Annotated in this window: 115 protein-coding genes, 1 tRNA gene and 2 pseudogenes (3 of these 118 only partly in view); 39 read left to right on the top strand and 79 right to left on the bottom strand. The window is 33.5% G+C overall.

Annotation, left to right across the window (positions count from 1 at the left end; genetic code table 11):
- Positions 1-26 (bottom strand): annotated as a pseudogene (locus P8625_RS12205) (IS982 family transposase) (its annotated part extends 463 nt beyond the left edge of the window); the annotation flags it as partial.
- Positions 1-108: the 5' portion of a transposase gene (locus P8625_RS12200; protein WP_279652950.1), read on the bottom strand. The gene continues 42 nt to the left of window position 1, outside the view; 108 of the gene's 150 nt are visible here — the first part of the coding sequence; it begins with the start codon at positions 106-108; the stop codon falls past the left edge of the window. The pseudogene P8625_RS12205 and the gene P8625_RS12200, both read right to left, overlap by 68 nt.
- 424 nt (positions 109-532) lie before the next feature.
- On the opposite strand from P8625_RS12200, the gene P8625_RS12195 reads away from it, so the two are divergent.
- The 4 genes from P8625_RS12195 to P8625_RS12180 all read left to right on the top strand — a co-directional run bounded on the left by P8625_RS12195 (position 533) and on the right by P8625_RS12180 (position 3,431).
- The gene (locus P8625_RS12195) at positions 533-1,867 is read left to right on the top strand and encodes an MATE family efflux transporter (protein WP_279650728.1); all 1,335 of its coding nucleotides are present in this window, start codon (positions 533-535) and stop codon (positions 1,865-1,867) included.
- Positions 1,868-1,888: 21 nt separating this feature from the next.
- The gene (locus P8625_RS12190) at positions 1,889-2,656 is read left to right on the top strand and encodes an enoyl-CoA hydratase/isomerase family protein (protein WP_279650727.1); all 768 of its coding nucleotides are present in this window, start codon (positions 1,889-1,891) and stop codon (positions 2,654-2,656) included.
- A gap of 2 nt (positions 2,657-2,658) precedes the next feature.
- A complete protein-coding gene (locus tag P8625_RS12185; RefSeq protein WP_279650726.1) occupies positions 2,659-2,832 on the top strand; it encodes a hypothetical protein in 174 nt (57 codons plus the stop codon).
- A 137-nt stretch (positions 2,833-2,969) separates the two neighbouring features.
- Positions 2,970-3,431 carry a 6-pyruvoyl trahydropterin synthase family protein gene (locus P8625_RS12180; protein ID WP_279650725.1) on the top strand — a complete coding sequence of 154 codons (462 nt, stop codon included), beginning with the start codon at positions 2,970-2,972 and terminating at the stop codon, positions 3,429-3,431.
- 87 nt (positions 3,432-3,518) lie between these two features.
- On the opposite strand, the gene P8625_RS12175 is transcribed toward P8625_RS12180, so the two are convergent.
- The 4 genes from P8625_RS12175 to P8625_RS12160 form a co-directional block, all read right to left on the bottom strand.
- Positions 3,519-4,565, bottom strand: coding sequence for a hypothetical protein (locus P8625_RS12175; protein WP_279650724.1), 1,047 nt, complete (start codon positions 4,563-4,565; stop codon positions 3,519-3,521).
- A 396-nt stretch (positions 4,566-4,961) separates the two neighbouring features.
- Positions 4,962-5,603, bottom strand: a complete 642-nt coding sequence (pth, locus tag P8625_RS12170) for an aminoacyl-tRNA hydrolase (protein WP_407704739.1) — start codon at positions 5,601-5,603, stop codon at positions 4,962-4,964.
- Positions 5,604-5,666: 63 nt separating this feature from the next.
- A complete protein-coding gene (locus tag P8625_RS12165; protein WP_279650723.1) occupies positions 5,667-6,245 on the bottom strand; it encodes a 50S ribosomal protein L25/general stress protein Ctc in 579 nt (192 codons plus the stop codon).
- Between the two features lie 22 nt (positions 6,246-6,267).
- Positions 6,268-7,209: a ribose-phosphate pyrophosphokinase gene (locus P8625_RS12160; RefSeq protein ID WP_279650722.1), complete on the bottom strand. Its 942-nt coding sequence runs from the start codon at positions 7,207-7,209 to the stop codon at positions 6,268-6,270.
- Positions 7,210-7,321: 112 nt separating this feature from the next.
- Here P8625_RS12160 and P8625_RS12155 point away from each other — a divergent pair.
- Positions 7,322-7,405 (top strand) — tRNA-Leu (locus P8625_RS12155).
- Between the two features lie 76 nt (positions 7,406-7,481).
- Here P8625_RS12155 and P8625_RS12150 read toward each other — a convergent pair.
- The 3 genes from P8625_RS12150 to P8625_RS16260 all read right to left on the bottom strand — a co-directional run bounded on the left by P8625_RS12150 (position 7,482) and on the right by P8625_RS16260 (position 8,425).
- The gene (locus tag P8625_RS12150; protein WP_279652955.1) at positions 7,482-7,619 is read right to left on the bottom strand and encodes a transposase; all 138 of its coding nucleotides are present in this window, start codon (positions 7,617-7,619) and stop codon (positions 7,482-7,484) included.
- Positions 7,620-7,746: 127 nt separating this feature from the next.
- A complete protein-coding gene (locus tag P8625_RS12145) occupies positions 7,747-8,019 on the bottom strand; it encodes a transposase (protein WP_279652954.1) in 273 nt (90 codons plus the stop codon).
- A 199-nt stretch (positions 8,020-8,218) separates the two neighbouring features.
- On the bottom strand, positions 8,219-8,425 hold the full coding sequence (locus tag P8625_RS16260; RefSeq protein ID WP_322790483.1) for an ISAon1 family transposase N-terminal region protein: 207 nt from the start codon (positions 8,423-8,425) through the stop codon (positions 8,219-8,221).
- 328 nt (positions 8,426-8,753) lie between these two features.
- On the opposite strand from P8625_RS16260, the gene P8625_RS16410 reads away from it, so the two are divergent.
- Entirely contained in the window at positions 8,754-8,927 is a 174-nt protein-coding gene (locus tag P8625_RS16410) for a transposase (RefSeq protein WP_407704778.1), read from the top strand.
- A complete protein-coding gene (locus tag P8625_RS12135; protein ID WP_279650721.1) occupies positions 8,911-9,144 on the top strand; it encodes a transposase in 234 nt (77 codons plus the stop codon). The genes P8625_RS16410 and P8625_RS12135 overlap by 17 nt, the downstream gene beginning before the upstream one ends.
- 110 nt (positions 9,145-9,254) lie before the next feature.
- Here the strand turns inward: P8625_RS12135 and P8625_RS12130 are convergent, their stop codons facing one another.
- The gene (locus P8625_RS12130) at positions 9,255-9,863 is read right to left on the bottom strand and encodes a superoxide dismutase (protein WP_279650720.1); all 609 of its coding nucleotides are present in this window, start codon (positions 9,861-9,863) and stop codon (positions 9,255-9,257) included.
- 123 nt (positions 9,864-9,986) lie between these two features.
- Entirely contained in the window at positions 9,987-11,021 is a 1,035-nt protein-coding gene (gene fbp / locus P8625_RS12125; RefSeq protein ID WP_279650719.1) for a class 1 fructose-bisphosphatase, read from the bottom strand.
- A gap of 161 nt (positions 11,022-11,182) precedes the next feature.
- Between fbp and P8625_RS12120 the strand changes: the two genes are divergently transcribed.
- The 3 genes from P8625_RS12120 to P8625_RS12110 are packed head-to-tail and all read left to right on the top strand — an operon-like array spanning position 11,183 to position 14,765.
- The gene (locus P8625_RS12120; protein WP_279650718.1) at positions 11,183-11,665 is read left to right on the top strand and encodes a GNAT family N-acetyltransferase; all 483 of its coding nucleotides are present in this window, start codon (positions 11,183-11,185) and stop codon (positions 11,663-11,665) included.
- Positions 11,652-12,911, top strand: a complete 1,260-nt coding sequence (locus tag P8625_RS12115; RefSeq protein ID WP_279650717.1) for an aspartate kinase — start codon at positions 11,652-11,654, stop codon at positions 12,909-12,911. Before P8625_RS12120 ends, P8625_RS12115 begins: the two co-directional genes overlap by 14 nt.
- A 45-nt stretch (positions 12,912-12,956) precedes the next feature.
- Entirely contained in the window at positions 12,957-14,765 is a 1,809-nt protein-coding gene (locus P8625_RS12110) for a lysophospholipid acyltransferase family protein (RefSeq protein WP_279650716.1), read from the top strand.
- Positions 14,766-14,930: 165 nt separating this feature from the next.
- On the opposite strand, the gene rseP is transcribed toward P8625_RS12110, so the two are convergent.
- Complete coding sequence (gene rseP / locus P8625_RS12105) at positions 14,931-16,277, bottom strand: RIP metalloprotease RseP (RefSeq protein ID WP_279650715.1); 1,347 nt, start codon at positions 16,275-16,277, stop codon at positions 14,931-14,933.
- 159 nt (positions 16,278-16,436) lie between these two features.
- Here rseP and P8625_RS12100 point away from each other — a divergent pair, with 159 nt between their 5' ends.
- Positions 16,437-17,114 (top strand): SCO family protein, encoded by a 678-nt coding sequence (locus P8625_RS12100; protein WP_279650714.1) that lies wholly within the window; start codon positions 16,437-16,439, stop codon positions 17,112-17,114.
- A gap of 325 nt (positions 17,115-17,439) precedes the next feature.
- Here the strand turns inward: P8625_RS12100 and P8625_RS12095 are convergent, their stop codons facing one another.
- The 7 genes from P8625_RS12095 to P8625_RS12065 all read right to left on the bottom strand — a co-directional run bounded on the left by P8625_RS12095 (position 17,440) and on the right by P8625_RS12065 (position 27,392).
- A complete protein-coding gene (locus P8625_RS12095) occupies positions 17,440-20,955 on the bottom strand; it encodes an amino acid adenylation domain-containing protein (RefSeq protein ID WP_279650713.1) in 3,516 nt (1,171 codons plus the stop codon).
- Positions 20,956-21,318: 363 nt separating this feature from the next.
- A complete protein-coding gene (locus tag P8625_RS12090; RefSeq protein WP_279650712.1) occupies positions 21,319-22,254 on the bottom strand; it encodes a M28 family peptidase in 936 nt (311 codons plus the stop codon).
- A gap of 165 nt (positions 22,255-22,419) precedes the next feature.
- Positions 22,420-22,911 (bottom strand): hypothetical protein, encoded by a 492-nt coding sequence (locus P8625_RS12085; RefSeq protein ID WP_279650711.1) that lies wholly within the window; start codon positions 22,909-22,911, stop codon positions 22,420-22,422.
- A gap of 33 nt (positions 22,912-22,944) precedes the next feature.
- Entirely contained in the window at positions 22,945-24,483 is a 1,539-nt protein-coding gene (locus P8625_RS12080) for a hypothetical protein (RefSeq protein ID WP_279650710.1), read from the bottom strand.
- A gap of 84 nt (positions 24,484-24,567) precedes the next feature.
- Positions 24,568-25,698, bottom strand: coding sequence for a helix-turn-helix domain-containing protein (locus P8625_RS12075; RefSeq protein WP_279650709.1), 1,131 nt, complete (start codon positions 25,696-25,698; stop codon positions 24,568-24,570).
- Positions 25,699-25,721: 23 nt separating this feature from the next.
- Entirely contained in the window at positions 25,722-26,063 is a 342-nt protein-coding gene (locus tag P8625_RS12070; RefSeq protein ID WP_279650708.1) for an SdpI family protein, read from the bottom strand.
- Between the two features lie 3 nt (positions 26,064-26,066).
- Positions 26,067-27,392: a serine hydrolase domain-containing protein gene (locus P8625_RS12065; protein WP_279650707.1), complete on the bottom strand. Its 1,326-nt coding sequence runs from the start codon at positions 27,390-27,392 to the stop codon at positions 26,067-26,069.
- A 91-nt stretch (positions 27,393-27,483) separates the two neighbouring features.
- Between P8625_RS12065 and P8625_RS12060 the strand changes: the two genes are divergently transcribed.
- Entirely contained in the window at positions 27,484-28,695 is a 1,212-nt protein-coding gene (locus P8625_RS12060; RefSeq protein ID WP_279650706.1) for an aminotransferase class V-fold PLP-dependent enzyme, read from the top strand.
- A 402-nt stretch (positions 28,696-29,097) separates the two neighbouring features.
- On the opposite strand, the gene P8625_RS12055 is transcribed toward P8625_RS12060, so the two are convergent.
- Positions 29,098-30,867 carry a 1-deoxy-D-xylulose-5-phosphate synthase gene (locus P8625_RS12055; protein WP_279650705.1) on the bottom strand — a complete coding sequence of 590 codons (1,770 nt, stop codon included), beginning with the start codon at positions 30,865-30,867 and terminating at the stop codon, positions 29,098-29,100.
- Between the two features lie 38 nt (positions 30,868-30,905).
- Here P8625_RS12055 and rsmI point away from each other — a divergent pair, with 38 nt between their 5' ends.
- Complete coding sequence (gene rsmI, locus P8625_RS12050) at positions 30,906-31,577, top strand: 16S rRNA (cytidine(1402)-2'-O)-methyltransferase (RefSeq protein ID WP_279650704.1); 672 nt, start codon at positions 30,906-30,908, stop codon at positions 31,575-31,577.
- Positions 31,578-31,733: 156 nt separating this feature from the next.
- Here rsmI and P8625_RS12045 read toward each other — a convergent pair whose 3' ends face one another.
- Genes P8625_RS12045 through P8625_RS12035 form a run of 3 tightly spaced genes read right to left on the bottom strand, consistent with a single transcriptional unit; the run spans position 31,734 to position 33,444 of the window.
- Entirely contained in the window at positions 31,734-32,441 is a 708-nt protein-coding gene (locus P8625_RS12045; RefSeq protein ID WP_279650703.1) for a hypothetical protein, read from the bottom strand.
- The gene (locus P8625_RS12040; protein ID WP_279650702.1) at positions 32,438-33,094 is read right to left on the bottom strand and encodes a hypothetical protein; all 657 of its coding nucleotides are present in this window, start codon (positions 33,092-33,094) and stop codon (positions 32,438-32,440) included. Before P8625_RS12040 ends, P8625_RS12045 begins: the two co-directional genes overlap by 4 nt.
- Before the next feature lie 11 nt (positions 33,095-33,105).
- The gene (locus P8625_RS12035; RefSeq protein ID WP_279650701.1) at positions 33,106-33,444 is read right to left on the bottom strand and encodes a PadR family transcriptional regulator; all 339 of its coding nucleotides are present in this window, start codon (positions 33,442-33,444) and stop codon (positions 33,106-33,108) included.
- 147 nt (positions 33,445-33,591) lie between these two features.
- On the opposite strand from P8625_RS12035, the gene P8625_RS12030 reads away from it, so the two are divergent.
- Together P8625_RS12030 and P8625_RS12025 are read left to right on the top strand one after the other, a co-directional pair.
- A complete protein-coding gene (locus P8625_RS12030; protein ID WP_279650700.1) occupies positions 33,592-34,635 on the top strand; it encodes a ferredoxin--NADP reductase in 1,044 nt (347 codons plus the stop codon).
- A gap of 21 nt (positions 34,636-34,656) precedes the next feature.
- Positions 34,657-35,334 (top strand): LysE family translocator, encoded by a 678-nt coding sequence (locus P8625_RS12025; RefSeq protein ID WP_279650699.1) that lies wholly within the window; start codon positions 34,657-34,659, stop codon positions 35,332-35,334.
- Here P8625_RS12025 and mgtE read toward each other — a convergent pair.
- The 5 genes from mgtE to P8625_RS12000 form a co-directional block, all read right to left on the bottom strand.
- Positions 35,331-36,680: a magnesium transporter gene (gene mgtE, locus P8625_RS12020; RefSeq protein ID WP_279650698.1), complete on the bottom strand. Its 1,350-nt coding sequence runs from the start codon at positions 36,678-36,680 to the stop codon at positions 35,331-35,333. The two genes, P8625_RS12025 and mgtE, sit on opposite strands and share 4 nt — an antisense overlap.
- A 73-nt stretch (positions 36,681-36,753) precedes the next feature.
- Complete coding sequence (gene rsmA / locus P8625_RS12015; RefSeq protein ID WP_279650697.1) at positions 36,754-37,566, bottom strand: 16S rRNA (adenine(1518)-N(6)/adenine(1519)-N(6))-dimethyltransferase RsmA; 813 nt, start codon at positions 37,564-37,566, stop codon at positions 36,754-36,756.
- Between the two features lie 41 nt (positions 37,567-37,607).
- The gene (locus tag P8625_RS12010; protein WP_279650696.1) at positions 37,608-38,159 is read right to left on the bottom strand and encodes a hypothetical protein; all 552 of its coding nucleotides are present in this window, start codon (positions 38,157-38,159) and stop codon (positions 37,608-37,610) included.
- Positions 38,159-38,488, bottom strand: coding sequence for a DUF4286 family protein (locus tag P8625_RS12005; RefSeq protein ID WP_279650695.1), 330 nt, complete (start codon positions 38,486-38,488; stop codon positions 38,159-38,161). Before P8625_RS12005 ends, P8625_RS12010 begins: the two co-directional genes overlap by 1 nt.
- Positions 38,489-38,672: 184 nt before the next feature.
- Entirely contained in the window at positions 38,673-40,451 is a 1,779-nt protein-coding gene (locus P8625_RS12000; protein ID WP_279650694.1) for a tetratricopeptide repeat protein, read from the bottom strand.
- A gap of 176 nt (positions 40,452-40,627) precedes the next feature.
- Here P8625_RS12000 and P8625_RS11995 point away from each other — a divergent pair, with 176 nt between their 5' ends.
- Positions 40,628-40,771 (top strand): hypothetical protein, encoded by a 144-nt coding sequence (locus tag P8625_RS11995; RefSeq protein WP_279650693.1) that lies wholly within the window; start codon positions 40,628-40,630, stop codon positions 40,769-40,771.
- Between the two features lie 106 nt (positions 40,772-40,877).
- Here P8625_RS11995 and serS read toward each other — a convergent pair whose 3' ends face one another.
- Both serS and P8625_RS11985 read right to left on the bottom strand, forming a co-directional pair.
- Complete coding sequence (serS, locus tag P8625_RS11990) at positions 40,878-42,152, bottom strand: serine--tRNA ligase (RefSeq protein ID WP_279650692.1); 1,275 nt, start codon at positions 42,150-42,152, stop codon at positions 40,878-40,880.
- A gap of 54 nt (positions 42,153-42,206) precedes the next feature.
- Positions 42,207-43,142: a bifunctional riboflavin kinase/FAD synthetase gene (locus P8625_RS11985; protein ID WP_279650691.1), complete on the bottom strand. Its 936-nt coding sequence runs from the start codon at positions 43,140-43,142 to the stop codon at positions 42,207-42,209.
- Between the two features lie 191 nt (positions 43,143-43,333).
- On the opposite strand from P8625_RS11985, the gene P8625_RS11980 reads away from it, so the two are divergent.
- Positions 43,334-46,042, top strand: coding sequence for a TonB-dependent receptor (locus tag P8625_RS11980; protein WP_279650690.1), 2,709 nt, complete (start codon positions 43,334-43,336; stop codon positions 46,040-46,042).
- Positions 46,043-46,053: 11 nt separating this feature from the next.
- A complete protein-coding gene (locus tag P8625_RS11975) occupies positions 46,054-47,703 on the top strand; it encodes an SGNH/GDSL hydrolase family protein (protein ID WP_279650689.1) in 1,650 nt (549 codons plus the stop codon).
- Between the two features lie 511 nt (positions 47,704-48,214).
- Here the strand turns inward: P8625_RS11975 and P8625_RS11970 are convergent.
- The 4 genes from P8625_RS11970 to P8625_RS11955 form a co-directional block, all read right to left on the bottom strand.
- Positions 48,215-49,762, bottom strand: coding sequence for a glycine--tRNA ligase (locus P8625_RS11970; protein ID WP_279650688.1), 1,548 nt, complete (start codon positions 49,760-49,762; stop codon positions 48,215-48,217).
- Between the two features lie 109 nt (positions 49,763-49,871).
- Entirely contained in the window at positions 49,872-50,750 is an 879-nt protein-coding gene (locus P8625_RS11965) for a kinetochore Spc7 family protein (RefSeq protein ID WP_279650687.1), read from the bottom strand.
- 48 nt (positions 50,751-50,798) lie between these two features.
- The gene (locus P8625_RS11960; protein ID WP_279650686.1) at positions 50,799-50,975 is read right to left on the bottom strand and encodes a hypothetical protein; all 177 of its coding nucleotides are present in this window, start codon (positions 50,973-50,975) and stop codon (positions 50,799-50,801) included.
- Between the two features lie 122 nt (positions 50,976-51,097).
- Positions 51,098-51,625: a hypothetical protein gene (locus tag P8625_RS11955; protein ID WP_279650685.1), complete on the bottom strand. Its 528-nt coding sequence runs from the start codon at positions 51,623-51,625 to the stop codon at positions 51,098-51,100.
- Positions 51,626-52,428: 803 nt separating this feature from the next.
- Here P8625_RS11955 and P8625_RS11950 point away from each other — a divergent pair.
- Both P8625_RS11950 and P8625_RS11945 read left to right on the top strand, forming a co-directional pair.
- A complete protein-coding gene (locus P8625_RS11950; protein ID WP_279650684.1) occupies positions 52,429-52,968 on the top strand; it encodes a ComF family protein in 540 nt (179 codons plus the stop codon).
- A gap of 53 nt (positions 52,969-53,021) precedes the next feature.
- A complete protein-coding gene (locus P8625_RS11945; RefSeq protein WP_279650683.1) occupies positions 53,022-54,620 on the top strand; it encodes an Ig-like domain-containing protein in 1,599 nt (532 codons plus the stop codon).
- A gap of 27 nt (positions 54,621-54,647) precedes the next feature.
- On the opposite strand, the gene P8625_RS11940 is transcribed toward P8625_RS11945, so the two are convergent.
- Complete coding sequence (locus P8625_RS11940; protein ID WP_279650682.1) at positions 54,648-55,070, bottom strand: molybdenum cofactor biosynthesis protein MoaE; 423 nt, start codon at positions 55,068-55,070, stop codon at positions 54,648-54,650.
- A 109-nt stretch (positions 55,071-55,179) separates the two neighbouring features.
- Between P8625_RS11940 and P8625_RS11935 the strand changes: the two genes are divergently transcribed.
- Together P8625_RS11935 and P8625_RS11930 are read left to right on the top strand one after the other, a co-directional pair.
- Positions 55,180-56,367: a phosphoglycerate kinase gene (locus P8625_RS11935; protein WP_279650681.1), complete on the top strand. Its 1,188-nt coding sequence runs from the start codon at positions 55,180-55,182 to the stop codon at positions 56,365-56,367.
- 84 nt (positions 56,368-56,451) lie between these two features.
- Complete coding sequence (locus P8625_RS11930; RefSeq protein ID WP_279650680.1) at positions 56,452-57,492, top strand: NADP(H)-dependent aldo-keto reductase; 1,041 nt, start codon at positions 56,452-56,454, stop codon at positions 57,490-57,492.
- 60 nt (positions 57,493-57,552) lie between these two features.
- Here the strand turns inward: P8625_RS11930 and P8625_RS11925 are convergent, their stop codons facing one another.
- Genes P8625_RS11925 through trpS form a run of 3 tightly spaced genes read right to left on the bottom strand, consistent with a single transcriptional unit; the run spans position 57,553 to position 60,170 of the window.
- A complete protein-coding gene (locus P8625_RS11925; RefSeq protein ID WP_279650679.1) occupies positions 57,553-58,803 on the bottom strand; it encodes a hypothetical protein in 1,251 nt (416 codons plus the stop codon).
- 46 nt (positions 58,804-58,849) lie between these two features.
- The gene (locus P8625_RS11920) at positions 58,850-59,155 is read right to left on the bottom strand and encodes a DUF6370 family protein (protein ID WP_279650678.1); all 306 of its coding nucleotides are present in this window, start codon (positions 59,153-59,155) and stop codon (positions 58,850-58,852) included.
- Positions 59,156-59,201: 46 nt separating this feature from the next.
- Complete coding sequence (trpS, locus tag P8625_RS11915; RefSeq protein WP_279650677.1) at positions 59,202-60,170, bottom strand: tryptophan--tRNA ligase; 969 nt, start codon at positions 60,168-60,170, stop codon at positions 59,202-59,204.
- A gap of 94 nt (positions 60,171-60,264) precedes the next feature.
- Between trpS and P8625_RS11910 the strand changes: the two genes are divergently transcribed.
- Together P8625_RS11910 and trhA are read left to right on the top strand one after the other, a co-directional pair.
- Positions 60,265-61,059 (top strand): lysophospholipid acyltransferase family protein, encoded by a 795-nt coding sequence (locus P8625_RS11910; protein ID WP_279650676.1) that lies wholly within the window; start codon positions 60,265-60,267, stop codon positions 61,057-61,059.
- Positions 61,031-61,672, top strand: a complete 642-nt coding sequence (gene trhA / locus P8625_RS11905; RefSeq protein ID WP_279650675.1) for a PAQR family membrane homeostasis protein TrhA — start codon at positions 61,031-61,033, stop codon at positions 61,670-61,672. Before P8625_RS11910 ends, trhA begins: the two co-directional genes overlap by 29 nt.
- Here trhA and P8625_RS11900 read toward each other — a convergent pair.
- Positions 61,653-62,174: a CYTH domain-containing protein gene (locus tag P8625_RS11900; RefSeq protein ID WP_322790482.1), complete on the bottom strand. Its 522-nt coding sequence runs from the start codon at positions 62,172-62,174 to the stop codon at positions 61,653-61,655. The two genes, trhA and P8625_RS11900, sit on opposite strands and share 20 nt — an antisense overlap.
- A 57-nt stretch (positions 62,175-62,231) precedes the next feature.
- On the opposite strand from P8625_RS11900, the gene recO reads away from it, so the two are divergent.
- The 5 genes from recO to P8625_RS11875 all read left to right on the top strand — a co-directional run bounded on the left by recO (position 62,232) and on the right by P8625_RS11875 (position 67,769).
- Positions 62,232-62,954 carry a DNA repair protein RecO gene (recO, locus tag P8625_RS11895; protein ID WP_279650674.1) on the top strand — a complete coding sequence of 241 codons (723 nt, stop codon included), beginning with the start codon at positions 62,232-62,234 and terminating at the stop codon, positions 62,952-62,954.
- A 1-nt stretch (position 62,955) separates the two neighbouring features.
- Positions 62,956-65,421, top strand: coding sequence for a TonB-dependent receptor (locus P8625_RS11890; protein ID WP_279650673.1), 2,466 nt, complete (start codon positions 62,956-62,958; stop codon positions 65,419-65,421).
- A gap of 11 nt (positions 65,422-65,432) precedes the next feature.
- Positions 65,433-65,714 (top strand): DUF3817 domain-containing protein, encoded by a 282-nt coding sequence (locus tag P8625_RS11885; RefSeq protein WP_279650672.1) that lies wholly within the window; start codon positions 65,433-65,435, stop codon positions 65,712-65,714.
- A 113-nt stretch (positions 65,715-65,827) separates the two neighbouring features.
- Entirely contained in the window at positions 65,828-66,610 is a 783-nt protein-coding gene (locus tag P8625_RS11880) for a methyltransferase domain-containing protein (RefSeq protein WP_279650671.1), read from the top strand.
- Between the two features lie 34 nt (positions 66,611-66,644).
- Positions 66,645-67,769 carry an adenosylhomocysteinase gene (locus P8625_RS11875; RefSeq protein ID WP_279650670.1) on the top strand — a complete coding sequence of 375 codons (1,125 nt, stop codon included), beginning with the start codon at positions 66,645-66,647 and terminating at the stop codon, positions 67,767-67,769.
- Positions 67,770-67,772: 3 nt separating this feature from the next.
- Here P8625_RS11875 and moaD read toward each other — a convergent pair whose 3' ends face one another.
- Both moaD and P8625_RS11865 read right to left on the bottom strand, forming a co-directional pair.
- Positions 67,773-68,015, bottom strand: a complete 243-nt coding sequence (gene moaD, locus P8625_RS11870; protein WP_279650669.1) for a molybdopterin converting factor subunit 1 — start codon at positions 68,013-68,015, stop codon at positions 67,773-67,775.
- Positions 68,016-68,024: 9 nt separating this feature from the next.
- Positions 68,025-70,490 carry a DUF5686 and carboxypeptidase regulatory-like domain-containing protein gene (locus P8625_RS11865; protein ID WP_279650668.1) on the bottom strand — a complete coding sequence of 822 codons (2,466 nt, stop codon included), beginning with the start codon at positions 70,488-70,490 and terminating at the stop codon, positions 68,025-68,027.
- A 507-nt stretch (positions 70,491-70,997) separates the two neighbouring features.
- On the opposite strand from P8625_RS11865, the gene P8625_RS11860 reads away from it, so the two are divergent.
- Positions 70,998-71,234, top strand: a complete 237-nt coding sequence (locus P8625_RS11860) for a transposase (protein ID WP_279650667.1) — start codon at positions 70,998-71,000, stop codon at positions 71,232-71,234.
- Positions 71,235-71,467: 233 nt separating this feature from the next.
- On the opposite strand, the gene P8625_RS11855 is transcribed toward P8625_RS11860, so the two are convergent.
- From P8625_RS11855 to panC, 16 genes and pseudogenes are all read right to left on the bottom strand, one after another.
- Positions 71,468-71,851, bottom strand: a complete 384-nt coding sequence (locus P8625_RS11855) for a hypothetical protein (RefSeq protein WP_279650666.1) — start codon at positions 71,849-71,851, stop codon at positions 71,468-71,470.
- 19 nt (positions 71,852-71,870) lie between these two features.
- Complete coding sequence (locus tag P8625_RS11850) at positions 71,871-72,239, bottom strand: hypothetical protein (protein ID WP_279650665.1); 369 nt, start codon at positions 72,237-72,239, stop codon at positions 71,871-71,873.
- A gap of 450 nt (positions 72,240-72,689) precedes the next feature.
- Positions 72,690-73,049: a hypothetical protein gene (locus P8625_RS11845; protein WP_279650664.1), complete on the bottom strand. Its 360-nt coding sequence runs from the start codon at positions 73,047-73,049 to the stop codon at positions 72,690-72,692.
- Between the two features lie 258 nt (positions 73,050-73,307).
- Positions 73,308-73,772 carry a hypothetical protein gene (locus P8625_RS11840; RefSeq protein WP_279650663.1) on the bottom strand — a complete coding sequence of 155 codons (465 nt, stop codon included), beginning with the start codon at positions 73,770-73,772 and terminating at the stop codon, positions 73,308-73,310.
- A 136-nt stretch (positions 73,773-73,908) separates the two neighbouring features.
- On the bottom strand, positions 73,909-74,316 hold the full coding sequence (locus P8625_RS11835; protein WP_279650662.1) for an SMI1/KNR4 family protein: 408 nt from the start codon (positions 74,314-74,316) through the stop codon (positions 73,909-73,911).
- A gap of 221 nt (positions 74,317-74,537) precedes the next feature.
- Complete coding sequence (locus tag P8625_RS11830) at positions 74,538-74,903, bottom strand: Maf family protein (protein ID WP_279650661.1); 366 nt, start codon at positions 74,901-74,903, stop codon at positions 74,538-74,540.
- A 251-nt stretch (positions 74,904-75,154) separates the two neighbouring features.
- A complete protein-coding gene (locus P8625_RS11825; RefSeq protein WP_279650660.1) occupies positions 75,155-75,508 on the bottom strand; it encodes a hypothetical protein in 354 nt (117 codons plus the stop codon).
- A gap of 2 nt (positions 75,509-75,510) precedes the next feature.
- A complete protein-coding gene (locus P8625_RS11820) occupies positions 75,511-76,194 on the bottom strand; it encodes an EndoU domain-containing protein (RefSeq protein WP_279650659.1) in 684 nt (227 codons plus the stop codon).
- Positions 76,195-76,218: 24 nt separating this feature from the next.
- Positions 76,219-76,581, bottom strand: coding sequence for a hypothetical protein (locus P8625_RS11815; RefSeq protein WP_279650658.1), 363 nt, complete (start codon positions 76,579-76,581; stop codon positions 76,219-76,221).
- Positions 76,582-76,598: 17 nt separating this feature from the next.
- A complete protein-coding gene (locus P8625_RS11810; protein WP_279650657.1) occupies positions 76,599-77,033 on the bottom strand; it encodes an EndoU domain-containing protein in 435 nt (144 codons plus the stop codon).
- Positions 77,034-77,620: 587 nt separating this feature from the next.
- The gene (locus P8625_RS11805; protein ID WP_279650656.1) at positions 77,621-78,043 is read right to left on the bottom strand and encodes an SMI1/KNR4 family protein; all 423 of its coding nucleotides are present in this window, start codon (positions 78,041-78,043) and stop codon (positions 77,621-77,623) included.
- A gap of 9 nt (positions 78,044-78,052) precedes the next feature.
- Positions 78,053-78,964: an HNH endonuclease gene (locus P8625_RS11800; protein ID WP_279650655.1), complete on the bottom strand. Its 912-nt coding sequence runs from the start codon at positions 78,962-78,964 to the stop codon at positions 78,053-78,055.
- Between the two features lie 4 nt (positions 78,965-78,968).
- Positions 78,969-80,888, bottom strand: coding sequence for a hypothetical protein (locus P8625_RS11795; RefSeq protein ID WP_279650654.1), 1,920 nt, complete (start codon positions 80,886-80,888; stop codon positions 78,969-78,971).
- A 242-nt stretch (positions 80,889-81,130) separates the two neighbouring features.
- On the bottom strand, positions 81,131-82,084 hold the full coding sequence (locus tag P8625_RS11790; protein ID WP_279650653.1) for a lysylphosphatidylglycerol synthase transmembrane domain-containing protein: 954 nt from the start codon (positions 82,082-82,084) through the stop codon (positions 81,131-81,133).
- 1 nt (position 82,085) lies between these two features.
- A complete protein-coding gene (panD, locus tag P8625_RS11785) occupies positions 82,086-82,436 on the bottom strand; it encodes an aspartate 1-decarboxylase (RefSeq protein ID WP_279650652.1) in 351 nt (116 codons plus the stop codon).
- 97 nt (positions 82,437-82,533) lie between these two features.
- Positions 82,534-83,381, bottom strand: a pseudogene (gene panC / locus P8625_RS11780) (pantoate--beta-alanine ligase).
- A gap of 96 nt (positions 83,382-83,477) precedes the next feature.
- Between panC and P8625_RS11775 the strand changes: the two are divergent.
- From P8625_RS11775 to glmS, 3 genes are read left to right on the top strand one after another with little or no spacing between them, the layout of a single operon-like run.
- On the top strand, positions 83,478-84,293 hold the full coding sequence (locus P8625_RS11775; RefSeq protein ID WP_279650651.1) for a glycogen/starch synthase: 816 nt from the start codon (positions 83,478-83,480) through the stop codon (positions 84,291-84,293).
- Positions 84,293-85,828, top strand: coding sequence for a DUF4270 family protein (locus P8625_RS11770; RefSeq protein ID WP_279650650.1), 1,536 nt, complete (start codon positions 84,293-84,295; stop codon positions 85,826-85,828). Before P8625_RS11775 ends, P8625_RS11770 begins: the two co-directional genes overlap by 1 nt.
- An 8-nt stretch (positions 85,829-85,836) precedes the next feature.
- Positions 85,837-87,693 (top strand): glutamine--fructose-6-phosphate transaminase (isomerizing), encoded by a 1,857-nt coding sequence (glmS, locus tag P8625_RS11765; protein WP_279650649.1) that lies wholly within the window; start codon positions 85,837-85,839, stop codon positions 87,691-87,693.
- Positions 87,694-87,753: 60 nt separating this feature from the next.
- Here glmS and P8625_RS11760 read toward each other — a convergent pair whose 3' ends face one another.
- Entirely contained in the window at positions 87,754-88,707 is a 954-nt protein-coding gene (locus P8625_RS11760; RefSeq protein WP_279650648.1) for an endonuclease/exonuclease/phosphatase family protein, read from the bottom strand.
- Positions 88,708-88,843: 136 nt separating this feature from the next.
- Positions 88,844-90,187, bottom strand: coding sequence for an NADP-specific glutamate dehydrogenase (gene gdhA / locus P8625_RS11755; protein ID WP_279650647.1), 1,344 nt, complete (start codon positions 90,185-90,187; stop codon positions 88,844-88,846).
- 190 nt (positions 90,188-90,377) lie between these two features.
- Here gdhA and pheS point away from each other — a divergent pair, with 190 nt between their 5' ends.
- From pheS to P8625_RS11725, 6 genes are all read left to right on the top strand, one after another.
- Positions 90,378-91,397: a phenylalanine--tRNA ligase subunit alpha gene (gene pheS, locus P8625_RS11750; protein WP_279650646.1), complete on the top strand. Its 1,020-nt coding sequence runs from the start codon at positions 90,378-90,380 to the stop codon at positions 91,395-91,397.
- Between the two features lie 61 nt (positions 91,398-91,458).
- Complete coding sequence (locus tag P8625_RS11745; protein WP_279650645.1) at positions 91,459-91,854, top strand: hypothetical protein; 396 nt, start codon at positions 91,459-91,461, stop codon at positions 91,852-91,854.
- Positions 91,855-91,881: 27 nt separating this feature from the next.
- The gene (locus P8625_RS11740; protein ID WP_279650644.1) at positions 91,882-92,358 is read left to right on the top strand and encodes a hypothetical protein; all 477 of its coding nucleotides are present in this window, start codon (positions 91,882-91,884) and stop codon (positions 92,356-92,358) included.
- A gap of 164 nt (positions 92,359-92,522) precedes the next feature.
- Positions 92,523-94,277, top strand: a complete 1,755-nt coding sequence (aspS, locus tag P8625_RS11735; protein ID WP_279650643.1) for an aspartate--tRNA ligase — start codon at positions 92,523-92,525, stop codon at positions 94,275-94,277.
- 82 nt (positions 94,278-94,359) lie between these two features.
- A complete protein-coding gene (locus P8625_RS11730) occupies positions 94,360-95,037 on the top strand; it encodes a DUF6503 family protein (protein ID WP_322790481.1) in 678 nt (225 codons plus the stop codon).
- Positions 95,038-95,063: 26 nt separating this feature from the next.
- Positions 95,064-96,836, top strand: a complete 1,773-nt coding sequence (locus P8625_RS11725; protein WP_279650642.1) for a chloride channel protein — start codon at positions 95,064-95,066, stop codon at positions 96,834-96,836.
- Positions 96,837-96,848: 12 nt separating this feature from the next.
- Here the strand turns inward: P8625_RS11725 and P8625_RS11720 are convergent, their stop codons facing one another.
- The 20 genes from P8625_RS11720 to P8625_RS11625 form a co-directional block, all read right to left on the bottom strand.
- A complete protein-coding gene (locus P8625_RS11720; protein WP_279650641.1) occupies positions 96,849-97,832 on the bottom strand; it encodes a hypothetical protein in 984 nt (327 codons plus the stop codon).
- Positions 97,825-98,046 carry a hypothetical protein gene (locus P8625_RS11715; protein WP_279650640.1) on the bottom strand — a complete coding sequence of 74 codons (222 nt, stop codon included), beginning with the start codon at positions 98,044-98,046 and terminating at the stop codon, positions 97,825-97,827. The genes P8625_RS11720 and P8625_RS11715 overlap by 8 nt, the downstream gene beginning before the upstream one ends.
- Complete coding sequence (gene gwsG / locus P8625_RS11710; RefSeq protein ID WP_279650639.1) at positions 98,033-98,995, bottom strand: grasp-with-spasm system ATP-grasp peptide maturase; 963 nt, start codon at positions 98,993-98,995, stop codon at positions 98,033-98,035. Before gwsG ends, P8625_RS11715 begins: the two co-directional genes overlap by 14 nt.
- Positions 98,996-99,058: 63 nt before the next feature.
- Positions 99,059-99,250 (bottom strand): hypothetical protein, encoded by a 192-nt coding sequence (locus tag P8625_RS11705; RefSeq protein ID WP_279650638.1) that lies wholly within the window; start codon positions 99,248-99,250, stop codon positions 99,059-99,061.
- 422 nt (positions 99,251-99,672) lie between these two features.
- On the bottom strand, positions 99,673-100,647 hold the full coding sequence (gene glpQ / locus P8625_RS11700; protein WP_279650637.1) for a glycerophosphodiester phosphodiesterase: 975 nt from the start codon (positions 100,645-100,647) through the stop codon (positions 99,673-99,675).
- Positions 100,648-100,780: 133 nt separating this feature from the next.
- Positions 100,781-101,824, bottom strand: coding sequence for a zinc metalloprotease (locus tag P8625_RS11695; RefSeq protein ID WP_279650636.1), 1,044 nt, complete (start codon positions 101,822-101,824; stop codon positions 100,781-100,783).
- A 613-nt stretch (positions 101,825-102,437) separates the two neighbouring features.
- Positions 102,438-103,322 (bottom strand): IS982 family transposase, encoded by an 885-nt coding sequence (locus tag P8625_RS11690; protein WP_279650635.1) that lies wholly within the window; start codon positions 103,320-103,322, stop codon positions 102,438-102,440.
- Positions 103,323-103,736: 414 nt separating this feature from the next.
- Positions 103,737-104,597, bottom strand: coding sequence for an ATP synthase F1 subunit gamma (gene atpG, locus P8625_RS11685; protein WP_279650634.1), 861 nt, complete (start codon positions 104,595-104,597; stop codon positions 103,737-103,739).
- 73 nt (positions 104,598-104,670) lie between these two features.
- The gene (gene atpA, locus P8625_RS11680; RefSeq protein WP_279650633.1) at positions 104,671-106,251 is read right to left on the bottom strand and encodes a F0F1 ATP synthase subunit alpha; all 1,581 of its coding nucleotides are present in this window, start codon (positions 106,249-106,251) and stop codon (positions 104,671-104,673) included.
- A gap of 35 nt (positions 106,252-106,286) precedes the next feature.
- Positions 106,287-106,844, bottom strand: coding sequence for an ATP synthase F1 subunit delta (atpH, locus tag P8625_RS11675; protein WP_279650632.1), 558 nt, complete (start codon positions 106,842-106,844; stop codon positions 106,287-106,289).
- 7 nt (positions 106,845-106,851) lie between these two features.
- Positions 106,852-107,352: a F0F1 ATP synthase subunit B gene (locus P8625_RS11670; RefSeq protein WP_279650631.1), complete on the bottom strand. Its 501-nt coding sequence runs from the start codon at positions 107,350-107,352 to the stop codon at positions 106,852-106,854.
- Between the two features lie 95 nt (positions 107,353-107,447).
- On the bottom strand, positions 107,448-107,642 hold the full coding sequence (atpE, locus tag P8625_RS11665) for an ATP synthase F0 subunit C (RefSeq protein WP_279650630.1): 195 nt from the start codon (positions 107,640-107,642) through the stop codon (positions 107,448-107,450).
- Between the two features lie 38 nt (positions 107,643-107,680).
- Positions 107,681-108,850 (bottom strand): F0F1 ATP synthase subunit A, encoded by a 1,170-nt coding sequence (atpB, locus tag P8625_RS11660; protein ID WP_279650629.1) that lies wholly within the window; start codon positions 108,848-108,850, stop codon positions 107,681-107,683.
- A 136-nt stretch (positions 108,851-108,986) separates the two neighbouring features.
- Complete coding sequence (locus P8625_RS11655) at positions 108,987-109,367, bottom strand: DUF6168 family protein (protein ID WP_279650628.1); 381 nt, start codon at positions 109,365-109,367, stop codon at positions 108,987-108,989.
- Positions 109,360-109,590 carry an AtpZ/AtpI family protein gene (locus tag P8625_RS11650; protein ID WP_279650627.1) on the bottom strand — a complete coding sequence of 77 codons (231 nt, stop codon included), beginning with the start codon at positions 109,588-109,590 and terminating at the stop codon, positions 109,360-109,362. The genes P8625_RS11655 and P8625_RS11650 overlap by 8 nt, the downstream gene beginning before the upstream one ends.
- Positions 109,556-109,966 carry a bactofilin family protein gene (locus tag P8625_RS11645; RefSeq protein ID WP_279650626.1) on the bottom strand — a complete coding sequence of 137 codons (411 nt, stop codon included), beginning with the start codon at positions 109,964-109,966 and terminating at the stop codon, positions 109,556-109,558. The genes P8625_RS11650 and P8625_RS11645 overlap by 35 nt, the downstream gene beginning before the upstream one ends.
- A 21-nt stretch (positions 109,967-109,987) precedes the next feature.
- On the bottom strand, positions 109,988-112,219 hold the full coding sequence (gene porW / locus P8625_RS11640) for a type IX secretion system periplasmic lipoprotein PorW/SprE (protein WP_456129259.1): 2,232 nt from the start codon (positions 112,217-112,219) through the stop codon (positions 109,988-109,990).
- Positions 112,220-112,312: 93 nt separating this feature from the next.
- Positions 112,313-113,008 carry an ABC transporter ATP-binding protein gene (locus tag P8625_RS11635; protein ID WP_279650624.1) on the bottom strand — a complete coding sequence of 232 codons (696 nt, stop codon included), beginning with the start codon at positions 113,006-113,008 and terminating at the stop codon, positions 112,313-112,315.
- Positions 113,009-113,027: 19 nt separating this feature from the next.
- Positions 113,028-114,500, bottom strand: coding sequence for a DUF5687 family protein (locus tag P8625_RS11630; RefSeq protein ID WP_279650623.1), 1,473 nt, complete (start codon positions 114,498-114,500; stop codon positions 113,028-113,030).
- Positions 114,501-114,614: 114 nt separating this feature from the next.
- Positions 114,615-115,343, bottom strand: the 3' portion of a protein-coding gene (locus P8625_RS11625; protein WP_279650622.1) for a DUF4837 family protein. It continues 261 nt past the right edge of the window; only the last 729 of its 990 coding nucleotides appear in the window; its start codon lies beyond the right edge, outside the window; it ends in the stop codon at positions 114,615-114,617.

The raw sequence follows: 115,343 nt of genomic DNA, 5'->3' as shown, positions 1-115,343 counted from the left end.
GTGGTGTTTTTTAAAAACTTTGTTCTGTTTTTCTCTTTTATAATGACATACTTTAATAGTGGTAGAATCTAAAAAAGAGATCCCTGTGCATTGACCTAAACAGTGCATTTGAAGAAACAGTATCATAGGCACTGAACAACGCTTTTTCAATTCAACAAATCGGTTATAGGAAACTAAATCGACAAGTGTTTGCTAACATATTCGATATAAAAGTGTTTAAAACCACTAAAATGGAAAAGCACCATAATTGTAATGATTTCACTTTGGGTAAGTTTAGGCTTTCTTCGTCTAACTATCTTTGAACAGGTTTCTAAAGCATTTTTATCGATAACTTGATTAATTTCGGTACAAAAATCATCAATTAAAAAGAAGAATTCAGTAATTTTAAAATCAGAAATAATAGCGGATAATTTATTTATATGATTATAAATCAGTGATTTAATTCGCTAAATTCTCCACTTTTTTTCGTATAATTAAGAAACCTTTTTATCCCGAACTCACGTTAATTTTAATACTTTTACAAAAACAAACCATGCAGCAGGATATCAGCTTTAAACACATCAACAAATTAGCCATGCCTGCCCTAATTGCAGGGGTTGCCGAACCGCTACTTTCTACGACCGATTTGGCTATTGTAGGTAATATTAAGTACAATGCTACCGAAAGTATTGCTGCAATTGGTATTGTAGGGGCATTCCTTTCTATGTTAATTTGGGTGTTTGGGCAAACACGCAGTGGTATTTCTTCTATTGTGTCGCAATATTTAGGTGCAAATAAACTAGACGAAATAAGAGACTTACCCGCACAAGCCATCGTTATTGTGTTGGGAGTAAGTGCGCTTATTTTAGCAATCAGTTACCCGTTTGCCAAAGAAATTTTTGAACTATACAATGCCTCTGGAGCAATCTTAGACTACTCGGTTGAGTATTACAAAATACGTGTTTTCGGATTTCCGTTTACGCTGTTTACCATTGCCGTTTTTGGCACCTTTCGGGGTTTACAAAACACCTATTATCCCATGCTTATTGCCTTGATAGGTACGTTTATTAATATTGCGTTAGATATCGTGTTGGTATACGGAATAGAAGGATTCATTCCTGCTATGCACATTCAAGGGGCAGCCTATGCAAGTGTAGTAGCACAAGTTACCATGGCAATAATCTCGGTCGTATTGTTGTTAAAAAAGACCAATATTCCATTACGTTTTAGTTTGCCATTTAATCCAGAAATACCCAAGTTTATTAAGATGGTATTTAACTTATTTATACGAACTATTGCTTTAAACGTAGCGCTGTATTTTGGCACTTCTTATGCCACCAATTATGGTGATGCTTATATCGCAGCCTATACGATTGGATTCAATTTATGGCTTACAGGCGCTTTTATGATTGACGGTTATTCTTCCTCAGGAAATATCCTCTCAGGAAAACTATTAGGAGCAAAAGCATATAAAACATTGGTTACTTTAGGAAATAGATTAATTACCTACGGATTTCTCTTTGGGCTGTTACTCGCTGTTATTGGTGCTGTTTTTTACCAACCCATGGGAAGACTTTTTACCAAAGAACCCGAAGTGTTAGAGCAGTTTTACAATACTTTTTGGATTATTTTGCTCATGCAACCTGTGTGTGCCATCGCTTTTATTTACGACGGAATGTTTAAAGGAATGGGAGAAATGAAGTACTTGAGAAATGTATTGTTATTGGCAACAGGATTGGTGTTTATTCCTACTTTATTGTTTTTTGATTCGCTTGACTATAAACTGTATGCTATTTGGATTGCTTTTTTCTTGTGGATGATGGCTAGAGGCATCCCACTAATTATAAAGTTTAGAAGAAAGTTTTTACCGCTTGCCCAAAAAATGTAATTTTGAACAAACAACAAATCGATGACAACAACTAGAGAAAACGGAAGTTTATATACCCATATTGAACATAAAATTGCAACGATTGAATTCGGACATCCAGCAAGTAACTCTTTTCCAAGTGTACTATTAGAGCGTTTAGCGAGTGAATTTGATAAGCTTTCAATAAATAATGAAGTTTCAGTAATTGTATTAAAATCAGAAGGAGATCGTGCCTTTTGTGCAGGTGCTTCTTTTGATGAATTGGTAGCAATAGACACTTTAGATGCAGGAAAAGCCTTTTTTTCAGGCTTTGCAAATGTAATTAATGCGATGCGCCGATGCTCAAAACTAATTATTGGTAGGGTACAAGGAAAAACAGTAGGCGGTGGTGTTGGATTAGCAGCAGCTTGCGATTATGTATTGGCTACAGAGCACGCAGCTATTAAACTTTCTGAATTTACCATTGGTATTGGTCCGTTTGTAATTGCTCCTGCTGTAGAGCGTAAAGTAGGTGTGAGCGGATTAGCTGAGTTAACTCTAGATGCTACGAGTTGGAAAAATGCGTATTGGGCAAAAGAGAAAGGCTTGTATGCTCGTGTTTTTGAAACGCAAAACGAATTAGATAAAGAAGTCGAAATTTTATCAGAAAAACTGGCATCATATAACCCAGAAGCATTAGCTGAAATGAAAAGAGCTTTATGGGTTGGAACAGAACACTGGGAAACACTATTACTAGAAAGAGCAGAGACTTCCGGAAAATTAGTGTTGTCTGAATTTACCAAAAACGCATTAGCTAAATTTAAGAAATAAACATGTTTTTAATTCAAGATGAAAAAAGCTCTACAGCTTACAAAGCAGGCTATGAAATAGGGCAATGGATAGCACACAATCCTATACTCGCTATACTACTGGGAGTAGTACTTTCTATAGGTTTTGTGTGGATAATAACAAAAATTGTAAAGCAAATTCGTACTTTTGGCGAATAAAAACAAAAGATTATGGGTGGAGATTATTTATTTGCCATTTTAGCAGCAGGGGTTGCCGTAGTTTATTTCTTTAATAAATACAGAGCAAACAAAAAGTTTAAAAGAAAATAAAAGCCTTTTTTAAAAAAGGAAAATATATGAGCAAGATTCGAATTACCAAACAGTTTACTTTTGAAACTGGGCATGCATTGTATGGTTACGACGGAAAGTGTAAAAATGTGCACGGGCATAGTTACAAGCTTTCAGTTACCGTAATTGGCTCTCCAATAACAGATAAATCTGATGTGAAGTACGGGATGGTGATTGATTTTGGAGATTTAAAAAAGATTGTAAAAGAAGAAATTGTAGATGTTTTCGACCATGCAACCGTATTTAATAAAAACACGCCGCATATAGAGCTAGCGAGAGAATTAAAAGATCGTGGGCATCATATAATTTTAGTGGAGTATCAACCCACTAGCGAAATGATGGTGATTGATTTTGCAAAAAAAATTAACAACCGACTTCCAGAAAACATCAAATTACACGCTATCAAACTACAAGAAACTGATACCAGTTTTGCGGAGTGGTATGCTTCGGATAATGAGTTAATTAGTTAATGAATTAATAAGTCAATTAGTTAATTTGGTATTGAATTGGTGAATGAATGTATAATAAATAAAAGTTTTGGTATTCTCTAACTAGTTTTACTTACACGGCTCACTAAGCTTTTTAAAATCTTTCTTTTTGAAATATGAGTAACTAGTGATGCCAGAATGAGGAACAAAAGCAACAATTTTTTTAGTCTTGGCATTCATTATCATTTTATGAGTAACTGGTATAACACTCATAACCCCTAATCCTTTTTGTTTTACAAACTTTTTTGTTACGGGAAAACCAATTAAGATATCTTCATTGTTATCAACAGCTTGCGCAATTCTGTCAGTAGAAACTAATTCTATTTTAGCAGTAGGCAACAAGTTTTGTAATTCGTTTTTTATTTTACCATGAACAATCGCTTCTTGAAATAAGATCGTCTTTCCTTCAAGTTGAGAGCAGTTGTTTTTCATTTCTTCTCCAGCAAAATCTTCAAAAGAAATTTTATTATTAAGTTCAATAGCTTTCTCTATATATTTTTGAGCAAGAGCAAGAGATACAATTAGATTCTCTTTTGATAAATATTTCGGACCGTTTTGTCTTTCTTGTTTTAATTTTTCAATCGATTTTTTTAATTCTTTATCAGCATATCCAGGTATATTGTAGTTTACGTTTGTCAAATAGTTTTGGAAAACAGCTTTGTTCCTATTTTTTTCGGATGCACCGTAGGTTATAACATAATTTTTTTGTGAGGTAAGAAACTCCAAATCAGTTATTATAACATCAGAGGTTAAATTGAGAATAGCATAATTTTTTAACTTATCTTTTGTTAGTTCCCCTTCAGTTATATATTTTATATTCTTGGTGTCGTTTAACGTCCAATAGTCTGGTACAACTTCTTTTATGGTAGTGTTAAAATAGCTTATAAAGTCTCGATATTCTTTGAGTTCTTTTTTATATTCTTCACTCTTTTTATTGTTTTTGGCAATTTTTTTCCCGAGTTTTTTGACTAAATCTTTATTTTCTTCATACAATACAACGGCCAAGGGTTTTTCTTTTAATTGAGATAATTCTTCAATTTTCCCTTTAATACAATTTTGACCATTAATAATCAAGCAAAAGAAAGCAAATACTAATGTAAATAGTGTGTTTTTCATTTCCATTTCAAATTATAAATTAATGACAAATAAAAGGGTAATTATGAAAATTACAAAACCTTATATTAATTTTTTGCTATTCTACATTTGTCAAGAAATAAAAATTTAGCATTTTTTAAGTGGTATTAGCCTGTTCTAGATGCTTTGTTAAACTATTATGAAGAATTTAAATGAGCCTAGTTTTTTATCTAAAAACACAAAAATCTTTAAGTTGTTTACCAATGTTGAAACAGTGAAAGAAACATTATATTTTTTACTTCGTAACAGGATGTTTTAATTAACTTCTGGTTATGTCGGGAAGATTTTAGGTTATTTGGCTTTGTGGTTGTTTATAAGGAAGTAATCCCTCTGCTATAATTGTTGAATTTTGTCTCTTATAAGATTTTAATTCAACAATTATTTACCGTTAAATTCGTTCATGGTATTTGCTAAACCTGCTGTAATAAAAGAGGTGACGGCATTAACAGAAAAAGGAATACGTTCTATCATGGCACTTTCTTCATCGGCGTTCCATTCACCTAACACATAATCTACTTGTTTTCCTTTACGGTATTCAGCACCCACACCAAAGCGAAATCTAGGATAAGCACCTGTATTAAAAGTATCTTGAATATCTTTAAGACCATTGTGTCCACCAGAACTTCCTTTTCCTTTGATACGAATTTTTCCGAAGTCAATATTCAAATCATCGGTAATGACGAGTACATTTTCAACTTGAATATTTTCTTTCTGCATCCAATATTTTACTGCTTTTCCGCTCAAATTCATGTAGGTATTTGGCTTTAAAACAATCACAGGCTTTCCTTTAATTTTTAGTTTGGCGATGTCTCCTAACTTTTCAGTTTCAAAAGAGCCCCCATGCTCTTTTACAAAGGCATCTGCGATTTTAAAACCTATGTTATGACGTGTATTGTGATATTTTTCGCCAATATTACCTAAACCTACAATTAAAAATTTTTTCATTGAATTGTCTTCTTTTTCTGTTATTTCTTCTGTTGAAAAACCAAATAACTTTTTCAAAAATACTACAAAACTCATACTTCAAAAATAAAAAAAGCGCTACATATAGTAACGCTTTTTTTTATGGTTATAGTGTTGCTTTTAAGCCTCTTCTGTTTCAGTTGCAGCTTTAGCTGCGTTACGAGACATACGAACTTGAGCTACTACTGTGTTATCAGGGTGTAATATTGTATAGTCATCGTTCTTTAATTCAGTAACGTATAACTTATTACCAATCTGTAACTCAGTAATATTAGCTTCGATATAATCTGGTAAGTTTGCAGGCAATGCTTTTACTTTTAATTTACGTAAGTTGTGACGTAAAGCACCCCCTACCATAACACCTTTAGACTTTCCTATTAAACGTACAGGAATATCCATTGTTACAGCTTTGTCTTCAAATAATTGATAGAAATCTACGTGTAAAATATTGTCTTGTACTGGGTGAAACTGTATGTCTTGCAATACAGCATTGTATGTAGCACCCTCTAATTCAATCGTAGCAGTAAATACGTCTGGAGTATATACTAATGGTTTGAACGCTTTTTCATCAGCTGAAAAGTGAACAGGCTTGTCTCCTCCGTATAATACGCAAGGAACCTTTCCAGCATTACGTAAGGCTTTTGTTGCTTTCTTGCCTACGCTTTCTCTTTGAGATCCTTTGATTGTAATTGATTTCATTACGTTTATTTATTAAATTTATTTACATTAAAAATTGTCCGCTAATAGATGTATTGTCTTGAACTTTATGCATCACATCGGCGAATAAAGGGGCGCAAGATACAACTTTTATTTTAGAAATATTCTTTTTTAAAGGAATTGTATCTGAAACAATGAGTTCTGCTAACTTTGAATTCTGAATTCTTTCGTAAGCATTTCCCGAAAGAATAGGGTGAGTGCAAATAGCACGCACACTTTTAGCACCACGTTCCATCATTAAGTCGGCAGCTCTGGTAAGAGTCCCTCCTGTATCAATCATGTCATCAACCAAAATCACATTTTTACCTTTTACCTCTCCAATTAATTCCATGTGTGAAATTATATTTGCTTTTTGGCGCTGTTTGTAGCAAATAACCACATCGCTTTCTAAATATTTAGAGTAGGCATAAGCTCTTTTTGACCCCCCCATATCTGGAGAAGCAATTGTTAAATTATCTAAGCCTAAACTTTTAACGTAGGGTAAAAAAATGGTAGAAGCAAACAAATGGTCTACAGGTCTTTCAAAGAACCCTTGAATTTGATCTGCGTGTAAATCCATGGTCATAATTCGAGTTGCTCCTGCTGTTTCTAATAACTTAGCGACTAACTTCGCTCCAATCGCCACACGCGGCTTATCTTTTCTATCTTGACGTGCCCAACCGAAATATGGCATTACAGCAGTAATATGTCTTGCAGATGCACGTTTAGCAGCATCACACATTAGCAACATTTCCATTAAATTATCGGCACTAGGAAAGGTCGATCCTATAATAAATACTCTTCTTCCTCTTATTGATTCTTCAAAAGCAGGTTGAAACTCACCATCGCTAAAGTGTGTCGTCATTACATTTCCTAATTTACTTCCATACGCAGAAGCAATTTCTTCGGCTAACTCAGTGCTTTGAGAACAAGCAAATATTTTTGGACTTAATTGATTTGCAGTCATTTACAAAAAAGTGTTTTTAGTTAGTGTTGTTGTTAGCAGCAAAAATAAAACTATTTTAAGAGTTAAAGAGGTATTTTAAATGAAATATTTTATAGATTTGCAGTCACCAAAAGCCAAAGTGGTGGAATTGGTAGACACGTCGGATTCAAAATCCGATGCTCGCAAGGGCGTGTGGGTTCGAGTCCCACCTTTGGTACAAAAAGCACTTGAATTTTTCAAGTGCTTTTTTTATGAGTTGAGTTCTCTTTTTGGATCATTCCTAAAAGTTGTGTTTATGCGAAAATTTGTATTAATCTGTAAAGAAAGAACTCTACATTTCTGAAGCCTCTAAATTGTGCTCTAAAGGCTTTTATTTTGGCATTAAAAGATTCTGCAGATGTGTTTGTACTTCTATTGTCAAAATAATTCAGTATAGATTGATAATTTAGAGATATCGAGTTTGCTACAATATTAAAAGCTTAAAATCCAGATTCTTCTACTTCCTTAAACCAATGGGCTAATTTTGTATATGCTATTTCTTTAGAGATAGTTTTGTTGTTAAAAAGATCCTAAGTTTTTGACATATTCCATATGCTCGTCTAAGGCTAATTTTTGTACATGAAACCTATCGGTAACTTGAGTTGCTTTAGGAAAGCATTTTTTAACAATTAGCTTGATTGTATTAGCCATATCTAAGGTGATTCCTTTTACCTTATTTCGTTTAGAACTAGGAATTTTAAATAGCTTGTCGATAACTTGTTCAGTTTTAGTTCCAGCAATGATAGCGACAATACTCCCTGCTTCACCTTTTGCTCTTGTATTAGTACCAATGATATATAACTCTCCTTTCGATAAAGCGAATTCATCAATGGAAAGTTGCTTTCCTATATTTTCAGAAAACAGTAAACAATCTTTAGCTTGTGATTTTTCTTTCCATTTTTTAAAATCACTTAAATAATCTTTAAACTGTCGTTGTAGCTTTTTGCCATTGAGTCCATAAAAGCTAGCTATGGTATGATAACCATTGGCTTTAGTACTGATTAATTGCTTTTAAAAAAGCAGCAAACTCAATAGTCATACGAGTTCCATGTGCTACTAGATTCCAATCTCTATAAATCACTTTTTGAGTGGTTTTATTAAGCCATCTTCTTTGTTTGATATGAAGTAATACTGTTTTGCCTCTCAATGGAAAATCCTCCACTATAATTTCTTTATAAAAACCATGAGAAATAACCATATCCTTAGAAAATTCTTCAGGAATACCTTTTTCTCTTCAAAATACAAATGAAGACTATCATTAATGGTTTGGTGCTTTATAATATCAAAGTGTGTAATTAGTATTTCTGGTAATAAACCTTTCAGTAGGTCGATGTAGGAATCTAAATGATTTTTTGCAAAAATCAACATTAAATATCAATTCGCCCACAACTTTTGAGATTGACCCGGAAAGCAATAGAAGATGAAAATAAAGCTATTGAAGCTGCTAAAAAAGAAGGTGAGAAAACAAATCCATACTACTATCTAATTGAGATACTTTAAAGCAATTATTAGCTAGAAGTAGATATATTTTAGCTAAAAATAAAAATGATTGGACTCAAAATCAGAAACAAAGAGCAAAATTATTATTTAACCTTTATGCAAAAATTGAACGAGCCTATAAACACACTTTAGAGTTTAGAGGTATCAATGAAGGAAAGGAGAAAGTAAAAGCTAAACAACGATTTGAATATTGGTTTTGAGGATACAGAAAAATTAGAGTTTAAAAACTTCAACACAGCAATAAACAGTATTAAAAATCATTTTGATACTATCTTGAATTTCTTTGATAATAGAAATACCAATGCAAATGCAAATGCAAAATCTTTTAACTCTAAAATAAAACTCTTTAGAGCCAATCAAAGAGAGGTAAAAGATACTCAATTTTTCCTCTTTAGACTTGAAAAATTATTCGCTTAATCCCCATAAAAGTTACTTGACCCATTTTATCCCCAACCTACACTAAAATAAAAAGAGGCTGACTAAAAAAATTCAGTCAACCTCTTTATGTTTATTGCAAATGCTAAAAATTACTTAGCAGCCGCATATCTTCTTTCTACTTCGTTCCAGTTAATTACTTTAAAGAAAGCTTCAATATAATCTGGACGACGGTTTTGGTAGTTTAAGTAATACGCATGTTCCCAAACGTCTAATCCTAAAATAGGAGTTCCGCCACAGCCAACGCTTGGCATTAACGGGTTATCTTGATTAGGAGTAGAACAAACTTCTAATTTTCCTCCTTTATGTACACATAACCAAGCCCACCCTGAACCAAACTGAGTAGCTGCTGCCTTTGAGAAAGCATCAATAAATGCTTCTTTTGAGCCAAACTCAGCCTCGATAGCATCTTTTAATTCTCCTGACAAATACCCTCTATCTTCTGGACTCATTACTGTCCAAAACAACGAGTGATTGTAAAAACCACCACCATTATTACGAACTGCAGCGTTGTTCATATCTAAGTTGGCCAAAATATCTTCGATAGATTTTCCATCTAAATCAGTACCGTCGATAGCAGCATTTAATTTAGAGGTATATCCGTTGTGATGTTTGCTATGGTGAATTTCCATAGTTCTAGCATCTATATGAGGTTCTAAAGCGTCGTAAGCGTATCCTAATTCTGGTAAGTTAAAAGCCATAATTATTTGTTTTTTAATTGGTTAATTTTTCGTTTTTCCGAATGTAAATTTAATTCAAAAAAACAAGGCAAACAACTGTTTGCCTTCTAGATAATTTATTCAAGTATAAATAATAACTATTCTTTAATACACTGGCTTTTCACCTTCAGAAAATGCAATCATAAATTCTTCTGCTTTTTCAACCATTTGTATACTGCCACAATAAAAAGGCACACGTTGGTGTAGCTCGTTGGGTTTGATATCTAAAATACGAGTAAATCCGTCAGAAGCTTTCCCTCCTGCTTGCTCGCAAATAAAAGCCATCGGATTACATTCGTATAACAAACGTAATTTTCCTTTAGGTGTAATGGCAGTAGCTGGATAAATGTATATCCCGCCTTTAATCATATTTCTATGAAAATCAGACACTAACGACCCAATATAACGAGCTGTGTATGGGCGATTATCTGCTTCGTTTAATTCTTTACAATGAATTAAGAAACGCTTCATTCCTTCTTGAAAATGAGTAAAATACCCTTCGCTTACCGAGTAAATTTTGCCAATTTTAGGATATTGCATATTAGGATGTGATAAGTAAAAAGTACCAATAGCAGGATTTAAAGTAAACCCGTTAACCCCATTTCCAGTAGTAAACACTAACATCGTTGAGGTACCATATACCACATAACCCGCAGCTACCTGTTCGCTACCCTTTTGCAAGAAGTCTTCTTTGGTAACAGGGGTACCTACAGGAGAAATTCTTCGGTAGATAGAAAAAATGGTTCCTACCGATACGTTTACATCAATGTTTGACGATCCGTCTAAAGGATCCATTAACAATACATATTTGTTTTCGTTGGTGTTGTTCTGACCTTCAACCACTACAAAATCATCATCTTCTTCACTCGCAATACCACAAACAATCTCACGATTAATCAATGTTTGTTTAAACAAATCGTTGGCTAAAACATCTAGTTTTTGTTGGGCTTCTCCTTGAACGTTTACATCGCCTGCAGCCCCAGTAATATCAACCAATCCTGCCTTTCTAATTTCGTGATTTACGACTTTAGCAGCCAAACGTATAGAATTTATTAAACGAGATAACTCACCAGAAGAATATTGAAAATCTTTTTGTTTGCTGATGATGAACTCACCCAGCGTCATGTGCTTATTGTTCATGTCAAATTTTGTGTTGTGCCTGCAAAGATGCCAACTTTTTTACGTTTCTACAACGTTTTCGTAATTTAAAATTTTCAACAAAAAAATATGATGTGTTTTAATTTTTTATTTGTTTCAATAGAATGTTTGAAGAAAAGTATCTTTACCCAAAAAAACAAGAAATGAGTTTTAGTATCAGACCTGGAGTACAAAAAGATGCACAAGCGATATTAGATTTAATCGTTGAGTTAGCTGTTTTTGAAAAAGAACCCAATGCGGTTACAATAACGGTTGAAGATATTGTGAAAGATGGTTTTTCCGAAAATCCTAGATTTAAAACTTTTGTAGCTGAAGAAGATGATGAAATTATAGGAATGGCGTTGTTTTATGAGCGTTATTCTACCTGGAAAGGAAAAGCAATTCACTTAGAAGATTTAATGGTAACGCAGTCTAAAAGAGGCATAGGCGCAGGAAAAGCGCTGTACACTGCTGTATTGAATTATGCTTATAAAAACAAGTATAAAAGAGTAGCTTGGGAAGTATTAGATTGGAACACGGCTGCTATCGATTTTTACAAGAGTACAGGCGCTACGGTATACGACGAGTGGCGAGTATGCCACATGAATGAACAAAGTTTAGAACAATTTTGCAATGAGAATATTTAAGTTTGGAGGAGCATCGGTAAAAGATGCGAACGGTGTAAAAAATGTTGCCAACGTGTTGCAGCATGAAGGAACAGAAAATACTTTAGTGGTAATTTCTGCGATGGGAAAAATGACCAACGCTTTTGAGCAAGTGGTACATGATTACTTTTATAAAAAAGAAAGCCTTAAAGATTCCTTAAGATTTGTAGAAAACTTCCATCAACAGATGATGGATGATTTATTCAGTTCTAATCATGAAATATATAACAAAGTCAATTACTTATTTGGTGAGTTGAGCGGATTCATGGTTCGAAACACCTCTAAAGATTACAATTACGTGTACGATCAAATGGTGGGATATGGAGAGTTGCTTTCTACCACTATTGTAAGTGCTTACTTGCTTGAAACAGGCGTTGCAAACCAATGGTTAGATGTACGAGAGTATATACAAACCGATGGTACTTATCGTGATGCCAAGATTGATTGGCAGCAAACAGAACAACAGATTCGAGAAAAGGTAGATGTATCTAAACTCAATATTACACAAGGATTTTTAGGTGGTTATGGAGCTGAAACTACGACCTTAGGAAGAGAGGGTTCTGATTATACCGCAGGTGTTTTTGCTTACTGTTTGAATGCCGATAGCGTTACTATTTGGAAAGATGTTCAAGGAGTACTCAATGCCGATCCTAGAGTGTTTTCTGAAACCACACTGTTGCAAGAAATTTCGTATACCGAAGCCGTTGAAATGGCGTTTTACGGAGCCTCGGTAATTCACCCCAAAACCATTCAACCCTTAGAGCAAAAAAATATTCCGCTATATGTACGCTCTTTTGAAGATGTAACACAATCGGGAACTTGTGTTGGAAGAGGAAAAAAAATTACTCCAGAAGTTCCTTGTTTTATCGTAAAGAAACATCAAATTTTAGTAGCTATTTCTGCAAAAGATTTTTCGTTTATGGTAGAAAATAACATTAGTGATGTTTTTAAAAAATTACACGAGTATAACTTAAAAGTAAATCTAATTCAAAACTCGGCAATTAGTTTTTCTGTATGTGTAGAAGATAAGTACAATAACTTTGAAGACTTTTACAACGACCTACAAGTTGCGTACAAAATAAAAGCGTATAAAGATACTACGCTGTACACCATTCGTCACTTTGATGATGAAGCTATACAAACGATAAGAAGTAGAGGAAAATCAATTATTCGTCAAATAAATACAGAAACCGCGCAACTGGTGATTCAAGAAAACATAGAAAACTAGCAAAAAATCAATTATATTTGCGGTTCTGTCAATTGATATCTGTGTATGGGATTAGTAACACCTAAAGAAGTTGCAAAGGCAATAGGAGCTGATAAATTTGGGGTTTTCGGAACGTTTTCAGGTTGGTTGCTGATGAAAATTTTACGAATTTCTACTGCCAACGAAATTTATAACAAGCATAAGCATAAAAAAGATTTGCCTTTTTTAAACGGTTTGCTTGAGGAGTTTCAAATAGAGTTTGAAATACCTGAAGAAGATTTAAAACGTATTCCTAAAGAAGGTCCGTTTATTACCATTTCTAACCACCCTCTTGGGGGTATAGATGGTATTTTATTATTAAAACTTCTATTAGAACACAGAACTGATTATAAAATTATCGCTAATTTTTTATTACATAGAATAGCGCCCTTAAAGCCCTATGTAATGCCTGTAAACCCTTTTGAAAATCATAAAGATGCTAAATCAAGTGTTATAGGAATCAAAAACGCTTTGTTACATCTAAGAGAAGGAAAACCTTTGGGTATTTTTCCTGCAGGAGAAGTATCTACCTATCGCGATGGGAAGTTAATGGTAGATAAAGAGTGGGAACAAGGAGCCGTTCGATTGATAAAAAAAGCCAAAGTACCAGTGATTCCTATTTATTTTCACGCTAGAAACAGCCCCTTATTTTATAGACTGTCTAAAATTAGTGATACCTTAAGAACAGCAAAGCTTCCGTCGGAATTATTATCTCAAAAAAACAGGGTTATTAAAGTAAGGGTTGGAAAACCTATATCGGTAAAAGATCAAGATGTATTTACTGAAATACCCGAGTTTTACCAATTTTTACGTAGGAAGACGTATATGTTGGCAAATCCGTACGAGAAAACTTCTCAAAAAATATTATCGGCACAAAATTTAAAAATTCCTAAGAAAGCTAAAAAGATTATCTCTCAAAAATCTCCAGACTTATTTGTAAAAGAAGTAGATGCTTTACGTGAAAGAGGGAGTAGATTATTACAAAGTAAGAACTACGAGGTGTTTTTTGCTAGTGCAAAAGAAATACCGAATTTGTTACACGAAATAGGTCGTTTACGTGAAATTACCTTTAGAGAAGTAGGCGAAGGCACAAACAAGCCCATAGATTTAGATAAGTTTGATAAGTATTACCACCATTTATTCTTGTGGGATGATCAAAAAAAGAATTTGGTAGGAGCGTATAGAATGGGGTTAGGAAAAGATATTTATAAAAAGCACGGAATTAATGGTTTTTACATTCAAACACTATTTAGAATAGAACCCGAACTGTACCCAATGATGGAAAAAACCATTGAAATGGGACGTGCTTTTATTATTAAAGAATACCAACAAAAACCAATGCCGTTGTTTTTACTATGGAAAGGAATTGTGCATGTTACCTTACGCTACCCAGAATACAAGTATTTAATGGGAGGAGTAAGTATAAGCAATCAGTTTTCTGAATTCTCTAAATCGTTGATGATTGAGTTTATGAAATCGCACTATTACGATCCCTATGTGGCGCAATACATTCATCCGAAGAAAGAATTTAAGGTAAAATTAAAAGATGCCGATAAAGATTTTGTATTTGATGCTACCGAGGCAGATATGCAAAAGTTTGATAAAATTATCGACGAGCTTGAACCAGGAGAATTACGCATTCCGGTACTGATTAAGAAATACGTAAAACAAAATGCACGTTTGGTAGCGTTTAATGTAGACCCTAAGTTTAACAATGCTATCGACGGATTGATGTATATTAAGGTAGCGGATATACCAGAAAGCACCGTAAAACCTGTAATGGAAGAGTTTCAAGCAGAATTGGAACGCCGTGCCACAGAAAATATGAATAAGTAATTTAATTAATTTTAAATCACGGATTTAAAATTGTTAGTCTTTCCATGCTTAAATGAATTGTAATTTTAGTTGTGAATAGTATTAAAAGGAGGTAAACCAAAAATAATATATGGAAAAAGCATCGTACTGAGTACGATGCTTTTCCTGTTTTATAGTATTGTTAAGTTATTTGAATAACCTAAATATATCGTTTCCGTTTGCAAAAAGTAGTAATATTATTAATAGGATAAATCCTGTAATTTGAGCATACTCTAAGAACTTATCACCTGGCTTTTTACCAGTAATCATTTCCCATAAGGTAAACACCACATGTCCACCATCTAAAGCAGGGATAGGTAATAAATTCATAAACCCTAACATAATCGATAAGAACGCAGTAATACTCCAGAATGAATACCAACTAAATTCAGCAGGGAATATACTTCCAATAGAAATAAATCCGCCTAAACCTTTGTAAGCACCTGTACTCGGATTTAAAATCTTTTTCATTTGCTTAATGTAATTGGTCAAAGTAGTCCAAGCTTTATTGGTACCAGCAGGGATTGCTTCTGCAAAAGAATAGGTTTTTTCTGCCAAGTTGTAATACCCTAGTTTTTCTAAATCCACTAAAGAAACAGCACCAAGAGCAACTCCTAAATTTCCATAATTTGAAACCTTTGCAGGAACAGTTAAATTCTCTTTACCTCTTCTTATAGACAATGCAACTTCTTGTCCTTTTAAGCTATGTAAAATAGGTTTTGCTTGATCAAAATAAGTTATGTTTTGTCCATTTACAGCAGTGATAATATCCTTTGGTAAAATATTACTATCAGCATTTAACGAATCTTTTTGTACACCAGCAATAACAAATGGGTATCTTGGAGTTATAAAAGCTCCAGCATCTTTACCTCTATCCACTAACTTGGAGATAAAGTCGGTAGGAATTTCTTTTTCAAGAACAGTTCCGTTTCTTTCAACAGTATAAGAAGTACCGTTAATAAACTCTAACGGAAGTTCTCTAAACTTTTCTATTTTTTGTCCGTCAATTGTTAAAATTTTATCTCCTGTTTCTAAACCTAAATCTTTTCCTAATTGATCTTGAACCCAAACGCCATCTTTTAAACTTTCATTTGGTAAATATTTTTCTCCATATACCCACATTAAACAGATGTAAATTAAAATACCCAAAATAAAATTTACAGTAACCCCACCTAACATAATAATTAGACGTTGCCAAGCAGGTTTAGAACGAAATTCCCAAGGTTGTGGAGGTTTTTGCATTTGCTCGGTATCCATACTTTCATCAATCATACCTGCAATTTTTACATATCCACCTAACGGAATCCAACCAATACCATATACTGTTTCACCAATTTTCTTTTTAAACAACGAAAATTTATAATCGAAAAAAAGGTAGAATTTTTCGACACGGGTTTTAAATAATTTTGCAGGAATAAAATGACCTAATTCGTGTAAAACGATTAAGAGCGATAAGCTTAAAATAAATTGTGATGCTTTTATTAAAATTTCCATAAATGGTGTTCGTCTAAATTTAAAATCTGACAAATGTACGTTTTTCAGTACAGTTCTAAAAGTTTGTGTAGCAGTTGCGCATTTGTTTTAACAAACTTTTTAGGATAGTGATTTACAAACGCTGTTTTTAGTCGTATTTTTGTAAAAAATTTTAGTATTGTGGATATCAAATTCTTTAAAAAGTCAAAAAGCACGCTTATTTTTATCTTGGTTTTTTGTGCTGTTGGAATACCCGTTTTTTATCATTTGGTAAAAGTTGATACAAAATTGCCGATATACAATCCGGCTGATATCAATCCGAAATTGGTCGATGCTTCTGTTCGAAATAAGAAAAAAAACCATCGAGTAGGCGAGTTTAGGTTAATCAACCAAAATGGCGATACCATTACCAATGCCGACTATGAAGGGAAAATTTATATAGCCGATTTCTTTTTTACACGTTGCCAAACTATTTGTATTGCCATGGCGTATAATATGAGTGAGTTGCAAGAGCATTATAAAAATGATGACGACATTATGTTTTTATCGCATTCGGTAACACCCGTAATGGATAGTGTTCCAGTATTAAAAAAGTATGCTAAAGAAAAAGGGGTGATTGATGGAAAATGGAATGTAACTACAGGTGATAAAAAACACATTTACAATTTAGCTCGTAAACATTATTTTGCTGTGTTAGATGAAGGCGATGGTGGCGAAAACGATTGGGTACATACCGAAAACTTTGTGTTAATTGATAAAGAAGGACGTATAAGAGGTTCGTACGATGGAACCAAAAAAGAGAACATGCAAAAAATTATTGACGATATTTCTTTGTTGAAACAAGAGTATAAAAAATAACACACTAAGAAAGTTTACAAAAGACACGTATGATTTGACCAAAAGACCTTGATGTTTTTACAAAACATCAAGGTCTTTTGGTCAAATTGTTTTTATCCTTTTATGTTGAGATACTTTTTGAACACCCCCAGTTCGAGTGATTTTTAAGAATGGTAATGATTTAAAAATTAGGCTCAGCAGAGCTATCGAGAACCATGCTATCACTTCTTAATACAAAATTATGTTCATTTCATTCAACTAATTTTACTCGAAGAGACAATAGACCTAAATGTGAAATGAAAAACCATAAATCGTATTTGCCTTAAATACTGTACCACGTGTTTACTTATAGTTCCACTTCTGTTGGAACGTTGGCATAATCTGAAATTCTTCCTACGAGCCATACAAAAGGTTGTATTTGACCTTTTAACACACAAGAGCCGTCTGATATAGCATGTAATAAGCCTTGAACATCAAAGGATTCTAAAGCATTAATAGTTGCTTTTTCATTGATGTGTAAAGAACAAGTAGGGAGGTCGTAATTACTATTTTGATAAAGTGCTACCTTAGTATCTCTTATTAAGATCGAAACAGTTTCCGTACTTTCAGCACTCTTTAATTCGATAGCCAAGTCGGGTGTACTTTCAGTAACAACCTCTTTTAAGTAACTTGAAAATTGTGCTGCCCAATCTTCCAATTCAGAAAACTGAACACTTGTTTGCTCTTTGTTTTTTTGCTTTTCCTCAAGCATCTTATCTACCTCTTTTTCTGCTTTAATAAGTGCCGCCAAGGTTTTATCGACATCTTCGCGTGTATGAGCTGCCGAACAAATTAATCGTAAACGACCTCTTCCGCTTTCCACAATTGGGTAGGTAACCGCAGAAGTTTGAATTCCGAGTTTGTAAAGTCTTTGTACGATGGCATACAGTTTATCTTTATCGGCAAAATGAGGGGTAACAATAGGTCCGTCACCCGTACCTAAGTCGTAACCCGCTTCTTCAAATTTCTGACGCATATATCGAGTAGTATCCCATAATTTTTCACGTAAGGCATCGTCTCTTCTCAATCTTCTTAACGCTGTTAAGGCTGCCGCCATATCAGCAGGACTAATAGATGCTTGAAATATATAGGCTCTTGATGATGATTTTAACAAATCGATGTGCTCTTTACTGGCAGCAACGACCCCTCCAAGGCTTCCTAAAGCCTTACTTAGCGTTGTCATGATAAAATCGGCTTCTTCAGTCACTCCCTGAGCAGCGCAAATACCTGCACCTCCTTCGCCATAAAAGCCAAAAGAGTGTGCTTCATCTACCAAAGTAAGCGCCTTGTATTTTTTCGCAGTTTTAATAATTTTTGCTACGGGTGCTGCTCCTTCACCCATGCTGTACACTCCTTCTAAAACGACTAAAATAGTGCGATACGGCGAAGTTTCTGCTTTTAGAATACTTTCTAAATCGTGAACGTCGTTGTGTTTAAACGTTCGAACTTTGGCACCGCATAGTCTGGCACCATCTACAATAGAAGCGTGGCAAAGCTGGTCGATGAGCACCATATCATTTCTTCCTAAAAGCCCAGCTACAGCACCCACATTGGCCGTATATCCTGTGGGGAATAAACAAGCACTAGGTTTTCCTACAAGGTCGGCAAACTCTTCTTCAAATTCTAGATGTTGCTTTGTCATTCCTGAAGCGGCAGCAGAGGTGCCCATACCCGTTCCGAATTGGTTCAATGCGATTGAGGCTTCTTTGATGACTTCAGGGTCACGATTTAAGCCAAGATATAGGTTGGTTGTCCAAATAATTGCTTCTTGTGTTTCATCATTATAAGCATCTCCTACCAAGCCTTTGGTAGCGCTTCCTGTAAGCAATACTTTGCTGTACGGATTTCTACGATGGTCATTTACCATTTGTAATACTGCTTGTACAAGTTTACTTTTATCTGTTACCGACCAAGCGGCTACTTTTGCTGCTTGGAAAGTAGGATGACTCGATTGAATATGGGTTTGAAAGCTGGTAAGCGTGTCTGTTTTTAATTTTACATTTTTGCTTTCTTTGGTCGTTTCTTTTGCACTCAGAAGGTGATTGATCAATGCTTTTGGGGTAGAGTTCTCAAAGATATCATACGCACTAATGTCTAATTGTAAAGCGTTACTTAACCTGCTACTCAGCTCTAGGGTGGTTAACGAATCGATTCCGAGATTGTCAAATGAAGTATCTGGTAATACATTTGCTGAATTTTTCATGTTGAGTAGTTGAGCTACTTCATTTTGGATGGTCTGCAATAGGTATGCTTGGTAATTGTTGGAAGAAGCATCTTGCTTCGGAAGGCTCTGATCGTGTTGAGAATTTTCAGTCACCAGTTCAGAGGATAGCTCAATAGTAAGGTTCGCTAATTTTTTTCTGTCTAGCTTATCGTTAGGCAGTAGTGGTAGCTCTTGTACTTGTTTCACAATCTGTGGAACCATGTATTTTGGCAAGTGTTTTGCCACAAAAGAGCTAATATCAGAAAAATCTATTGGTTTGTTTTCATTACTGATTACGTAAGCGACAAGTATTTGTTGACCAATACTTCCATCGGCAACTACGGCAGCGGCTGTATCAATATTTTCCATGGTTTCGATAACCGCTTCAATTTCTTCGAGTTCTATTCGATGTCCTCTAATTTTAACTTGTTGATCGGCACGTCCTACAAATTCAATCTCATTGGTAGGAGTCCAACGACATAAATCGCCCGTTTTATACAAACGAACACTGTTGTCGTGGTTATCAAATTGTACGTTGATGAATCGTTCTTTGGTTAAATCTTCATCAAACAAATAACCACGTGCCAATTTATTTCCTGAAAGATACAATTCACCTACTTTTTCATCGGCGACGGGTTGTAGTTGTTCATCCAAAACATACGCACGTGAGTGGAGTACAGAGGTACCGATGGTAATTACCGCATCTTCTTTGTGTATCTTAGTGATGGTTGAATACACCGTATCTTCAGTTGGGCCATAAGCATTGAAGATAGTTATGTTCGGTTTTTGCTCGTATACTTGTTGTACCAGCGAACGTTTTAGTGCTTCGCCACCGAACACCAAGCATTGTAAGTTTTTCGGTAATTTTTGTGAAGCGATGATGGCTTGCACTGCTGAAGGAACCATAACGAACATCGTTACTTGGTCGACTGCCGGAAGTGAGGTAAGCTCTAAGGCATTTTTTGCCAAGATGATGGTACCTCCTAACGATAAGGTACCAATAATTTCCATCACAGAGGTGTCAAAACAAACCGATGCGGCTGCAACCATCCCTTTTAACTGATCTTCAGTAAATAACTCATTCATCGATGCTACCAAAGAAACGATACCATTATGTTCAATAGCGACTCCTTTAGGGCGACCAGTAGAGCCAGAGGTATAAATGACGTACGCCAATTCATCTGGAGAGGCATTTATGGTAGTATCTGTATGTTTGCCTACCGTATGTATCCATAGCAACTCTTTTACTTTGCTGCATAAATTTGCGGCATCTTCGGAGTCGACAAAAACAGCCGAAGTACGAGAGTGTTCGAGCATATACTGTATACGCTCTTTTGGGTAAGCGGGGTCTAAAGGCACATAGGCGCATCCTGCTTGCATAATACCTAGTAAAGTCGCTACTAACTCCCACGAGCGGTGCATACAAACGCCAATGAAGGCTCCGGGTTGTATTCCTCGATTTTGAAGTTCTCCAGCTACTTCATTGCTACGTTTTAGTAAGGTTTTGTAATTGATATGCGTTTTCCCATCGATGATGGCTGTTTGCGCTGGATGAGCAATCATTTGTTGGTGTATAAGTTCACAAACTGTCGTAGATTCGGGGGTCTTCGATACATTCATTGTAGTTGATTTTTAATTAATTGTTAATAGTCTCTCTTATGCGAATTCGCTTTGGATAGATAACGTCGTTTTGATACAAATCATATCTTTATAAATAGTTTAATGGATAGTAAATATACATATCTTTTTGATTTTCATTGTATTCGAAGCTCCTTCTTCCTTTTGTAAAGAAAAAAAGGGATACTACTTTGGGGTATATAGTCATAAAAAACACCTTCAAATTTTTGGAAAAATAAAGGTGTTTTAGCTAAAAGGTTTGGGTAATTTTTTAAGCTTACAAATCATGTTTCAATTAAAAAGAAAGCATGCAAAAAAATATTGAATGATATTACTTAATTGAAGAGAGAATATACAAAATAGCAGTTATTTTATTTGTAGTATTGTTTGATATAATTGTTGAATTACTAAACTTATTTTTTCTAAATCTAAAGTCTCTATAGTGTCTTTATTAGTATGATAATTTTTGTTCCTGTAGAAAGCGGTGTTTGTAATCATAACAGCATCATAATTAAACTTCCAATAATTCAAATGGTCAGAGAAATCAACTCCTTCAACTTTAGAAGAACCTTTATAGGATTTTGTTTTGATAAATTTTTGTTCTTCCATTAAGTTTTTAACTTGGTTGCTAAAATTTCCTGCTGAACTATTCTGCACTACCGTGATAAAATCCCCTTTATTTCCATATAGTAAACTCATGCCTTTTATTGGATATTCTTGTGAGTTAGTTTGTTCATTATAATACCCGATAGTTTCTAGGCAAATCATACCTTTTATAGATGTTTTGTTATCATACATGTTTTTTGCATGTATATAACTTCCCATCTGCTTGGTTCTGAAAAAAGGAGGTTCTTCTAATGTGTAAGCAACAAAATCTATCCTATAATGTAAATTTTCTTTCGAGAGCATTCGTACCAACTCTAGTAAGGCAACTATACCACTAGCATTATCATCTGCTCCATTAGAGTCTCCAAAAACATCGTAATGTGCACCAATTATAATTCGTTCTTTGTTTTTAATGCCTACAGATCCAATAACATTTTTATATTCATTGTTATTAATAGAGTAAGGTTGATAATAAACAGTATCACATACTTTTTTAAAAGAGTCTTTTATATAATTGGCTACATAGTTTAACGTCTCAATATTCTGATAATTTCTTGGTTTTGGTGTTTTTGTTATTATTTCTAAATCATTTTTGATTCTATGAATCATTCCTTTAGAAATATTAGAGGTTTCTCTTTTTTGAGAAAAAGTATAAGAGAAAAACATAGTCAAAATAATATAAAGAAGTGGTTTCATTTGTTATTTCTTTTAATTAAAAACAGAATAGAGAAGACAATAAAAATTAACAGCAATATTGTTAACAAATTTACTTCGGAATCAAAAGTGTTTGGACTTATCTTTTTCATGTCTATTTTTATGCGTCTGACATTTCTTTTAGGTTTGGTCTATAATTCTACAAATTCATTTAACTCTAAAAGATATAAATGAGATGTCTTTTTGATAATCCATATGAATTTCCAAAAGAAAGTTTTGTTTATCCCAAGTTATAATTAATGGATTATCTTCAAAATGACAATTTAATGTACTACTTTCATAAGCCATAGAAGTATATGCATCATTAGAAAAATTACGCACTTCTTTTAATTCTTCCATTTTTATCATTTGACTTGGTAAACCATATTCTTCAACAAGTTTTTCATAAGATTCTACACCTATTTTAGTTGTAGTACTAAAGAATATCGATTTAATTGAATCATTATTATCTGCACTAACACGAAGACTTTTAAATTCTTTTGTACAAAATAAAAGAGTACTTTTATCAAAATAGTTGCTAGAGTATGTTTTGTCATGTGAACTTATGGTTCCTTCTACCTTGATTAACTTAAACTTTTCTAAACTTTCAATACTTTTATTTAGATATTTTTCAGGACTTATTAGATTTATTGCAATCATTAATTTGAAAATAAAATTATTCATAAACTACCATTACCCGCAATTTGATTTAAACCAACTTGTCGTATATGGTGCAGGACTTCTTACTGTAAAGAGATTTTTAGTTCCTACTGTACCGCCAAATATAGCCATTTGTGACTTCATATTTGCCATCCAAACTGCTTGTAACTCATGTTCATTGGCTGTTGGATTGGATATAAACCAACTCTTTGTTAAATCTATCGAATTGTTTAAAGCTTCAGCTGTTAGTGTGGCAGCTCTTCCGTTTGTCCATTGAGAAGGCATAGTAAAGAATAAACTAGGATATGTTATGCTAATTGCAGACAACTTAGTTGTTGTTGGACTTGTTGTGATATATGCTGTAAACATATTATTAACACCAGTAGTTTGAGCTCCTTTTACACCATCCACATTTGCATATTCAAAACTAACACAATTAGGATAAGGCCAAGTTAGGTTTTCTTTGACGTATTCTTCAAAAGTACCTGCCAGTTCATTTACCAATGCCTCAATTATTTCTTTCGCAAAAGCTTTCGCTTCTGCGGTAGTATTTTCGATTAAGAAAGTATCAATTTTAGCAGCCTCTGTAAAGTTAGCTTCTAGCCATGCTATCTCTGCTTTGGTTAGGCTATAGTCTAGCTTTTTATTAATTTCTTGCGCTTGGGCTTTCTCTGGTGAGGTGGTAGGATCTGAGCCATCTTCGTTTATCGGGGTGGTATAGGTTTCACCAGTAGTGGTATCGTTTGTAGTAGTACCTCCGCCTGTTGTAGGGTCAGAAGTACCCGAACCTGTTCCTGCGCTACCTCCTCCAGAAGTTGTTGAATTGGTTGGAGGGGTGTATGTACCACTTTCGCAATGCGAAAAATCGATGATCGTAACAATATTGGTTCCTGAACAAGGATTGTTACAAGGGGTATTACTGGTGCCATGTATTGGCGGGTAATCTTGACAGGCATATTTTAAGGTATGGTATCCTCCTTGGTTACAGGGTTCAATTTCTGTATATACCGTTCCTTCACATTCATCGTCTGACCCACCCTCTGGCGGTGCCCAATCAATAAATTCATCCTTAGCAGATAAATTTATGTTTTCTAAGCTTAGGTATTTTTCTGGTATTTTATAAGAAATGGCTTTGCCGTACGGGTTTTCTAGAGCAACCTCAGGTTTTTGTTGGTACGATATTAAAAAATAAGTAAAAGTATTTTGGTACTTTTTAACCAGAAAGTTTTCAAAATACGATGCTGTTAAAACAGGCTTTTTAATTTGAAAGGTCCATGTAACAACGTTTTCGGTAGTTATTTTAGTTACTTTTTCTGTAAGAATGTTTAAGCCCTCAGCGATTTCTTCTTCTTTGTATTGTTTGCTGTTTGAGAAGTTTTGTTCTAAAAGAGGTAACGACTTCTGAATTTCGGTATCTTTTAATAAATCGTCATAGTTAAGTTTTTCTAGCGTATAGTTGGCAAGTCCTTTTTGTTCTTGGCTAAAAGCTACTTCTTCTTTTTCGCAATTCCATAGCAATACCGAAAAAGCGAATAGTAATGTGGTAAATTTAAAAAAATGGGTCGTTTTCATAAAAATTTATTTTTAGATTATATGACCACAAACCTATTTATAAAGAGGGTTTTAAGTGTCCTGAATATTTAGAATCTAAAAAAATTAGGACATGTTTTCTTTTCGATACTGTGTGGGGGTTACGCCAACTTCTTTTTTAAAATTATGATAGAAAGTAGATTTAGAGTTAAAGCCTGCCTCTAAACCAATAGCAACAATCGTATAATTTTTAAATTGACTGTTCTTTAATAGTTTTAGTGCCTCTTCTACGCGTAGTTTATTAACATACTCTGAAAAATTAATAGAAGAATTTTGGTTGAAAATATGTGACAGATAACTTTCACTTAAGTCGAGTTTTTTAGAAAATAGGGAAAGACTAAACTGTGGGTTTAGGTATAGTTTTTGATTTTTTATTATTGCTTTAAAATCCTCAACTTGTTGTTTACCTTTTTCAGAACTAGGTCTAGTTTTTATAGCTTTATTATCTATTGTTTGTTTTCGTATTTCCGTTCTTTGATTAAAAATTCCGTTATAGTATATTCCGTTATATCCTAACCAATACACTAAAAAAGAAATACTCAACCATAAAAAGTAGGTGTTATTAGTTTGTAATTGATAGATGTTAAAATATTGACTAAATAAGGTTAGTAATATCCATAAAATAGAAATAAAAATACCAAAAAATAATAGGTTTTTCAGCCATTTAGTTTCCTTTTTTACAATTTTAGAAGAGTATTCTTTTGCGTTTTTTTCATAATTCTTTATAAAAGAAAACGTTTTAAAAATGACAAAAAGAGTAAAGAGAGCTGATAGATACTCTTCTGCGTAGTAAAAGAAATGGATGTTTTTTTGAGATATAATAAAGTGAGATGTAAAAAACAGTTTATATACTAGTAGAAAAATATGTGTTAACAAGCTGATAAGAAAAGGAACAAACAGATAAGTGGTTTTTTCTTTTATATTAAAATAACTAATAACGAAACAATAATAGCAAGGAAGAATCAATAAATTCAATGGAATGTATAAGTTTTCGTAATAAGGAATGTTTTGAGAAAGTCCAACATCAACGAACCAATAATACAAATTGTTTAAGGATAGGTATAAAACAACCTGAGCAAGAAAAAAATTAGACTTCGATTTGTGTTTGTTATATAATAAAACAACTGCTGCAAAGATAATTCCTTGTAAAGCTCCGCTAATAATTAAACTATTAAAAAAATTAAAATTAGTATTCATACAATTTTCACTGTGAATTTTATCTACTTCCCATTTCCTTCCTCATCAAAACGCTTGTTTAGTTCTTGTTCGGTTTTTATTACAGATACCGCTAAGGACAACAACATAATTGCCATGGGTTGCCAGGTTAATTCTTGTACGATAAACGCCAATACAAAGGCTGCTACCAACGAAATTGCTGAATACTTTAGAAATTCTTTAGTAAAAAAAGCATTGGCAAACTGCCAAATCGTGTCATTTTTCATGGTTTTGTTCGTGCGATACCCGTAAATAGCATTGATTTTTTTAGGTGGAAAAAAATAGAAAATAAGACTGAACACAAACAGCAATCCGTTTACTGAAAGTACGTAATAGAAAGGATTCATAGTTTAAGTTTTAATAGCATTTACAATTCCTTTTAGCAAGGTGTTTACATCTGCATTTTTAGTCAGGCTTGTACGAACTACGACCAACTCTTGACTGGGTAAAATAAATACATTTTGACCTTTATAACCGTTAAAAGAATACATATTTTTAGGTACATCGGGGTACTTACCTCCTGCGTTCAACCAGAGCTGTGCACCATACTTTCCATCAGAAGTTGCGGTAGGGGTCGTAGCATAGCTAACCCATTCGTTGTCAAATAAATGCTCTCCGTTCCATTCACCATTATGCAAGTATAGCAAGCCTAATTTTGCCCAATCTCTAGCCGTTGCCCAACCGTATGAAGAGCCTATATAATGATTGCTCATATCGGTTTCAACAAGCATAGAGTTCATGCCAATTTTATCAATCAAAGCGCTATACCAAAAATCGAGATACGCTTGGTGTGTGTCGAATTTTGTTCGCAAAATACCCGATAATAGATTGGTCGTTCCAGAAGAATAATTCCACGTTTCGTTCGGTTTGCCTATCAAAGGTTTGTGTACCTGTGCTTGGGTCATATCTTTTTCTAAAAACAACATTTTCGTAGCATCAGAAATACTGTTATAGTCCTCTTCCCACTCCAAACCAGAATTCATTTGCAGTAAATTATGAATGGTAATGTTTTTTCGTTCATCGTTTTTCCATTCTGGAAATAAGTTGTTTTGCTGAAGGTTAATTTTCCCTTTACATTTTAAAATTCCGAACAACGTACCTGTAATACTTTTAGTCATCGACCATCCCAATTGTCTTGAATCTTTGGTAAAACCCGTGTCGTACTTTTCAAAAATAATGTTGTCTTTGTATATCACTACGACCGAACGAGTTTTATTTTTATCGTTAAAAATGGTATCAATCGTTTCCTTCAGCTTTGCATAATCAATATTCGCAAAAACAGTGTCTTTTGGGTCTGCATTTCCGTAGGGGAAAGGAGTCGAATTATCAGGTTTTGAACGTTTTGGGGTGAGTTGCGGTTGGCTGCTATCAAAATCATCAGTTACCAAAACAGCGCCCAATCCTTCTCGGTAAATCGCTTTTCTTTTGTTCAGTCCGAGCACAGAACTCGCAGCCGATGCTTCGTCGGTGTTAATTTCATTAGAAGCAATGTTTACGGGAGTAAAATTATTGTCGTTTGCATCGGTAAAAGCCAAACTTCTTTTGGCGAGGAATACCGATGAAGCCGTATTTTTAGCAGCATATCCTGAAAGAAGAGTTAATTTAGGGTAATTGTAAAAAAAGGTTAGTACAAAGGCAACTAAAACAACTAACAGAATTCTTTTAAAAATTTTCATTTGAATGATTTATGACAAATGTAAGAATTTAATTGTTTGATGTTTGTATTTGAAATGCAAGTCCTACCTTTGTCTTAAATTTGATTTTTACATGTTTAGTATCGATAAAATTAGAGCTGATTTTCCTATTTTGAATAGAGAAATACACGGAAAAAAGTTAGTGTATTTGGATAACGGAGCAACTTCGCAAACCCCTCAGGTGGTTATTGATGCCATCGTGGATTACTATACGAATTACAATGCCAATATTCACAGAGGTGTGCATACCTTAAGTCAGGAAGCTACCGATAAATACGAAGAAGCACGAAAAAAAATTCAACAACACTTCAATGCAAAACATTCGTATGAAATCATTTTAACTTCGGGTACTACACACGGAATTAATATCGTAGCCTCGGGGTTTGCAGCTATTTTAAAGGAAGGAGACGAGGTACTTGTTTCTGCATTAGAGCATCACTCTAACATCGTACCTTGGCAAATGTTATGTGAAAAAACAGGGGCGATTTTAAGGGTAATTCCGATGGATAAAGAGGGTGCATTGCGAATAGACAGTTACCATGAATTGCTAAGCCCAAAAACCAAATTGGTTTTTTGTAACCATGTGTCGAATGCTTTGGGAACCATCAATCCAATAAAAGAAATAATTCATGCGGCGCATAAGTTTGGCGCCTATGTGTTGATTGATGGAGCGCAGGCAGTGCCTCATATCAAACCCGATGTTCAAGCTTTAGATGCCGACTTTTACGTGGCTTCTGCCCATAAAATGTGCGGACCTACAGGCGTTGGAATGTTGTATGGTAAAGAAGAGTTGTTACAATTGTTACCTCCTTATCAAGGAGGTGGAGAAATGATTGAAACAGTTACGTTTGAAAAAACAACCTATGCAGGATTGCCTCATAAGTTTGAAGCAGGTACGCCAAATATTTGTGGCGGTATTGCTTTTGGAGTGGCGGTAGACTATATGAATGCAGTGGGTTTTGAAAACATAGAAAAACAAGAAAACGAGTTGTTATCGTATGCTACGCAAGAACTAGAAAAAATAGAGGGATTAAAAATCTATGGAACTTCAAAAAAAACATCGGTAATATCATTTAATTTAGAAGGAATTCATCCGTATGATGTCGGAGCGATTTTAGATAAATTGGGGGTGGCTGTTCGTACAGGACACCATTGTGCACAGCCTATTATGGATTTTTACGGTATTCCAGGAACGGTGAGAGCTTCTTTTGCTTTTTACAATACGAAAGAGGAAATAGATGTGCTAGTGAATGCGGTTAAAAAAGCACAGATGATGCTGAGTTAAGCAAGTAATAACTTGTTGTTATAAAAAACCTGAAAATTACCAAGTACTACATTTATTGATATTTAATACGATTTATCTTTTATTATTTCGCATTTGAGGTCATTATTACTTCGAAACAAAATGTCATTACGAACGAAACGTAGTGTAGTGACGTAATCTCATGAATAATAGTAACTCAAAACCTTGAAATCTCTCAAAGCCATTCGAGGTGACGGTAATCAAAAACAGATTGCTTCGTCCTTCCCTCCTCGCAATGACCATACGAAAACCTTATTACGAGCAAAAATGGCAAAAGAACTAAAATTTGAAGTTGTTGTAAGTAACTGATATCTGTAACGATAATGGTAACTAGCCGTACATGGAAAAATTATTCGTAAACCTCATAATTACTTTAAAAAAAGTTTACAACAACCCTTGAATTGTTTTTGTAATAGAGGTAGCATCTATCTTACAAAGTTCTTGTAGCTGCGGAATCGTTCCGTGATGTATGAATGCATCAGGAATGCCTAGTAGTTTGATATGCCCTTTATAGTTTACCTCAGAAGCATACGCTAACACCGCACTTCCGAATCCGCCCTTAATCGTACCTTCTTCAATAGTGATAATGGTATCAAACTTTTTGAAAATAGTCTCTAAAAGTTGGGTGTCTAAAGGTTTGATAAAGCGGAAATCGTAATGAGCAATGACCTCTTTATTCTCAAGTTGGTTCATAGCTTCAGAAACATTATCGGCAATAGTTCCTACAGATAGTACTGCTAGTTGAGTTCCTTCCTGCAAACAAATTCCTTTTCCGATGGGAATACTTTCAAAAGGAAATTGCCACTGCCGTAGTTTGCCCTTTCCTCTTGGGTATCGAATAGCTATAGGTTGTTTAAGTCCTTTTTGTGCAGTAAACATGCTATTTCGTAACTCAATTTCGTTACGAGGTGCAAATACAATTAGGTTGGGTATGCAACTCAAATACGCCAAATCGAAAACACCGTGATGCGTTGCGCCATCTTCTCCTACCAATCCTGCTCTGTCTAAACAAAAAATTACAGGTAGGTTTTGCAGGGCAACATCGTGGATTACTTGGTCGTACGCTCGTTGTAAAAAAGTAGAATAGATGTTACAAAACGGAATCAGTCCTTGGGTAGACATACCCGCAGCCAAGGTTACAGCATGCTGTTCGGCAATGCCTACATCAAAAGTGCGCTCAGGAAATTCTTGCATCATCAATTTTAACGAGCTTCCTGTTAACATGGCAGGGGTAATTCCTACAATTTTTTCATTTTGTTGCGCCAGTTCAACTATGGTTTTACCAAAAACATCTTGAAATTTGGTGTACTCACTTTCTTCTTTGGGTAGCACTTCTCCAGAAATTTTATCAAACTTTCCAGGAGCATGGTAGGTTACTTGGTCTTGCTCTGCTTGTCGCAACCCTTTCCCTTTGGTGGTAATGACATGCAAAAACTTAGGTCCCGAAACTTTTTTCAATCGCTCTAACTCTCGCAACAACTCTTCAAAATTATGTCCGTCAATAGGTCCAGAATAATCGAAGTTTAAGGCCTCAAAAATATTGTGCTGTTCCACTTTTAATAGAGGAGATTTAATTTTGGTTAAATACTCCTTTAAAGCACCTACCGAAGGGTCAATCCCAATCGCATTGTCGTTTAAAATAACTAAGATATTTGCATTGGTATCTCCCCCATGGTTCAAGGCTTCAAAAGCCATTCCGCTTGCGATAGAAGCATCCCCAATAATGGCAATATGATGTTTTTCTATGCCTTGCAATTTCGAAGCAATTGCCATTCCTAAAACGGCAGAAATAGCGGTAGAAGAATGCCCTACACCAAAGGTGTCATACTCACTTTCAGAACGTTTAGGAAATCCTGAAATACCTCCCAACTGGCGGTTGGTATGAAAAACATCTTTTCTTCCTGTTAAAATTTTATGTCCGTACGCCTGATGTCCCACATCCCAAACCAACAAATCGTTTGGAGTATCAAACAAATAATGGAGTGCTATGGTTAATTCTACGACTCCTAAGCTAGCGCCTAAATGCCCTTCTTTCGCAGCAACTACCTCAATAATAAATTCACGTATTTCTTTCGCTAACTGCGGAAGTTGTTCAGGTGTTAACTTTCGTACATCTGAAGAGAGGTCGATATTTTTTAACAGCTTTTGTGGCATAACACAAATGTAAGAAAACTTTGTTGTAGCTTTGTGGTATGAGTACATTGTATTTGGTGCCTACACCCATTGGAAATTTAGAAGATATTACGCTACGAGCATTGCGTATTTTAAAAGAGGTAGATTGTATTTTAGCCGAAGATACACGCACTAGTGGTAAGCTGTTAAAGCATTACGAGATTACTACGCCCATGCAATCGCATCACATGCACAATGAACACAAAACGGTCGATACCATTGTAAAACGTTTGCAGGGGGGAGAAACATTTGCGTTGATTTCTGATGCGGGAACTCCAGCAATTTCTGACCCTGGTTTCTTGTTAACACGGGCTTGTGTACAAAACAATATTGAGGTGGAATGCTTGCCAGGAGCTACTGCTTTTGTGCCAGCATTGGTAAACTCGGGTTTACCAAATGATAAGTTTGTGTTTGAAGGTTTTTTACCTGTAAAAAAAGGACGTCAAACACGATTACAGTTCTTGGCAGAAGAAACACGGACGATGATTTTTTATGAGAGTCCGCACAAGTTATTAAAAACCCTCACCAATTTTGCGGAGTACTTTGGAGAAGATAGACAACTTTCTGTTTCTAGAGAATTGACAAAATTGTTTGAAGAAACCAAACGAGGAAATGTAAAAGAAGTACTATCATATTATACAGAAAAACCAGCAAAAGGAGAAATTGTAATTGTGGTGGAAGGGAAAAAGTAATAGAATTACGAATTTTTAATGTTTAGTTTTCTTTAATTACAATAATTCTAAATTTTACAATCGTAATCTTCTTACCTCATTACCTCATTACCTCATCACCTCATTGAATCATTACCTCATTGAATCATTAAATCATTAAATCATTGGTTTATTGAATCATTCAACCATTAGATTGTTCGCAATTTTATATTCAGGATACTGTTCTTGGAGTAAAACCTCTGCTTTTTTTGGAATGATTACCAATGTGATATAGGAATAAACAATTGCTAAAGTTATCAGTAACGAAATACTAAAAGCACCTAAGTTAGAAGGAGTTTTTTCAGCATAGGTAAACAGTTGAGGTAAGTTTGAGGCGACTAAAATTCCTCCAAAAGAAGCCACGTTAAAAATGAGTTCTTCAAGCATCCATTTTTTATGATTTTTTCGGGTTCTTTTTTTAAACTCTTTTTTTAACTGAAGCACCCAATAGAGGTTAAGAATGGCTAAAATGAGTAGTGAAACGCCAAGTACATAAATTCCAATAGAAATTTGCATACAGTAATAGAAGAAGAAGAAAACACCTATGGTTAGAATAATTTTAGGAAGTCTGAACCATTCTTTAACATGCTTCCATAAAATAGTTCGGTACTTTTTACCGAGTTGTTTTTGTTTTTCTTCAACAATATTCATAAATCCGAATACTCCAAATTTTTTAAATGAGGCATCTCTAGCCTGTTCAAAAGAAAGGGTTGGTTTTTCTTCCCATAGTTGTTCTATGTCGTTAGCGAGATGATCTACCAATTCTGTTTGTACGTCGTAATGTTCTACATAATGTTGACGTGTAAATGTATAAAGCTCTTTTATATGTTGATCGGTGAGTTTCATAAGGTCAATTCTTTTTTCATTTTTTCAACTACAGTAATAGCTGTTCTATAAACCTTGTACCCAATGTAGCTAAAAACCCAGAAAAGAGAGACTATAATAATAATGCTTATTTTTTGAAAATCCTCAGTAAATTCTTTAATGAGTTGTAAGGGAAAATTTATCATTAAAAAAGGAAATAAAAAATAGAACATACCGTAATCTACATTTACAGATTTTCCGTACTTTTTCATTAATTGTTTGGTAGTTAAAAAAAGAAATATAACCAAAGGAACTAAAAACATTGCTAGGCTTAGCTTTTTGAAATCGTCAAAATTTAAGTGTTTTGAAATGAGATAGTATACAAAAGAAAAAAAGATAAAAGTCGACATATTTTTAATAGACTTAATAAAGTGTAAAATTTCTTTAGCATATTCTCTTCGATATTTTCTATTCACATTTTGCCACCCTTCTTGATTCTGTTTATGTAAACTTCCTCGCCAGCCTAATTTATCTAAAGACTTTTCAAGTGCCACTTTAAAATCATTAGATGTAGCGTTTTCTTCTATGTCTGAAACAATATGATCAACCATTTCAATACGCAAATCCCAATAGTTAATACCTTTTCTTTTTAACCGATTATCTATTTTTTTAATTTGTTCTTTCGTTAATTCCATAACTATAAATTTTACTCCAAACTAAATTTAGGATTTACCAACTGTTGCATGGTATTTAAAAACTCTTGCATTTCAGAAAGCCGATTTGCCGTTTCTGTCGTGCCATTTTCGGTAAGCTTGTAGTATTTTCGTAAGCGATTACCAACTTTAGCGACTTCTACATCTAACAATCCTTCTGCTTCTAATTTATGTAGGGCAGGATACAGGGCGCCTTCAGTAATTTTTAACTCACCTTGGGTAAGTTCTTTTACTTTTTGAGTAATCTCATACCCATACATTTTATCATGCTCAGCTAATAATTTTAATATAATAGTTTGTAACGATCCTTTATACAGTTTTTGGTTTCCCATAATGATGCATTTTCTTATGCCTAAGTTTTTTAGGTATACAAATATACATAATTTTCTTATGTATAAAAATCTTAGGTATATATTTTATAAAAACCCTCACTTTTGTTCGTACTGAGTTTGTTATTTTTGTCATTCAAATTAGACCGTATGAGTACTTTTTATAAACTAACAATTCAGCAAATCATCAAAGAAACGAAAGACGCCGTTTCAATCTTATTTAACGTTCCTGACAACTTGAAAGACACGTTTCAATTTATGGCAGGGCAATACCTTACTTTAAAAGCAACCATAAAGGGAGAAGAGGTACGCAGAGCGTATTCTATTTGTACTTCTCCACAAATTAATCGATTAAAAGTAGTTGTAAAAGCTGTAGAAAACGGAAAGTTTTCAACATTTGCTACCACCGAGTTAAAGGAAGGTGATGTGTTAGAAGCTGCTGCGCCAGAAGGTAAGTTTATTCTAACTCCACAAGAAGGAAAAAACTACATTGCATTTGCAGCAGGAAGTGGAATTACGCCAATTTTATCAATGATTACATCGGTTTTACAAGATACGTCTTCTACATTTACTTTAGTATATGGAAATAGAAGTATAGCAGATACCATATTTTACAATGATTTAAACTTGCTACAACAAGAGTACCCTAAACAATTCAACTTGCATTATGTGTATAGTAGAGAGCGTCAAGACAATACCTTGTTTGGTAGGGTAGATAAAGGGCATGTAAATTATTTTGTAAAAAACCTGTATAAAGAAACTACTTTTGATGCTGCTTTTTTATGCGGACCAGAAGCAATGATTAACATCGCTTCTGAAACGCTACAAGAGAGTGGACTTGATAAAAGCGCGATTTACTTTGAATTATTTACGGCTTCAACTACCGAAGAAAATACTGATCAAATAAAAGAAGGAAATACAGAGATTACGGTTTTGTTAGATGATGAAGAAACCAGCTTTACTATGAAGCAGACCGACACGATTTTGGCAGCGAGCTTACGAAATAAATTAGATGCTCCGTATTCTTGTCAAGGAGGGGTATGTAGTAGTTGTATTGCAAAAGTTACGGAAGGTAAAGCAATAATGACCAAAAATTCTGTTTTAACAGATGCGGAACTGGAAGAAGGCTTGGTACTTACCTGTCAGGCACACCCGACAACACAGAAAGTTGTAGTAGATTTTGATGATGTTTAGGTAAAAGCGTAACTTTATAAAATGGATTTTCACGACTTTAAAAACGCATTCTTTGTAGGTGTTTTCATGGCTTTTATGATAGGTCCTGTTTTTTTTATGTTGATTAAAACGAGCATTTTAAAAGGTGCTCGGGCAGCTATCGCTTTTGATTTAGGTGTAATTTTAGGAGACATTTGTTTTATGCTAATTGCTTATTTTGGAAGTAGAAGCTTGCTAGAAAAAATAAAAGATGATCCGCGTTTGTTTCTTATCGGAGGGTTGGTACTTATTGTTTACGGATTAATTACGTATTTAGATAAGAGCAATAAAAAAGAAGTACAAGCAGCCGATGTTGTATTGCTAGAAAGTAACAATTACTTAAAATTACTACTCAAAGGTTTTTTTTTAAATTTTATCAATATAGGAGTACTCGCTTTTTGGTTGGGTTTAATTGTGGTTATAGGGCCTACGTATGATATGAATCCGAAATACTTAGCTTGGTATTTTGGCACTGTAATAGCGGGTTATGCGATTACCGACTTAGGAAAAATACTACTCGCTAAACAATTAAAAAGTAAACTTACCCCCTTGGTAATTTACCGAATAAAACGCGGAATGGGGGTTTTGTTAATTGTTTTTGGGGTTTTGCTAATGTTAAAAGGATTTATACCCGAAAGTAAAATCGATAACCTAATCGAACAAGTAGAATCGATCGATTAAAATCCGATAATCATTTTTGCAATCGAGAAATAAATTAAAATCCCAAAAATATCATTGCTAGTAGTAATAAAGGGTCCTGTAGCAATAGCAGGGTCAACGCCTCTTTTATCCAAAAACAAAGGAATAAAAGTACCTACCAAACCAGCGACGATTATAACGGCAAATAATGAAATTGAAATAGCTAAAGAAATTGTTACATCTCCCTTCCAACCCCAAATAAAGAAAAACAAAATAACGGCTAAGGCAAATCCGTTTACGGCGGCTAAAGACATTTCTTTCAATAATCTATTCGCTACACTTCCTTTTACATCGTCGTTCGCCAAACCTTGTACAATAATTGCCGAAGATTGTACACCTACATTTCCTGCCATAGCGGCAATAAGAGGTGTAAACATAAAAAGAACAGCATTTTCTTCTAAGGCACCTTCAAAAAAGCCCATAATTCTTGCGGCACCAATACCTCCAATTAACCCTAAGAATAACCAAGGTAATCGAGCTTTGGTTAATTGCAAAATATTATCTTCAGAGTCTACATCTTTTGTAATACCCGCTGCTAATTGATAATCTTTTTCTGCTTCTTCTTTAATTACATCTACAATATCATCGATGGTAATACGACCTACCAAAACACCTAATTCATCTACCACAGGAATGGCTTCTAAATCGTATTTACGCATGATATTCGCTACATCTTCTGCTTCATCATTTACATTTACAGAATCTACTTTTGGAATATACACATCAGAGATTTTAGCTCGTGTAGATGCCATTAATAAATCTTTTAACGACAGGCGTCCTTTTAGCTTACCTTCGTCATCAACAACATAAATAGAGTGTACTCTGGTTACTTCTTCTGCTTGTAGGCGCATTTCCTTTACACAGGTAAGTACATTCCAGTTTTCATTTACCTTCACAAGTTCCTTTGCCATTAAACCACCAGCAGAATTTTCGTCATAGCGTAATAACTCTACAATTTCTTTGGCATGTTCTCGGTCTTCAATCTTCTGAATTACATCTTGTTTTCTTTCTTCTGGAAGTTCGGCAATAATATCGGCAGCGTCATCGGTATCAAGTTCATTGATTTCTTCGGCAATTTCCTTGGCAGAAAGTTGTTCAAAAACTTTTTCACGCACCTCTTCATCAACCTCCATTAAAACATCTGAAGTTGTTTCACTATCTAACAAACGAATAAGGTAAACAGCCTCTTCAAAAGACAATTCATCTAAAACCTCTGCGATATCTGCATAGTGGAATTCTGAGAAAAGTTTGGCAAGGTCGGTGTCTTTTTGATTTCTAATCAGTTCCTGTACTTTTTCTAACAAGTCTTTAGTAACTTCTGTTGCCATAGTTTACAAATTTTACTCGATAACCGAGGATTGAATATTTCAAAATCTAATTCAGTGCTTGTATCAACTTATCTCAAAAAGATGAATCGTTGTCTTGAGCTATTTTTTGCGTCAATTCAATGAATCTTTGTACCGATAATTGTTCTGGACGCAGCGCAAATATAGGGTCTTCTTTTAAGCTATCCGAAAGATTAAATGATTTTAAACTTGAACGTAACATTTTTCTTCGTTGATTGAAGGCTGTTTTTACCACCCTGAAGAACAACTTTTCGTTAACAGGAAGTGTGTAGTTTTCTTTTCTGATGAGTCGGATTACGCCAGAATCTACCTTTGGAGGCGGGTTAAACACCGATGGAGGTACGGTAAATAAATATTCAGCATCATAAAAAGCTTGTGTGAGTACCGATAGTATTCCGTAGGTTTTACTTCCTTCTTTCTCGGCAATTCGTTGGGCTACTTCTTTTTGAAACATTCCTGAAAACTCAGGCACATAGGCCCTATTTTCAATAGCTTTAAAAACAATTTGTGACGAAATGTTGTACGGAAAATTACCAATAATAGCTACTTGTTGGTTGTTAAAAGTCTCTGTAAAGTTTTTCTTTAAAAAATCATCTTCAATAATGGTAAATTTCTCTTTCGAAGTATTCAGTTTAAGATGTTCAACAGGAAAGGTTTCTTGTAAATAGGCTACAGATTCAGAATCGAGTTCCATTACGGTAACTTTCAATTCCTTTTCTAACAAGTATTTTGTTAAAACACCCATGCCTGGACCGATTTCTAGCACATTGTCATATCCTTTTTCGGTAAGGGAATCAGCTATTTTTTTAGCAATGTTTTCGTCGGTTAAAAAATGTTGTCCTAAATGTTTTTTAGCTCTTACGGTCATAGCTGTAAAGATACAATATAGTAATGGGTTGAAGTTCGTTTTTATTGTTTTCCTACCCAAAGTTGAAACTCATTTCTTAAACTTCTTTCTAAGTTCGTAATCACAAACTGTAAAATTTCTTTATTTTCTAAAAAAGAATCCATCTCTTTTAATTCATAATAAGCTACTGAAAATGTACTGTTTTTTTTCAGTTCATGCCTATCTTTCAACTTTAAACCATAGGTTGTTTTTGGAAAATCATGAAAGCAGTGCTCTTTAATTCGTTTTCTTAAATTTTCTGATTTACCCATATAAAAGTTATTCCATTGGTTGTGGATGTCTTTGTTTTTATGAAATGATGATGAAATATTGGGGCACTTTATGTTTTTGTAGGATTTCCATTTTTTTGAGAAAAGTTCTTTTGAAAAATTTTCGTTTGGTAAGATTTCGAAAATATACACACCAAAACTCGAAGGAATTTTATGTAAGAAAGAATCATCTTCAAAATCAATTTCTATCTTATTTTTAAACGATTTTTTTGCTTCTTTTACCAATTGAGGTAACAAAATTTCCCAATTAGAACGTAGTGTATTTAAAAAAGAAGGTAATGTCATTAATTACTAGTTACAGTCGGATAAAACTCATTAACCACTTTTAGCTCAGTACGAAAAGCCAACATTTTATCAGCAAATTTTTTGAGTCCGTCATTACGGAGTTTATCAGCACTATACTTGTAGTAATTATCTAAATCTTCGCGTGTTTTTGCAGTATACTGAATCGAATAGGTAATGCCACCCATTTCTTCTTCAACCAGTACTTGAGTCATTTTAGCACTTAAAAAGTGTCCTGTTGCTAATACTTCTGGTATGTGACTTTCTATCCAAGTTAACCACTCGGCGTGTATACTTTCGTCTATATTTACAGTTACGTTGTATATGTACATAATTTTTAATGATTTAATGAACCAATTATTTAATGAACCAATTATTTAATGAATCAATGATTAAATGAGACAATGATTAAATGAGACAATTAGTTAATGTAAAACTTCAATGTGTTAGTAAAGTAAATTGCTTCATTTTTTACACTAAATCACTAATCTATTAAATCATTAACTCATTGTTTCATTAATTAATATCGTCTCCTCTTAGTTTTCTATATTTTTTCCGAGCTTCAACTAAATAAATACTCGATGGATGGTCAAAAATAATCTTTTGATAGTATTCTTTGGCTTTCTCTGTGTTCTTTAATTCGTTGTTATACAATTCTGCCATTTGGTAGTATACATCATCAATGTAAATACCTGCTTCATCTAAAGCAATAATTTTAGCATAGTTTAAAATAGCTTCGTCGTATCGTTTCTTTTTTACAAATAACTGGGCTTGTTTAAATAGGGCTTCATCTTCAATAGACTGTCCTTTGTACTCATTTATCACAGCATCTAATATAGCAATTGCCTCGTCGTTTTTATTTTGAAAAGCTAATAAATCGGCTTTGGCATATTCTTTCAATCCAGAAGAAATACTGTCTTTCGGTTCATTGTCTGAAATAGTTAAGAACAAATTAGCAGCATCGTTGGCAATGAGTTGTGTGGCAGATCCTTTTAATACTTTTAACTGAGCCTTTGCCCAAGTAAAGTCGTTTTTAAAATAAGAGGCTTGTGCCACTTTAAATCGAGCTTCTTGACCCAAAAAATGATTTTTAAATGCGGTTTGAACTTGAGAATAGTTAATAAGTGCTTTGTTAAATTTTGCCATATATACATACACATCGCCAAGCTTTAGTTTGATAGTTGCTTTTATAAATTTTGAATTGGCAAAATCTAAAGCATCTTTTAAAATAACAGAGGCTTCCTCTGGAGTATTTTTTGTAAAAGTTAAATAATTGGCATATTCTACTTGTGTAAAAAGAGTTTTAGAATTGATTCCGTATTCTTTAAAGATAGCATTAAAAAGGGCATCAATATTGGGTTGGTTTGTTGCTATAGCAATTCTTAAATTGTTATTTATGGCATTAAACTTATCTCTTGGATAATTGGTGTTTTCGATAACTATTTCAAAACATTCTTTGGCAGTTTCATAGTCTTTGTTTTTAAAAGCAATTTCGCCTAATTCATTTATCTTACCTAAATTGTCTGAGTTTCTTGCAAACAACGCCTTGTTTTGAATGAGTGCTTTGTTGTATTGTTTTTGCTTTATAAATAACCACGAAAGTAAATTATTCCAAATATCTTTGGGTTTACTAACAGATCTTCTTAACAATGCTTTTTTAAATAAAATGTTATTTTCGTTTTCGCCATCATCTGTTAAATACCTACTGGCATAACGTTTCACATTATTCAAATACTCCTCATTTTTATCTACCAAATCAATATACGAGTCAAACATCAGTTTAAAGTCGCCTTTTTCACCATAAATTTGGGCTAGTTGGAATTCGTAGTTAGCCTCAGGGTTGATTTTCATGGTTTTGTTAAAAGCTTCAATAGCCAAGTCTAACTTGCTGTAATTTTTAAACAATCCAGCGATTAAAGAACCATAATTTGCTTTTTTGTTAATAGATTCAAGAGCTTTTTGATAATAGTTATTTGCCTCTTCAAGTTTTTCTTGACGTTCAAAATTATAGCCTAGAATTACATATAGGTAAGATAAATTAGGTTTTTCTCTTAACTCTTGAAGGAGTAGGTTTTCAGCAGATTCAAATTGTTCAGTTTCTTGATAGGATGTAATTAGTTTTTTAAGATAACTAGAATTGTATGGGCTCTGTTCATATAGTTTTTTATATAACTGAATTGCTTTTTCATATTCATTATTTCTAAAATAATTTTCAGCAATGATAAATTCATTTTGCTGAGCATTGCAAAACAAGCTTAAAACCAATAAATTACAAAAAACAATGATTTTTTTCATTTTAGAAAAGTTTAAGCGTTGTGCTTTATGATTTATTCCTGTTAAGGAGTTTCATCTACCAAAAATACAGAAGATAATTGTTAAAATACTATTAAAAGAGCTTGTTTTTTGAAAAGTGTTGTAACATTTTGGCATGAACTTTGTCTATATAATAAAACAACTAAACAATGTATACTATGGGAAACTTTACTACACAATACGAAATCGCAAGACAAAATGCCAATGAATATATGAGAAAAGGTCAAATAGCTCAGTATTTTCAAGCACTGCTAGAAATGAATAAGTACAAGAAATTAATGGTAGCCGTAATTGCCAATTAAACATATTTTTTTTCAATGGGGATTGATTAGATTGAAACCCAAGCGTCGTAATCGAGGCTTGGGTTTTTAATGTGAATTATTTTGTTAAAAGCAAACGGTGTGCTCCTTAATCAATCATGTCAAAACCACAGTACGGAACTAAGACTTCTGGAATTTTAATTCCGTTTTCCGTTTGATAGTTCTCTAAAATTCCTGCCAGCACACGAGGCAAAGCTAAAGAACTAGCGTTTAGTGTATGTGCTAGCTGACTTTTGCCTTCTTTATTTTTGAAGCGTAATTTTAAACGATTCGCTTGAAAAGATTCTACATTCGATGCCGAACTTATTTCTAACCAACGATTTTGTGCTGTAGAATATACTTCAAAATCAAATGTTAAGGCTGCCGTAAACCCTGTATCTCCACCACATAATCGTAAAATGCGATAAGGTAATTTTAACTCTCTTAATATTCCTTTAATATGTTCTACGATATTGTTTAAGGCGTTGTATGAATTATCAGGATGCTCAACACGTACCAATTCTACTTTGTCGAATTGATGCAAACGATTTAATCCACGCACATGAGCACCATAACTTCCTGCTTCTCTTCTAAAACAAGGAGTGTATCCTGTATATGCTTTCGGTAAATCGCTTTCTTGCAATAAATCATCTCTGTGCATATTCGTAATAGGTACTTCAGAAGTAGGAATTAAATACAAGTCATCTACCGTTACATGATACATCTGTCCTTCTTTATCAGGTAATTGCCCAGTACCATAACCAGAAGCTTCATTAATTAAATGAGGTACTTGTACTTCGGTATAACCTGCGGAGGTGTTTTTGTCTAAAAAATAACTAATCAATGCACGTTGCAAGCGAGCCCCCTTTCCTTTATATATAGGAAAACCAGCTCCAGTTACTTTAGCACCTAATTCAAAATCGATAATATCGTATTTCTTTGCCAACTCCCAGTGAGGTAAGGCATTTTCTCCTAAATCAGGAATAATTCCTTCCTTAAAAATCTCTTCATTATCCGCTTCATTTTTTCCCGCCTTTACTGAGGTATGCGGAATGTTAGGAATTTGGTATAATAATTCATCTAATTTAGTAGCAGTAGCGTTTAGTTCTTCTGTTAGTTGCTTAGACTGCTCTTTTAATTCGCCTGTTTTTGCTTTTAATTGATTGGCTTCTTCAATTTTACCAGTCTTAAAAAGGCCACCTATTTCCTTAGATATTTTGTTGGATTCAGCAAGAATGTTATCTAGAGAAACTTGTGTAGCTCTACGCGTTTCATCAGTAATTAATACTTTTTCAATAATTGTTTCGGCATTGGCAAAATTACGTTTTGCCAAACCTTCTAAAACAGTTTGTTTGTTTTCTCTAATAAACTGAACCTGTAACATTTTTTTAATTTTTAAGAAAGGCAAAGATAAAAGAAGCGGTAGACTTAAACAATGCTATAGGTTAATTGTTTTTAGATAATTTAAGCAAGCCTCTTGGTCTTTTTTAAGTTGAGAAATTAGCTCAGCAACTGTATCGAATTTTTGCTCTTCTCTAAGATAATAAAGTAACTTTATAGTTAGCTTCTTACCGTACAAATTTTCTTTGAAATTGAAGTAATGTACCTCAATGGTTTGATGTTTTCCGTTAACCGTAGGTCGGTTACCAATATTCATCATTCCATATACTGTAGTATTGTTAAGTATAGATTTGATGAGATAAACTCCTGTTTTAGGAATTAATTTATACTCTTCTGCGATGTGAATGTTCGCTGTAGGAAATCCTATTTTTCCACCTAATTTTTTTCCATTTACCACCGTTCCAGTAAGTGAAAAATGATACCCTAAATACTTGTTAGCAGTTTTTAAATGTCCGTTATTAAGTGCTTTTCTAATTTTGGTAGAGCTAACAGCGACTTCATCGATATCTTGTGCGGGGATTTCTTCAACGGTAAAATCGTACAAATGAGAATACTCTGTTAGTTGTTCTATGTTTCCTTCTCTATTTTTTCCGAAATGATGGTCGTAACCAATAATTAGTTTCGAAATATGTAATTGGTTAACTAAAACATCACGAACAAAATCTAAAGCGGTTAGTCTTGAAAAGTCTTTGCTGAATGGATGAATAATTAGATAGTCTAATTGTAATTTTTCGAGATATTGAGCTCGCTCATCAATAGTGTTGATAAGCTTGATAGTAACATCTTTTTGCAGCACCATTCTCGGATGTGGAAAAAAGGTAAGTAATACCGATTTTTTATTGTTTCGTTTTGCCTCACTAACTAACTTTTCAATTATTTTTTGATGTCCAATATGAACACCATCAAAAGTACCAATGGTTACCATTGTTTTCTGAGTAGGAATTAAATCAAAAATAGAATGTATAATTTCCAATGTTACTAATAAATTTAGGCAAAAATACAATTTGTAAAAGGATGATAAATAATAAATATAAATAAAACCTAAAATTAGGTTTTATAAATTACTAGGTATTCAAATTGCAGTAACGGTAAAAAAAAGAGTAAATATTCAGCAAATGAAAAAAAATTGTATTTTGCACTACAGTTAACAAATTATTAAACATTATGATAAAAAAACTATTACTTATTGCATCCGTGCTATTTGGCACGGCAATAATGGTTGCCCAGACCACCATAACAGGTACGGTCAGTGATGCATCTTTTGGTGAACCAATACCAGGAGCAAATATTAAAGTTTCGAGAAAAGCGGTAGGTACTTCTACTGATTTCGACGGTAAGTTTACCATGAAGGTAACAGATGTTCCGCCATTTACCATTGAAATTTCTTCGTTAGGATATCAAACAAAAACAGTTGAAATAACAAAAGATAATCAAGTTGTTGAGGTTAGTTTAATAGAGAATGCAACGGCTCTAGATGAGGTTGTGATATCTGCGTCAAGAACACCAGAACGGGTAATGGAATCACCTGTAACTATAGAGCGTTTTGACTCAAGAGCTATAAAAAATACTGCTTCTGCATCGTATTATGATGGATTAGAAAACTTGAAAGGAGTAGACGTTAACTCTGGAGGGTTAACTTTTAAAACTGTAAACACACGTGGTTTTGCTACATTTGGTAACGAGCGCTTTGTGCAATTAGTAGATGGAATGGACAATGCTTCTCCTGCCTTAAACTTTGCCATTGGTAACTTATTAGGGATATCTGAAGTAGATGTAAAAAGTGTCGAAATTTTACCAGGAGCAGCTTCTGCCTTATATGGTGCCAATGCATTTAATGGTATCATGCTAATGCGTAGTGAAAACCCATTTAACGAACAAGGTATTAGCGTAGGGTTAAAAGCTGGTTTAACAAGCCAAGAAGCAGCAGGAGATAACGGATACTATGACACAACAATAAAAATGGCGCATGCTTTTGATAATTATTTTGCAGCAAAAGCAAGTTTTTCTTATTTAAAAGGAGAAGAGTGGCACGCTACAGACCGTAGAAATACCACGGGTATTGGAGGTACTTATATCCCAGGAGTGAGTCATGCAGACGACCCTAATTACGATGGAGCTAATGTTTATGGAGACGAGGTTTCTGTAAATTTAGGAGGAGCCATAGGAAGAGTGAGTAGAACAGGATACGATGAGGTAGATTTAATGTCGAATGAAGCGAAAAGTGTTCGATTCAATGGAGCTTTACATTATCGTCCGTTAGGAAATGATCGTGTTGAAATTATTTGGAACTCTAAGTTCGGTACAGGTAATACCATTTATCAAGGACAAAACCGTTACAATCTTGCAAACTTCTATATGGAACAACACAAATTAGAAGTGAGAGGTAAAAACTTCTTCGTAAGAGGATATTATGCTGGCGAAGATGCTGGAGATTCTTACGATACACGTTTTGCAGCAATCAATATTAACAGCAGATGGAAATCTAATACTAAATGGTTTGGAGATTATGCAGAAGCTTATTTAGGTGCAGTTCCTAATGTTGAAGCTTCAAATCATGCAGCGGCGAGAATTTATGCTGACAGAGGTCGTGCTGTGCCAGGTACACCTGAGTTTACAAGATTGTTTAACGAAGTAACCTCAGACCCAGATTTATTAACAGGTTCGAAATTTAGAGATAATACAAGTTATTACCATGCCGATGGTAATTTGAACTTACGTGATTATATTGATTGGGCAGAAGTACAAGTAGGAGGGTCTTACAGACAATACAGATTAAATTCTTTTGGTACCATTTATACCGATGCAGATGGTCCTATTAAATATGGAGAGTATGGTTTGTATACGCAACTTCAAAAGAAAATGATGGATGATCGTTTAAAGTTTACAGGATCTATCCGTTATGATAAATCAGATAATTTTGACGGTAACTTTACACCAAGAGTATCGTTAGCATATGCAGCGGGTGAAAATAAAAACCATAACTTTAGAGCCTCTTTCCAAACAGGTTTCCGTAACCCTACAACGCAAGATCAATATATTGGTTTAGCCACAGGAGCTGGATTTATCTTAGGAACAGCACCAGATAATATCGAACGTTTCTCATCTACTGCTGTAACTACTACAGGAACATTTCCATTAACAGGAAACGATGTATTAACAAGAGGATATTCTGCAGCTTCTATCAGAGCTGGTGCTCCTACTTTAGCTGAAACAGATTTGGTACAACCAGAAAAAGTAAAATCTTTTGAAGTAGGATACCGTGCGGCTGTTCCAGTAGGAGAAAATAATTTATCGGTAGATTTTAGTACTTACTATAATATGTATTCTGATTTTATTGCTAACAAAGATGTGGTAGTATTAGTAGACCCTAATACAGCAGCTACTGTGAATAATTTAACAAATAGAGATTTAGTAAGAACATTTAGTGTAAAAACAAACTCAGCGGTTGATGTAGATTCTTATGGAGTAGGCTTAGGATTAAATACTAAAGTTTTTAACGGATTTGATATAGGTGTAAACTACACATGGTCTAAGTTTAAGTTTGATCAATCACAAGATCCTGATTTTGAAGCTGGATTTAACACTCCAGAACATAAGGTTAAAGTACAGTTTGGTCACTCGAACTTGTTTGAAAACTTTGGATTTAACATCAATGCTCGTTGGCAAAATGATTTTTATTGGCAGTCTACCTTCTTAGAAGGTACTGTAGATGAAAGAACTGTTCTTGATGCGCAAATTAACTATTCTGTTCCTTCAATCAAATCTACGTTTAAGTTAGGAGGAACTAACTTAACAGGGCAAGAATACTTAAGTGCACCAGGTGTAGGAGCAATAGGTTCTCAGTACTACATTTCTTGGACGATCAATAACTAAAAAAAGAAACAATGAAAAATACAATTAAATATACTTTTTTATCTGCTTTATTTTTAGGGTTTACTGCCTGTGATGTAGATAATTCATTACCAGAAATAGAAGGCGAAGCCGAAAATACCATAGCATTACAAGCAGGAAGTGCAGATTTCTCTAACTATGTAGCCATTGGTGCTTCTTTTACTTCTGGGTATACCGACGGAGCGCTATTTATGGCAGCTCAACAAAATTCTTTTCCAAACATTTTAGCTAGTAAGTTTGAAATGGTAGGTGGAGGAGATTTTACGCAACCTATGATGGATGATAATATTGGAGGACTTGTAATGGGACCTAATGTGATTCAAGAACCAAGATTTTATTTTAACGGTTCTGGTCCTGCAAGGTTATCAGCAACACCTACTACCGAATTAACGAATATAAAGGCTGGGCCTTATAACAATATGGGAGTTCCAGGGTTAAAAAGTTTCCATTTAGGATTCGAAGGCTACGGCGCACTAGCCGCTTTGCCTAATGCCAATCCGTACTACATAAGAATGGCTTCTGCACCTATGTCTAGTGTTATCAAAGATGCTTTAATGCAACAACCAACATTTTTTACCGTATCTGAAATTGGCGGAAACGATGTTTTAGGATATTCTATTGCTGGTGGAGCTGGTGAAGATCATAATGAAACTGGAAATATAGATCCAACTACCTACGGAACAAACGATATCACAAATTCAAATGTTTTTGCTGCTGTTTTTTCAGGCACTGTCGATGCATTAACTGCAGCTGGAGCTAAGGGAGTTGTAGCTAATTTGCCGTATGTTACATCGTTACCATACTTTACAACGATACCTTACGCACCATTAGACCCAAGCAATCCTGATTTTGGAGCACAAATACCAACATTGAATAGTGTTTACGGTGCAATTAATGGTGTTTTTGCAGCTATCGGAGTTCCTGAAAGAGCTATTGTGTTTGCTACAGACGCTGCAAGCCCTGTAGTAATTAAAGACGAGTCTTTAGAAGATAAAACAGCTCAAATTGTGGGTGCTTTATTAGCAAGTCCTACTTTTCCACCTTTTGTAGCAAGTTTCGGCTTACCTACTGACGCTACTACTTTACAAAAAGTAGCAGGTTTATTAGGTACGTATTATGGTCAAGCAAGACAAGCAACTGAAAACGATTTGATAGTATTACCTAGTAGTAGGATTATTGGTACTGTGAATACTAGTTCGGTTGGATTTTTAATGTCGCAAGGTCTACCACAACAATTAGCAGGAATGTTTTCTGTAGAAGGAGTGTCTTTACCGCTTGAAGATAAGTGGGTATTGACTGAAGATGAAGTAGGTAGGGTAAAAACTGCAACAGATTCTTACAACGCCACTATTAAAGCTGTTGCAGAGGCAAAAGGATTGGCCTTTGTAGATTTTAAAGCTGTTTTACAAGAAGCTTCTACAGTAGGATTAGAGTTTGGAACTTACAACTTAAATACAAGTTTGGTAACAGGAGGTTTAGTTAGTTTAGATGGAATTCACTTAACTGGTAGAGGATATGCATTGATGGCTAATGAAATATTGTCTGCTATCGATGCCACTTATGGTTCTAACTTTACCGTTGGGAAAGATGGTTTAGCAATGCCAGATGATCATCCTACAAACTATTCACCTACTTTACAATAAGTAGATAATTTAAAAGAATATAAAAAAGCTGAAGATTACTCTTCAGCTTTTTTTTGTCTTTATCAGAATTTATAATGTACTTTTTATACTTACCATCCCTATATCTATAGTAGATAAATAAAGGCATTAAGATAAAAGACATATACAAAACGCCCAACCCTGTTATTACTTCTGCTTTTGGATGTTCAATGTTCAAAAAGTACGCGGCGATTACCATCCAAAGCAAAAAAACAAGAAATAATATTTTTAGTGCTGTTTTCATACAAAAAGCATTTAATTAAGTGATTTCGGGAAATCATAGTGCCGATTTTAAGTTTTGTATCTCTAAAACCCATTTAAAATGTCATTCCGAAAGAAGAGAGCACTCATCCTTCATAATTCATTCTATCGACATGACAAACTATTGACTTTCATCAATATTTTATCCCGAATTCATGTTTAATACTGCAAAAATAAAAATCCTAAACGGTTAGAGGTTTAGGATTCCTGTTTTATTTTGTTGTGTTACGATTTATGCATCCATTTTTTGTAGCCAATAGCGTACATCTACCTCTTGTTTAATGATGTTGCTTAGTTCTTCTATTTTAACACGTTTTTGTTCCATAGTATCTCTATGACGAATCGTAACAGTATTGTCTTCTAATGTATCATGATCTACTGTAATACAGAAAGGAGTACCAGCAGCATCTTGACGGCGATACCTTCTTCCTACAGCATCTTTTTCATCATAAACAACGTTAAAATCCCATTTTAAATCGTCTACTATGTTACGAGCTATTTCTGGTAAACCATCTTTTTTAACTAGTGGTAAAATAGCGGCTTTGGTTGGAGCTAAAACTGCGGGTAATTTTAAAACGGTTCTTGTTGAGCCATTTTCTAACGCTTCTTCTTGTAAAGAATTAGAAAAAACTGCCAAGAACATTCTATCTAAACCAATAGAAGTTTCCACTACATAAGGTACATAGCTCGTATTGTCTTCGTGATCGAAATACTGTAATTTTTTACCAGAAAATTTTTCATGTTGACTTAAATCGAAATCGGTACGAGAGTGTATACCTTCTAATTCTTTAAATCCAAAAGGAAAATTAAACTCAATATCGGCAGCAGCATCAGCATAGTGAGCTAATTTGTCGTGGTCGTGAAAACGATAGTTATCGGCGCCCATTCCTAAAGATAAGTGCCATTTTAAACGAGTTTCTTTCCATTTTTCATACCATTCTTTTTGCGTACCTGGTTTTACGAAAAATTGCATTTCCATTTGCTCAAATTCACGCATTCTAAAAATAAATTGACGTGCTACAATTTCGTTACGAAACGCTTTTCCTGTTTGTGCAATTCCGAAAGGAATTTTCATGCGTCCAGTTTTTTGCACGTTTAGGAAGTTGACAAAAATACCTTGTGCTGTTTCAGGACGTAAATAGACTAATGTTGAGCTGTCTGCCGAAGCTCCTAGTTGCGTTCCGAACATTAAGTTAAATTGCTTAACTTCTGTCCAATTTTTAGAACCCGAAACAGGGCAGGTAATGCCTAAATCTACAATTAAATTTCTAAAACCTTCCAAGTCATTTTCTTCTTGAACTCTTTTAAGTTCAGCAGTAATCTCGTCAATTTGTTGTTGACGTCTTACCACGTTCGGATTTGTACTTCTAAACTCTTCTTCATTAAAAGCTTCACCAAAACGTTTTTTGGCTTTGGTAATATCTTTTTGAATTTTTTCGTTGATTTTTTCTCTGTAATCTTCAACTAAAACATCAGCTCGGTAACGTTTCTTTGAGTCTTTATTATCTATGAGAGGGTCGTTGAAAGCATCAACGTGACCTGAGGCCTTCCAAGTAGTAGGATGCATTAATATCGCAGCATCTATACCCACAATATTTTCGTGCATTTGCACCATTGCTTTCCACCAATAATCACGAATATTTTTCTTTAATTCTGCTCCGTTTTGAGCGTAATCATACACAGCACTTAAACCATCATAAATTTCAGATGATTGGAATACATAACCGTATTCTTTTGCGTGTGATAATACCTTTTTAAATTGATCTTCTTGTTTTGCCATGTTGCAAAAATAAAATAAGGATTTGAACTATGGGTATGTAAAAAAGAAAAAAGTGAAGAATTAATTAAACTCTTCACTTTTTTTCTTATTAGTTGCCTTAAAATGGTTGTTACTTAAGTTTTATAGTGGTATTTCCAGAGTACACTCCATCTACAAAAGTACTTACAATATATTTTCCTTTTTTAATATCATCTCTGTTAACAAGTACTAAAGAAACAAGGCTTAGGCGATTGTTGTTGTAGTTAACTTCAAGAGAGTCGGTGTACTGAATTTTTTGTCCGTTTTTTAAGTTCGTTTTTCCTTTGGCAGCTACTACCTTTTTATTTTCATCAATAATTTGGATGAACACAAGTTTTTCACCTGCAGTAGTGATTGGGTTCTCTAATAAATCAAAATTAATTCTAAAAGCATCCGTTCTATTTGACCTGCTTGTAGATGTTAGTTTACCACTACTTCGTTCTTTCATTGCGACTACTCTTACAGGGCTTGTTTTAATAATTCCCCCAACAGCTACCTTTGCCTTGAGCTCTTTGTTTTTTTCTGCTAAGGTTTGATTAATGCTGTCTTTTTGTTGCAGTATTTCGTTGGTGATTACATTTTCTTGTGTCAACGCTTCGTTGACAGTATTCAAAGAATCTACTCTGATAAAAAGCTTTTTGTTTTCTCTTTCTAAACTTCTAATTTTTCTTCGGTATTTTCTTATTAGTGTATAATTATCAGATTTCAAGTCTTTTATCGAGTCTCTTAAACTCTCCATTTTTTTCAATTCAATACTTAGTCTGTCTGCCAAACGTTTTTTTCTAACAATAACATCAGTATAATCTTTAATTATTTCGTCAAGATCTTGTTGTAACTCCATTTTTTCTTCTGAGAAAATTTTTTGAAGGTTTTGGTTTTCGCTTGATTTTTGAAAGGAGTAAAAGAATAAGAAAACAGCTAAAATAGCTAATATGATTATTAAAATGTTCTTCTTTTTTTGATTGTTCATAATTTAAGGGGGGATTGTGTAGGTTAGTTTTTGTTTTAAAGTTGATTGTTATTTTAAGGTTATGAATTTTTTACCTGTATGATTTCCATTTACAAAAGTGTTTACATAATATATTCCTGATTTCATTTTTTTATCTACATCAACAAATGATACTACAGACAATTGTTGGTTGTTATATTCTGTGGTTAAAACATCACTACACCATATTTTTTTATTGTCTCTCAAGGTTACTTGCTTTAGAGGTGAAACGACATTTTTATCTTTATCTGTTATTTGAATATAAATTTCTTTAGTTCCTGGGGTAGTTATTTTATTTTCTAATAAATTAAACTCGACTTTAAAAGCATTTACTCTATTCGCTCGATAAGTGGAGGTAAACGCTCCATTTCTTCTTTTTTCATAGCTTCAAACTTAATAGGTGATATTTTAATTATTTCGGCTGTAGCTATTTTTTCTTTTAAAGCTTGTTGTTTCTTATTTAAGTGTCTATTTATATTTTCGAGTTTTGTATTTTCCTTTTCTTGAGTAGCTAACATTTGCTTAACACTATCGTTTTTTGATATGAGCTCATTGTTTATAGTGTTTAAATGATTTATTTGATTGAAAAGTTTTTTATTTCTTTCAACAAGAATTCTAATTTTTTCTCTGTAGTGTCTAATTAGTTTGTAATCAGATTCTTTTAAGTTTGTAACAGAATCTCTGAGTGACGTTATTTTGCCAAGCTGATCTTTTAATTGTGAAGAATATTCATTTTTTCTATAATCTGCTTCTTTATAATCTTTAATGATATTGGTTAACTCATCTTCCATTTCTTTTTTTTCAAGCTCAAAAAAAGCTTTAAGTTCTGAGTAATCGCGTGCATTTTGATAAGACAAAAAGCTTATAAGCAGTATTAGTAGAACTAAAAAGGCAATAAAGCCATTATTTTTTGTTTTCGAGGCAGTTACCATCTTAGGGGATTATAATGAAAGATTGTGCTCTGTGCTAATATACTATTTATTTTAACACACTTATAAATAAATGCAGTAGTAAAAATTTAATGATTCAAACCCAATCTAATAATATTAACCAATGCTTTTCTTAATTTTTTATAGTAAATAGAACGGTATTCATATTGAATAAAGTCGTCGTTATAGTTTAAAGAATCATTGCAACTTATAAGAATTGAGTATGATACTCCTTTTGGAATAATTATTAAAGACTAGAAACGATATAATCAGCTTTAGTGTATCCTAATTTTTCTATTTGAGCTTTAATAGCCTCTACCAATGCTTTTAAAACAATTAATTGAACGGACTTTTTCTTAAACAGGTATTATGCTATAGCTCCGTTTTCAGCTCCTACTCTATAATTACTTCAGCAGTTGTAAGAATCAATTTACTTTAACATTTTAACAACTAAGTACCTAGAAATAGGAATTACCATACCCGATGTTTTATAGATTCTTAGAAAAATTAAACTTTTACCCAAAAGACGACGCTGTGTTGTTTTTTTGTATCTTTCTCTACAAAAAATGCTAGTAAAGATGAAAGCCTTAAAAGATATATTCTATTTATTTTACCCCAATATATGTATAAACTGCGAAGCAGTATTACTACAAAATGAAAAACACTTATGTACTATTTGTAAGAATGACTTGCCAATTATAAATGACAATGAGCACACAAATGTTACATTAATGTCAAATTTTTACGGAAAAATACCTGTCCAAAATGTAAGAGCGTTTCTTTTGTATCAAAAAGAAGGGATTGCCCAAAAGCTCATACATGAATTAAAATATAAAAACCAACCAGAAATAGGAATATTTGTAGCCGAATGGTTTGGTGAAACGTTAAAATCGTTAGGTATATTTACTGATGTAGATTATATTGTTCCAGTACCATTGTATATCCAAAAGCTCAAAAAAAGAGGCTACAATCAACTAACCATGTTTGGTAAAAAGCTAGGTGATGTGTTGCAAATTGAATATAAACCAAACATCCTTATCAGAACCTCTTTTACTACAACACAAACACAACAACAGCGTTTTGAACGCTTTTCTAATAGCAATACAAAATTTAAACTTACCAATACCCTAATTTTTGAAAACAAACATGTATTACTTATCGATGATGTAATTACTACAGGGGCGACCTTAGAGGCATGTGCTACCGAACTGTTAAAAACAAAAAACATAACAATAAGTATTGCTGCGATGGCTTACACACAGAAAAATTAATACAATCCATCTTAATTTACTACTTTTGAAATTGGATTCTAAACCATTGTTTTGTGAAAAATAAATACCTTATTTTACTTACTTTCTTTGCTTTCGTTTTAAGTAACTGTGCTCGGAAAGGACGACCAGAAGGAGGACCGAAAGATGAAACAGCACCCATCATGGTTACCGCAAATCCACCCTACGAAACCATTCATTTTGATGACGATAATATTCGTATTTATTTCGATGAATATGTAGTGTTAAAAGACTTACAAAAGCAGTTGGTGATTTCTCCTCCAATGAAAAACCCACCTTTAATTACACCGCAAGGCACACCTAGTAAATTCATCAACATAAAAATAATAGACACGTTAAGACCAAATACCACGTATACATTTAATTTCGGAAATGCTGTACAAGACAATAACGAAAACAATAAATTAGAAAGCTTTAAATATGTGTTTTCAACAGGAGACTATATAGATTCTTTAAAAATTAAAGGAACAGTAGCCGATGCTTTCGGTAAAGATAAAGTAAAAGAAGTAAGTGTGCTATTGTACAAGATAGATAGTACTTACAACGATTCAGTTATTTTTAAACAAAAACCAAACTATGTAACCAGTACGTTAGATTCTACAAATTTTGAATTTAGCAACTTACGAGAAGGAAAATACCTAATGCTCGCTTTAAAAGAACCAGCTAGTGATTATATTTTTAATAGTAAAACCGATAAAATAGGTTTTGTAAAAGATACCATTACATTACCAAAAGATACTATAGTAATCGATCCTATTCGTTTTTTCAAGGAAACTCAACCCTATGAATTTAAGAGAGGAAAAGAAGTTTCAAAAGGAAAGATTCAATTTGGTTATCAAGGATATCAAGAAGATATGAATGTCGAATTGTTATCTGAAGTTCCTAAAGACTTTAAGTCATTTACACAATTCGAGACCGATAAAGACACGCTCAATTATTGGTTTACACCTATCGAGAGAGACTCATTGAGGTTTGTAGTTCATAATCAAAATTTTAAAGATACCATAACGGTAAAGTTGCGTAAAGAAAAGATAGACTCCTTATCCGTAACATCAAGTGTAAATGGAGTTTTAAACCTAAAAGACACGCTGTTTATTAAAACAAATAATCCGATAGTTTCTTTTGATAAATCGAAATTTTCATTGATAGATACAGATACTGTAGCTGTTGATTTTGAAATGAAAAAACAAGCCATTAATAAATTAGCAGTTTTGTTTGAAAAGAAACCCAAATATGGGTACTTTTTTAAAGCGGTTCCTAAAGCAATAACCGATGTTTATGAAATCACTAACGATAGTTTAGATTACAAGTTTACAACACGTACAGTTGAAGATTACGGAAGCATTATATTAGACGTTCAAAACAAGACCAAACACCCTGTTATTATCGAGCTAATAAGTAGAGATAAAGTGTTAGAAAAGAGGTATGTAAATACTACTTCTAAAAAAATAGAGTTTACGTTGTTAGAACCCCAAGAGTACAATGTGAGAGCTATTATCGATGTAAATAACAATGGTCAATGGGATACGGGCAATTTCTTAAAACAACAACAACCAGAAAAGTTAATTTATTCAGAAGCAGTGTATAAGCTAAGAGCCAACTGGGTTCAACCAGAAATATTTGTCATTGAATAATTTAAGTTCATGTGTATAATGTAGCTTTTAAGGATGTGCATTTACCCACACCTCACCATCTTCAAAAAACTCTTTTTTCCAAATAGGAACGGTTTCTTTTAACGTGTCAATAGCAAACTGGCAAGCTTCAAAAGCAGCTTTTCTGTGGGGAGAAGAAACGGTAATAATTACTGGAATATCGCCAATAGCCAACAAACCTTCAGCATGATGAATCGCAATTTTTGTCACCCCAAATTTTTCTAAAGCGGCAGTCGCAATTTTTTGCATTTCCTTCATTGCCATAGGTTTGTAAGTAGAAAAATCGAGTTGAGTAACCTCTTTATTTTTTGTAGAATTCCTTACAGTACCTACAAAGACAGCAATTCCGCCACAAGAAGGATCGGCTACAAAATCGTAGCACTCTTGTAAATTGAGTTTCTCTGAGGTTATTTTTATACAGCTTGTTTTCATAAGAATAAGTACGTTTCGCAAATATAAGATTGAAAGCTGAAAAAGAATAGGTTCAATCAGATTTAAATAATTATTTTTGTTTTTTTAAGAAACAAAGAAGATACGTAATATGAGAACATTAAACGATTTCAATTTTGAAAACAAAAAAGCATTAATCCGTGTAGATTTTAACGTGCCTTTAAACAATGCTTTTGAAGTAACTGATGATACCAGAATTCAAGCAGCGAAACCAACAATTTTAAAAGTTTTAGAAGATGGAGGAAGCTGTGTTTTAATGTCGCACTTAGGGCGTCCAAAAGGAAAGGAAGATCAGTTCTCGTTAGGTCATATTGTTCGTAAAGTAACTCAAGTATTAGGTGTACAAGTAAAATTTGTAAATGATTGTATAGGCACAACTGTTGAAGAAGCAGTAGCCAATTTAAAAAGCGGAGAGGTGTTATTATTAGAAAACTTACGATTTTACCCAGAAGAAAAAGCAGGAGACGTTTCTTTTGCAGAACAATTGTCGAAATGGGGAGATGTATATGTAAACGACGCCTTTGGTACGGCTCACAGAGCGCACGCTTCGACGGCAGTAATTGCACAATTTTTTCCAGAAAATAAATGCTTCGGAAAACTATTAGCAACAGAAATTGAAAGTATTGACAAAGTATTAAATAATTCAGAAAAACCAGTAACCGCTATTTTAGGAGGCGCAAAAGTATCGTCTAAAATAGGGGTGATTGAAAATATTATTGAAAAAGTAGATCATATTATTGTTGGTGGTGGAATGACGTTTACATTTATTAAAGCTTTAGGAGGAAAAATAGGAAACTCACTCGTAGAAGACGATAAATTAGACCTAGCCTTGGAAATTTTATCCAAAGCAAAAGAACATCAAACAGAAATTCATTTACCAGTAGATGCGGTTATCGCCGATGCTTTTTCAAACGATGCAACTACGCAAGTAGTAGCTACTAATGAAATTCCTGATGGATGGATGGGACTAGATTGCGGACCTAAAACTGGTGAAAAATTTGCTGAAGTTATCGCAAAATCGAAAACTATTTTATGGAACGGACCCTTAGGTGTTTTTGAAATGGAAAAATTTGCACAAGGAACCATCGGTTTAGGAAATGCCATTGCAGAAGCGACTAAAAACGGAGCGTTTTCGTTAGTAGGTGGAGGAGATTCAGTTGCTGCAGTAAAACAATTCGGATTTGCCGATAAAGTGAGTTATGTGTCTACCGGAGGAGGAGCCATGTTAGAAATGCTAGAAGGACAAACCTTACCAGGAATTGAAGCCATTTTAAAATAAAAGTTTAAACGTGTAATAGTTGAAATGTGTATTGGATTACCATGTAAATAATTTCACGATTCAACAGTTAAACTACAAGATAAGATGAAATACACCACATTACCCAATACCGATATAAAAGTTTCAAAAATTTGCTTAGGAACTATGACTTGGGGGCGACAAAATACCGAGGCGGAAGGTCACGAACAAATGGATTATGCGTTAGAACAAGGGGTAAACTTTTTTGATACTGCTGAATTATATTCGGTACCAGCAACACCAGAAACATACGGAGCTACCGAAAAAATTATAGGTTCTTGGTTTAAAAAAACAGGAAACAGAGATAAAGTAGTATTGGCTTCTAAAATAGCTGGGGGAGGTGATTATACAGCACATATAAGAGCAGGTGGACTCAATAAAAAAAATATAGCAGAAGCGATTGAGGGGAGCTTACAACGCTTACAAACCGATTATATTGATTTGTACCAATTGCATTGGCCAAATCGTGGTGTAAATTGCTTCGGAGTACGTGATTATCCCTATAAAACCTCTGACCAAGAAGCAGAAAATCATGTAGAGATTTTAGAAACCTTGAACGATTTTATAAAACAAGGAAAGATAAAACACGTAGGCTTATCGAACGAGACGCCTTGGGGAACAATGAAATACTTGCAAACAGCCGAACAACACGGTTTACCTAGAATGGTTACCATTCAGAATTCCTACTCATTAATTCACAGAGGATATGAAGTAGGAATGAGTGAGGTTTCGATGAGAGAAAATATTGGACTGTTAGCCTACTCTCCGTTAGCACAAGGAGTATTAACAGGAAAATATATAGATGGCAACGCCCCAGAAGGCGCAAGAGGGACCTTATTTCCGAGGTTTATAGCTAGGTATAAAAACGAAGGTTCAGAAAGAGCGGTTTTAGCGTATCAAAAAATAGCAACTACATACGGTTTGACCTTAACAGAATTATCGTTGGCTTATATTAACCAGTTGCCATTTGTAACCAGTAATATTATTGGAGCGACTAAGATGAGTCAACTAAAAGAAAACATCAACTCAATTCATGTTGAATTGTCAGAAGACATTTTAGCTGAGGTAGAAGAAGTACACAAGGCAATTCCAAATCCAGCGCCGTAATTTGAATAAAGAATATAACAAAAAATCCGAAGTCAATCTTGACTTCGGATTTTTATTTTATTAAAATATAGTATAACCTATATTTAAACTTAAAGAATTATAATCAAATAACCAAGGAGTATAACTATTCGCATATAAATTTCGACTATTATATCTTAATTCGATACTGTATTTGTTATATTCATATGCAGTTGCTATAACCAAACTACTTCCTCCTCCAATTTCTAAGAAATCAAAAGTAGTTCCATCTTTCCTTTCAATAACAATGGTAGAATTTATAGGTGTATCTTGTAAATAACCTAAAGCTATTGCTATTTTAGATTTTTCATTTAAAAAGAAATAATATTTTAGACCCAAAACAGCTTCTATTGATTTGTAGTCGGTTTCATGAATCAGTACTCCACCAACCACAAAGTCACTTTCAGTAGTTTTTTGTTTTTTAAAATATTGATAACTACCCTCTAAAAACAAACTCCACTTGTTTCTGTTAAAAGGTAAGATAAGCTCTCCCTCTAAACCAAAACGCATACCTGTTTTTGATCCATAATTAACACTTCTAGTATTTCTATTATTATCGTTATAACTTTCGTCATTAGATTGTAAAGAAGAGTTGTTTAAACCTATTTTAGCAGTTAATTCAAATGAACTTTTGTTTTTATTTTTGTTAAATTGTTTGAATTCAGCGTTTTTGCATTGGTTGTACTTAATGAAGAAATTGCTCAAACTACTTTCTTTATATGATAAAGACTCGATTTGTTTTATGGAAATTTTACTGCATTTAAAAGAGTTGGAAATTTGTTGTTTATATCTCTCATTAATATGTATACTACCTGTTTTAACACCACCATTGGAGGACAGGTATTTTTTATGAATAAACTGTTTTATTGTGTCATTATCTTTTTTAAAGAAAAATCTTTTTAAATTACGATTACCGTAATAAAACAAACTTGCATCACCTTCAATTAATACTTTTAAAAACAAGGTTTCTTTTTCAAATATTGGATTTCTAACATCTGAAAAACTCTCAGGCAGATCACTAGATTTATCGATATTTACATACGCTTTGATATATTTCGAAAAATTATAAACTCCAAATTCTTTAACATAGTTAATTTTGTTTGTTTTAGGAGAAGAAGTAGAGGTTTCTTTATATATAAATTCTTCTGGGCTATCTTTCCAGTCTACATTTTTAATTAAACATTCAACTCTTTCTCCTTGATTGGAGATAAAATATCCTTTCTCAAAGGTAATCTGAGCATAGCAATTCATGGTAGCAATAAAAATTGCTAAATAAGATAAAATTCTTTTCATAATAATTTTTCTAAAATTTAGAATTTTGTTTCTATACGGCTAAAAACTATTCTTCCACTATTTTAAAAGAAGAAGCTTTAAAACGATTGCCTTCAATTTTTCCAGTAACCTCAGCTTTTCTAACGACATTACAAAACCCTATATTTTCATCGTGCGCATCACCAAAATCATCAATTTTAGCACCATCAACAAAATAGGCGTTTCCATCTATTTTTACTGCTAAATCACATCCATTTTGGCTATCTAAACCAAATTTACATTGACCGCATGAAGCTTCTACTAGTTGTGTTTTTTCTTTAGGATTAGCACAGGCTAGTATTCCTAAGAAAAAAATAAAAATTAATTTTTTCATAATTTAATACTGTTTTAACTTTTGTTCTGGTTTCTCTTCTCTAGAATTAATATCCAACTTTACTTCGAACTCTTTTTAGTACATCGTTGGCAACGATACGAGCTTTTTCTGCTCCAACAGCCAATGCTTCGTCAATTTCATGACGATTTTCCATATAGTGATGGTACTTAGAGCGTACATCAGCAAATTTTTCTACAATCAATTCATATAAAGCTTGCTTTGCATGTCCGTAACCATAATTTCCACCTTCGTAATTTGCACGCATTTCAGCAATTTGCTCATCAGAAGCGAGTAACTTATACAACGCAAAAATGGTATCGGTATCAGGGTCTTTAGGGTCTTCTAAAGCTTTGCTATCCGTTTGAATACCCATAATTTGCTTGCGTAATTTTTTATCTGGCAAGAAAATATTAATAAAATTATTTCGAGACTTACTCATTTTTTCACCATCCGTTCCAGGAACTAATTTGGTGTTTTCATTCACTTTTGCCTGTGGCGGAACTAAGGTGTCTCCTACAATATTATTAAATCTGTTAGCCACATCGCGGGTCATTTCTAAATGTTGTAACTGATCTTTTCCTACCGGTACAATCTCCGCGTCGTATAATAAAATATCGGCAGCCATTAACATTGGGTAGCTAAATAAACCAGCATTTACATCAGCTAAACGGTCGGCTTTGTCTTTAAAACCGTGTGCTAGTGTTAAGCGTTGGTACGGAAAAAAGCAGCTCAAATACCAAGTTAACTCCGTAACTTCAGGAATATCGCTTTGGCGATAAAACACCGTTCTGTTAATGTCAATACCACAGGCAAGCCAAGTAGCAGCCACACTGTAGGTGTTTTCTCGCAATTCATTTCCGTCTTTAATTTGAGTTAAAGAGTGCATATCGGCAATGAAAATAAACGATTCGTTTTTCGAATCATTTGCCATTTCAATAGCAGGTAAAATGGCTCCTAATAAATTTCCTAAATGTGGGGTTCCTGTACTTTGTACACCTGTTAAAATTCTTGACATAAATATGTTTTGAAAAGGATTTAATAAATACTTTTAAGCAAGCAAAAGTAAGGTTAAAATTTATCAAACAAAAGAAATTACTACATTCGCATCTATGATTAGATATCTACTTTTTCCACTTCGATTGGTTTGGCGTATTTGGTTTTACTTACTTATAATTATTACGGTACTTATCATGGCGCCATTTATGCTCATTCTTACTTCGAGTGAAAAATATTATCCTATTTTTTGGAAAGTGGTAAGAGCGTGGGCTTTTCTTCTGATATACGGAATGGGTTTTCGTTTAAAAGTTGAAAAAGAGCAGGAAATACACAGCGATAAAAGTTATCTGTTTTGTGCGAATCATGCCTCTTTGTTAGATCCTTGGGTGCTGATAGCGATGAGTAAAAACCCCATAGTTTTTGTAGGAAAAAAGGAATTGGAAAAACTACCCATTTTTGGGTTTTTTTATAAGAAAGTCGTTATTGTGGTGGACAGAAGTGATGCAGAAAGCAGAAAACAGGTATATGAAGAAGCACACAAAAGATTAAAAAACGGAACCAGTGTTGCTATTTTTCCTGAAGGCTTGGTGCCTACTGAAAATATTATATTAGCTCCCTTTAAAAACGGAGCGTTTAGTTTGGCTATAGAACATCAAATACCCATTGTGCCTCAGGTATATTACGATTGTAAACGCTTGTTTTCTTGGGATTTTTTTAAAGGACATCCAGGAACATTCAGAGTAAAACAATGTAAATTTATTGAAACCAAGAATTTGGTTATGAAAGACAAAAAGAAACTCAAAGAAAAAACCTTTAATACCATATACAATGAATTGATTAATGATGAGTTGTATATGAAAGATACCAACCGATTACACAATGACCGAGAATTTAAATCACCGTTATAGCAAAGAAGAAGAAAGACTGAATATATTAACGCACGGACTTGGTTTATTGTTGAGTATTGTAGCGTTTCCCTTTCTTGTACAAAAAGCACTTAGCTATGCTAATTTTTGGCAAGCAGCCAGTTTTTGTATTTACGGATTAAGTTTATTAATTCTCTACGCAGCATCTACTTTTTACCATGCTGCTAAAGAGCCAAAACGTAGAAGAAAGCTAAATATCTTTGACCATGCAGCTATTTACGTATTAATTGCAGGAACTTATACGCCCTTTTGTTTAGTGGTATTACCGCCAAAATTAGGAGGGTATATGTTTATTCTTGTTTGGCTGTTTGCACTATTGGGTGTTGTTTTAAAGCTTTTTTTTACAGGAAAATTCGATAAACTTTCAACAGTGCTGTATTTATTAATGGGGTGGCAAGTAGTTTTTTTTATCAAACCCTTAATGAAAAACCTATCTAGCGAAGGATTACAATTTCTTTTTTTAGGAGGTATTTTTTATACCGTCGGAGCTATTTTTTATTCCATCAAAAGGCTACAATACAATCATGCTATTTTCCACGTTTTTGTGTTGTTAGGAAGCATAAGCCATTTTATAGCTATTTATTTTTATGTGTAAACCATTGGGCATAGGGGTTTTTACTAAGGTTAGAGTTGTAGTATTTCGCAACTCCTGTAACTTCTTTACCTAGCCATTCGGGTTTGGTAAAAAACTCATTCTCATCTTGTAACTCCACTTCCGCTATTATCAATCCACTATTTTCTCCTAAAAATTCATCGACTTCAAAAATGTGATGATCTACTTTTACTAGGTATCGGTATTTTTCAATATGTCCTTTTTCACATAAACTAAAAAGATGCTCAGCATCGTTTTTATCAATCTCTTTTTCCCACTCAAAACGAGTAGTTCCATTGGCGTTTGAGGGACCTTTAATGGTTAAGAAACCTTCGTTATTTTTTATTCGAACACGAACGATACGTTCTTTATCTGAATTTAAAAACCCTTGTTTGATGTAGTTTTTTTCAAAAGCTTTTTTTTGAAGTCTATCGATGTAACTAAAAATTTTCGCTCTATTTCTATTGCCATACAAAACGGAATCAAATTTATACGAATGTACCATTTTTGTTGATATTAATGAATATCTTTGGGCGATGATTTTTAAAAAAAGTGTAGCTAAATGGCAGTTATTACCACAAAAGCCATTGTTTTAAGTAGCCTTAAATATGGAGATACCAGTTTAATTGTTAAGTGTCTTACCTTGCAAGAGGGTATTAAATCATACATGATAAAAGGAGTGCTAAAAGCAAAAAAAGGAAAGTTAAAACCAGCCTATTTTCAACCACTAACACAACTAAACCTTGTAGCAAATCATAACAGTAAAAGTTCGCTAAACGCTATTAAAGAGGGGCAGGTAGTATATCCTTACGAAACGGTTCATACTTCCGTAGTAAAACAAACGATTATGCTATTTTTGTCAGAGGTATTGTCTTCTATTCTTCAAGAAGAAGAAGAGAATGTACCATTGTATAATTATATCGAAACATCATTAATTTGGTTAGATACACACAGTCATGTAGCGAACTTTCATTTGCTGTTTTTATTGAATTTAACCAAGTATTTAGGGTTCTATCCAGACACTTCTAACATTGAAAAAGAAACATTTAATTTGCTAGATGGAAGATTTACCAATGTTGGATATGAAAAGTTAACACTTTCTGGAAAAGAAATAGCTCTTTTTAAAAGTATGTTAGGCATAAATTTTGATACAATAAACTCAATATCGTATTCAAAAAAAGAAAGACAAACAATTCTCCAAATCATAGTTGAGTATTACGAATTACATTTGGAAGGATTTAGAAGACCTAAATCACTAAACGTTTTAGAAACTGTATTTAATTAATATGAAACACAGAATTACTGTATTTTTTTTACTACTTGTAAGTACCATATTTTCCCAAACAATAACTATTTTCGATGCAGAAACAGGAAAACCTGTAGAGGGCGTTGCGGTATTTAATACCAACAAAACGATCTCGGCGGTAAGTGATAGGATTGGTAAAGTAAATGTTTCTCAATTTAAACAAAACGAACTGCTTATTTTTTCTCATGTATCGTATGCAGAGTTTAAAGAGAAAAAATCGGCTATAAAAAGTAATAACTACCATGTTTTTTTATCTAAAAATTCTGAACAGTTAGATGAGGTGGTTGTGTCAGTTTTTAAAAATAAAGAGAAAACAAATCGCATTGCAGAACAAATTGCGGTAGTTTCTTCAAAACAAATAGAGAAATTATCACCACAAACTTCGGCAGATTTGCTATCGGCAGTACCTGGAATTAAAGTACAGAGATCACAGTTTGGAGGAGGGAGTCCTGTTTTACGAGGTATGGAAAGTAACCGAGTGCTTTTGGTCGTTGATGGTGTTCGTATGAACAATGCCATTTACCGAAAAGGACACCTGCAAAACTCGATTACAGTAGCTCCAAATTTATTAGACAGAACAGAGGTTGTTTTCGGGCCGTCTTCAGTAATTTATGGTTCTGATGCATTAGGAGGGGTGATTCATTATTACACGAAAACTCCCAAACTATCGGAAGAAGAAAGTGAGGTTACAGGAAATACATTTTTACGATACAGCTCTGTAAATAATGAGGTAACCAATGTCGTTTCTACAGAGTTAAGATTTCAAAAATGGGCTTCTTTTACAAGTGTAGCTTACAGCAATTTTAATGATTTAAAAATGGGAAAAAACCGCTCACATGGTTTTAGTGATTGGGGAAAAGTTCCTTTTTATTCCAACAATACCAGTAGGTATTATAACGATACCCCTGTGGTAAACACAGACCCAAACTTACAAAGAAATACGAGCTACAGTCAAACAGACGTATTACAAAAATTCTATGTTCCTTTTTCAGAAAACACTGATTTTAAGTTGAATTTACAGTATTCAATTTCTTCAAATATACCTCGATTTGATAAGCTAACCGAGTTAAAAAACGGAAGTTTAAATTTTGCCGAATGGTATTATGGTCCGCAAGAACGCTTGTTAGTTTCTCCGCAATTACTTATCAATCCGAAGAAAAAATGGATGGAAAGCGGAACGATTACTTTAGCGTATCAGCATATAAAAGAAAGTCGTATTCAACGAAAATTCGGGAGTTTAGACCGGTCTTACAGAGAAGAAGCTGTTGATGTTTTTAGTTTAAATGGAGACTTCTCTGTTCCGTTAGCAGCGCATAGAAATTTAGGATACGGAATTGAAGTCGCCTACAACGATGTTGCCTCTACTTCTTACGGAAAAACATTGCGATTTAAAGATCATAAAATTATAGGTTTTGATGGCGATTTTACCGTGCAGTCTCGTTATCCTGATGGAGGAAGTAGTTATTTAAGCACTGCATTTTATATAGACTATCGTCAGGATATTAACAATAAATCAACCCTAAATACAGGTATTCGAGGAACCCATACAGTGTTGGAAGCAAGGTGGTTAGACGAAACGTTTATCGATATTCCTCAAAATCATATTGAGCTAGACAATCAATCTATCACAGCTACGATAGGTTATGTATATAAACCTACGAAAAATTGGCAATTAAACACCGTGTTGTCCTCTGGTTTTCGTTCACCAAATATTGACGACGTTGGGAAAATAAGAGAGAAAAACGGAAGAGTAACCGTACCGAACACAGGCCTAAAACCTGAGCACGCATACAATGCTGAAATTGGAGCTCAAAAATACTTTAACAATAAAAAGTTTAGAGTGGGAGCCAATGTGTATTATACCCTGTTGAATAATTATATTTACAGAGAGAATTTTCAGTTGAAAGGAAACTCAACTATCGAGTATGATGGAGAAGAGGGAGAAATTGTCGCAAATGTAAATAAAGGACAGGCTTATGTAACGGGTGCCACCTTAAGTTATCAAGGAAAACTACACAGAAATTGGAATACTTCAGGTTTTGTTACCTACACCTACGGCAAGGCGTATGACACCAACGAACCAATGTCGTCTATACCACCCTTATTTGGTCGTTTTGACATAAGTTATGCAAATAATAAGTTTGAAGGAGGAGCTAACTTAGTTTTTAATGCAAAGAAAGATATTTCATCGTATAATATTACTGAAGGTATTGACAACCATGAACAAACACCCGTTGTAAACCCAGAAGCTACCGAAGACATTAATAAATATTACGGAACTCCTAGTTGGATGACTGTTGGGTTGTATGGGAAATATCAATTCACAAAAAATATTGCTTTACAAGCTCAATTATCTAATGTGTTTGATGAGCATTATAAAGAATTTGCTTCGGGAATTTCGGCTCCAGGGCGTAATATTTCAGTATCTTTGCTAACCAATTTTTAAGAAAAACACCCATGATTAACTTTTTTAGAGTCGTAAGCTTTTTAGAAGGGATTTCTTATATTTTACTGCTTTTTGTTGCAGTGCCAATCAAGTACCTACAAGGAGACCCAACGTATGTTAAAATGTTAGGCATGCCTCACGGATTGCTATTTGTTGGCTACATTGTGCTAGCCATTATGTTAAAATACGAGCTAAACTGGAATACTAAAACCTTCGGAATTGTATGTTTGCTCTCTGTATTACCTTTCGGAACGTTTTTCGTAGGCAACTATTTAAACAAAGAAACAACTTAATTGCAGGTCGATAGCCAAGGGCTTAATTCCCTCATGCTTACCTCGGGGTAATTTATTTTTTGGGTTTTCACTTAAAATGATGCTATTTTTAAGGAGTTCTATAAAACTTTAAAATGACTGAAAGCACCCCAAAAATAAACTCTCGCTATTTGGTTAAAAAGCTACTATCTGTGCCAGATAATACCCTTTTTAATCATGTAAAATTTCATTTGGTAAACGATGTATTGGTGTCTTATAATGCTAAAAGGTTGAATATTTTAGAATTAGGGTGTGGTACAAAAACCACCTATAGATATCTTAAAAACCTTGGATGTAATTTTGACTATTTCGGAGTCGATTATGAAGCTTCTTTTGCACCCGATTTTGTTTGTGATTTACTCAACCCCAAACCTATTCAAGAAGTACTTCCTTGGAAACCAGATTTTTTATTACTTTTAGATGTACTTGAACACTTACATGAAGATAGTCATGTTTTAGAAAAAGTAGTACTCGAAATAAGTGATTTAATAACAACAGATACCAAAGTAATCGTAACACTGCCACAAATGTATCGATTAGATCGATTCAAATTTTCGCACTTGCATTATCCTGAGCATAAAATAAGACTTACACATAAAGAATGGAAGGCGCTGCTTTCAAAGAGCTTTTTTGTAGATAAAGTTCAAGGTGTAGGATTTTTATCAATCATTCCTTTTCTCCCCATGTTTTTTAAATCCTTTACACCAGAGAATAAACTCGGGCGTTTGTTTATGTACTTACGAAAAAATGTGATGGAATGGTCTTATTTTAAACCGATTGATTTATGGTTGTCTAGAACACTTGGTAAGGTGAAACCATTTTACTACTATTCGAATGATATTCTTTTTGTGTTATCCAAGAAAAAAGAGAATCGATAACCCCCGCGCTCAAAACAACGTAACTTTTAGATACATGAATACATTTCATCCACCATTTTTAAATGAAGTAAGAAGAAGAATAGGTCTAAAAAAATATAAAAATGTAAAACAATTTGTAGTCCAGCATTTATACCCAGATACTTTGAGACTATTGTTGTTATTACATGAATACATCCCTATTAGTGTTGTGGTTAGTATCAGTTATTCTGGATCTGATGAAGTAATAGAGGCCCTTAGAAATAAAGGAATTAAAGTAGTAACTCCCGATTTTGACACCCTAGATACTGTAATTATCAACGAACTCAAGAATTGTTTTAAAGCCTGTGAAACGGAAAAACATCAGCTTCTTATTCATGAAGTGGGGGGGTATACCATTCGAATTTTACATGAATTTTTCGATACTTATTTGCACCATGTAATTGGTGCTGTAGAAGTTACCAAGCAAGGTGTTTGGGAAGCAAGAAAACTTAAAAAATTAAAAATTCCACAGCTTAATTGTGCCGAAACCAAGTTAAAGGAAATTGAAGGAAAAATGGTAGGCGAGTCGGTAGTTGCTTCTTTAGATTACATTCTTAGAGATATTGGTTATGCCATGGTGGGTAGAAAGGCGTGTGTTTTTGGGTATGGATGGGTTGGTAGCGGTGTAGCTCATTCTTTAAGAGCAAGAGGAATGGCTGTGACGGTTTATGATACCGATGTTATCAAGCTAGTAGAAGCTGCTGTAAACGGATTTCAGGTGTTGAAGTCTACGAGCGACGTTGGAACTTATTCTGTAATTATAGGAGCTTCTGGTACGCTTTCTATCTCAAAAAATGTTATTGATGGCGCCTCTTCTAGATGCTTTTTAGTAAGCGGAAGTTCTAAAGATAAAGAAATTGATTTGACATATTTGAAATCGCAACAGAAAGAAACACGAGCAATTCACCGTCATATTAACAACCATATTCTAAAAGATGGAAGACAAATTTTATTGGTAAATGAAGGATATCCTGTTAATTTTACAGGAAGTAGTGTTCCAGATGAAATCGTAGAGTTTTTGTTTGCAGAGCTTATTATACTGATAAAAGTATTGCTTGAAGAAACCCCTTCGCCAGGAATTTATCCGCTAGATAAAGAACTCGAAAAAATACCTGCTACCGTTTGGTTAGAAATGCGTTAACCTTTAGCCTCCACTCACTGGTGGAATAATGGCAATGACATCATTTTCTTTTATAAGAATATCGTCTGTAGCATAACTTTCGTTAATAGCCACGGCATACGAACTCATTTTTTGTAGTTCAGGAAATTCTGTTAAAAGAAATTCTTTAAAACTAGCCACAGAACTTTGGTTAGGAAGCTCCATTTCTTGTGAAGAACTGCCTATTAAATCTGTAGCAATACCAAAAAAGAGGATGTTTATTTTCATAGTACAAATTTACAATTTTATCCCGAAAACGATGCGGTTTTCATGTTTTCCGTTAAAGTAAGAGCGCGCGAAATCTACCCGTAAAAAGCGCCATTTTCCAATACCAACATTATCCAATCCAATCGCAAATTCAGTATACGGCTTGTTTCCTGCGGTAAACAAACTTTTAGCTCCCGTAACCAAATGAAAGTTCAGTTGGTTTAGTAACGGAACTTTACTCAACAGTGCTCCTTTAAAATTGTATTCTCCGTGAAGTTCGGCGTATGTATCGTTAGAACTTAATTGATAATACGGAAGCATGTAAAACATGTTTAAATAGTTGTCTTTTGGAGCTATTAGCAAGCGATTTCCGTTAAAATGAGCATAATCGATAAACGGAATATCTTTTTTCTCTAAAAACATTCCTCCCTTAGCTTTGTATGCAAAATCACCCCAGTTGCCCAAGCTAATTTGTTGGTAAAGTTGAGAAAAAATGACGTCCGAATTCCATTCAGAATTTCCAGAGCCAAAGTTTTTTTGATACCCTAGGTATAGCGACGGATACTTGCGATTAGGAATGTTATATTTTCCGTCAGGATAAGACAGGTATTTTTGTCCAAAATTAATGTTCGCCCCTATCGAAAAAGTCCACATTTGGTGCGGTGTAAAACCTGTTGAAAAATCAGTAGGATTCTTTGGGTTGTTAGAGGTGTAATCGACATCATCTTGCGGAAACATTACATAATCAGTAGTATTGAATAGCGGTTTTCTATCGGCAAATTCTAGAGAAGAAAACAGTCGTATCCCGTTCGTTACTTCTTGTGAAAAGGTTGTTTTGGCAAACGTTTTTTCATAAATTTTTAGATAGTTTCTTTCAAAACCAATAGAGCTTATCGTGTTCCAAAACCTAGAAATAGGTTGTTTTGCATTGAACTGAGGAGTAGCAATTCCTCCAGAAAAGGTTAAAACAGGTCGTGTCGTATTATTCCAGCGGTAGTTAAAGTTGGCAGTAGGGCGCAGTTTTTTTTCTGAAAAACCATAATTAATGGCTGCACCGATACTAAAACGCTTTCCTTTGTTGTTGAGCGATTTTCGATAATCAAGTCCCAAAGAAGTATTCCAACCTTGTACAGTATTAAAGTTGAGATCTTCAATAGGAGACGAGGAGCTCAATGACCATTTGTCGTGCGAATTTCGGTAGGTATAACCCGAAAGAATATCCATTGGTTTAAATCGGTTATTTTTAGTATCTACAGAATCTAAATACTTTTTCGATTTTCGAATGGTTTTAATACTGTCTTTTAACTTATAGTCTGCAACTTCTTCTGAAGTTAAGCTAACAGGGCGAATTTTATTCCAATACACCGAGTCTTTTTCAGTAGCATTTTCGGCAAACGAAAGCACTTCATTACCAAAGGTTTTTTTAGTAAAATCAGGATTGAAATTGTAATTAGAATACGCTGCAGAGAAGCGTCCGTTGAAGTTAAATCCGAACAAACCCGCTTTAAAATCTATGGTTTGCGTAACGGGAATCCAAGCCTTGTTTTTAGCAGAGAAATTATAGTTTTGTTTGATGTGTAACGAATCTACCATGGGCAAACTTATTTGTGCACCAGTAACAATTACATCGGCACCGTACACAGCCCAATCGTCTTCAACAATATAAATGGACCCACTAAAAACCCGATCGTTCTTTCGTTTAGGTAAGAGCTGAATTTTGTTAATGAGTTTTCCGTTTTTATCGTAAAAGACACCGGTTAGTTTATAATTATAATACCCAAACGCACCATTAGCTATCGGAGAAATAACCTGAACATCAGCTAAACTAAAAGAGTTTTCATAAAAGTTAAAATTGACTTCTTCTGCCTGATTAAAACTAATTCCGTTATCCTGCCCACTTACTTTTGAAGCGATAATATGCTCTTTAAAATTTTTTGGTTTTTTTTGAAATGCAATTTTTGAAACAGTTTCTGAAAGGTATACTACACCAGTTCTAGTAGAATCCAATCCCCCACCCATATCGCCAATATCTTGTCCTAAAAATTTCTTGGGCAAGTCTTTTACCTTAAACAACCCACGAGAGTAAAAATCGGCAGTATACTCAGCAAATTTATCTGTGTTTTTGGCTTTGCTAGCAATGGCATTTCTAATGATTTTGTTGGCAGGATTTTCTTTTGAAGAAACAACCACTTCATCTAAAGTAACCTCTTCTTCAGGCAGTGTGATGTTCAGTGTAAACGGAAAAGCACTAATTGTAACTGTTTTTTTGAGTGTTTTATACCCCAACATTTGAAAAATTACGGTGTATTCTCCTTTATGTGTAAGGGCTAATTCATACTCGCCATTCGTATTGGTGGTGGTGCCTGTTATGGTATTTTCTAGGTACACACTTGCTAAAGATATGGGTTGATTTTTAGCATCGGTAACTTTTCCAGTAATTTGAGAAAAAGCAACTGAAGTGCATACGAAACATAAAAATGTAGTGATGGTTTTCATAGTAGTAAATTATTCATAACAAACATACAAGAAGAATTTTATAACGTATATGTGAGAAATGTTAAATAAGTTGCAAAGTTCTATTAAAAAGGAGGAGAAATGTGCACATTACAATAGTTTTTAGTGTTTTTCTGAAGTATATTTAAAGAGACCTTTGCAACAAACTCTAAAAATTCTATTTTTCTATTAGAATTTGTAACTTGTGTTAGATGATTTATAAATTTTAAAATAGAATACAAATGGGTTTTAGTGATATGTATGCGGAGTGCGTATCTATAAGAATACATTTTTCAACAGGTAAAACAACTAATAGATTGGGTTCCTACAGAGAAGTAGTTAAAAAAGGTTTATAAAGCAGGCAAGAAAGAACTAGAAACTAAAGCCATTGCTATTATTTAAGATGCAACTAATTAGTATTTGGTTAGTGTCATTTATAACTAAAATTCCTAAATCGCAACATAAACAAGTAATGGCTTACAAAGGTTACAAAAGCAAATCTAATACCAAATGCTTAAGGATAAAGGAAGCAAAAGCAGCATCATGCATAAAGTATACCGTAATAAAACTATTAGTAAAACACGTTGGGTAGTAGAAATAGCATTTGGCAGTCTAAAGAGATGGTTTAGTTCTAGAGCTACTAAATTGAAAGACAAGGATAAAGTACATTCCATACATGTGTTAGAAGCAATAGCACATAATCTCAAACGTTCTTCAGGATTGGAGTGTCAAATAACCAAAAATTGAGTAAAATAAAGAGGAAGAATGCTGTCGAAAGGAAAGTAGAACCAATAAAAATCATCAAAATCTAAAAAATCCGCTAATTTTTCAAAGCTTGAAAATCAAAATACTGGAATTAAAATTCAAACGTGTTTTTTCAAAGGTCTTATTCTAACTTCTAGGCATTGATTTGTTAAAAAACAGCCCACCAAATGGTAGGCTGTGCTAACAAAAAATAAAAATGTATGCTCATTTTATAATTATCTTCCGTTTTTTATTAAAAACTCTTTAAAGTCTTCTAATAGCTTTAAAATTTCATCTAAAGGAACCGTAAACAGTTCTTTGGTATCTCCATGTTCGTCTAAAGTAAAGGAATCAAATACTTGATAGCCTCCTTCGGGAAACTCACTAGCTGTCGCATCTGGACCAAAGGCATGCCCAATAAACCCTGCTTCGTTCCCCATGGTATACCCTTCTTCTAGCACTCCTTTTTTAACTTTTTCAATCTCGTTAATTGAATAGGTTAGTTCTTCACTTGTTTCGTCTCCTTCAAAAATTAAGGATAGCCTATCATAGGGTTTTTCAACCTGAACCATCATATATTCATAGGTTGTGGGTTGCCATTTGTATAACTTATATTTCATAAAACTTTTTAACACCTCTTTAATTTGTATTTTCTTCAATAAAGCTTTTGAAGTCCTTCATAAACAAAATGAAATCATCGTGAGATAATTCTAGTCCAATCTTTTCGCTATCTCTTTCTCCATAGCGTATGGCTATTTCATCAATTAAAAATACTCCATGTTTATTTGAATACAACGTTACATCTTCATTTGCCCAAATATATTCGTCTTCTTTCTCCTTTTCTCTACTTAACTCAATTTCATCAAGTAGTTCTTGAGCCTTTTCAGGTGTCCAATTAGACTCACTTAACCTACCTAATGAATAATATTTCTCATTATCTAACTCTATAAAATAATATATTGATTTCTCAATATCTAACTTTTGTGTTTTAAACTTATAATTCATCATTTCTTAATTTAAATTATTGGATAAGCTGTTCATTATATTTCCTTTTTTATCTACTTCAATTCTTATTTTAAATCCGCCAGCAGAAATACCTTCGTATTTATCGAACTTATCATATGCCTGTCTTGGTCTTTTATTAATGTGAGCTAGAGACTACAAAGTGTTGATTTTTAAGTTTTTGTCTTTAAAAAAATAAAAACATTATTCCGACCAGAGGTAGGAATATTATTTAAATAAGTAACTTATATCATTGAGATGTCTCATCACTCATACTTCACTCTATCGACATAACACGCTATTTATTTTTAGGTAATTTAATTTGATATTGTATCACTAACTCAAGTTTATTAATATCCTAATTTTTAATTTCTAGGCATTTATTTGTTAAAAACAGTCCGCCAAAAGGCGGGCTGCTCTTACAAAACACAGAAATGTATGCGCATTTTTAAGTTTTTAACTTCTTAAAAAAGCTCTCCATTCCTTTAGTATATTAATAAATTCTTCTAAAGGCATTACTATTCTTGGAGCATCGGTTAATTCTTTATCTGGTTCAAAATAAGCAGTTGTTCCTTCAACTTCAAAATACCCTAAGCCTAAACCACTTCCAAAACTCCAATACACTTCTGGGTCTTGAATATCATCAAAGGTTTTTTCTCCTGACAATACCAATTCTAAATTTTCAATGGTTTCGTCTTGCAAGTATGGAAAATTATGCTGAAAATCATTTAAAAAATGAAAAATTAATCTAAATTTATCATCATTAATTTTTACCCAAGCAGTACCATTATCTCTACTAAATTCTATTTTTTTCATTTTATTCAAAAATTAAATATGCTGTATCTATTTCTTTTGTTACTCTATCTATTCTAAATTCTACCTTATATCCCTGTGAAGTTTTACCAACAAATAGATTATCATAATGCTCTAAAATATTATTAGAAGCTTCCTTAATAACTGCTTTATTTTTGTTAATATACTAATTTATAGGTGTTTATTTGTTAAAAAACAGCCTACCAAATGGCAGGCTGCGTTAACAAAAAATAAAAATGTATGCTCATTTTTAAGAAAATTTTAATCTATGAATGAATATTCAATCTCCATACTATAACTAGTTTCTTCCCATTCCCCTTTTAACATTAAAATAAGAGTATCAATTATTTTAATAATCTCAGTAGTTTTTATAGGCTTAGGCCATTTGGATGCCATTTCCTCCTTCTTTTCTTCATATCCATTTAACTCATCAACTTCAATATAATCTCCTTTGGATTCAAGTATTTTTTTTGCTCTGTTTAAGAGACATATCATTATTTTTTCATCTTCATCAGTTTTAATAAAATTAAACCACAATAAAGTTAACATCCCTTTACCATAAGCATTAACAAAAAAATTAATATCTTCTTTTAAATCATCTTTAAAAGGTATTATCTCTTCGCTGTCTTCTAAAGCCTGTAGTATATATTCATATGTTAATTCCATATAAATTTCTGCTATCCAAAAACCTTTACCTCCTTTATAATCTATTTTTGTTTCTGCCATTTTTGCGTTTGAAAGTAAAAGAGTTTAAAAGTTGGAAAGTTTTGGTTTTGTATGAGTAATTAAAAACAGCCCACCAAAATGGCAGTCCGCGCTAAAAAGTATGCTTATTTTATAATTATCTTCCTTTTTTTATTTCCTAAATTTCATCTTCATGAATTCCTTCTATAAACTCATCAAACGTCTTGGCTAAAAGCTTAGGATTCCATTCAGAATAAGCCACATACACACTTCCATAATCTTCTTCTTTTAATGACATATAAATGGTTCCACTTGTACTCCTTGCAAAAGGCACTTCCTTACCTTTTAATACATTACTTAAATTATTCATAACCCTTTCTATAGTCTGATTACCATGCTTTATTGATAAAAAGGAATCGATAGGTATATTAAAGTCTCCAAAATACATATCTAGTGATGGATATCCTCCATTATATTTCAAAATATGTAACTTATATGATTCTGGAAATTTTATGTTAAATTTTGTTTCAAACTCTTTTATTTCTTGAACTGAAACAGGTTCTTTAGTATTTTCAAAGTGTATCATTTTTATAAGTATTCTTCTGTTATTTTTAATAAATTATTAAACTGACCTGCTGAACCCAAGTGTGTTAATATTGCTTCATGAGCATCTCTAATCACTAACTGCATTGTACATTTAAGGTTTTCATTTGAATAGCATCATACTTTATATTTCTAGCAAAAACAGCCCACCAAATGGCAGGCTGCGTTAACAAAAAATAAAAATGTATGCTCATTTTTAAATTTTTAACTTCTTAAAAAAGCTCTCCATTTCTTTAGTATATTAATAAATTCTTCTAAAGGCATTACTATTCTTGGAGCATCGGTTAATTCTTTATCTGGTTCAAAATAAGCAGTTGTTCCTTCAACTTCAAAATACCCTAAGCCTAAACCACTTCCAAAACTCCAATACACTTCTGGGTCTTGAATATCATCAAAGGTTTTTTCTCCTGACAATACCAATTCTAAATTTTCAATAGTTTCGTCTTGTAGGTAGGAGAAATTATGTTGAAAATCATTTAAGAAATAAGTTAGTAGTAAAAATGCTTTATCTTTAGCTCTACAAACTTTATCATTATATTCTTCTAAATCAATAAATTCTATTTTATTCATGTTTTAAACTTTTAAATATGCCGTGTCTATTTCTTTTTTTACTCTATCTATTCTAAATTCTACCTTATATCCCTGTGAAGTTTTACCAACAAATAGATTATCATAATGCTCTAAAATATTATTAGAAGTTTCCTTAATAACTGCTTTATTTTTGTTAATATGCTAATTTACAGGTGTTTATTTTTTGAAAAACAGCCCGCCAAATGGCAGGCTGCGTTAACAAAAAATAAAAATGTATGCTCATTTTATAATTATCTTCCGTTTTCTTCCAAAAAAAGTTTAAAAGACTCCATAAAATCCAAAAACTTTATTGTTGTCCATCTGAAATCTTCATCAATAGTTTCTGTTCTCCAGTCAAAAAACAAAACGTATTCGTTATCAATACAAATTCTTAATTCGCTTCCTTCTACGATATAATCAAAATAATCTTCTCCTTCCAAAGATTTTGTCTTGTCTATGAGATTCTGAACTTCTTTTACTGTCCATCCTCCCCATCCTATCTCTATTAAAGATTTTTCTCCTTCAGGAATTGAATCATATTCAACTCCATAAAAATTATTTACCCCTTTTTGTTTATATGGGTTTGTTGTATACGTATATTTCATTTTTATTTTATATTTGGATATGCATTTGTTAAATTACCATAATTATCTATTTCAATAGTTATCTCAAAACCTGTAGAACCTTTACCTGTATATTTATTATTTGGAAACTTTAATTCGAACCCTTCCTTAATCATTTTATCATAAATCAAAGCTATTTCTTCTTTAACTCGTTTTTCATTCCAGTTTTTTGGAAACATACTAGATTTAGCCTTTTTATCAATCCATTGTCCATTTTTATACCGAACACTTATTAAAGCATCAAAAGGTTTGTCGTCTACTGGCTCTGTTAAATATCTTCTAATCCTAATATTTTTATCAATTACTAGATGATTATGTCCTCCCGTACCTCTTAAGACCTGAGTCCCATCTCTTCTGCTCAATCTTTCAAGTTTTAATTCTCCATCAAAATGCAAATGGAATTTTTTCTCAAATTTTTCTATCCATTTAATATATGCAGCTTTCCTAAGGTTTCTAAATCTAACAGATTCTGCCAATTCATCCAAATATTTATGTGGACTTATTTTTTTTGCTCTAGACTCTTCATATACTTTCTTAAAAAAGTTTTTATAATCTCCCGTTTTTTCTTTTGTGACCAGTTCTACACTATTCCAGGTTAATACCTCCTTACCGTTTTTTGTTAAAAAAAAACAGCCCACCAAATGGCAGGCTGCACTAACAAAACACAAAAATGTATGCGCATTTTTAAATTTTTAACTTCTTAAAAAAGCTCTCCATTCCTTTAGTATATTAATAAATTCTTCTAAAGGCATTACTATTCTTGGAGCATCGGTTAATTCTTTATCTGGTTCAAAATAAGCAGTTGTTCCTTCCACTTCAAAATACCCTAAACCTAAGCCACCTCCAAAACTCCAGTATACCTCAGGGTCTTGAATGTCATCAAAAGTTTTTTCTCCTGACAATACCAATTCTAAATTTTCAATGGTTTCGTCTTGTTGACTCGGGAAATGTCTACCGTAATCTCCTAAAAATTCACTTAATAAAAGATAATTAATGTTTTTAGGCTGAACCCAATTAGATCCTGTTTTCGTTTTTATAAATTTCAATTTTTCCATATTTTATTATTTTACATTTAATCAAAATATAAATAGGCTGTAGTAATCTCATTGGTTAACCCATCTATATAAAATTCTATTTCATACCCTTCTTTTGATAGACCTCTAAATTTATTGATACCATTAAACTCTAAAATATTATTAGAAGCTTCTTTAATAACTTCTTTGATTTTATGAATATCCCAACTTTTAGGCCACATCGTACTTGCATCATTTTTTAATTTCCATGTATTGGTTTCCTCAATATAATATTCTAATTGCACTTTTCTAACGGTTTCTCCTGTTGGCAATTTATATGTTGCTATGTTGCCAGACAAAGTACTTTTTGGACTTGCTATTCTAACATTTATGTTGTCTATATTTGTTAAAAAATGGGTTCCTCCCCAAGATTTTATTTTATAAACTCTACCTTGCGCTAACCCATTAGCACTCCTACCTCCTTTACCTACCAAATATTCATAAGCTTCCTCTAATCTTTTGGGGTTTGGTGAACCATCAGCTAGTCTTCTGGGAACTGAGTTATTGATTACTTCAACTCTTATATGCCCAAACTTTAAATGATCGTCAAATCTATTTGAGAACTTAAATACACTAAATCCAAACCTCTTTAAATTAAGCTTTCTTTTGAAATACTCTTTAACAGAAATCCCTTCTTTTTTGGCAGCTTTTGTATAGTCATCTATTTTATCCGCTACTACTCTTTCACTTAAATTGGTATCTAAGATATTTCCCTCTGCATCTGTTAAATCAAATTTTCCTGTAGGCTTCCCAAAAAACAGCCCACCAAAAGGCGGGCTGCGTTAACAAAAAATAAAAATGCATGCTCATTTTTAAATTTTTAACTTCTTAAAAAAGCTTAGAGTAGTTAGTTATTTTAATTTTTTTATTGCACTGCGCTCTATTTTTATCTGAAAAAAGAGTTTTAGAATAACATCTTATTATTTTTTTGCTTTTTCCTACAACAGACAACAAACCATTGATACAATTCACTACACAACAATAGATCAGACTTCCATTTAAGGTATTTATATTATAAACTTTAAATCTCTCTAACCTCTATACCTTCAATAAATTCATTAAATGAATTAGCTATTTTATATGGATCTTCATCAGAAAAATACACATATATCTCTCCTTTATTCTCCTGTTGATATCCCATAGCTATATACCCCCCTGTAATAGCTCCTATTGGTAACAAATTTGGGTATAAGAAATCATGCTTGTGTCCAAAATATGATTCGACATTGTCATCACCATATTTTAATTGATGAAAACCTTCCAAAGATAATTCCCTTTTATTATGAATAAAAATATATTCATACCATAAAGGGATACTCCCTCCATTATATTTTAGCATATGTTGTTTGTAATCTTCAGGTAACTCACTACCTATTAATTTTTCTAAGTTTTCAATGTCCTCTTGTTTTACAGAATCATAATCTTTATCAAATATTATCATCATATTTATTTATTATTTTAATTGTTTATATACTTCTAACAACTGTGCATGGCTTCCCATGTGCTTAGTAGTCAATTCGTGTAATTCCCTATCAACTAATTGAAAAGTGCTTTTCAAACTATCGTCTAAATCATCTAAATGATGCCATGTTAATTTTAATTTCTTTCTAAGAGACTCGTATTTATTAATCAATTTTTCATCAGTTACTCCCATAGCACGCCAACAATTTTTAAAATCTGATGGGCGGTCACCTGTCACGTAGGTTCTTATCTCACCTTGATGTTTTATGACAAGTTGTTTCATATCACCCACAAGTTTCTCTGCTCCTTTAGGTACTATACCATTTCCAAATTTACCATTTTTTAAGTATGCTTTCATACCTTTGAATGTAGGGGATGTTCCAAAATCACTATAAGGCACTTCAGGCGTATCTTTATTATTATATTTCAAATGCTTCTTTTTGGAGTCGTTTTTCAAAGCCTTTTTACTTTTCTCAATAAGTTCATTCCTTTTAGGATACTTAATAAGCTTTTGATATTTTTCAATTAAATCATCTCCAAATACTCTATAAAAACCTTTAGAATCAATTAAAGCATTGTTTTTAGAAGAAATGGCTATACGTTTTAAGTTATTTATTTCTGCCAATTCATCCAAATATTTATGTGGACTTATTTTTTTAGCTCTAGACTCTTCATATACTTTCTTAAAAAAGTTTTTATAATCTCCCGTTTTTTCTTTTGTGACCAGTTCTACACTATTCCAGGTTAATACCTCCTTACCGTTTTTTGTTAAAAAACCCATACAGTTTAAAATGAGGCTGGTACTTTTTTTAAACTTAATTTTTAAATTAGGGTTTTTTAACAGCGCTTCTCTCTTCTTTTTTTCTCTGTACAAATTGAGAACGTATCTAATTATCTTTTTCATATAGCTACTTTTTTATAGGACACAAGGTTAATAGTGAATTTTCAAATTTTGTTGGTGCTAAATTCAATTTTCGCAACCAATACTTCTCTGTGAAGTTAAATAGACTGTCAAATTTTTCAGTCGCCAACTGCCTCGTGGTTTTTATCCATTGTTGTATCCAAACAATCAGATCGTCTATGAGTTTTACCACATCTAATTGCTTTAACTTTTTAAATAACGCTATAAGTGATTGTACAAAGTCTGAAGCCTTGTTCACTACTATGTTGGGCGTATTTTTTATCGTACGTACTACTTTTGACAATCCTTCTACCGTTAACTTAAAAGCACTTGCAATGGTTTTCGCACCTCCTGTTGCCAACGCCGTTAAAATTTCCTCTATTACAAAGCCTACTACATACCCCATACCGTAACCTAATCTATCTATTTTAGTCGCTGTATAGTTTACCCCATCGGCTAGCTTAGAAACAATGATGTCTGGGTTTTCTGACAAGTACATAAATACTTTTGCAAGCTTAATTATTCCTGAATAGTATGCCTTGATATTTTTTATAGAGAATATTTTTAAAAAGGTTTCTATGGCATTTTCTAACAATTCGCTACCTATCGCTATACTTTGTGAAAATGTTTTTTTACTTGTTTTCATCAGGTAAGAGGGTAGGTTTAAAATATGACCTACTAGGGTAATAATGCCTCCTATAGCTTCTATGACACTATTGTACACCCCCACAAACAACGCATTGAAATAGATATGCATGCTTTTTGAGCTGATGAGTTTTTGAAAACTTTGGTATAGGTTTTCTAACTCGTCTAGTAGTTTGTGTATAAAGTTCAGTTTTTGAACTAACAATTTTCTAAAAGCCTCGTTGGTTATTTTGTTGGTAGCCTTATTTAGGGCTTCTTTTACGGCAGTAAGCGTACTTGTTAAAGCGCCCTCTTGTGTGCTGCTTTCTTTTTTCTCTTCGGATTTTAAAAATTCTTTAAACTCTGGAATAAAAGGTGTAAACTTTTTGCTGACACTTCCGTCTTTGTTATAGTATTGCCAACGGTTTGGATTGGCTTTAAATACTTTTGAGAATTCGTTACCAATCAATACCAAAGGGTCTCCCAACAAGCCTCTTAACACCTCGCTTGTTACTTCAAATACATAATTTCCTACCTGATACACAATCGTAGTTGTACCTTCTTTTTCAGTAGTAAAGTGTATTTTAAAAATGTTTTCTACATTCTTTTTTTCTATGGCTACGCCCATTAATTGTGCGAGTTTTGCAATGGCATCAAAGGGTAGCTGCTTATCTTTTGTGATGCCTTGTCCTACTTTAATTTTTGCTACAGAAATAGGGTTATACAAGCTTTCTTTTTCTAAAAAGAATACTATTTCATTAGGTTCTATAGTATCTATACTTGCATACGCCTTTTCTAATACGGCTCCGTCTTCGGTAAAAAAGAAAATGAGTGAAACAGAGGTGTCTTCTAAAATTTCTCGCAGCTTAATATCTGCTAAGCCAAAAATTTTAGGTTTTCTATAGCCTTTGTTTCTAGTAGCTGTTATTTCGACTTCTTCTAAGTGTTGTGTTCCTGTTTTTTCGGTTCTTACATAAAAATTCCCCTGATACTCATACACCTTTACATACGCATTGGGAAGCTCTTCCAACGTATTGTCTTGTGTAATGGTTACATAATTGTTTGGAATTAAAAAATCTTCTACCGTATCGGCATCTATTGTTTTAGGATTGGCGAGTTGTGTATACTTTTTTTCTGATACCTGAGCCACTTGTATGTACCTAAACAAGCTAGGAACGTATTCGGACTGGGTATGTTCTTCCTCGTCTCCATCAATAATATATTTGTCGTTAAATACAACGCAATTGGATTGGGGTTGGTACTTTACAGAAAAGTGCTTCAACCCATATTCATAAGCATTCATACATTTAGTTTTACATTAAAAAATTCTTGGGTAGCAAAGGCTACGATGTAATTCTGAAAGCTTAGGTGGAATTTTAAAGAAGTATTAAGGTAAAACTCCAAAAACCTAACATTTGTTTGATTCTAATAGCTATTCGACTCAACTTTTATATTGAATCACGCTACAAAGATACAATAAATTTACATATTACAAAATATAAACATAATTATTTTGTAATAATTTTAATATTTATGTAAAATGATTTATTTTGAATTTTTATTATAGATAGGTAAGCACACAAATGCTAGTCCGCCAAAGACAATAATCATAGCGGTTTGAGCGGTCCACATAATCCACCCAAAAGCGGTGGCGGGTTCTTCTGCAATTCCGAATAAAGCCAAGGCTCCGGCAACTGCCACAGGGTATAAGCCTATTCCTCCATTGGTAGCTGCAATGGCAAAACCGCCAGCGATAAATCCGATGAGCACCCCTCCTAACGGAACCTGCAGTCCGTCAATTGCTGGAATGGTTGCCCAAAACATGAGTACATACATTACCCAAATGAACACCGTATGAAAAATAAACGTCCATTTGTGTTTCATTTTAAAAATACTGGTCACTCCTTCAATCAATCCTACAACAAAAATCTTGATTTTCAGTCCGATACCAGATGTTGCCTTTTTTACAAAGCGTGTAAAAATCATAAAAATCAATACCAAACCAGCTAAGAGGATTCCTATTTTAAGTGGGTCGAAATTTTTGGTTAGTAGTTCATATATAAAATCGAATTGTAGAAAGAGGGTAATTAGTATGATGCTCAGCATCATGAGTAAATCTGCCATTCGTTCGGCAACGATGGTTCCAAAACCTTTTTCGAACGGAATGTCTTCATAATTTGCCATCACTGCTGCTCGCGACACTTCTCCTGCTCTTGGTACGGCATAATTTACTAAATAAGCCACCAAAACCGCCATCACGCTATTCCCAAAATCGGGTTTGTATCCCATGGGTTCTAGTAAAAATTTCCAACGATAGGCTCGCGATAAGTGACTTAAAATTCCGAAGAACAACCCTAATGCTATCCATAAATAGTTCGCATCTTTAAAATACTGTACAAGGGTTTCTACTGAAATTTTTGATAAGGAATACCAAACTAAAAAACCTCCCAAAATGAGAGGTAGTATTATTTTTATGATTTTTTTGGCTGGTGAACTCAAACTATTCTAACAAGTTGGTTTCTTCGTTCGGAAATACTAATTGTGGTTTGAATTTCTTAGCCTCTTCTAGCTCCATAAAAGCATATACGATTAAAATAAGCACATCGCCTTTTTGAACTCTCCGTGCTGCCGCACCGTTCAAAGTAATCTCACCGCTTTTTCTCGGACCAGGAATTGCATAGGTTTCTAAACGTTCACCGTTGTTGTTGTTTACAATCTGAACACGTTCTCCTTCAATAATACCTGCCGCATCCATTAAATCTTCATCAATGGTAATGCTTCCTATATAGTTTAAATCCGCATTCGTTACTTTAACACGGTGTATTTTAGATTTTACTACTTGTACTAACATGCTGCAAAAATAGTTGTTTTTTAATGAATACTATCTTGTTTTTTGATGATTTTAACATTTTAAAAACGTCACTTTTACCTATATAAAGTCTTGTTATTTAATTCTTCAACCCTATATTATCAATTAAGCGAATGTCTCCTGCAAAAACAGCGATAAAAGCACGGTACTTTTTATTGGACTCTATATCGGTTGCTGTTTGCAATGTTTCTTCATTGGCTATGGTAAAATATTCGAGTTTTAATAACGGATGTTTCTCAAACTGTTTTTCTACCCATTCTGTTACTTCAGTAACACTTTTTGTGCCAAACTTCTTTCTAGCTTTTTTAAGCGTTTTGTAAATAAAAGGTGCTGCTTTTCGATATTCTGTAGTTAAACGCGTATTTCGAGAACTCATCGCCAATCCGTCTTTCTCTCTAAAAATTGGCATTCCTTTTATGGTAACAGGAATGCTATATTTTTTGACTAGTTTTTTAATGATTTGTAATTGCTGAAAATCTTTTTTTCCGAAGTAAGCAGTATTAGGCTCCACTATTTCGAATAAGGCTTTTACAATCGTTCCTACACCATCAAAATGTCCTTCTCTAAACTTTCCTTCCATTTGGTGTTCTAATCCGTCAAAATCAAACTTTTCAGAAGCGATGTTTTCAGCATAAATTTCTTTTACTGAAGGAAAAAATAGCACATCACAACGAACAGATTCTAATAATGCGACATCGTTTTCGTATGTTTTGGGATATTTTTCTAAATCTTCTTTATTGTCAAATTGTGTAGGATTAACAAAAATACTAGCTACAGTAATATCGCTTTTTTTTTTGCTTTTTCGATAAGCGAAAGATGTCCTTGATGTAATGCCCCCATGGTTGGGACAAATCCAATAGACTTTCCGTGTTTTTTTTGAGTTGATAAAAATTCTCTCAACTCGAATTTTGTGGTGAAAACTTTCATTGTTTATTAATAGGAATGCGTGCAAAATTAGTAATTTAACACGATTTTTGCATTAATTTTCGTATTTTTGCACCTTTCAACAAAAGAGATCGATTAATGAAGGATAAGAGAATTTTATACGTTTCATCAGAGGTAATTCCTTATTTACCAGAAACAGAATTATCATCTACCGCATTTAACGTTGCTAAAAATGCACATTCTAAAGGAATTCAAACCCGTATTTTCATGCCTCGATTTGGGGTTATTAATGAGCGAAGACACCAGTTACACGAGGTAATTCGCCTATCGGGAATGAACTTAATTATTAACGACATGGATATGCCTTTGATAATTAAGGTTGCTTCGATTCCTAAAGAGAGAATGCAAGTGTATTTTATTGATAATGATGAATACTTTAAGCGTAAAGCGGTGTACTCTGATGAAGATGATAAGCTGTTTGACGATAACGACGAACGTATGATTTTCTTTGCAAAAGGTGTGGTTGAGACGGTTAAAAAGCTCAACTGGGCTCCAGATATTATTCATGTTCATGGATGGATGGCTTCACTATTACCTTTATATTTAAGAGAATTTTATAAAGAAGAACCGTTGTTCACTGAAAGTAAGATTGTAACTTCGCTTTATAATAGTACTATTGAAGATTTGAATAACGAGTTGGCTAATAAAATTCGTTTTGATAAAATTGAAAATGCTAAAGTAGCGACAATCGAAACACCGAGTCATAATAATCTTTTAAAGAGTGCTATTGAAAATTCAGATGCTATTATAAAGGGCAGTGAGAGTTTACCCGAAGAAATTGAAGCTTTTATTGAACAAAGTAATGTTAAAATTTTAGACTTTCAGTCAGAAGAAAACTTAACCGAAGCATACATAGAATTTTATAAAGAGAACGTTTTAGAATTAAGCGAATAATGATTAGAAAAATTGGAGCCATTGGTATTAGTTTGCTATGTTTAGCAGCTAATATAGCTTGTGAAAAAGACTTTAGTGATGTAGGAACAAACGTCATTAACAACGATAAATTTGAAACAGGAGAGTTTTTATTAGATGTAGAAATAACTCCTATTAACATTGACAGCGTACAAGCCGATAACATCAACGCTAGTATTAGCGAATATTGGTTGGGAGTATATAACAACCCTAATGCAGAAAAAATTGAAGCTTCTATTGTTTCTCAAGTAGGATATGTTGCTGGATTAAAAAACAGTGCTAGTAATGATACTATTGTCGATTTAGATAAGGTTATACTAAAACTACCTTATATTTCGACTTCGCAAGGAGAAAATGCAGACGGAATTACCACCTATAAATTAGATTCTATTTTAGGTAATGTTGATGTGGGTACCTCTGTTATGGTTAAACAGAATAACACGTATCTAAACACACTAAATCCTAGCGACCCTTCTAAAAGAAACTCGTTTTTCTCTAACTTCGATTACGAAAGTATTCAAGTTTTAAACGAAACTTCTGATTTTACCTTCAAACCATCAGAAAAAGATACTGTTTTTTCATACGAAAGAATAGATAGGTTTAATCCTTCTAAAACCTATGAAGAGATTGTAAAAGCAACAAGAACAAATAATGGCGAAACTATCGCTGTACCTTTTTTAGCGATTCCGTTAGATGTCTCGAAAATGAAAAGTCTTTTTTGGGACAAATTTGAGAGTTCTGAATTTTCATCGAAAGAAGAATTTGAAAACTATTTTAGAGGTCTTATTATTGAGGCTTCTGGCACAGATGGTTCTTTAGTTCCTTTCAACTTAACAGCATCTCCTGGTCCATCATTAGAATTTCATTATACGAAATATTTAGTTGATGCTTCTAATACAGTAACAGACACTATAAATAGAAAATATAATTTCCCTTTATCAGGTATACAAAATAGTGTATATAAAATGACGCCTTCTACTACCTCAACTGCTAACAGCTTTGTAATTCAAGGAACAGCGGGAAGTATGGCAGAGGTTAAAATTATAGATGATGTAAAACTTCAAGAATTAAGAAGTAATAATTGGCTTGTTAACGACGCTTCTCTTACGTTTTACGTAAACAATGAAATTAGCGATGATGCAAGTATCCTGCCTCAGAGATTGTTTTTATATCAAAATAAAGAAAACGAGTCAGGAGGTACTTCTCCTACGCAACTAATAGATGCATACATTGAAGCTGTAAATTTTGGAGGAAACTTAGAGAAAGAGGACGATAGCCCCGAAAAATATACATTTAGAATCACTAACTACATTTCTAATCTTTTATCTGGTGAGGAAGACACAACTGCAGAACCCTTAATTTTAAAAGTTTACAATCCTACAGACACTCCTGTAACTAGTACTTCTGTTAGCACCTATAACTGGAACCCTAGAGCAGTAAGGTTATTTAATGGAGACATTACAGCTAACGAAACCAAAAGAGCTGTTTTAAAAATATCATATTCAAAAGAAAAATAAGAATTATTATGTGTGGAATCACAGGGTATATTGGACACAGAGAAGCTTATCCGATTGTAATTAACGGACTCAAGCGTTTAGAATACAGAGGTTATGATAGTGCTGGAATCATGATGTATGATGGCGAAACGATGCACCTATCTAAAACCAAGGGTAAGGTTTCTGATTTAGAGATTATTACGAATAGAGAAGAGCAACGAAAAAAAGGTAACATAGGTATTGGACATACTAGATGGGCAACTCATGGAGTTCCTAACGATGTAAATTCTCATCCTCACTTTTCTGAGTCTGGAGATTTGGTAATTGTTCATAACGGTATTATTGAGAATTACGACACCATTAAAAAGGAACTAACCTTACGTGGTTACCAATTTAAAAGCGACACAGATACCGAAGTTTTAGTAAATCTTATTGAGGAAGTTAAAAAGACCGAAGGGTGTAAATTAGGAAAAGCAGTTCAGTTAGCATTAACCAATGTGATAGGTGCTTATGCTATTGCTGTTTTCGACAAAACAAAACCCAATGAATTGGTTGTAGCTAGATTGGGAAGTCCTATAGCAATTGGTGTTGGAAAAAATAATGAAGAATTTTTTGTGGCTTCAGATGCCTCTCCTTTTATTGAGTACACAAAAAACGCCATTTACCTAGAAGATGGTGAATTGGCAATTATAAAAAGAAATAGAGGAATTAAAGTTCGTAAAATTGAGAATGATAAAGAAATTGATGCGAACATTCAGAAATTACAATTAAGTCTTGACCAAATTGAAAAAGGTGGTTACGATCACTTTATGCTGAAAGAGATCTATGAGCAACCTAAGGCCATCAGAGATACTTACAGAGGTAGAATGCTGCCAAATGAAGGTTTAATTAGAATGTCTGGTATAGATGATAATATGTCGAAGTTCTTAAATGCTGACAGAATTATTATTGTAGCTTGTGGTACCTCATGGCATGCCGGACTAGTTGGAGAATATCTTTTTGAAGATATGGCTCGTATTCCTGTTGAAGTAGAATATGCTTCTGAATTTAGATACCGTAACCCTATTATAACTCCCAAAGACGTCGTAATTGCGATCTCTCAATCTGGAGAAACCGCCGATACCTTAGCCGCTATTAAACTGGCAAAATCTAAAGGCGCCTTTGTGTTTGGAGTTTGTAATGTAGTGGGTTCTTCTATAGCTAGAGAAACTCATGCTGGGGCGTATACCCATGCTGGTCCAGAAATCGGAGTTGCTTCAACTAAAGCATTCACCACACAAATTACAGTGCTTTCTCTAATTGCTTTAAAGCTAGCACAAGCTAAAGGAACACTGTCTAAATCTGCCGTAAATGCCTATTTACAAACTTTACAGCAAATTCCTAATCAGGTTGAAACACTGTTGAAAACTAATGAGCAGGCTAAAGAGATAGCCAATGTATATAAAAATGCCAAAAACTGTTTGTACCTAGGTAGAGGATTCAATTTTCCTGTTGCCTTAGAAGGAGCTTTAAAGCTGAAAGAAATTTCTTACATCCATGCTGAAGGGTATCCTGCTGCTGAAATGAAACACGGACCGATTGCTTTAATTGATGAAAACATGCCTGTTTTTGTAATTGCAACAAGCAAAGGACATTATGAAAAAGTAGTCAGTAACATTCAAGAAATTAAGTCTAGAAGCGGTAAAATAGTTGCAGTAGTTACTGAGGGCGATGAAACCGTTAAAGAAATAGCCGATCATGTTATTGAAATTCCAGATACTGAAGAGGCTTTTACGCCTTTACTAACTACAATTCCTTTACAACTGTTATCATACCATATAGCAGTTATGTTAGGCAAAAATGTAGATCAACCTAGAAACTTAGCAAAATCGGTAACTGTTGAATAGAAATAACTGATTTTGAATGTAAATATCAAAAAATCCTGAGAATATTTTCTCAGGATTTTTTTAACTGTCTTTTTCAAAAATAACATACACAGGAAAATGGTCGGAAAAGCCGCCTTTATAAAAAGGACCAATGTAGGTTCTAAACGGACTTCCTTTGTATTTTCCTCTATATATTTTTAACCAATCTGTTTTGAATATTTTTGCTTCTAAAAAGGTATGCTCACTCTTTTCAGTATCGAAAAAATCTCTCGAAAAGATAATCTGGTCAAACAAATGCCACTCCTTGTAATGAGTCGTAGTTCCCATTCCCTTTTCATATAAAGGTTTCATAGGGTTATACAAATCGCCCGACATCAAATGATTTTCAATACTAATACTTGTGGGATCGTCATTAAAATCTCCCATAATAATAAACTTTGCATTCTCTTCTTTTTCTTGTATAGAATGAATCGTCTTACGAACTAATTTTGCAGCTTTTATCCTGTTTTCTTCTGTTTCTGTTTCTCCTTGTCTACGAGAAGGCCAGTGGTTTACCAAAACATATACTACTTCTCCATTCAACATCCCTTTTACTTCTAATAAATCGCGAGTGTAATCTATTTCTCCTATTTCATCGGTTAATAACAAATGATGTGTTTTAGATGAAATAACCTCAAAAAAATCACTATTATAAAGTAGCGCAACATCTATTCCTCGTTCGTCAGGAGAATCGTAATGGACATATTTATACGTGTATTTTGACAAATTTTTATGAGTAGCTAAATCTTTTACAACTTTTGCATTTTCAACTTCTACCAATCCGATAATAGCGGGTGGGTATATAGACTTATTGCTTCCTAATTGACGAATAACCGATGTTATTTTTCTCAACTTATGTTGGTACTTTTTTGTATTCCAACCCAACCTACTTTTAGGCGTAAAATCATCGTCATGTGTCTTAGGATTGTCAAAGGTATCGAACAAGTTTTCTACATTATAAAAAGCGATGGTATATCTATCTTTTCTTTTACTCATTACTATTTGATGACTTATTTATCTGTCGAAAGTACAAAATGTAAGAAGCTTATCGCTAAAAAATGCTTACAAATTACACAAAACGAAAAAGCCTCATAGAATTTTCTATGAGGCTTCAGCTTTATTTTATAAACTATTATACCACTCCTTGGTCTAACATTGCCTCAGCAACCTTTACAAAGCCAGCAACATTTGCACCTTTCACATAGTCAACATACCCGTCTTCTTGCGTACCATATTTTACACAAGCTTCATGAATATCGTTCATAATAGTATGTAATCTAGCATCTACTTCTTCACGAGACCAAGACAAGCGTAACGAGTTCTGAGACATTTCTAAACCAGAGGTAGCTACACCACCAGCATTAGAGGCTTTTCCTGGCGAAAATAAAATCTTTGCTTTTTGGAATACCTCAATAGCCTCTGGAGTAGATGGCATATTGGCACCTTCAGCAACACAAATACATCCGTTATCTACTAATGCTTTTGCTTCCTCTCCATTTAACTCGTTTTGAGTAGCACATGGCAATGCTATATGACATTTTATACTCCAAGGTCTTTCTCCTTTAAAGAATTTAGCCGATGGATATTTTTCAACATATTCACTAATTCTTCCTCTTTTTTCATTCTTTAGCTCCATAACAAAAGCTAATTTTTCAGCATCAATACCCGCTTCATCATAAATATATCCTGAAGAATCAGACATGGTAACTACTTTACCACCTAATTGGGTTGCTTTTTCAGTAGCGTATTGCGCTACATTTCCAGAACCAGAAACAACTACTATTTTTCCTTCAAAAGAATCTCCTTTTGTTTGTAACATGTTTTCAGCAAAATACACATCGCCATAACCTGTAGCCTCAGGACGAATTAACGACCCACCCCAAGTTCTTCCTTTACCTGTTAAAACACCTGTAAATTCGTTACGTAAGCGTTTGTATTGACCAAACATATAACCAATTTCACGACCTCCAACACCAATATCTCCAGCGGGAACATCTGTATCAGGACCAATATGACGCGCTAATTCGGTCATAAATGATTGGCAAAAAGCCATCACTTCACGATCTGATTTTCCTTTTGGATTAAAATCAGACCCACCTTTACCTCCGCCCATAGGCAAAGTTGTTAATGAGTTTTTGAAAACTTGCTCAAACCCTAAAAACTTTAAGATTGACAGGTTTACCGAAGGATGAAAACGCAATCCTCCTTTATACGGACCAATAGCCGAGTTGAATTCTACTCTATATCCTCTATTAACTTGAGTTTCTCCATTATCATCAACCCATGGTACTCTAAACATAATCGTACGTTCTGGTTCTACCATACGCTCAAGTAATTTCTTCCCTTGATATTTCGGATTTTCTTCTATAAACGGAATTACAGTTTCTGCTACCTCATGTACAGCTTGCAAAAACTCTGGCTCATATGTATTACGCTCTTTTACGTAATTCATGAATTCTTGTATCTTAGATTCCATAAACATTAGTTGTTCTGTTATATTAAATTTTAACAATTTGTTCGTGCAAATATAGTTAATTTACGATTTGTTAAATTTGATTTTTTTGTTTATTTTATAGTTTTCTACAACGTTTTCGTTATTACATAAAATACCTTATTGTTTTAACTAAAAAAACGTAAATTTGCTGCTTAACTTTTTTGAAAAGATTATGTTAGATAAGGTAAAAGAATTAATCGGAGAAGTACACGCTTTTAACACAACTTCTAAAGAAGAAATAGAAGCTTTTAGAATAAAATATTTAGGAAGCAAGGGCTTGTTAAAAGACTTATTTGCCGAATTTAAAAATGTGGATGCTGAGTTACGTAAAGACTTCGGAAAAGCATTAAACAACCTAAAAAAGTCTGCCGAAAATAAAGTTACCGAGTTAAACGATGCCTTAGAAAGTGCCATTGAAGATACAGGAGTTTATGGTGATTTAACTCGCCCATCTGAGCCTATCAATTTAGGATCTCGTCACCCAATTTCTTTGGTTAAAAATCAAATTATCGAAGTGTTTAATCGTATTGGTTTTACTGTTTCTGAGGGACCAGAAATTGAAGATGATTGGCACAACTTTACGGCCTTAAATTTACCAGAGTATCACCCAGCACGAGATATGCAGGATACTTTCTTTATTGAAAAGAATCCTGATACTTTACTAAGAACACATACCTCATCAGTTCAGGTACGTTATATGGAAAATAACGAACCTCCTATTCGTACTATTTCTCCGGGTCGTGTATTTAGAAATGAAGACATTTCTGCCCGTGCACACTGTATTTTTCACCAAGTAGAAGGGTTGTACATTGATACCGATGTGTCTTTTGCCGATTTAAAACAAACCTTGCTATACTTTACCAAAGAAATGTTTGGCAAATCTAAAATACGTTTGCGTCCATCTTATTTTCCATTTACTGAGCCAAGTGCTGAAGTAGATATTTATTGGGGATTAGAAACAGAAACCGATTACAGAATAACCAAAGGAACTGGTTGGTTAGAAATTATGGGATGTGGTATGGTAGACCCGAATGTGTTGAAAAACTGTAATATCGACCCAACAAAATATAGCGGTTATGCTTTCGGAATGGGTATCGAGCGTATTGCCATGTTATTATATCAAATTCCAGATATTCGTATGTTTTATGAAAACGACAAGCGTTTCTTAGAACAGTTTAAATCGGTGATATAACGGTAAAAGGTATATGATTAAAGTACGTTCGTCTTTTGCATAAAACCTTCAATCTAATTTTATGAGGAAAGATATTGAAATTCCTAAAGTAACAGGTGTAGAAATTGCCGTAGTATTAGAAACCAATCCGATTGACAACAAAGAAGATTGGAATGTGTACATTCTAAATAGAAAGGATGTTGATTTAGAAATGGTAGTCATCGTTTCTCAAGGATTCTCAGACACGAAAACTACTTCTGTTTTCCGAAGAAAAATAGACAAACTTCCTGCAAACAGTTATCAGAAGTTTGAACTCATGCAACCTGAATTGTTTGCTCTAGACAACCGTTTTCAGGTAACATTTTTTGAAAATAATAGGTTACACGATAAAACCTTTATTTTTCAAGCAGAAACCATTCAAAAAGGCTTTTTAAGAGATATTGAGTTCTTAGGAAAGAAGGGAATTTTAATTAAATAATGAACCAACTTTAAATTCTTGATACGTATGAAAAAAACAGTTTTTACTTTTTTGTTCGCAATTTGCGCTTCGTTTTTTGCCCAATCTCAACAAATAGAAAAAGAAAAAGTTTTTGGAGGATATAAATATTCTATCAATGGAAAAGCTGTTTCTATGAAAGAGATGGTAAACCTAATGGAAAGTGATGCAAAAGCAATGGCATTAATGAAAAAAGCTAAATCTAATACTACCTTGGCAACTATTTTAGGAGGAGCAGGAGGAGCTTTAATAGGATTTCCTGTTGGAGCAGCTATTGGAGGAGGTGAGGCTAATTGGACTATAGCAGGTGTAGGAGCAGGATTAATCATTGTGGCAATTCCGATTGCCTCTGGAGCTAATAAAAAGGCCAACGAAGCAGTAGATTTATATAATGCGTCTTTAGATGCAACTTCTTACAATAATTTTAAACCACAATTTAATATGTTGATTAATGGTAACGGTGTTGGAATTTCAATGAGTTTTTAAATAAAATAAGATTTCATACATAGGCTGAATAGTTCTGTACTATTCAGCCTTTTTTATTGCTATTATTTCCGTAATTTTGCCCAGCTAAAATTTCTAGATTTCGAAATACTTTCGGAATCACAATTTATAGGAAATCTCGCTATGCGAGAAAAAAAGGTTTAAAAATGTACAGAACGCATACTTGTGGCGAGTTAAGAGCCTCGCACATTAATACAGAAGTAACCCTTGCAGGATGGGTACAAAAATCACGTGACAAAGGGTTTATGATTTGGGTAGATTTACGTGATCGTTACGGAATTACACAGTTAATTTTCGACGAAGAACGTACTTCTAAAGACTTACTAGAAAAAGCCAAAACTTTAGGGCGTGAGTTTGTGGTACAAGTAACGGGTAAAGTTATTGAGCGTCAATCAAAAAACGTAAATATCCCTACAGGTGCTATAGAAGTTTTAGTATCGAACTTAGAAATTTTAAACGAGGCGAAATTACCACCTTTCACTATTGAAGATGAAACCGACGGAGGGGAAGACATTCGTATGAAATATCGTTATTTAGATATTCGCCGTAATCCTGTTAAAAACAGCTTAGTTTTCCGCCATAAAGTATCTATGGAAGTCCGCAAATATTTATCTGACAAAGGATTTATTGATGTTGAAACTCCTTATTTAATCAAGTCTACTCCAGAAGGAGCGCGTGATTTCTTAGTACCGTCTCGTATGAATGCTGGTCAGTTTTATGCCTTACCACAATCTCCACAAACCTTTAAGCAGTTGTTAATGGTAGGGGGTATGGATAAATACTTTCAAATTGTAAAGTGTTTTAGAGATGAAGATTTACGTGCCGACCGTCAGCCAGAATTCACACAGATAGACTGTGAAATGGCATTTGTAGAGCAAGAAGATATTTTGGAAGTTTTCGAAGGAATGACTCGTCATTTATTAAAAGAAATCAATGGCGTTGAAGTTGATAAATTCCCAAGAATAACCTTTGATGAAGCCATGCAAAAATATGGTAACGACAAACCAGATATCCGTTTCGGAATGGAATTTGGCGAGTTAAACGAAGTAGCACAACACAAAGACTTCAAAGTTTTTAACGATGCTGAGTTGGTCGTGGGTATCGCTGTTCCAGGAGGAGCTTCCTATACACGTAAAGAAATTGATAAAATAATCGATTGGGTAAAGCGTCCGCAAGTAGGAGCTTTAGGAATGGTATATGTAAAATGTAATGAAGACGGAAGCTTTAAATCGTCGGTAGACAAGTTCTACGACCAAGAAGATTTAGCAAAATGGGCTGAGGCTACCAAAGCGAAGGCTGGAGATTTAATTTGTATACTTTCAGGAAGTACAAACAAAGTTCGCGCACAGCTAAGTGCCCTACGTATGGAACTAGCAGAACGTTTAGGCTTACGTAAACCCGATGAGTTTGCTCCGTTATGGGTAATCGACTTCCCTTTGTTAGAGTTAGACGAAGAAACGGGTCATTACCACGCCATGCACCATCCATTTACGTCACCAAAACCAGGTCAGTTAGCCTTACTAGATTCAGACCCAGGAGCCGTGAAAGCGAATGCCTACGATTTGGTATTGAACGGAAACGAAATTGGTGGAGGTTCTATCAGAATTCACGATAAAGAAACGCAAGCCATTATGTTTAAACACTTAGGGTTTACCGAAGAAGAGGCAAAAGCGCAATTCGGATTCTTAATGGATGCCTTTGAATACGGTGCACCACCGCACGGAGGGTTGGCTTTCGGACTGGATAGACTGGTAGCAATTTTAGGAGGACAAGAAACCATTCGCGATTTTATTGCGTTTCCTAAAAACAATTCAGGTCGTGACGTTATGATCGATGCACCTGCCACGATAGATAAGGAACAACTCCAAGAATTAAATATCCAATTAACTCAGAAAGGATAAGGTAACTCCATTTTTAGTGGTTTTCACAATATATGAATCCTGTTCTGACATTCAGAGCAGGATTTTTTGTACTTTTAATGTTATGAAAAAATTAACTTTTCTTTTCGCTTTATTTTTAGCAACGGCTGGAGTTTCACAAGAGCTTTCAGGAATAGAATTGTTAGAAAAATCCATACAATACCACGACCCCAATAATAACTGGGAAACATTCAACGGAACCTTGTTAGTAACTATGGAAACTCCTGATAAGCCTAAAAGAATTAGCGAAATACAAATCAATCTTCCGAAAGAATATTTTTATGTAAAAGCTACTCGAGGAAGCAATACCACAGCATATACCGTTGATAAAGATACCTGTAAAGTTAGCTTCAATGGAAACGACAATCCATCTGAAGCAACCTTAAAAAAACACCAATTAAGTTGTGAACGGGCTAGGTTGTATAAAAACTATTATACGTATTTATATGGACTTCCGATGAAATTAAAAGACAACGGAACCATTATTCATAAAAACGTAGAACGAAAATTATTCAAAGGAAAAGAATATTTAGTATTGAAGGTTACGTACGATGAAAAGGTGGGCACTGATACATGGTTTTTTTATTTTAATCCACAAACCTATGCTCTAGAAATTTATCAATTTTTTAAAGATTCTCCCAAGAGTGGGGAATATATTTTACTTTCAGAAGAAGAGGTTATTAATCGTATTAAAATGCCAAAAAAAGAGCCTGGTACTACAACTCAAATGATGTCTACTTAGGAACTGATATTTTAGAAAAAAAATAAATGTCTAAACTTACAAACTTCTATAAAAAAATACTTATTTGGAGATACAAACATATCTCTGAGCGACAGTTTGTATATGTTCTTAGTGTATTGGTTGGTTTTTTAGCAGGTATAGGCACCTTACTTCTTAAAAACCTTACGTTTTATTTTCATCAAATTTTAGAAGACGGACTTATTAAAGACTATCATCATTCGCTATATTTTATCTTCCCTATCATTGGACTTTTTTTAGTGTATTACATTAAAAAATACCTTATTAAAAAAGATATTGGTCACGGTATTTCTACCACGTTACAATCCATTTCTAAAAAAAGCGGAATTATAGAACGTTACAAAATATATGCTTCTTTAATTACAGCACCTATTACTGTTGGCTTTGGAGGTTCTGTAGGGTTACAAGGGCCTGCTGTAAGTACAGGGGCTGCCTTGGGCTCGGGAGTAGCTCAATTGTTTCACATGAACATGAGAACTCGTATGCTACTCATTGGTTGTGCTACGGCCGGAGCGATGTCATCAATGTTTAAAGCCCCCATTGCTGCCATTATTTTTGCCGTAGAAATTTTTAGTTTAGATCTTGCCTTTGCTTCGTTAGTTCCGCTACTATTAGCGTCTGTTTCTGCCGTAATTACTTCGTATTTTTTCTTAGGAAAAGATGTATTATTTAGTGTTCGACTACAAGAAGCTTTTGAAATTAACGACCTTGCTTTTTATATAATTTTAGCTGTTTTTACAGGGTTTTCTTCGGTGTACTTTTCTAAAATATACTTTAAAATCATTAATTTTTTTAGAAAATACACCCCTTTTAAGCGCTTGCTTTTTGGAGGAATAGCTATCGGAATTATGCTATTTTTAATTCCACCGCTATTTGGTGAAGGGTATGGCATTATTAACAACTTGTTATCTGAAAATGCTGGTGCTGCATTAAAAAGTATTCACTATAATATTGATTTTGACAATGTTTGGATGGTGATACTCTTTTTGCTAATTATCGGTGTTTTTAAAGTAATTGCGATGACCACTACTTTTGCGGCTGGCGGGGTTGGAGGAATCTTCATTCCAACACTGGTAATGGGAAGTGCTTTGGGGAATGTTACAGCCAAAATAATCAATCAATTTGGGTTCGATGTCTCAGAAACTAATTTTACGTTGATTGGTATGACAGGATTAATGGCAGGGGTTTTACACGCTCCTTTAACAGCCATTTTCTTAATTGCTGAAATTACCGGAGGCTATGATTTGTTTGTTCCGTTAATGCTTGTTTCTGCCGTTTCTTATGCCATTACGAAATACTTTATTTCTAATTCAATTTATACAATTGAATTAGCTAAACGAGGTGAACTCATTACACACAATAAAGACAAGAATGTAATGATGATGATGAACATTAGTAGCATTATTGAAAAAAACTTCGTTAAAATTAACCCCGAAATGAGTCTTGGCACCATGCTAAAACAGGTTGTCTCTAAATCGAAACGTAATATTTTTCCTGTAGTTGATGAGCACAATATGTTTTTAGGAATTGTTTTATTAGACGACATTCGCCCCATGATGTTTAATCAAGATTTGTATGAAACAACTTATGTTGAAGATTTTATGAAAATCGCTCCTGCCATTATTTTTTATGAAGACGATACAGAAAAAGTAATGCAAAAGTTTAAAGAAAGTGGGGCTTGGAACTTACCTGTAGTAAAGAATGAAACCTATGTTGGTTTTATTTCTAAGTCGAAATTACTATCGGTATACAGAAGTAAATTGATTGAGGTTACTGTGTAGTTTAAAACAATTTTATACTCTCAATTCACATTCTGTTGTAAAAAAATAACTTCCTTCTTTAGATTTCCTAGGCACTCTGTTATCTACACACATATAACGTAACTCACAATCTTTGCATTCGTCTATTATATCTTTATGAATGCTCCAATACTTTTGGAATTGTTCTGAATCTATAATCATTTCCAAGTTCTCGTATGAGGTACTTGTTATGTTTTCAAACACCTCTTCTGTTTCTGGAGCATTCAGTATATCTCCACTTCTATTTATAAAAATCTTTTTATTAAAGTACGTATTATATTTTTGCGACTCAGTAAATAAAGTAAGGTTTACCGTAAAAAAACAGTCCTTTTTATCTACAAATTTCTCAGGTGATGTTATAAGAATTTTCGAAGACGACGTTTCTAATTCTTCATCACTTAGAAGAAAAATGGTTTCTATTCGTTTGTTTTCAGTAACAAGGTGCTCGTAATCAACTATTTTTTCATTTTTATTAAACTTTGTTTCAAAAACAACAGAAAAAATAGAAGAAGTAGTTAACTTTTCTATAATATCTTTAATAACAATATAAGATTCAGCAGTACGTATTTTAATATATAAGTATTCACAGCCTAATGTGGTAAGATAGGTTACTATTTTCTCGAAAAAAGGATATGTTATTTCGCTTATTTCGATAATTGCATTTGAAATTTTGCCTGGTGACGTCCATTTCATACTCAATTTAGGAAATAACTCTAGCTCGTCTTTAGCTAAAAAAAATATAAGCTCTTTAGCTATTAAAAACTGAAAATACTCTTCTACTACCTCTTTATTATCTTTACCACACAATTCAACTATTTCTGAAATTGTATGTTCTTCAAATAACTGAATAAACTTGTACAAATCGTTAGGTATAGTAAACATTTGTTTTCTTTGTAAATCATATATAGCTGATTTATTTCTCCCTAAAACAGGAATGCAATTAGAAAACATTCTTGCGTATTTATCGCTGTTATTCATTTATAGGATGTTGTATTGTGATTGGCTTGTAAAAGTTTCTTTTTAAAGCATACCTATCGTGATATTTATCTATTGATATCCTGTTGCGAATTAATGACATTGAACTATTACTAATCATTTTTATTTCTGATAAATAGATTATTACGGGTAATTTTTCTTTACACTCTTCTTTTGTTTTATCTAATAACTGCTGAGCTTCTTTATGAGAGACCATAATTTTTAAGTTTGTGTGCTATTTTTTCTTCTAAATAGTAATTACATGGATAAGAAACCATACCAAATTGCCCGATAGGGTTTACCTCTAAGAAAACATACTGTTTATATGGTGTATAAATTAAATCGAAAGAGCAACTGGTTAAATTTAACTTTTCTGCTAAGGTTTTTAATTTTATTTCTATGTCTGAAGGTAGGTTAAACGGAATGGTTCTATTGGGTTTTTGATTGTTATAACATCTAAAATCTGTTTTAGTTTGTTCATCTAATTGAGAAAAGATTGCCATTGAATAAAACTCTCCATCCAAAAAATAACTGCGTATTTCTAGTATTTTTTTAATATTTTCTTGAAATAAACTAATTCCGAAACAATCATTAAATAAATCCGTTTTTTTTATATCTATTGATGTTGTATAAGTAGGCAGCCAATATGTATCACCATACAAATTAATAGGATTATTAATAGGTTTTGTAATCAGCGATTTATCTTTTAACTCTTCTTCTAAAATATTTTTTTGATTTGTAATTCTGGTTTCAGGAATACACAAACCCAACTGTTTCGCTATTGTTAAAACAATAAGCTTATTAACTTTTTTAACGTTGTAGTTATTTATGGAAGGTTTTTGATTCAATAAAAAATGTAAGTATTCAAATAAAGCTTTTTTTTCTTCATTAAAAAACTTCGTTATTTTATGTCCGACAAAATCTTTTAACTCAATGCTATCGTAAAGAGTAAAGTTTCCTCTTCGATACCAAACCGAGGTAACTTCATTAAAATTTACCGTTACATCTTTAGTAGTGATTAGTACTTCAGAAGTATTTATATTTACCGTTATACTATTAATAAACTCAGTAGTATTCAGCAGTATAAAATCTTCTTTTAAATGATAAAGCCATCTTATTACATCAATGGTACTTTCATCTTGTTCTATCGATAAAATTAATATCATAATTCAACTATGTAACCCATTCTGCACAAAATAGAATTAGCAAAATGGGTTATTAAGAACTAATTAATCTTCATAACCATCAGTTCCCATATTAATACCATCTACGTAGGTTCCAATACTAAAACTTCCTACATAGTCTTCTTCTCTCTCGTCTCTCCAATAAACTCCAGATCCGTAATAAAGCCCCCCTTTAGTTGTGTCCATTTCATTTTGAGTCATTTCAAACTCTTTTAATGATTTCATTTTTGAATTCATAATAAATATTTATTTAGTTACCTACTCTGTTTACTATAGGATTTTCGGCTTACTCCTCTTTGTCTCCATATCAATTAGAAATGTTTTCGTTCACTTTTTTAAATGAATTAAAAAGAGTATGTAGATTACTTTTCTAATTATGTTAGATACAAATATTAAATTTTAAGTAAAGTAAAATTGACGTAAAAAGGAACTATTTATAAAACATGACGGTACTATTTAAGAATAATAACCGCTTAAAGAAGCTGTTTTTTATTGAGATATTACAACATCTTATAAACTTAAAAAACTATTTAAGATTTCGTTAAAACCCTTATGTAGCTTGATAAAAAAGCATTAATTCCATTTAAGTATTTAGCAATTCTGAAATAAATTAAGATGCAGCAATCTCTTCTTGATAGCATTCATTGATAATAAGCTAATCACTTAGCTAAAAATTGCACCATTTTATCAGGAAAATCGGTAAAACCACCATCTGCATTGGCTTCAAAAAGTACAACTTGCATCATTTCTTCAAAAGAAGAAAACTCATCTAACTGATCGGCTCTAAAAGTATACGGATGTACTTGCAGTTTTAGCTCATGAGCTTCTTTAACCAAGGCGGTAAACTGCCACTGATTTCCTATTTTCTTATGTAAAATTTGTTTGTACCACGGTCCTATTCCGTCTGCATAAGTTGCAAAATGGTTTAGTTTTTGGGTTTCTTCGGGAAACTCCATCAACTGAACTAAAAACAATTCTGATTTTAGTTCTTTTCGCACTCTTTCTAACTCTTTTGCATCAAAACATTGAAACATACACTTATCGTTCTTAGTTTTGTAACCGTAGTCAGCAAGAATCTTTAAGGTAATTTTAGCAATATCTTTTTTTTGTTGGTGGTGAAACTCAGGGTTTTTAATTTCAGGATATATTCCGATATTTTTTCCTGTGGAAGCATTTAAACCTTGAATCAGCGCTATTTCTTGTTGTAAAGAATGTAATTTAAAGTTTCCTTTTCCCTTCGGAAATCGATTCGGGTATATTTGTGCTCCTGTTTTCGGGTTAAAACGTTCAGTAACATTTAACTTTTGTAATTCTTCAAAAGTAAAATCGATTACATAAAAACGTTCATCCTCTCGTTTTCTTTCTGGAAATTTTTCAGCAACATCCGTAACATCATCCAAATAAATATCATGAATTACGACAGGAACATTGTCTTTACTCAATACCAAATCTTGTTCAATATAATCAGAATTCATAGTATATGCCATCGCTTTGGCTTCCATAGTATGTTCTGGCAGATATCCTGATGCTCCACGATGAGCAATTACAATTTTTTGCTTCATATTGATTGATTGTTTATTTGGCTGACAACCAAAGAAAAGAGTTGAAAAAAGAAAAATGTATGCACGATTCATCTATTACAAATGCATTTTACTAATTAACAGTAACGTTATAAAAGTAAAAAAACCAAGAGACATACACCTCTTGGTCTTATTAATAATTATAATAATTATTGAGAACGTCTTTTAAAAGACTACTATTGGTTTCTTAGTTTATCATTGAAGCTCTAGCTCCTCCTGGTTGGAAGATAGCTCTCATTCTGTTACGTTGACCATCTGTAAACATATACATACAAGCATCGTACGTGTAATCCATATAGTTCATTGTCATGTCAGCAGACTTACAAGAAGTACTTGGAAAGGTAGGACATCCACCATTAGAAGAATCGGCATTTGGAGTATCAGCTACGAAATCGTCTTGACGACATCTTCCGTCTCCCCAAATATGACGTAGGTTTAAATAGTGACCAACTTCGTGAGTTGCAGTTCTTCCTAATCCATAAACTCCACCAGTATTTCCGAAAAAGTCTCCTCCTAACACGATACCGTCAGTTGATTCTTTTCCTCCTGGAAATTGAGCATATCCTAAGATACCTCCTCCTATTTCACACACCCATATATTCATGTGAGTAGAAGGTGTAATTGGTGGGTATGCTGCTTTTACAGCATCGTTAGTTCCCCAAGAAGATTTTGGATCGTTATGCCTAAAAACTCCAGCTAGAGAAAAGCTAAAACCAGCATCCGTTGCATCGTTAGCGAAAGTAGTACCTGAAGGTAATTGATCTACGTTCGTATCTCTAAAATCAGCATTTAAAGTTGCCATTTGAGAATTAACTTGAGCATCAGAAATACTATTTGCATTTGGATAAACAATGTGAATGTAAACTGGAATATTAATAATTCCTAAACCATCTTCGATTGGGGCAACATCTACATCCGCTTCACCACCAGTGTCTCCACCACCGCCGCTTCCGCCACCTGGCTTTCCTTTGGCATTTAAAAATCTACGTGTAGCATATTCAATATCGTACATTTTCTTGTACAATCCTGGATTTTCTTTCACCTGTCTGTTTAAAACCCTCATTGATTGACATTGTTCTGATTCTCCTTTAAAAGAAACCTCTTCTGTTTCAACATAGAAGTCACTCATGTCAATTGATTGTTGAGGGTCTAACGCTTCATCTTTAGCGTTTTCTTGACACCCTACCAAAACTGAGGCTGCTACAGCTAGTGTTAAAAAAATTCTTTTCATGTTGTGAAATTAAAAAATTAGTTAATTAAAAATTACTCTATAGTAATCGCTTTGTTAAAAAAACTGAAGAAAGTAACTTCTTTCAATCAATCTGTTAAATACCTATTGAATTAATAAATATTCAAATGTTTTTTTAACGATACGCAATATATCATTTTTTTTTAATGCTAAAAAAAAGTTAAAAAAAGGTTAAAACTCTAGGTTTTATCACTTGGGAGTAGCCAAATTTAAAAAAAACAAAAGTGTTGAAATTTAACACAACCATTAAAAAAACGTCAAATTTAAACACATTAATTCATAAAGTAAGCAATTTTTAGTTTGATGTGCTGTGTTTTTAATAGCGTAAACCATTTTTTCAAAATTTACTTTTGTATAGGTAAAAAATAATATAAAAAAGACGACTAAAATACTTTTAAAAGTGCTTTGTATATGAGTCTCGTAATTTTATAACCGCCATCTTGAGTGACAAATTGATTGTAGAAGAAAAAATGCCTATAAAACTACTATTTACAGCTAATAGCATCGATTTATTGATAACCATTGTTTTGTAAAGTTTGGCTTTAATAGCGAACACCAATAACCTGTTGTATTAATAACGTGAGTTCGGGATAGTTTATCCTATTCTTTGTAAGTTATCGATATTGATATTAGGTTTAGTTGGATAAAACGAATAAGCGATTAACCCTGCGACTAAATTTAAGATAAAGTTATCGAAGCTTCTGTGTCTTGTATGCTCTATTTGACATACGTTTTTCAAAATATCATTCACACTTTCAATAACAGCCCTTTTTCTAAGCATAATTTTATCATAGATATGCATAAGAGTATTTTTCATATTCTTTCTAATTTTTGTAACCAAATGTATTCCATCTACAAAAAGCTGTTCAAACAGTTCTTTACCTACATACCCTCTGTCGGCAAATATTTTTCCGAACACACGATTATGAAAGGCTTTATCTTTAAGTGGTTGTCTGTCATCTATATTACCTTGCGTAATTAAAAAGTCAACGATATCGCCCTTTTCATTGATAATAATATGAAGTTTAAAACCAAAGAACCACCCCATGGTTCCTTTCCCTTTTTTTGCGGTGTTTTTAAAAACTTTGTTCTGCTTTTCTCTTTTATAATGACATACTTTAATAGTGGTAGAATCTAAAAAGGAGATCCCTGTACATTGACCTAAACAGTGCATTTGAAGAAACAGTATCATAGGCACTGAACAACGCTTTTTCAATTCAACAAATCGGTTATAGGAAACTAAATCTGGAAATTCTTTTGACAAGTGTTTGCTAACATATTCGATATAAAAGTGTTTAAAACCACTAAAATGGAAAAGCACCATAATTGTGATTATTTCACTTTGGGTGAGTTTAGGCTTTCTTCGTCTAACTATCTTTGAACAGGTTTCTAAAGCATTTTTATCAATAACTTGATTAATTTCGGTACAAAAATCATCAATTAAACAGAAAAATTCAGTAATTTTAAAATCAGAAATCATAGTGGAAAATTTAGTTACACAATTAAAAATCAGTACTTTAATTTACTAAATTTTTCGCTTTTTTTCGTGTAATTAAAAAACTTTTTTATCCCGAACTCACGTTTAATAGGATGATGTACGCGTAATGATACATTTCACTATAGGGACTTATTGCTATGGATGAGATTCCTCTCTCTGTCGCTCGAAATGAAGTTCTTAAATGAGCTTTAGAGATAAAATATTAACTCTACACTATAAGACCGAAAAATCACATTAGAATAGCTCTCTATTGTTTTCTTTTTATAAGGGTTAGTATAACGACTTTGAGCATAATGGATAGTTTTGAATACTAACTACAAAACAAAAGCGACCCAAGATTGGGTCGCTTTTGTTTTTTATATCACTTCTCAGAATACTTCTGAAAAAGGTCTTTTCTTAGTTATTTAATGCCTCCGCACCACCTACAATCTCTAAGATTTCGTTGGTAATCGCTGCTTGACGTGCTTTATTATAGGTTAACAATAACTCATCACGTAACTCTGTAGCATTATCGGTAGCTTTGTGCATCGCCGTCATACGAGCCCCGTGTTCGGCAGCAAATGAATCACGAATGGATTTGTATAATTGCGTTTTTAATGACTTCGGAATTAACTCTAATACAATTTCTTCTTTTGAAGGCTCAAAGATATAATCTAAATTTACATCTGCATCACTTTCAATCGGTTGTATAGGTAAGAATTGCTCTACCTGAGGTATTTGGGTCGCAGCATTTTTAAATCGGTTGTAAATGATTTCTATCTTATCATAAGAACCAGCTACATATAAATCCATTAACTGTTCAGCAATCTGAGCAACATTATCAAACGTTAAATCATCAAAAATATCGTTTCTGTTTTCAATAACGGTATATTCTTTTGATAAGATATCGTTTCCTTTTTTACCGATGGTTAGTAAATCAACCGTAGCAGAGTTGTATTTTTCGTTGATTGTTTTAACTGTTTCTTTAACAATAGAAGAGTTGAAACCACCACATAAACCTCTGTTAGAGGTTATACTCACTAATAATACTTTATTTACTTCTCGTTGAGTTGAATATACACTGCCTGCATCGCTATCTAAAGTAGCACTCAGGCTTTGTAATAACTCGGTAAGCTTTGATGAATACGGACGCATTGCTGTAATTGCATCTTGAGCTTTTTTCAACTTAGCAGCCGATACCATTTTCATGGCAGAGGTAATCTGCATTGTCGATTTAATCGAAGTAATTCTGTTACGTATTTCTTTTAAGTTTGCCATACTTTGTAGTGTTTAGCATTGAGCACTGAGTATTGAGAAATTTAATCTCAATACTCAGTACTAACATCTTTTATTAAGCTGAAAATTTAGCTGAAATTTCTTTCGCAGCGTCTCTTAAAGTATCAATTACTTCGTCGGTTAATTTTCCTGCTTTTAAGGTATCTAAAGTATCCCTGTGCTTTGCATTCAAATACTCTAAATAATCTTTTTCAAATTCTTTTACTTTGTTTACAGGTACATCTTTTAACAAGTTTTTAGAACCTGCAAAGATAATAGCTACCTGATCTTCCACAGTATAAGGGTCGTTTTGAGCTTGCTTTAAGATTTCTACGTTACGCTTCCCTTTTTCGATTACATTCATCGTAGCAGCATCTAAATCAGAACCAAACTTCGCAAACGCTTCTAATTCACGGTACTGTGCTTGGTCTAATTTTAACGTACCTGCTACTTTCTTCATCGATTTAATCTGAGCAGAACCTCCTACACGAGATACCGAAATACCTACGTTAATCGCTGGACGAACTCCTGAGTTAAATAAATCTGATTCTAAGAAAATCTGACCGTCTGTAATCGAAATTACGTTGGTTGGAATATATGCTGATACGTCTCCTGCTTGTGTTTCAATAATTGGTAAGGCAGTTAGCGATCCTCCACCTTTAATTTTACCTACCAACGAAGCTGGTACGTCATTCATTTGCGCAGCAATTTTATCATCGTTAATTACTTTTGCAGCACGCTCTAATAATCTTGAGTGTAAGTAGAATACGTCTCCTGGGTATGCCTCACGTCCTGGTGGTCTTCTTAATAATAAAGATACCTCACGATACGCTACTGCTTGTTTTGATAAATCATCATAAACGATTAATGCTGGTCTACCCGTATCACGGAAATATTCTCCAATAGCAGCTCCTGCGAATGGTGCATATACCTGCATTGGTGCAGGGTCTGATGCATTTGCAGCAACAATTGTTGTATATGCTAAGGCTCCTTTTTCTTCTAACATGTTAGCAATAGCTGCAACTGTTGAAGCTTTTTGACCAATAGCTACATAGATACAGTACACTGGTTGTCCTGCATCGTAAAATTCTTTTTGATTTAAAATGGTGTCGATAGCAACAGTTGATTTCCCAGTCTGACGGTCTCCAATAATTAACTCACGTTGACCACGACCTACTGGAATCATAGCATCGATAGACTTGATACCTGTTTGCATTGGTTCTGTAACAGGCTCACGGAAGATAACTCCTGGTGCTTTACGCTCTAAAGGCATCTCAAAGGTTTCTCCTTCGATAGGTCCTTTACCATCGATGGGTTGCCCTAACGTATTTACAACACGTCCTACAATTCCTTCTCCAGCTTTTAAAGAAGCAATTCTTTCTGTGCGTTTTACGGTAGATCCTTCTTTTACATCGGTAGAAGCTCCTAACAATACCACCCCTGCATTATCTTCTTCTAGGTTTAATACGATTCCTTCTAATCCGTTACCGAATTCAACTAATTCACCGTATTGTACGTTTGATAATCCGTACACACGTGCAATACCATCACCTACTTGTAATACCGTCCCTACTTCGTTTAAGGAAGCTTTCGACTCGAAATTTGTTAATTGTTCTTTTAAAATTGCTGATACTTCAGCTGGTTTAATTGCTGCCATCTTTTTTTATTTGCTTTGTTAGCTTTTAGCTTTAATTAAATTTTTGGAATGTAATGACCGTTGTCAAACTCTTTCCTTAACTCATTAAATTGGTTAGAGATACTCGCATCGTATTGCACATCTCCTACTCGTAAGATAAATCCTCCTAAAATATCGGGATTTACTATATTTTCAATACTAGCGCTATTTCCTGTAAGTGCTACAATTTTTGCTTGTATTTTTTCTTCTAATTCTTTTGTTAAAGCCACTGCAGTAGTAACTTTTGCAACTTGCATGTTTTTATGAGAATCGTAAATTACCGTGTATTGCTTCGCAATATTCTCTAACATAATCATACGCTTATTTTCCTCTAATAAATTAAATAACCCTTTAACGATGTTATTTACTTTATCTCCAAAAAGTGCATTTAAAACATTGCACTTATCTGCAGCTTTGATTACAGGACTTTTAAGCATGGTTTGCAAATCGTCACTTTCGGCAATAGTTTCTACGATTAACTTCATGTTATCGTTCACTAAAGCTTCACTTCCAGAGTCTTTAGCTAAATTTAATATTGCTTTTGCGTAACGTAATGCTGTTCTTGCTTCTTTCATCTGCTGATTAGTTTAAAGTAACCTCTTCTAACATTCCTTCTACAAGCTTCAATTGATCTTCTTGAGAAGTTAATTGTTTTTTCACTACTTTTTGAGCGATTTCGATTGATAAATCTGCTACGTTCTTTTTTAACTCAGCAATTGCTGCTTGTTGTTCGTGTTTAATCGTAACTTTTGCATTTTCAATCATAATGGTAGCTTGCTCTTTTGCTTCATCTTTTGCTTCAGCAATAATACTGTCTTTTATTTCACGTGCTTCTTTTAACATTGCATCTCTCTCTGCTCGTGCTTCTTTTAACAATCTATCGTTATCGGCTTGTAAATTTTGCATTTCTTTACGAGCATTTTCTGCTTGGTCTAATGCATTTTGAATTCCTTCTTCTCTCTCATTTAAAGAGTTTAAAATAGGTTTCCAAGCATACTTTGCTAACAATACTAATAATACGATAAGGATTACCAATTGCATTACAAATAACCCTGGAGAAAAATCATTTAATAACTGATCCATTATAATCTAATTTATTCTTTTAAAATTCTTTTTTGTTTAATTTGAAAACACTTCCTGTAACCAACCGTTACAGGAATGTGTTTTACTTCTGTTTTTTAAGATGGATTACCTAAGATTAAAGCACCGAATGCTAATCCTTCTAATAATGCTCCGATGATGATCATCGCTGTTTGGATTTTACCAGCAGCCTCAGGTTGACGAGCAATTCCTTCCATTGCTTTTCCACCGATTTGACCTAATCCGATTCCTCCACCGATTACGATTAATCCTGCTCCAATTAAATTGTACATACTAATTGATTTATATTAAATTAAACAAATTCTTATTCTTAAATAAAACGAGTGTCTTCATTTCCAGTACCTTCTGCGTTGTGTGCATGGTCATGGTCGTGCTCTTCTACTGCCATTCCAATAAACAAGGCTGACAACATGGTAAAGATAAACGCTTGTAAAAACGCTACTAACACTTCTATTATCATGATAAATGTTGCCAATACGAAAGACATTCCTGTTGAAGCAACAGGTCCGAACGACTCCTTCATTGTAATCATTAACGCTATTAAACTCATCACTACGAAGTGTCCTGCTGTAATGTTCGCAAACAAACGTACTAATAGAGAGAATGGTTTAATTAAAACAAAACCAACCAATTCTATTACCGCTAAGATGGGTCTTAATATCTTTGGTACACCTGGCATCCATAAAGTGTGTTCCCAAAAATCTTTACTTCCGTTTGTTAAATAAATAATCGCTGTAAATAAGGCTAAACATACGGTTACTGCGATTTGACCTGTTACGTTAAACCCTATAGGTGTTAAACCTAATAAGTTTAAGATCCAGATAAAGAAGAACACCGTTAACAAATACGGCATAAATTTCTTGTATTTCTTCTCACCAATGTTTGGTTTTGCAATTTCATCTCTTACGTATAAAACTAAAGGTTCTAACACGCGGCCTACTCCTGTTGGAATGGCTCCTTTTTTATACCCTCTAGCCAATGCACCAAACCCTAATAACATTAACAAACCTGCTAAAAGCATACCGAATACACTTTTCGTAATCGAAAAATCTAACACTCGATGAGCATTGGTTGCATGATGTGATTCATCAAAAGAAACTGTGGTTTCTCCTTCGTTTAATTCGTAAATTTTACTGTGAATCTTTACTAGCTTTACATCTCCTTTCTCTACAACCACTGTTCCATCATCATTGTGATGAAAAGCTGAAGACATAAAGGTTTTTAAGCCATTACTTGTCCAAACAATTACTGGTAACGGAAAACCAACATGTTTACGCTCACCTGCATCGTTTGTATACGAAAACAACGTAAAATCGTGCGAGTCTGCTAAGTGATGTTTGATATATCCTTTTATTTTTTCTGGTGTATTAACTTGCCCTTCTTTTTCTGAAGAACCACCACCTCCTGCGAATGCAGTGAACGAAGAAAATACTATTGCTAGTATTGCTAAAAACTTGATAGATTTTTTTGCTATCATCATACCTTTACTAAATATAGATTATGGTCTCTAAATTTCCGTGCAAAGGTACACAATTAATTAAAACTACAAACCCTTTTTTTATCTTACTTTTTTTGGTTTTGTTTTTTTAAATTTTTCTAGTTCTTATTTTACAAAACTATTTGTTATTCAGTAGTTTTGAGACCCCTATTGCTTCAGTAATTAAAAATAGGAATAGTGGTATTACCAAAGAAATTCTTTCAGCTTTGGTAAGCTCTATATTAGCAAAAACTGTAGCCTGAAAAATCAACACGAAAAAACCTATCTTCAAAAAAATAGAAGCTAAATAGGCATATCCTGCCTGATTGGGTAGCTTTTGAGCAACCAACTCAACTATACTATACACTAATATGGCTGAAGTTACATGAAATGTATATACTTGTATGAGTGAAAAAGAGGTATGTATATTTTTTGCCGTTAAAAGGTAGTCGTGCAAAAAAAAACTAACGACAAACAGTGCTAAAGCAGTAGCAATAAAAAGAAAAATACGTTTAATCATCTTTGGTAAGTTGGGTTACTTGTATGATTACGGAAAGCATGGCTGCAAAAACCGCCACCAATGTGCAAATTTTCGTGTACAATTGGTTCTCATTCGGGTAAGTGGAATCTAACCATTTACCTAGCATACTTCCTAGGTAAATGGTTAATCCCATTTGTAGTGCGATTCCTGTGAATCGTATGTATTTGTTAAGCGGTTTTTTCTTTGAGTTTTTGCTGCTCATTCTTATTTAGTTCTTTTACCGCTCCTTTCATAGTACAAGTCGCATTAAATGATGCTCCTGGTTCTACAGAAAGTTTTCCGATAACTACATCTCCATTAATATTTGCTGAAGATTTAACAGTTAATGTATTGGAAACGAACAGTTCTCCTGAGAACTTTCCTTCTACATCTGCGTTGGCACATTCAACTTTACCTTTGATAAAGCCAGAGCTACCTACTACTACTCTTCCTTTTGTTTGTATTGTACCATCTAAAGTTCCATCAATTCGAAAATCTCCATCAGAGATAATTTCTCCAATTATTTTTGTGTTTTTTCCAATAATGTTTCTTTCTGCTACTTTACTTTCGTTTGTTTTTTTGCTTTCTTTACTGAACATAATAGGGGAATTTAAGGGAGTTTATGTTTTATTTAATTGTTTTATAATTTCTTCTGCTTTTTTTCCTTCTTCGGTTGTTGCGTAACTAACCGCAACATATTGTAGCGCCTTTTTGTAGTTTTCTTTGTCTTGGTATTTACCAATTGCCAAGGCCTTTAGAAGTGCAAACTTAGGAATTAATTTTGAATTTTTCATAGATAATGAAAAATTATCTATCTCATTAACAGCTTCTTCAAATTTATTTTGTTTGTATAAATAGTATACTTCTTTGTATTTTTTTAAAACCTCGTCTTCTTTTTTATTTTCTTCTAATTTCTGATTTGGATTTAAAATAATTTGAGCAAAGTTTGTTTCTGGATACTTTTGTAAGATCACATTTTTATTCTCATTTGCTTTCGCTGTGTTTCCTTCTTTTTTGTACAACTGATACAAATGATAGCTTATAGGTAACTCGAGCTCGTCGTCTTTCTTAAGTTTTTTTAATCGCTCTAATTTTTTTATAGCAAGTGCTGTATTGGTAAACTGTTCTTTATAAATTAAGCCTAATTGGTATAACGCATCGTTGCGTTCTAAAACTAACGCTGTAATTTCTTTTTCATCTGTAGGTATTGCATCTACATAAGTTGAGAGTTCGTATTTTTTATTTATCTTAGTTGCATCCTCATCTTCTGTTTCTTTAGTATCTGCAATAATTGATTTATCTGACAGTCGCCAATTATCTTCTAAAGGTCGATTTCCCCATATTTTTTGAAATTCTGCTCTTCCGAACCCTAGTGCTTGGGTATTGTAAAAATACCACTTGCCTTTGTTATTTCTGTTATTCATAGAGGAACCTCCTCCAAAACCACTTCCAAAGTTTTGGGCATTGAGTAATTGCTGCTTTTTTTCTTCGTCTTCTTTTTTGAGTTTTTCAATATGTGCTTCAAAAAAAGTAGTTCTTTCATCGGGTGTCATGGCTACCAGTTTAAGAATACTATCATTCTTTTTTAACGTTTCTTCATAGGCTCTCAATCTGGTAAGTCCTTTATTTTTCCTACGTATTCTTCGAATTCTCTTTTCTTCTTCAAATTCTTTAGAAACTACTTGTAGTGTACTATCGTAATACGAGCCTGCTAGCAAATAATTTTCTTTTTCAAAAGCCATGTCTGCTAAACGTTCGTAGGCAAACGTTTTTTGATAATTGTTGTTGTATTTGGCTTTTAACGATTTTTTGTAATACTCGGCTGCTGCTTCTGAATTGTTTCTTCCTTCTTGAATAACTCCTGCTTGATAATACAATTCACTTAAAAACTTTCGGTTGTCTGAATTTTTAATTAGTTTTTTTAATCTTGCCAACATCAATATTGATGTGGAATCGTTTGGTGTATTTTTAGCCAACTCAATATTTGCTCTAATGCGGTACTTATCTGGAGCTTTTTTATAATCTGCCAATTTTTTAAACACCATTCTAGCTGAATCTTTTCTTTCTAATTCGCTATAAATTTGCCCCAAAACAAACATATTTCTAGCCGATTGCTCTTTGTTGTAACTTGTTTTGGTTGCTAATTTTAAATTGTCTATTACTTTTTGAATGGTATCTGTTTTTTCATACGCCATGGCCATAGCAGTATAGGCTTGCTCTTTTACAGCTTTGTTTATTTTCTCTTTTTCATCTAACACCTCTAACAACAATTGTAAGGTTTCAATGGCTCTTTTTTCGTTATCTAATCGGATGTTCGTTTTCGCTCTCCAAATTTTTGTCTCGTAATTTAAGTCGGCGTTAGGGTAGTTTATGATAACATAATTAAACGCTTCAAGTGCAGGTACAAAACGTTGTGTATAATATCTTGCTTTTCCTAATAGCAAATAAGCATCGTCTATTTGTCGGTTTCTTTCATACCCATTGATATTCATAGAGTGTGTTTCAACAGCTTTAAAGGCTTTTTCTTCTGCTTTTTCGAAAGGAGTCAAGCTCTTTTTTTCCTCTTCTTCATCGTTGTCAAACCCAGTCCCAGGACTAAATACTTTGGCGGTTATTTTACTTTCGTCGAAGGTAATTGGTTCGATTTGTAAGCGCTTCCAAAAATTATCTTCATGCTTTTCTTGAATCTCTTCAAGTCCTTTTTGGTAGGCTTGTTCTCCATTAAAAAGTACGTTGTATTTCGTAGTAACTGCATGATAATTTCTGCTTAAAAAGGTATCTTTTTTCACACTGCAGGAATACACGGAAGCTACTAAAACACTGAATACTATTATCTTGAACCGTTTTCTCATATATTACTTTCTTACAGTACAACAACGTTACAATTGTGTTTTTTGTACGTAAAGAGGTAAAAATAATAATTATATGATGATTTTTGCCTTGTTTTATGCAGAAAAATAGCTTTCAAGTTCTTTTAATGTTTCTTCTGACGTGTTTATGTCTTTTACCAAGTTTCCTTTGTCTAATACAACTATTCGCTCGCAAACTTCTGTTACATGACTTAAATCGTGACTTGATACTAGTACTGTTACATCGTTGTTTTCTGTGAGCTTTTTAATTAGTTTTTTTAATCTAATTTGTGTGGTAGGGTCCAAATTAGCAAATGGTTCGTCGAGAATTATTACTTGCGGATTTCCCATCATAGCTGCGACAATACCTACCTTTTTTTGGTTTCCTTTGCTTAAGTTTCGCAAGTATTTTTTCTTGCTTAAAACTTCATCGTTAAAAAACTCATTAAATTGTGCTAAAAAAGCTTTTACATCAGCCTTATTCATTCCACGCAGGTCTCCTACAAAATCAAAATATTCTTCTGGAGTCAAATAACCTATTAAAAAGGTTTCATCTATAAACGAACCTGTAAACGTTTTCCAGTTTTCACTTTTATTTACTACAACTTCATTATTTACGATTTCTCCTGTAGTAGGCCTAATTAAGTCTAATAACAAGTTGAACAAGGTTGTTTTTCCTGCTCCGTTATTTCCAACTAATCCAAAAGATTGTCCGCTGGGAATTTGTAGTTCTTCTAGGTTTAAAACTTGTGTTGTTCCGTATGTTTTTGAAATATTATGTATAGAGATCATTTTTTTATTTTTTTGGTGATTATGATTTTTGACTGAATGCGTGTATCGCTGCATACTTGCTTTTAATGTATCGCTTTTCTATAAAATTCATAAGGTGATTTTTAAACGCAAGGGCTAGTATTCCAACAATCGCGATTGATAATACTCCTGCATTAAAACTAACGAAATTTTTAAAAATAGCGAATAATAGCATTGGTATGCCCATTACTGGAATGATGATTAAAAATTGTGTTGCGCTTGTACCTTGGTAGTTTGAAAATCCGCTTCTATTTAAGTCTATACGCTTTCTGTTAAAAGATCCTGCAAATAGTAAAAAGAGCGAGTTAAAGCCTATATTAAAAATAGCTCCTGCTGTAATTATTAAAAAAATATCTAATCCGTAAAAGTAGGCATAGGGAATACTGAGTAAATAAAGGGTTACTGTTACCACCACCATTAAATACCACTTACTTTCTAAGAAGGTTCTGTAGCGAATATTCTGGCTCATAATCATGTTATAGTATTCGCTATCCCAAGCAGGGATAAACTGTCCGTAATTTAATGTAAAACCTCCTGTAACAAAAACCGCTGCAAAGACTAAAATAGCAGGCATTTTTTCTTGATACATTTCTCTGCCAAAGAAAATAACTCCATAAAAAAGAAATAAAAACGACATCAAAAATACTGTTTTAGTACGCTTATTTCTCCAAATTTGACGGATATCGTTTTTAATAAATGGTGAAACGTCTCCTAGTTTATCAACAAAAGACAAGTTGGATGCCATAGCTACCTCTTCTTTATTCTTTATAGCGTCGTCTAGGTATACTTTTTCTTTTAAGAATATAAAGTTTACATAGTATAAACTCACCAATAGAACTACGCCTATAAGTGATAAAACAGGAAAGTTATATACCGATTGAAAAACAGGTGCGAATACCTCGCTTACATTAATCAACTGGTATTTATTTGCAAAAAACAACATCGCTAGTATAGCTGCCATTACTGCGAATGCATACTTGCTTTTATTAATTAAGAAGTTAATGTAATTGGTGCTTAGCACTAATGTGAACATCAAAAACAACCAACCTAAAACTCCTAAAACACTATAGCCTTGATTCATTAAGACCACCGAAAAGGGCACATAAAAAAACAAGGGCATTATATTAAAAAATGATGCTGCCGATTTTACCAATATAAAATGTACTAGTTTTTCTTTTTTTACAGGTAAATTAAGAAATGGTTTGATATTTAACACAGGAAGTTTATGCATTAAATAGCGGAAGATTAAATCTCCTATGAGTACATAAATAATCAACCCGTTTACAAAAAATAAAGGATCGGTAGTTGGATATTTATCTTCAATAATAAAATAGGCCCCGATACCTACCATTAAAAAAGAAGCTAGCATGTACAACGCAAAAAGAGCCATAACAATTTTTAGTGCGATACTTTTTCCGAAGTAAGAAGAACGAAAAAATTGTTTCCACTCTAATTTTAAAAAATGTGCAATCATTTGGTTATGTGTTGAATTGTTTGCTTTATAGGTCTACTTGCCTGCCATTTTGTTACAAAAAAAAGCATTAAACTTTCGTTTAATGCTTTGGCTTATTAATTCTGAGAATCTTTTTTATTTGACCTTTAATGATTTTCCAATTGCTTCTAATTCAAAAATAAAATCTCTTTTGTTTACTGATGGAGCATAGGTGAATCCTTCGAAAACAATTACTCGTTGGTTTTCTTTGTCAATGATTGAATAATTTACAAATGGTCCTGCCATAAAATCATTTTTAACTTCCCATTTACCACGTGTTTCATAGGCTTTTTTACCATCAATTTCTGCGTCAAAAACAAAAGGTGTATAGGCTTGTTCGGTAATCATATACATTCCTTCTTTGCTTCCTGGTATGTATTTTTTACCAATGGTATCTCTCACAGCCGTAATGTTATCGGCTATATTATTTTCATCTTCTAAAGGATAGCTATATACTAAAATGTTGTTAGTTCCATCTCCTCTTGCAATGCCACTTTTTAAGTGTTGACGTAACCATAAAAAGCCTTCTTTATCTTCTACCATATTAAATCTTTTAGGAATGGTTAGGGTAATTCCTAGATTTTTAATGGTTTCAAATTGACTTTCGTCTATTTTTTCTTTTTTAAAGATATTTTGAATGAATGTGATGTCTTCATCTTTGAATAGTTTGATTATTTCTTTTCCTCTATTGCGAATTAGGTTTATCAAACCTTCTTTATTTTTAGCCGTTGCATATACGAGTATTTGAGGTCTGGCATATTTATTTTTGGTAACTGTTATTTGCTCTTTCTCTCCTTCTCTAACAACTAAAACTGCTTTTGAATT

Origin of the sequence: Tenacibaculum tangerinum (genome assembly GCF_029853675.1) — a bacterium.
GTDB lineage: Bacteria > Bacteroidota > Bacteroidia > Flavobacteriales > Flavobacteriaceae > Polaribacter > Polaribacter tangerinum_A.
The sequence above is the reverse complement of the archived record's forward strand: the minus strand, read 5'-3'. Positions and strand labels throughout refer to the sequence as shown.

Bases quoted from the DNA above. Each gene is read 5' to 3' on its own strand.
- P8625_RS12195 (WP_279650728.1), top strand. From the start codon at position 533: ATGCAGCAGGATATCAGCTTTAAACACATCAACAAATTAGCCATGCCT.
- P8625_RS12190 (WP_279650727.1), top strand. From the start codon at position 1,889: ATGACAACAACTAGAGAAAACGGAAGTTTATATACCCATATTGAACAT.
- P8625_RS12185 (WP_279650726.1), top strand. From the start codon at position 2,659: ATGTTTTTAATTCAAGATGAAAAAAGCTCTACAGCTTACAAAGCAGGC.
- P8625_RS12180 (WP_279650725.1), top strand. From the start codon at position 2,970: ATGAGCAAGATTCGAATTACCAAACAGTTTACTTTTGAAACTGGGCAT.
- P8625_RS12175 (WP_279650724.1), bottom strand. From the start codon at position 4,565: ATGAAAAACACACTATTTACATTAGTATTTGCTTTCTTTTGCTTGATT.
- pth (WP_407704739.1), bottom strand. From the start codon at position 5,603: ATGAGTTTTGTAGTATTTTTGAAAAAGTTATTTGGTTTTTCAACAGAA.
- P8625_RS12165 (WP_279650723.1), bottom strand. From the start codon at position 6,245: ATGAAATCAATTACAATCAAAGGATCTCAAAGAGAAAGCGTAGGCAAG.
- P8625_RS12160 (WP_279650722.1), bottom strand. From the start codon at position 7,209: ATGACTGCAAATCAATTAAGTCCAAAAATATTTGCTTGTTCTCAAAGC.
- P8625_RS16260 (WP_322790483.1), bottom strand. From the start codon at position 8,425: ATGGTTATTTCTCATGGTTTTTATAAAGAAATTATAGTGGAGGATTTT.
- P8625_RS12130 (WP_279650720.1), bottom strand. From the start codon at position 9,863: ATGGCTTTTAACTTACCAGAATTAGGATACGCTTACGACGCTTTAGAA.
- fbp (WP_279650719.1), bottom strand. From the start codon at position 11,021: ATGAACAATAAGCACATGACGCTGGGTGAGTTCATCATCAGCAAACAA.
- P8625_RS12120 (WP_279650718.1), top strand. From the start codon at position 11,183: ATGAGTTTTAGTATCAGACCTGGAGTACAAAAAGATGCACAAGCGATA.
- P8625_RS12115 (WP_279650717.1), top strand. From the start codon at position 11,652: ATGAGAATATTTAAGTTTGGAGGAGCATCGGTAAAAGATGCGAACGGT.
- P8625_RS12110 (WP_279650716.1), top strand. From the start codon at position 12,957: ATGGGATTAGTAACACCTAAAGAAGTTGCAAAGGCAATAGGAGCTGAT.
- rseP (WP_279650715.1), bottom strand. From the start codon at position 16,277: ATGGAAATTTTAATAAAAGCATCACAATTTATTTTAAGCTTATCGCTC.
- P8625_RS12095 (WP_279650713.1), bottom strand. From the start codon at position 20,955: ATGAATGTATCGAAGACCCCCGAATCTACGACAGTTTGTGAACTTATA.
- P8625_RS12090 (WP_279650712.1), bottom strand. From the start codon at position 22,254: ATGAAACCACTTCTTTATATTATTTTGACTATGTTTTTCTCTTATACT.
- P8625_RS12085 (WP_279650711.1), bottom strand. From the start codon at position 22,911: ATGATTGCAATAAATCTAATAAGTCCTGAAAAATATCTAAATAAAAGT.
- P8625_RS12080 (WP_279650710.1), bottom strand. From the start codon at position 24,483: ATGAAAACGACCCATTTTTTTAAATTTACCACATTACTATTCGCTTTT.
- P8625_RS12075 (WP_279650709.1), bottom strand. From the start codon at position 25,698: ATGAATACTAATTTTAATTTTTTTAATAGTTTAATTATTAGCGGAGCT.
- P8625_RS12070 (WP_279650708.1), bottom strand. From the start codon at position 26,063: ATGAATCCTTTCTATTACGTACTTTCAGTAAACGGATTGCTGTTTGTG.
- P8625_RS12065 (WP_279650707.1), bottom strand. From the start codon at position 27,392: ATGAAAATTTTTAAAAGAATTCTGTTAGTTGTTTTAGTTGCCTTTGTA.
- P8625_RS12060 (WP_279650706.1), top strand. From the start codon at position 27,484: ATGTTTAGTATCGATAAAATTAGAGCTGATTTTCCTATTTTGAATAGA.
- P8625_RS12055 (WP_279650705.1), bottom strand. From the start codon at position 30,867: ATGCCACAAAAGCTGTTAAAAAATATCGACCTCTCTTCAGATGTACGA.
- rsmI (WP_279650704.1), top strand. From the start codon at position 30,906: ATGAGTACATTGTATTTGGTGCCTACACCCATTGGAAATTTAGAAGAT.
- P8625_RS12045 (WP_279650703.1), bottom strand. From the start codon at position 32,441: ATGAAACTCACCGATCAACATATAAAAGAGCTTTATACATTTACACGT.
- P8625_RS12040 (WP_279650702.1), bottom strand. From the start codon at position 33,094: ATGGAATTAACGAAAGAACAAATTAAAAAAATAGATAATCGGTTAAAA.
- P8625_RS12035 (WP_279650701.1), bottom strand. From the start codon at position 33,444: ATGGGAAACCAAAAACTGTATAAAGGATCGTTACAAACTATTATATTA.
- P8625_RS12030 (WP_279650700.1), top strand. From the start codon at position 33,592: ATGAGTACTTTTTATAAACTAACAATTCAGCAAATCATCAAAGAAACG.
- P8625_RS12025 (WP_279650699.1), top strand. From the start codon at position 34,657: ATGGATTTTCACGACTTTAAAAACGCATTCTTTGTAGGTGTTTTCATG.
- mgtE (WP_279650698.1), bottom strand. From the start codon at position 36,680: ATGGCAACAGAAGTTACTAAAGACTTGTTAGAAAAAGTACAGGAACTG.
- rsmA (WP_279650697.1), bottom strand. From the start codon at position 37,566: ATGACCGTAAGAGCTAAAAAACATTTAGGACAACATTTTTTAACCGAC.
- P8625_RS12010 (WP_279650696.1), bottom strand. From the start codon at position 38,159: ATGACATTACCTTCTTTTTTAAATACACTACGTTCTAATTGGGAAATT.
- P8625_RS12005 (WP_279650695.1), bottom strand. From the start codon at position 38,488: ATGTACATATACAACGTAACTGTAAATATAGACGAAAGTATACACGCC.
- P8625_RS12000 (WP_279650694.1), bottom strand. From the start codon at position 40,451: ATGAAAAAAATCATTGTTTTTTGTAATTTATTGGTTTTAAGCTTGTTT.
- P8625_RS11995 (WP_279650693.1), top strand. From the start codon at position 40,628: ATGGGAAACTTTACTACACAATACGAAATCGCAAGACAAAATGCCAAT.
- serS (WP_279650692.1), bottom strand. From the start codon at position 42,152: ATGTTACAGGTTCAGTTTATTAGAGAAAACAAACAAACTGTTTTAGAA.
- P8625_RS11980 (WP_279650690.1), top strand. From the start codon at position 43,334: ATGATAAAAAAACTATTACTTATTGCATCCGTGCTATTTGGCACGGCA.
- P8625_RS11975 (WP_279650689.1), top strand. From the start codon at position 46,054: ATGAAAAATACAATTAAATATACTTTTTTATCTGCTTTATTTTTAGGG.
- P8625_RS11970 (WP_279650688.1), bottom strand. From the start codon at position 49,762: ATGGCAAAACAAGAAGATCAATTTAAAAAGGTATTATCACACGCAAAA.
- P8625_RS11965 (WP_279650687.1), bottom strand. From the start codon at position 50,750: ATGAACAATCAAAAAAAGAAGAACATTTTAATAATCATATTAGCTATT.
- P8625_RS11950 (WP_279650684.1), top strand. From the start codon at position 52,429: ATGTCAAATTTTTACGGAAAAATACCTGTCCAAAATGTAAGAGCGTTT.
- P8625_RS11940 (WP_279650682.1), bottom strand. From the start codon at position 55,070: ATGAAAACAAGCTGTATAAAAATAACCTCAGAGAAACTCAATTTACAA.
- P8625_RS11935 (WP_279650681.1), top strand. From the start codon at position 55,180: ATGAGAACATTAAACGATTTCAATTTTGAAAACAAAAAAGCATTAATC.
- P8625_RS11930 (WP_279650680.1), top strand. From the start codon at position 56,452: ATGAAATACACCACATTACCCAATACCGATATAAAAGTTTCAAAAATT.
- P8625_RS11925 (WP_279650679.1), bottom strand. From the start codon at position 58,803: ATGAAAAGAATTTTATCTTATTTAGCAATTTTTATTGCTACCATGAAT.
- P8625_RS11920 (WP_279650678.1), bottom strand. From the start codon at position 59,155: ATGAAAAAATTAATTTTTATTTTTTTCTTAGGAATACTAGCCTGTGCT.
- trpS (WP_279650677.1), bottom strand. From the start codon at position 60,170: ATGTCAAGAATTTTAACAGGTGTACAAAGTACAGGAACCCCACATTTA.
- P8625_RS11910 (WP_279650676.1), top strand. From the start codon at position 60,265: ATGATTAGATATCTACTTTTTCCACTTCGATTGGTTTGGCGTATTTGG.
- trhA (WP_279650675.1), top strand. From the start codon at position 61,031: ATGACCGAGAATTTAAATCACCGTTATAGCAAAGAAGAAGAAAGACTG.
- P8625_RS11900 (WP_322790482.1), bottom strand. From the start codon at position 62,174: ATGGTACATTCGTATAAATTTGATTCCGTTTTGTATGGCAATAGAAAT.
- recO (WP_279650674.1), top strand. From the start codon at position 62,232: ATGGCAGTTATTACCACAAAAGCCATTGTTTTAAGTAGCCTTAAATAT.
- P8625_RS11890 (WP_279650673.1), top strand. From the start codon at position 62,956: ATGAAACACAGAATTACTGTATTTTTTTTACTACTTGTAAGTACCATA.
- P8625_RS11885 (WP_279650672.1), top strand. From the start codon at position 65,433: ATGATTAACTTTTTTAGAGTCGTAAGCTTTTTAGAAGGGATTTCTTAT.
- P8625_RS11880 (WP_279650671.1), top strand. From the start codon at position 65,828: ATGACTGAAAGCACCCCAAAAATAAACTCTCGCTATTTGGTTAAAAAG.
- P8625_RS11875 (WP_279650670.1), top strand. From the start codon at position 66,645: ATGAATACATTTCATCCACCATTTTTAAATGAAGTAAGAAGAAGAATA.
- moaD (WP_279650669.1), bottom strand. From the start codon at position 68,015: ATGAAAATAAACATCCTCTTTTTTGGTATTGCTACAGATTTAATAGGC.
- P8625_RS11865 (WP_279650668.1), bottom strand. From the start codon at position 70,490: ATGAAAACCATCACTACATTTTTATGTTTCGTATGCACTTCAGTTGCT.
- P8625_RS11860 (WP_279650667.1), top strand. From the start codon at position 70,998: ATGCTTAAGGATAAAGGAAGCAAAAGCAGCATCATGCATAAAGTATAC.
- P8625_RS11855 (WP_279650666.1), bottom strand. From the start codon at position 71,851: ATGAAATATAAGTTATACAAATGGCAACCCACAACCTATGAATATATG.
- P8625_RS11850 (WP_279650665.1), bottom strand. From the start codon at position 72,239: ATGATGAATTATAAGTTTAAAACACAAAAGTTAGATATTGAGAAATCA.
- P8625_RS11845 (WP_279650664.1), bottom strand. From the start codon at position 73,049: ATGAAAAAAATAGAATTTAGTAGAGATAATGGTACTGCTTGGGTAAAA.
- P8625_RS11840 (WP_279650663.1), bottom strand. From the start codon at position 73,772: ATGGCAGAAACAAAAATAGATTATAAAGGAGGTAAAGGTTTTTGGATA.
- P8625_RS11835 (WP_279650662.1), bottom strand. From the start codon at position 74,316: ATGATACACTTTGAAAATACTAAAGAACCTGTTTCAGTTCAAGAAATA.
- P8625_RS11830 (WP_279650661.1), bottom strand. From the start codon at position 74,903: ATGAATAAAATAGAATTTATTGATTTAGAAGAATATAATGATAAAGTT.
- P8625_RS11825 (WP_279650660.1), bottom strand. From the start codon at position 75,508: ATGAAATATACGTATACAACAAACCCATATAAACAAAAAGGGGTAAAT.
- P8625_RS11815 (WP_279650658.1), bottom strand. From the start codon at position 76,581: ATGGAAAAATTGAAATTTATAAAAACGAAAACAGGATCTAATTGGGTT.
- P8625_RS11805 (WP_279650656.1), bottom strand. From the start codon at position 78,043: ATGATGATAATATTTGATAAAGATTATGATTCTGTAAAACAAGAGGAC.
- P8625_RS11800 (WP_279650655.1), bottom strand. From the start codon at position 78,964: ATGAAAAAGATAATTAGATACGTTCTCAATTTGTACAGAGAAAAAAAG.
- P8625_RS11795 (WP_279650654.1), bottom strand. From the start codon at position 80,888: ATGAATGCTTATGAATATGGGTTGAAGCACTTTTCTGTAAAGTACCAA.
- panD (WP_279650652.1), bottom strand. From the start codon at position 82,436: ATGTTAGTACAAGTAGTAAAATCTAAAATACACCGTGTTAAAGTAACG.
- P8625_RS11775 (WP_279650651.1), top strand. From the start codon at position 83,478: ATGAAGGATAAGAGAATTTTATACGTTTCATCAGAGGTAATTCCTTAT.
- P8625_RS11770 (WP_279650650.1), top strand. From the start codon at position 84,293: ATGATTAGAAAAATTGGAGCCATTGGTATTAGTTTGCTATGTTTAGCA.
- glmS (WP_279650649.1), top strand. From the start codon at position 85,837: ATGTGTGGAATCACAGGGTATATTGGACACAGAGAAGCTTATCCGATT.
- P8625_RS11760 (WP_279650648.1), bottom strand. From the start codon at position 88,707: ATGAGTAAAAGAAAAGATAGATATACCATCGCTTTTTATAATGTAGAA.
- gdhA (WP_279650647.1), bottom strand. From the start codon at position 90,187: ATGGAATCTAAGATACAAGAATTCATGAATTACGTAAAAGAGCGTAAT.
- pheS (WP_279650646.1), top strand. From the start codon at position 90,378: ATGTTAGATAAGGTAAAAGAATTAATCGGAGAAGTACACGCTTTTAAC.
- P8625_RS11745 (WP_279650645.1), top strand. From the start codon at position 91,459: ATGAGGAAAGATATTGAAATTCCTAAAGTAACAGGTGTAGAAATTGCC.
- P8625_RS11740 (WP_279650644.1), top strand. From the start codon at position 91,882: ATGAAAAAAACAGTTTTTACTTTTTTGTTCGCAATTTGCGCTTCGTTT.
- aspS (WP_279650643.1), top strand. From the start codon at position 92,523: ATGTACAGAACGCATACTTGTGGCGAGTTAAGAGCCTCGCACATTAAT.
- P8625_RS11730 (WP_322790481.1), top strand. From the start codon at position 94,360: ATGAAAAAATTAACTTTTCTTTTCGCTTTATTTTTAGCAACGGCTGGA.
- P8625_RS11725 (WP_279650642.1), top strand. From the start codon at position 95,064: ATGTCTAAACTTACAAACTTCTATAAAAAAATACTTATTTGGAGATAC.
- P8625_RS11720 (WP_279650641.1), bottom strand. From the start codon at position 97,832: ATGAATAACAGCGATAAATACGCAAGAATGTTTTCTAATTGCATTCCT.
- P8625_RS11715 (WP_279650640.1), bottom strand. From the start codon at position 98,046: ATGGTCTCTCATAAAGAAGCTCAGCAGTTATTAGATAAAACAAAAGAA.
- gwsG (WP_279650639.1), bottom strand. From the start codon at position 98,995: ATGATATTAATTTTATCGATAGAACAAGATGAAAGTACCATTGATGTA.
- P8625_RS11705 (WP_279650638.1), bottom strand. From the start codon at position 99,250: ATGAATTCAAAAATGAAATCATTAAAAGAGTTTGAAATGACTCAAAAT.
- glpQ (WP_279650637.1), bottom strand. From the start codon at position 100,647: ATGAATCGTGCATACATTTTTCTTTTTTCAACTCTTTTCTTTGGTTGT.
- P8625_RS11695 (WP_279650636.1), bottom strand. From the start codon at position 101,824: ATGAAAAGAATTTTTTTAACACTAGCTGTAGCAGCCTCAGTTTTGGTA.
- P8625_RS11690 (WP_279650635.1), bottom strand. From the start codon at position 103,322: ATGATTTCTGATTTTAAAATTACTGAATTTTTCTGTTTAATTGATGAT.
- atpG (WP_279650634.1), bottom strand. From the start codon at position 104,597: ATGGCAAACTTAAAAGAAATACGTAACAGAATTACTTCGATTAAATCG.
- atpA (WP_279650633.1), bottom strand. From the start codon at position 106,251: ATGGCAGCAATTAAACCAGCTGAAGTATCAGCAATTTTAAAAGAACAA.
- atpH (WP_279650632.1), bottom strand. From the start codon at position 106,844: ATGAAAGAAGCAAGAACAGCATTACGTTACGCAAAAGCAATATTAAAT.
- P8625_RS11670 (WP_279650631.1), bottom strand. From the start codon at position 107,352: ATGGATCAGTTATTAAATGATTTTTCTCCAGGGTTATTTGTAATGCAA.
- atpE (WP_279650630.1), bottom strand. From the start codon at position 107,642: ATGTACAATTTAATTGGAGCAGGATTAATCGTAATCGGTGGAGGAATC.
- atpB (WP_279650629.1), bottom strand. From the start codon at position 108,850: ATGATGATAGCAAAAAAATCTATCAAGTTTTTAGCAATACTAGCAATA.
- P8625_RS11655 (WP_279650628.1), bottom strand. From the start codon at position 109,367: ATGATTAAACGTATTTTTCTTTTTATTGCTACTGCTTTAGCACTGTTT.
- P8625_RS11650 (WP_279650627.1), bottom strand. From the start codon at position 109,590: ATGAGCAGCAAAAACTCAAAGAAAAAACCGCTTAACAAATACATACGA.
- P8625_RS11645 (WP_279650626.1), bottom strand. From the start codon at position 109,966: ATGTTCAGTAAAGAAAGCAAAAAAACAAACGAAAGTAAAGTAGCAGAA.
- porW (WP_456129259.1), bottom strand. From the start codon at position 112,219: ATGAGAAAACGGTTCAAGATAATAGTATTCAGTGTTTTAGTAGCTTCC.
- P8625_RS11635 (WP_279650624.1), bottom strand. From the start codon at position 113,008: ATGATCTCTATACATAATATTTCAAAAACATACGGAACAACACAAGTT.
- P8625_RS11630 (WP_279650623.1), bottom strand. From the start codon at position 114,500: ATGATTGCACATTTTTTAAAATTAGAGTGGAAACAATTTTTTCGTTCT.